Genomic DNA, 111,556 nt, shown 5'->3' on the forward strand with positions numbered 1-111,556 from the left:
GCGCGCACTGGCCACGCGCGACCTGACCGGCTCGAACGTGTGGCGGGTGATCCGGCGCGAGGTGCTGGTGGGTCTGGTCAATGGCGTGATCTTCGCGCTGGTGATGGGGCTGGTCGGGGTGATCTGGTTTGGTTCGCCGATGCTGGGCGTGGTGATCGCCATCGCCATGGTGGTGAACCTCGTGGTGGCGGGGCTGGCGGGCACGATCATTCCCATTGCGCTGGAAAAGGCGGGGGTCGACCCGGCGCTCGCCTCGGGCGCCTTTGTCACCACGGTGACCGACGTGGTGGGGTTCTTCGCCTTCCTCGGGCTGGCCGCGTGGATGCTGCTGTGAGCGGGCTCGACGAGATCAAGGCCACGGCGCGCAAGGCCGCGTTTGCCCGGCGCAAGGCGGCGCATGCGGAGGCGGGGCCGGGGACGGCGGCGCATCTGAGCGAGGTGCTGGCCGGCCATCGCGGCGTGCCGCTGGCGGGCTACATGCCGATCCGCACCGAGATCGATCCGTTGCCGGCGATGGAGGAGGCCGCGGCGCATGGGCCGGTGGGCGTGCCGGTGATCATCGGCGCGGGCCAGCCGCTGAAGTTTTCGCGCTGGAGCCCGGGCTGCGCTTTGCGCGCGGGCCCGTTCGGCGCGCAGGTGCCCGAGCACGACGATTTCTTCGAGCCCGAGATCCTGATCGTGCCGTTGGTGGCCTTCGACCGGCAGGGTGGCCGGCTGGGCTATGGCGGGGGGTTCTATGACCGCACGCTGGAACTTCTGCGCGGCAAACGGCCGACGCTGGCCATCGGTTTTGCCTATGCCGCACAGGAGGCCGAGGCGCTGCCGCTGGAAGAGACCGATCAGCCGCTCGACCTGATCGTGACCGAGCGCGAGGTGATCGAACCCGGCTAGGCGCGGGCAAAGCGCGCGCCCACCCACCCACCCCGCGCGCTGTGCCCGCGCGGCTGAACCCGGCACATCATGCTGCCGGGAGAAGTTGGGATCTGAGTATTTTCACCAAGAAAGAGCCCGTGGCTTGTCAGGACCGAAAATCGCCCCGGTAGCCCCTCAAGAGGCGGCCGGGGCGATCAGAGCGAAACGCTCTTCCTTGGGCGGTCATCGGCTCTCCAGCCTGTACCGCCCCGGAAGATTTGCGCATTATCCTTGAGGCTTAGTGAACAGGCGTTCTTTCTTGGCAAAAATACTCGATTGCGCAACCTCGCTACAGGCGCCACGATCAGGGCAGTTGCGCCGGGTTTCCGCCGTGCCGGGCCGAGGCGTTAGCCGAGGCCCCCCTGGGCGACGGCGAAGCCGGCGCAAAACCTGATGGAGGGACCTGTCCCATGTCCGAGGCTCATGATTTCGAGGCGCGCGTCGTCTGGACCGGCAACCGGGGCGAAGGCACGGCGCATTACCATGCCTATGACCGGACCTGGGAGGTGCGCAGCCCGGGTAAACCGCCGGTGCAATGCTCGAACGATCCGCGGCTGGGGGGCGACCCGGGCCTGCACAATCCCGAGGACATGCTGATTTCGGCGCTCTCGGCGTGTCACATGCTGTGGTACCTGCACCTGGCCAGCGACGCCGGGATCACGGTGCTGGCCTACGAGGATGCGCCGCTGGGCCATGGCGAGAGCGAGCCGTCGGGGGCGGGGCGCTTCGTGAAGGCGACCCTGCGCCCACGGATCACGGTGGCAGAGGGAACCGATCTGAAACGCGCGGATGCGATTCATCACGAGATCGGCAAGGTCTGTTTCATTGCGCGCTCGGTGGCCTTTCCGGTCGAGCACAAGGCGCGATACGTGATCGGCCGCGCTTAATCCGCCAGAAAGTCGAGGATCAGCGGGGTGACCAGTTCGGGTGCTTCGGCGGCCATGAGGTGACCCGCGTCGACCACTTCCACCCGTGCGTCGGGCATGTCCGAGACCCGTTCCGCCGCGCGGGCGGGATCGCCCACAAGGTTGTCACGCGTGCCGAAGACAAAGAGGGTGGGCGCGGTGATCGCCCGGCGCTGGGCGGCCGACAGGGGCAGGGGCGCGACCTTGGCCGGGTGGGTTTCGCGCATCAGCAGCGGGAACCATTCGGTATAGTCGGCCTGCAGTTTCGCATCGCCCGAGAAGGCCCAGCGGAAGGTGAAGCGCTGGACGGAGGGCAGCGGGAAGAGTTGCGCCAGCGTGATCACCGCGATGGCCGAGGTGGCGCCGGAATAGCCCATCGGGCCCAGCAGCACGAGTTTTTCCACCCGGTCGGGATGGTAGAGCGCGAAGTTCGAGGCGACGAAGCCGCCTTCGGAGGCACCGATCACGGGCGCGCGGGCGATCCCCAGCAGGTCGGCGATTTCTGCGTAGAGATCGGCCTGGTCGCGGCCGGTTTTCATCACATGGGCCGGATCGGCATAGTCGCTTTTGCCGACGTCGCCAATGAGGTCGACGGCAAAGAGCCGGTAGCGGCTGCCGAGCGCGGCGGCATTCCATTTCCAGGACCAGCTGCCGACGCCCGAGGCATGCAGGAGCAGGAGCGGCGGGGCATCCTGTGGACCCGAGGCGATGACATGGACGCGGCCATAGCGGGTGGAGAGCATGATATCGTCATAGGGCAGCGGCCAGTTCTGCATCTTGTCGTCATAGATCGCGTGGAAACGGGCGCGAATCTCGGGGCTGGCGTAAATCGGGCCGGGCGTGCCCGAGACGAAGCGCCAGGCGCCAAAGGCCAGAAGCGCGGCGATGAGCGCCAGACGGAGTTGCAGCTGGGCCCCGCCGGCGAGCCGGCCAAGAGCGCGGCCCGAGGCCGGCAGGCACAGCCACGTGAGCACGGCAAAGAGGGAAAGCCCGCCCCAGTTCCCCGTCAGCGCCGACGAGACGGCAAGCAGGGCGAAGAGCATGGCCAATAGCAGGCCGGGCAGGAGAAGCAGGGCACGCATGGCGATATCCTCGGGCCGGAATGGCGCAAGTCTAGAAAGCGGGCGGGCCTGCGCGCAAGAGGCTTGCCCTTGGGCGCGCGCGCGCCTAGGGGTTGGCGCATGAAACTGCTTTTTCTTGGTGATGTGATGGGCCGTGCCGGACGGGCGGCCATCGTGGAAAACCTGCCGCGTTTGCGGGCCGACTGGGGCCTCGATTTCGTGGTGGTCAATGGCGAGAATGCCAGCAATGGCATGGGGCTGTCGGGCGAGCACGCGAAGTTGCTTCTGGAGGCAGGTGCCGATTGCGTCACGCTGGGTGATCATGCCTTCGATCAGAAGGATATGCTGCAGTTCATCGAAAGCGAACCGCGCATCATCCGCCCAGTGAATTTCGCCAAGACCGCGCCGGGCAAGGGCGCGCGCGTGTTCGAGGCGACCCGGGGGCGCAAGGTTCTGGTGGCGCAGGTGCTGGGGCAGGTGTTCATGAAGCGCGCCTATGATGATCCGTTCGGCCAGATCGAGGCGGTGCTGAAGGCGCATCCGCTGGGTGGCGCGGTGCAGGCGGTGATCGTCGATGTGCATTGCGAGGCGACATCCGAGAAGATGGCGATGGGCCATTGGTGCGACGGCAAGGCGAGCCTGGTGGTGGGCACGCATACCCATGTGCCCACGGCCGATGCACAGATCCTGCCGCGTGGTTCGGCATACCTGAGCGATGCGGGCATGTGCGGCGATTACCTGAGCGTTATTGGTATGGAGCCCGCCGAGCCGATGCGCCGTTTCGTGACCGGCATGGCCAAGGCGCGGTTCACGCCGGCCAAGGGCGAGGCGACGCTGTCGGGCGTTTATGTCGAGACTGACGACAGGACGGGCAAGGCCGTGCGGATCGAGATGGTGCGCCAGGGCGGGCGGCTGGAAGCGGCCGGGCCTGCATGAAGGAGCGGTTGGGCCTGACCCTTCTGCTGATCGCGCTGGGCGCGGGGTGGGGGATCACGCAGCCGTTTTCCAAGATCGCCGTGAGCGAAGGATACCGCCATTTCGGGCTGATCTTCTGGCAGCTTGTCATCTCGGGTGCGATCCTGGGCGCGATCCTGGTGATCCGGCGGCGGGGGGTGCCGTTGGACCGGCGGCAGATGGGGTTTTACCTGCTGATCGCGCTGATTGGCACGATCCTGCCCAATGGCGCCAGTTATGAGGCAGCGCGGCATCTGCCGTCGGGCGTGATGTCGGTGGCGATTGCCACGGTGCCGATGTGGGCCTTTCCCATCGCGCTGATGCTGGGGCTGGACCGGTTTTCGGCGCTGAGGGTGATGGGCCTGTTCTGCGGGATCGTCGGGGTTTACCTGCTGGTGGGGCCCGATGCGGGGCTGCCCGATCCGGCGATGGCCGTCTGGGTGCCGATGGCGCTGATCGCGCCGTTTCTTTACGGGCTCGAAGGCAACCTGGTGGCGAAGATCGGCACCGGCGGCGCGGGGCCGATCCAGCTTCTTTTCGGCGCGTCGGTGGTTGGCGCGGTGATCGCGCTGCCGCTGGCGCTGCTGACGGGCACGTGGATCGATCCGCGCCCGCCCTGGGGCGCGCCGGATTACGCGCTGATGGCCAGCGCGGCGGTGCATGCGGTGGTGTATTCCAGCTATGTCTGGATGGTGCGCCGCGCGGGGCCGGTTTTTGCCGGGCAGGTGTCCTACCTTGTCACCGGGTTCGGCGTGATGTGGGCGATGCTGATCCTGGGTGAGCGGTATTCGGCGTTTTTCTGGTGGGCGTTCGCGCTGATGCTGGCGGGTTTGTTCCTGGTGCGGCCGCGCGATAACGCGACGCTTGCGGAACCGGCGATAAACCCCGAGCATGGAACGCGTGAAAGGGCGGGGTCCAAGCCATGATGCAGGTTTTCGAGATCTCCCAGGCCGGGCAGGCGGTGATCACGCTGGGCGTGGTGGTGGCGATGTTCCTGCTGTTCCTGCGCGAGGCCTATCCGACCGAGGTTGTCGCCATCGGCGGCGTGGCGTTCCTGCTGGCGCTGGGCGTGCTGCCCTATGAGGGCGCGCTGAGCGTGCTGTCGAACCCGGCCCCCTGGACCATCGCGGCGATGTTCATCGTGATGGGGGCATTGGTGCGCACCGGGGCGCTGGACGCGTTTACCGCCGTGGCCGACCGGCAGGCGCGGAGCAATCCGAAACTGGCGATTGCCCTTCTGATGGGGTTTGTCGTGCTGTCGAGCGCCATCGTGTCGAACACGCCGGTGGTGGTGGTGATGATCCCGGTCTTTGTGCAGCTGGCGCGCACCATGGGCCTGAAGGCGTCGAAACTGCTGATCCCGCTGAGCTATGCCGCCATCCTGGGCGGGACGCTGACCCTGATCGGGACCTCGACCAACCTGCTGGTCGACGGGGTGGCGCGGGCGCAGGGGCTGGCCCCCTTCACCATCTTCGAGGTGACGCCGCTGGGCGTGATCCTGGTGATCTGGGGCATGATCTATCTGCGCTTCATCGGGCCCTACCTGCTGCCGGACAGGGACAGCATGGCGATGCTGTTGTCGGATCGCAGCAAGATGAAGTTCTTTACCGAGGCCGTCATTCCGCCCGAGAGCAACCTGATCGGGCGAGAGGTGACGGGTGTGCAGCTCTTCAAGCGCGAGGGTGTGCGGCTCATTGACGTCATTCGCGGGGATGCCTCGCTCAGGCGGAACCTGAAGGGGGTGACGCTGCAGGTGGGTGACCGCGTGGTGCTGCGCACGCAGATGGCCGAGCTGCTGAGCCTGCAGCGCGACAAGAGCCTGAAGCGCGTGGACCAGGTGAGCGCGGTGGAAACCAACACGGTGGAGGTGTTGATCACGCCGGGCTGTAAGATGGTGGGGCGGTCGCTGGGCCAGCTGCGGCTGCGGCGGCGCTATGGCGTTTATCCGCTGGCGGTGCATCGCAAGAACCAGAATATCGGCCGGCAGCTGGACGACCTGGTGGTGCGGGTGGGCGATACGCTGCTTCTGGAAGGGGCGGCCGAGGATATCCAGCGACTGGCATCCGATATGGACATGGTCGATGTTTCGCACCCCTCGGCGCGGGCGTTCCGGCGCGGACATGCGCCGATTGCCATTGCTGCACTGATTGCGCTGGTGGCGCTGGCGGGGTTCGGCGTGGCGCCGATTTTCCTTTTGTCGATCCTGGCGGTGGCGATTGTGCTGCTGACGCGCTGCATCGATGCCGACGAGGCGTTTTCGTTTGTTGATGGGCGCCTGCTGGCGCTGATCTTCGCGATGCTGGCAATCGGCGTGGCGCTGGAAAGCTCGGGCGCGGTGCGCCTGATCGTCGAGGCGGTGGCGCCGTGGATGGCGCTGTTGCCGGCAGCGCTGATCGTCTGGGCGATCTACCTGTTGACCAGCGTTCTGACCGAGCTGGTGTCGAACAACGCGGTGGCGGTTGTGGTCACGCCGATCGCCATCGGGCTGGCCGAGGCGATGGGGGTGGATGCCAGGCCGCTGGTGGTGGCGGTGATGGTGGCGGCGAGCGCCAGTTTCGCGACGCCCATAGGATACCAGACCAACATGCTGGTTTACGGGCCCGGCGGCTACAGGTTCACCGATTTCATGCGCGTGGGCATCCCGCTGAACCTGTCGGTGGGGCTCTTGGCGAGCGCGGTTATTCCGCTGATCTGGCCGCTGTGACGGAGGGGTCCTCACCGGGCTCCGCACCGGGTTCCGGGCCTGGTTCGCAGGGGGCGTCGATGCCCGAAACGGTCTCCTCGTCCGGCTCATCCAGGCCAGCCTCGCCGGCGTCATCCAGGGTGTCGTCCAATGCGCGCCGCAGGCGCGCGCGCAGCGACGTGGCCGCGCCGCGCTGACCCGTCGAGGAAAGCTGCAGATCCCAGTTGATCGGGTTGAGCGCGGGGGCGGCGCCCGAGAGCCCCGGCGCGGCGATCACGCCGTCGGCTTGCATTTTCACGAAAAGTTCGCCCGCGACTGCGGGTGAAAGCCGGAAGGCCCGAGCCAGCGCGCCGGGCGTGCAGCGGCCATGCACCTTGGCATAGCGCACGGCCCAGGGGTAATGCATTGCCGCCGTGCCCGAGAGCGGCGCAGCGGCTGCGTTCACCGGCGGGATGGGAAGCGCGGGGACCGCGCCGAGCGTGGCGAGGCCGAGATTGAATTGGCGTCTGTTCATGCCCTCCAGATGGGCGCGCGGGCGGGCGATTTCACAGAGAAAAGACGCCGCGTTTTCCCCGCATCGGCTTGCATGGGCGCGCGCGCGGTGCTGTTGTGGCGCCAAAGGGAGGATGGAACATGCCGAAACTGAGATCCAGCAAGGTGACCGAGGGCAAGACCGCCGCCGCCGCGCGGTCGCTGTGGATGGCGGGTGGTGTGGCGCCCGAGCATTTTGGCAAGCCGGTGATTGCCGTGGCCAATTCGTTCACCGAATTCGTGCCGGGCCATGTGCACCTGGCCGAGGTGGGCCGGCTGGTCTGTGACGAGATCTGGAAGGCCGGTGGCATCCCGCGCGAGTTCAACACCATCGCCGTCGATGACGGGATCGCGATGGGCCATGACGGGATGCTCTATTCGCTGCCCTCGCGTGAGCTGATCGCGGACAGTATCGAATACATGTGCGAGGCACATTGCGTCGACGCGCTGATCTGTATCTCGAATTGCGACAAGATCACGCCGGGGATGCTGATGGCCGGTTTGCGGCTGAATATTCCCGTCATCTATGTCTCGGGCGGGCCGATGGAGGCGGGGCGGATGCCGGGGCAAACCGAGGTCAAGCGGCTGGACCCGATCATGGCCTATGTCGCGGCCTTCGATCCCGAGCAGGAAGGCGCCGCGCTGGCGATCGAGGAAAACGCCTGTCCGACCTGCGGGTCGTGTTCGGGGATGTTCACCGCCAACTCGATGAACTGCCTGGCCGAAGCGATCGGGCTGGCGCTGCCGGGCAATGGCTCGCTTCTGGCCACGCATGCCGACCGCAAGGCGCTGTTCCAGCGCGCGGCGCGGCGCGTGGTCGAGCTGGCGAACGCCTATTACGAGGGCGGGGACGAGAGCATTCTGCCGCGCAACATCGCCACTAAGATTGCGTTCGAGAACGCGATGAAGGTGGATATCGCCATGGGCGGTTCCACCAACACGATTCTGCACATGCTGGCGATGGCGGCCGAGGCGGGGGTGGATTTCACCATGGCCGATATCGACCGGCTGAGCCGGGAAATCCCCTATCTCTGCAAGGTCTCGCCCGCGACGTTCGATTACTACATGGAAGACGTGCATCGTGCCGGCGGGATCATGGGCGTGATGGGCGAGCTTCAGCGCGGCGGGCTGATCGACGACAGCGCGCGCACCGTGTCGGGCCAAAGCCTGGCCGGGCAGCTGGCGAAATGGGACGTGATCCAGAGCGACGATGAAGAGGTGAGCCATTTCTACCGCGCCGCCCCGGGCGGCAAGCGCACGATCCAGGCCTATGGGCAGGACATGCGCTGGCGTGAGATGGATCTCGACCGCGAAGCGGGCTGTATCCGATCGCTGGAGCACGCCTATTCGAAAGAGGGCGGACTGGCGGTGCTGCACGGGAATATCGCCGAAGATGGCTGCGTGGTGAAAACCGGCGCGGTTCCGGCGCAGATGCTGCGCTGGGAGGGCGTGGCGCGGGTGTTCGATGACCAGGAAGAGGCGCTCAATGCCATCGATGGTGGCGAGATTGCCCCGGGCACGGCGGTGGTGATCCGATACGAGGGGCCCAAGGGCGGGCCCGGCATGCAGGAGATGCTGAAACCGACGATGAGTCTGAAGGCGCAGAAGGTGGATGACACCTGCGCGCTCATTACCGACGGGCGGTTTTCGGGGGCGACGGCGGGGCTGTCGATCGGCCATGTCTCGCCCGAGGCGGCGGCGGGCGGTGCGATCGGTCTTGTACGCGATGGCGACAAGATCGCCATCGACATCCCGGGCCGCAAGATCGAGCTTTTGATCGGCGCCGGGGAAATGGACGCCCGCCGCGCCGAGATGGAGGCCCGGCCCGACGGTGAACGCTGGCGCCCGGCCGCGGCGCGGCCCCGGGTCATCAGTGCCGCGCTCCGGGTCTATGCGGCCTTTGCCGAAAGCGCCGACAAGGGCGGTTTCCGCAACGTGCCATAACGGAGGTGAGCATGAACAAGACGGCAGACGCGATCATCATCGGCACCGGCGTGATCGGCACGGCGGTGGCGTTCGAGCTGGCCAAGAAGGGCTGGAAAACCCTCTCGCTCGACCGGAATGCGCAGATCGGCCATGGGTCGACCGCGGGTAGCTGCGCGATCGTGCGGATGCATTATTCCACCTATGACGGCACCGCCTTTGCCTGGGAGGGCTATCATTACTGGCGGGACTGGGCCAACTACCTGGGCCTGCCCGCGAATGCGGAGCTGGCGCAGTTCCGGCAATGCGGCTGCCTGGTGATGAAAACGCAGGCCAACGCGTTCATGGCGAAACACCTGGAGTATTCCCGGGCGCTGGGCATCCCGGTCGAGGAATGGGACGCCGCGCAGATCAGGGACCGGCTGCCGATCTACGCGCTGGAGCGCTATGCGCCGCCGAAACGGATGGATCAGGACGGGTTCGGCGAACCGACGGGCGGCGAGATCGAGGGCGCGGTCTATTGGCCGCTGGCCGGATATGTGACCGACCCGGCGCTGTCGTCACAGAACCTGGCCGATGCGGCGCGTCAGCATGGTGCGGCGTTTCGCTTGGGCGCCGAGGTGGTGGAAATCCTGCAGGTGGATGGCAAGGTCAGGGGCGTGAAGCTGGCCGACGGTGAGGAATTGCATGCACCGGTGGTGATAAACGTGGCCGGGCCCGGATCGTCGATCATCAATGAAATGGCCGGTGTGACCCATGACATGACGATCACCACGCGCCCTCTGCGCCAGGAAGTGGTGCATGTTCCGGCGCCCAAGGGCTTTGATTTCGAGGCCCAGGGCACGATCGTCTCGGACAGCGATATCGCCTGCTATTGCCGGCCCGAACATGGCAATCACATCCTGGTGGGCAGCGAGGACCCGGAATGCGACCCGCATCTGTGGACGCAGGATGACGTACAGTTCGACCGCGACTTCACCGAGCAATGGACAACGCAGGCGATGCGCTATGCGCAGCGGGTACCGAGCCTTGGTATCCCCAGCCGGATGCGCGGGGTGGTCGAGCTTTACGATGCCTCGACCGACTGGATCCCGATCTACGACAAATCCGCGCTGGGTGGGTTCTACATGGCCTGCGGTTCGAGCGGCAACCAGTACAAGAACGCGCCCATCGCGGGCAAGATGATGGCCGCGCTGATCGACTATTGCGAGGCGGGCAACGATCACGACGCAACACCGCTTCAGTTCGACCTGCCCTATATCGGGCGGCAGATCGACGTGGGGTTCTACTCCCGCAGGCGCCAGGTCAACGAAGAGTCGAGCTTCTCGGTTCTGGGCTGAGCCTGCAGCCGCCCCCTGCAGCGCGCGCCCACCCGCCCACCCCGCGCGCTGCAGGGGGCGGGGCCCACCCGCCGACCGCATGCCGGTGGATGGGGCGCGACATGAGTATTTGTGCCAAGAAAGAACGCGCGGATATTCGACAGAATGCGCCCGCGCGTTCTTTCTTGGTGAAAATACTCAATGGCGCAACGCCGCGGGCGGCACGGCTGTTCGGAGAAGTGACCACCGCGGTGAGCCAGCCGAGGCCCCGCCCCGCCGCGACGCGTGGAACACGCGGCGCAAAACCTCGGGCAAGGCGCGATCAGTCGTTGTCGGACAATCCGGCGCCGGCGCCGAGGAGGCGTGAGGCTTCGGTGGCCGGGGCATAGGTGCGGTGGGCGTAGCGGTTGAGTCGTTCCAACGTGTCGGCAGTCACCTCGGCGCGGGTGTGCTGCGGCAAGGGGGGCGCTGGCACGGCGCCGGGCGCGATAACGATGCGCCGCGCATGGGGCATATCCAGATCGGCAGGATCGGAGCAGGTAACCTGCGCGCCGTCGAGCCCGACCATGGTGCCGTCGATGCCGACGCGCAGCGCGCGGCCCGTCTGGCGCGCGGCGGCCTGCAGGAAGGGCAGAAGCAGCAGTGGTTGGGCCACATCGGAAAGAACGGTGTCACCGGCGCCGAGACGGCCCGCCATGTCTGACAGGGCGACGCCGGCGGCCAGCGGACAGAGCGGCCCCGAAGACGACAGGAGATCGAGCGACGTGGGCGCGTTGCCCGGCGCGTCAAGCAGGTCGGCGAGCGCCGCGCAGCCCGGCAGGCCTTGGGCCGAGAGCCAGCGCACGGCTTTTCCGGCCTCTTCGGCCATGCCCCAGCTGAGCCCCGCGCCGCGGGCGGCACGTTTCGCGGTGGCTTCGACTTCGTTCAGCGACAGGTCGGTCATGTTTCGGCCTCCGGGTAGACCCAGGTGTCGGCATCGCCGGTTGCAAGCTCCTCGGGGTAGGGGGCGCCCTGGTACATGGCGATGCGCACCCAGCGGTCCGAGCGGGGATCGAAGCGGGTGGCGCCGAAGAACGCCAGCTTCGCCCGAAGCATGTCGATCGGCAGCACCTTGTCCGAGATCGTGTTGTCGTGGATTTCGGCATAGGGCGCGCGCGCGGCGATCTGGACGCGGCGCAGGGCGTGGCGGTGGCCCGTGTGGGCGAGCAGGAAGGCGGCGACGGGCTGATCTTTGGGCCTGTCCGAAAGCGCGGCATGGAGCGTGGCGACATCGCGGCCCGGGGCGAGCGGTTGTTCGTAGTCGGCAACGGGTTCCTCGAACCGTTCGCCGAGGCGTGGTTCGAGTTTTTCTTCCGAAACATACCAGGCGCGGGCCTGGGCGGCGGGATCGCTCCAGTCGATGGCCAGCGCCCAGTCGTAGTGTGTTTCGATCAGGCTGCGCACCTGTACGACGGTCATGGAGCCGTCGATGCGAAAGGCATCGGTGTTGGTGTCGGACATGCAGCTGCCCAGCCCATCGACCAGATCGGGATAGGGTTCGAGCATCAGCGAGGCGAGGCATTCCTGGCCTTCTTCCGAGAGGGCGGTTTCGGCCCAGTCGAAGAGCGCGTTCCACGGCATGGGCCCAGCGAGGCCGGTTTCCTCGAGACGGGCGGTGAGCGCGTCGAGATCGGCGTGCAGCATCTTGAGCTTTCCGATCTGGATCGGATGTTCGGAGTGCCAGCTGTCGGCCAGGGCCCGCATGCGGGCCAGAAGGCCACGGAAGGTGGCGATTTCGTCGGCGCTGGCCGAGGGGAGAGAGCGGACGCGGGCGATGGCCTCTTCGCGCGCCATGATCCAGTTGTTGAACAGCACCGGATGATTGACGATGTAGGGCGCCATGCCGAGCCCGGTGGAATTTCCGATGCCCAGGCTGCGGGCGATGGCGGGATCAAGCGTGGCTGTCTGCGCACCGCCGCGCGCCTGCGCCATATGCTGCACCAGGTCGCGGATGAAGGCGCGGGTGAGGTAGACCGAGAGCATTTCAGCCTGGAAGGGGGCCTGCATTTCGGGGCGGTCGGCGATCACCTCGCGATCCGCCGCGCCGAATTTGCCCGAGCCATAGACGGCGGTGGTGCGCATCAGGTAGCCGACACTGTCGATCATACCGGCATCGGGCTGGCGGCCGCTGGCCAGGGCATCGACCACGTGTTCCCAGAGCCGCACCGAGCGGTTGGCGCGCGAGAGCGAAAGCTCGCGTTCGGAGATGCGGCCGGCCTCCTGCACCGGCACGTTGGCGCGCAGGCGCTCGATGTCACCCGCATCGGGGATGCCATCGTAGAGCGCGAAGGTGGCATCCCAGGCATCGGCGATCACGCGGTCCGAGCGTTTCTCGGCAGGCAGGTCATGCGCGAAGGCGACGAGGGAATAGGCGTGCGACGGGCCCTGCGCGGTATAGACGGCGTGGCCGACACCGTTGCCGTCGATCTCGAATACGGAGCGGGAGAAGGTCCAGCCTTCGGCCTGCATGCGGCGGGTGAGCTGGCGCATGAACGACAGGCGGCATTGATGCAGGCTGCCGAGCCGCGAGAGGCGCATGACGGTCGTGGGATCGCGGCGGGGAACCGTTGTCTGTGGCGCGTGTTCCGGCATGGCGTTACCCTTTCGGCGTGAAGTTTTCGGCGTAGAAGCGATACCAGTTGTCGCCCATGATGCCGGCGATTTCGCCGGAGTCCATGCCGAGCGCGCGCAATCCGTTTTCGATGTTTCCGAAATCGCGGTTGTCGCGGAACCAGTCGGGCTGCGGCGGGAAGCCGGGGTTGGCCGCCGAGCCTTCGCCATAGTCGATCTGTTTCGACCAGCGGCCGACGCGCATCCATTCGACCACGCTGTCGGGCTGATCCTGGCAGAGGTCGGAGCCGATGCCGAGATGCTCGGGGCCGAATTTCGCGGCCGTGCGGGCGATCATTTCGCAGAAGCTTTCCAGCGTGCAGGCGCTCTTGTCCTTCAGGTGATGGGGGTAGAGCGAGAAGCCCAGCATGCCGCCGTTTTCGGTGACTGCGCGGATTACGTCATCACGCTTGTTGCGGAGCGCCGGCATCCATTCGTGGGGGTTGGCGTGGGTGATGGCGATGGGACGTTCGGAATGCTCGGCGGCCTCAATGGTCGAGCGGTCGCCGGAGTGGGACATGTCGACGACGAGGCCGACGCGGTTCATTTCGCGGATGACCTGTTTGCCCATGCGGGTGAGACCGGCGTCGTAATCCTCGTAACAGCCGGTCGCGAGCAGCGACTGGTTGTTATACGTCAGCTGCATGAAGCGCGCGCCCAGCGTGTGGACGATCTCGACCAGGCCGATATCGTCCTCGATCGGGCTGGGGTTCTGGAAGCCGAAGAAAATCGCGGTGCGGCCGGTTTCGCGGGCGCGATCGACATCGGAGGCGAAGTGGCCCTTCATGATGAGATCGGAGTATTGTTCGAACCAGCGGTTCCATTGCTCGAAATTGAGCACGGTTTCGCGGAAGGTTTCGTGATAGGCGATGGTGACGTGGACGGCGTCCAGCCCGCCCTCGCGCATCTGGCGGAAGATCTTTTCCGACCAGTTGGCATATTGAAGGTTGTCGATCCTCATTGCCGTTTTCATCCCTGTGGCACCCCTGCGCTGATATAGGCGGTCTTGACGGTGGTGTAGAATTCCGCGGCCGTGCGGCCCTGTTCACGCGGACCATAAGAGCTTTCGCCGCGGCCGCCAAAGGGAACGTGATAGTCGGTGCCCGCAGTGGGCAGGTTGACGGTGACGACACCGGTGCGCGCGTTGCGTCGGAAATGGGTGGCGCGGGCCAGATCACGGGTGACGATGCCCGAGGTGAGGCCGAAATCGGTGTCGTTGACGGTGGCCAGGGCCTCGTCATAGCTGGCTACCTTGATGACGGCGGTCAGCGGGGCGAACATCTCCTCGCGGTTGATGCGCATGTCATTGCGGGTGTTCAGGAAGACGCCGGGCGACATGTAGTAGCCTTCATGCTCCATGTTGAGGCGCTGGCCGCCGCAGGCGAGTTCCGCCCCTTCGGACTGGCCAAGTTCGACATAGGCGAGGTTTTCGGTGAGCTGGCTTTCGCTGACCACCGGGCCCATCTGGGTACCGTCGGAGAGCGCGTGGCCGACTTTCATGGCCCGGGCGCCGGCGACCAGTTTCTCGACGAAGGCGTCATGGATTTTTTCGTGCACGACGAGGCGCGAGGAGGCGGTGCATTTCTGGCCAGTGCCGCCGAAGGCGCCGTTCAGCGCAAGCGAGACCGCGAGGTCGAGATCGGCGTCATCCATCACCGCCAGCGCGTTTTTCGAGCCCATTTCCATCTGCAGCTTGGTGAAGTTTTGCACGGCCGAGGCGGCAATGCCGCGACCGACGGGGACCGAGCCGGTGAAGGATATGGCGTTGACCTTCGCGCTTTCGACAAGGCGCTGGCCGATGGAAGAGCCCGAGCCCATGACCAGCGAGAACAGCCCTTTGGGGATGTCCTGGCGGGCGATGATCTCGGTCAGGGCGTGGGCCGAGGCGGGGGTGAGGTTGGCGGGTTTCCACACAACTGCGTTGCCGTAGCAGAGCGCGGGCGCGATCTTCCACGACGCGGTGGCGGTGGGGAAGTTCCAGGGGCTGATGACGGCGACGACGCCCACGGGTTCGCGGCGCACGTCCACCTCGATATCCGGCCGGACGCTGTCGGCGTTTTCGCCCAGCTGGCGCAGGCATTCGGCGGCGTAGTAGGTGAAGAATTGTCCGGCGCGGAAGACCTCGCCTTTGCCTTCGGCCAGCGGCTTGCCCTCTTCGCGGCTGAGAAGCGTGCCGAGCTCCTCGGCCCGGGCCATCAGTTCGTTGCCGATGGCATTGAGGACGGCCTGTTTGCGTTCGAGCCCACAGGCAGCCCATTCGGCCTGGGCGCGGTGCGCCTGGTCGAGCGTGGCGTCGAGCTGATCGGGCGTGGCCTGGGTGAAGTGGCCGACGAGGTCGGAGAGATCGGAGGGGTTGCGGTTTTCGATTTCGGCGTCACCGGCCAGCCAGTCGCCGGCGATGAGGTTGAGCTTGGTTTCAGGCATGGAGGGATTCCTTTCCGGGTTGGCGAGAGGGTGGACCGGCGGAGTGAAGTCAGTCAAATTCAAAGAAATGAAGTTTATTTCAGGTTTTCTGAAGTCATGGCGATCAAGATCGAAATGCTGCGCGCCTTTTGCGCGGTGGCGCAGAGCGGCAACCTGGCCGAGGCGGCGGGGCGTCTGGGCCGGACGCAATCGGCCCTGTCGATGACGCTGAAACAGCTGGAAGCGCATCTGGGCCAGCGGCTGTTCATGACCGACCGGAAGAACCGGCTGACCGCGCTGGGGGCCTATGTCTATGACCTGGCGCAGGAGGAGTTGGGCCGGTTCGACGCGATGGTGGCGGCGATCGAGGCGCGCGCGCAGGCGCCGCAGGGATTGCTGCGCATCGCGGCGGTGCCATCGGTGGCGGCGCGGGCCTTTCCGGGGCTGAGCGCGGAGATCGCGGCGCGGTTCCCGGGGGTCGAGCTGGAACTGCGCGACATGGAATCCGGCGCGGTGGTAGAGGCGGTGACGCGCGGGCAGGTCGAGATCGGGATCGCGACGGCGGGCTGGCAGGTGCGCGGGGCAACGCAAGAGCCGTTGTTTGCCGATGCGTTCGGCCTGATCTGCGCGCGCGCGCATCCGCTGGCGCAACAGGCCAACGACCCGGATGTGGCGCAGGTGCTGGAGGCCGGGCTGATCTGGACCGCGCTGTGCGAGGGGATCGAGGCCGAGGGGTTCGACGGCGCGCGCGGCAAGGCGCGGCTGGTGGCGCATAACACGCTTACCCTGATGGCGATGCTGCGGGCGGGCAAACTGGTGAGCGTGCTGCCGCAGAGCGTGGCCGCGATCGACGGGCGGGAGTTGGTGTTTCGCCCGATCGCGGGGCTGGAGGCCCGCCGCATGGTGCATTTGCTGGTGCGCGACGAGGTGGGCGAGGTGGATTACGTGATGGCGGCCGCCGACGTGCTGCGCCGGCAGGCCGGGACGTTCACGAAAGCATGAGTGCACTTGCAAATTTGCTGGGCCGCCCCCCTATTAGGCCCAACGCAAGCAGGAGGGACGCAATGGACTATCGCAAGACCGACGAGGCAATTGCGCGGCTGAACCCCGAGCAATACCGGGTGACGCAGGAAAACGGCACCGAACGGCCCTACACGGGCGAATATGACAAGCATTTCGAGCCGGGCCTTTATGTCGACGTGGTCTCGGGCGAGCCGTTGTTTGCCAGCGCGATGAAATACAATTCCGGCTGCGGCTGGCCGGCCTTTGCCAAGCCTGTCGTGGCCGAGAATATCGTCGAACTGCGCGATACCACGCACGGGATGATCCGCACCGAGGTGCGCTCGAAACACGGCGATTCGCATCTGGGCCACGTGTTTCCGGATGGGCCGATGGAATTGGGCGGTTTGCGCTATTGCATCAATTCGGCCTCGTTGCGGTTCATCCCGAAGGATAGGATGGAGGCCGAGGGCTATGGCGAATATCTGGACCAGGTGGAGGGCTGAGAGATGAGCGAAGAACGTGCTGTTCTGGCAGGTGGCTGTTTCTGGGGAATGCAGGACCTTATCCGCAAGCTGCCGGGGGTAATCTCGACCCGGGTGGGCTATACCGGGGGCGATGTGCCCAATGCGACCTATCGCAACCACGGCACCCATGCCGAAGGGATCGAGGTGATTTTCGACCCTGATGTGCTGAGCTTCCGGCGGTTGCTGGAGGTCTTTTTCCAGATTCACGACCCCACGACACTGAACCGGCAGGGCAACGATATCGGGATGAGCTACCGGTCGGGCATCTATTACGTGGATGACGAGCAAAAGCGGGTGGCCGAGGACACGATCGCGGATGTGAATGCCAGCGGGCTGTGGCCCGGGCCGGTGGTGACCGAGGTGAAGCCGGTGGGCGATTTCTGGGAGGCCGAGCCCGAGCACCAGGATTACCTGGAGCGGTTCCCCAACGGCTATACCTGCCATTTCCCGCGGCCGGGCTGGGTGCTGCCCAGGCGCGACGCGGCCGAATAGGCGCGCGGCGAACAGGCCGACGGATAGGTCCGCTCTGACAGCGGTAGGGTGGCAATTTTCTCTTTCAGATCGCCGATCAGCAGGGCCTCGGCCCTGTTGAGCCGTTTTTTGGGGTTGGTCAGCAGGTAGATATCGACGGCGGGCGGATGGGTATAGGGCGGCAGGCGCCAGAGCCGGCCATCACGCACGTCACGCTCGACCACGTGGACGGGCAGGGCGCCGATGCCGAGGCCGCATTGGATCATGCGGCGGATTTCCTCGAGGTTGGAGGAGCGGCCGACGATGCGCTGATCGAGCTCGTGCTGGCGGCGCAGGAGCGCGACAGGGCGCAGGGCATCGTTGAGATCGTCGGTTTCGAACGAGACCGCGTCCTGCCCCTTGAGCGCATCGAGCCCGAGACCGCGCTGCCCGAAGAGCGGGTGCGAGGGGCCGCAGTAGAAGCCGAAAAACTCGCGGTAGAGCAGATCGTATTCGAGATCGGGGAAGCGGCGGTTGACCAGGCAGATGCCGAAGCTGGCCGTCTTGTCCTGCACGGAGGCCGCGACCCGGGCCGAAGTGCCGGAATGGATGCGATAGGTCACGCGGGGATGTTCGCGGTAGGTGCGGCCGAGGAGATCATCGAGCAGCGGCGTGACGACATGGCTGGCGAGCGCGATGGTGACATGGCCCGAGATTTCGGACTGGGCCAGCGTGGTGGCATCGCGCAGCTTGGCGATGGAGGCATAGATATCGAGGCATTCGCGGTAGAGCTCGCGCCCGGCGGCGGTGAGCTGAAAATGGCCGCGCCCACGTTCGATGAGGCGCGCGCCGACCTCTCCTTCGAGGCGTTGCAGCGCAAGGCTGATCGCCGGCTGGCCGCGCAGGAGCCGGTTGGCGGCGCGGGTGATCGAGCCTTCTTCGACGATCACCACGAAAGTGCGCAGAAGGTTCCAGTCGAGGTTCGCGACGAAACGGTCGAAGTCGACAGGTGTATTGATTTCATTAATGCCAGTCATTTCAATTATGAATTTGGCCAATTTTTCGGCCCGTGCAACCGTTTTCCGAGACAGGGACCATTCAACGGCGATTCAGCATGGCCGATACAGCCACCAAGTTCGACAAGCGTCCGGCGCTTCTGCTGACGCCGGCATTCATCGCGATCACCGCGCTGGTGGTGATCCCGATGTCGTTCATCCTGGTCTATTCGTTCTATGAAAACGTCGATCTGGCCGTGGACCGCGTGGCGTTCCAGTTCGGTAACTGGGAAGAGTTGCTGACCGATGGCTATTATCACAACGCGATCTGGAAGACGCTGAAGATTTCCTTTGTCGTCACGGTTCTGGCGGCGGTGCTGGGATACCTGCCGGCCTATTTCATCGCGATGACGAAATTCCGGCACAAGTGGTTGCTGCTGTTGTTGCTGATCCTGCCGTTCTGGGTGAGCTTCATCATCCGCACGCTGAGCTGGATTCACATCCTGGGCAACCAGGGCGCCATCAACGGGTTGCTGCAATGGCTGGGCCTGACCGATGAGCCCATTCGCATGATGTTCAACGAGTTCTCGGTGATGGTGGGCCTGATCCATGTGTTCCTGCCCTACATGATCCTGAACATCTATGTGAGCCTGGAAGGCATCGACGAGAACCTTGAGCCCGCCGCAAGGACACTGGGGGCGACGCCCTGGCAGGCCTTTAAGGAGGTGACGCTGCCCCTGTCGCTGCCGGGGCTGGCGGCGGGGAGCCTCTTGGTGTTCGTTCTGACGGGCGGCAGCTACGTGACGCCGCTGATCCTTGGCGGGCCCAGCGATTTCCTGTTCGGGAACCTGATTTACGACGCGGTGGTGACGGAACTGAACTGGCCGATGGGCGCGACGCTGTCGTTCACGCTGCTGGTTCTGCTTGGCTCGGTCGTGGTGATCTACAGCCGGTTCATGGGTTTGAACCAGTTGAGCAAGGCCTTTGGATAGGGGGAACGCATGAACGCCTGGGCCTTTATCCGGTTTTACACGATACTGGTTTATACCTTCATGTTCGCGCCCATCATCGTGGTGCTGATCCTGGCGTTCAACGCGTCGCAATTCGGGGGCTTCCCGATCGAGGGGTTCAGCCTGCGCTGGTTTGGCGAGCTGTTTCAGAACGAGGCCATCATGCGGGCGTTTCGCACCTCGTTTATCTTGGGGCTGATGACGGCGCTTGTGGCGACGACGATCGGCATCCTGGCGGCGCTGGCGCTGGTGCGCTACCAGTTTCGCGGCAAAGACTGGATCACAACCTTCCTGATTTCGCCGGTGCTGGTGCCGGAAACGGTGCTGGCGGTTGGACTGCTGATTTTCCTGCGCTGGCTGCACATGCCGCGCAGTTTTGGCTTGCTGCTGCTGGGCCATTCGATCATCGCGCTGCCCTTTGTCGTGCTGGTGGTGCAGGCGCGGCTGGTGGGGATCAGGAGGGAATACGAAGAGGCGGCCCGCAGCCTGGGGGCGAGCCCGGTGCAGACCTTTTTCGCGGTGACCTTTCCGCTGCTCATGCCGGCGATTTTCGCGGGGGCACTCTTTGCCTTCACCATCTCGTTCGACAACATCACCGCGACGATCTTCTGGCGGCCTTCGGGCATGGAGACGGTGCCGACGCAGATCTTCGGGATGCTGCGCCATTCGGTCAGCCCCGAGATCAACGCGCTGGGCTTTGTCATGATCTGTATCACCGTGGGCGTGCCCCTCCTGGCCGGGGGGCTGGCGCGCTATTTTTCACGCAAGAAAGTCTGACCCGGCCACCAACAAGGAGAGAATGATGACCAAGAAAATGGATAGCACGAAACGCTACGAGAAGCTGCGCGAGGCGGTGGGCAACGGTGACGTTGACCGCCGGACATTCTTTGGCCTTCTGGGCTCGGCCGGGATTACCGCCGGTCTTTCCGGCGGGATCATGACGGCGATGGCGAAACATGCCCGCGCCGCCGGGACCGAACTGCATTTCGAGGGCTGGGGCGGTGTCGTGTCCGAGGCGCTGCGCAAGCATGCCTTCGACCCCTACGAGGCCGCGACCGGCAACAAGGTGATCGACGCCACCTTTGGCGGCGAGAACGAGGTTCTGACCAAGGTGAAAGCCGCGGGCAGCACCGATGGCCACAACATCCTGCACAGTTCGGGGGTGAGCTGGTACAAACGCTGGACCGACAATGGCTATGGCGTGGTCCTGAACGAGGACAACATCCCCAACATGGCCAATGTCATGGAGGCGATCATCAAGCCGTTCCGGGACATCACGCCGGACGGCCTGTCGGCTGTGCCCTATGACTATGGCACCACCGGGATTGCCTATAACACCAAGTATGTCAGCGAAGAGAAGGCCAAGGAGCTGGGCGCGAACCTGCTTCTGGACAAGGAGCTGAAAGGCAAGATCGGCGGCTGGGGCGGCGACTGGGCCAACCGGGCATGGTATGGCGCGCTGCAATCGGGCCAGGACCCCAACAACATCGAGGACTGGGACGCCGTCTGGGACAAGGCGCGCGAGCATCGCGACCTGGTGCTGAAATACTGGGGCTCGGGGGCGGAGCTGATGGATCTGCTGGCCAAGGAAGAGATCTATGTCACCGAGGCCTGGTCGGGCCGGGTGGCGGCGCTGCAGGAGCAGGGGCACCCGATTGCCTATATGGATCCGCCCAACGGGCTGGCCTGGATGGAATCGATGTTCGTGCTCAAGGGTTCGCCCATGGAGGCGGCCGAGGAGTTGCTGAACTTCATGCTGGCGCCGGAAACCGCGATCGCGGTGGCGGATGGGCAGAATTACCCGAGCTCGCTCGACCCGACGAAGGTGCCGATGCCCGAGGGCGTCGAGAAGCTGCCGGCCTATGACCCGACCGGCAAGCTGGAAGGCCTCGTGTTCCGTGACCCGGTGAAATGGGTGGCGGTCGAGAAGGACCAGTCGAAAATGTGGAACCGCGTCCAGAAGGGCGGCTGATCCGCAGGGCAAGACCGGGACGGGCCGCCCAAGCGAGGGCGGCCCGGGCCCCAATGCATACTGACCTGAATGGGGATGGAACGCGATGGCGCGCGTGGAACTCAAGCAAATCACCAAGTCGTTTGGCAGCTTCAAGGCGGTGCACGAATCCGACGTGCTGTTCGAGGAGGGATCGTTCACCACGCTGCTGGGCCCGTCGGGCTGTGGCAAGACGACGATCCTGCGGATGGTCTCGGGGCTGGAAAGCCCGACGAGCGGCGACATCATGATCGGTGGCAAGCGGATCAACGATGTGCCCATCCACAAGCGCAACCTGGGCCTGGTGTTCCAGAATTACGCGCTGTTCCCGCATCGCACGATTGCCGAGAACATCGCCTTTGGCCTGAAATACCGCGGTGTGAGCAAGGCGGACGCGGCGCAGAAGGTGAAAGACGCGCTGGAGATCGTGCGCCTGCCCGGCGTCGAGGACCGCTATCCCAGCCAGCTGTCGGGCGGGCAGCAGCAGAGGATCGCCATGGCGCGCGCCATCGTGATCGAGCCGGACGTGTTGCTGCTGGACGAGCCGCTGTCGGCGCTGGATGCGAACCTGCGCGAGGACATGCGGGTGGAGCTGAAGGCGATCCAGCACCGGATCGGGGTGACGTCGATTTTCGTGACGCATGACCAATCCGAGGCGCTGGCGATGTCGGACCGGATCATCGTGATGAGCGCCGGGCGGATCGAGCAGGTGGGCGCGCCGGAAGAGGTATACAACAACCCCGCCAGCGAATTCGTGGCCAATTTCCTGGGCGCGTCGAATATCGTGGCGGTGGACGTGAAGGGGCGGGGCGCCGATGACGTGACGCTGGAGGTGCCGCATTTTGGCGCTGTCACGCTGCATGCCAACCGGGCGGTGAATCTGGGCGACGCGGCCAAGGGCAAGCTGGTGATCCGGGCGGAAAAACTGCACCTGTCGGACGGGGCCGCGCCCGAGGGGGCGGTTTCGACGAAAGGGGTCGTCGAGGCCGTTGACTATCAGGGGCAACTGGCAAGATATTTCGTGCGAATCGGGGATGTGCAATTCCAGGCGATGAACATGATCGACGGGGCGCCCTTTGCGCAGGGGGCCGAGGTGTCGGTGGTGCTGAACCCCGATGATTGCAGCGTGTTGGCGAACGAGGCGTGAATGAGCCACCTGTTTTATCAAAGCCGTCTGGCGCGGCCGGAACTGGACCGGGCCGAGGGCATCTATATGTGGGACAAGGCCGGCAAGAGGTATCTTGACGGCTCGTCCGGGGCGATGGTCAGCAATATCGGGCATTCCAACCCGGCCGTGCTGCAGGCGATGCGCGAGCAGATGGAGAAATCGACCTTCGGATACCGGCTGCATTTCCAGACCGAGGCGTCCGAGGCGCTGGCGGCGAAGACGGCCGAGCTGTCGCCGCCGGGGATGGACAAGGTGTTCTTCGTTTCGGGCGGGTCCGAGGCGGTGGAAAGCACGCTGAAGCTGGCGCGGCAATACAAGCTGGCCGTGGGTGAGCCGCAGCGGTTCAAGGTGATTTCGCGAATGCCGTCCTATCATGGCAGCACACTGGGCGCGCTGGCGGTGACGGGATATGCGCCGATGACGGCCCCCTTTGATCCGATGATGATGCGGATGCCAAAGATTCCGGCGCCGCGCGCCTATCTGGACGGGCTGGACATGCATGACCCGGCGACGGGGCTGCATTACGCCAACATGCTGGAACAGAAGATCCAGGACGAGGGGCCCGAGACGGTTCTGGCCTTTATCGTGGAACCTGTTGGCGGGGCCTCGACCGGGGCGCTGGTGCCGCCGGCGGGGTACATGCAGCGGATCCGCGAGATCTGCGATGAATACGGCGTCATGTTGATCCATGACGAGGTGATGTCGGGGGGCGGGCGCACCGGCAAGTTCTGGGGTGCCGAGCATTGGCAGACGATGCCGGACATCATTTCGATCTCGAAGGGGTTTGGCGGTGGATACGTGCCGCTGGGCGCGATGATTGCGCGGGGCGATATCGTCGAGGCGGTGCTGGATCAGGGCGGGTTCATCCACGGGCATACCTATGCCGGCAACCCGCTGGCCTGTGCCGCGGGCATCGCCGTGATCGAGGAGATCGAGCGCAATGACCTGATCGGCAACGCGGCGCGGATGGGCGATGCGCTGAAGGGCCGGCTGGAGGCGTTGATGCAGCGCTATCCCTTCGTGGGCGACGTGCGCGGCAAGGGGCTTTTACTGGCGTTTGAGCTGGTGGCGGACCGCGACAGTATGGAGCCGTTGCCCAAGGAGCTGAACGCGCATAGCCGGCTGGTGGATATCGCCTATGACAAGGGGCTTATCATCTATTCGCGGCGCACGCGCGGGGGGCTGAAGGGCGATCACTTCCTTGTCTGTCCGCCGATGATCGTGGGCGACGAGGGCATCGACGAGATTATGGAAGGGCTGACCGCGGCGCTGGACCAGTTCGCGCAGGAGGCGGGGCTGGAGACGGGGCAGTCCGCGTGAGTGGCGGCCTGACGATCCGGCCCGCGCGCGAGAGCGACGCGGGCGCGATTGCCGACATGCTGGGCAAGCTGGCCGATTACCTGGGCGACGGCGAGGCGTTTTCCACCACGCCCGAGACGGTGCGGCGGCACGGGTTCGGGGATGGTGCGGCTTTCGGCGTGCTGATCGCCGAGGCGGGCGGCGCGATGCAGGGCATGGCGCTTTATTTCCGGCATTTCTCTACGACGCGGGGGCAGGCCGGCGTGTACGTGCAGGATTTGTGGATCGAGCCGCAGGCGCGGGGCCAGAGGCTGGGCGAGGATTTGCTGCGCGCGGTGGCGCGGGTGGCCGGGGCGGGATGGGGCGCGGCCTATCTGATGCTGACTGTGCACCGGGATAATCCCGACGCGTTGCGGTTTTACGAGCGACTGGGCTTTCACGCCCATGACAACGATTTGCCGATGGTGCTGGGCGCGGGCGCGTTCCGGGCCTTGGCAGGAGCGGAGGCGGCATGAGGCTGGCGAATAAGACCTGCGCCATGGAAGAGGCGGTGGCCCATATCGGCGACGGGACCACGGTGATGTTGGGCGGGTTCGGCGTGCCGGGCACACCTTTCGCGCTGATCCACGAGGTTGTGCGGCAGGGGCCAAAGGACCTGACGATCATCAAGAACGATGCCAATGAAAAGGGCATGGGCGTCGATCACCTGCTGGCGGCGGGATTGGTGCGCAAGCTGATCGTGACGCATATCGGGCTGAATGCGCGGGCGATCGAGATGATGAATGCCGGAGAGATCGAGGTGGAGTTCTGCGCCCAGGGTATGCTGGCCGAGCGGGTGCGCGCGGGCGGTGCGGGTCTGATGGGCTTCGTCACCGATATCGGCGTGGGCACCGAACTGGCGGACGGCAAGCCGCGTATCGAGATCGACGGGCACGCGGGTGTGCTGGAAACCGCGCTGCGGGCCGATGTGGCGCTGATCCATGCGGCGCGGGCGGACACGTTCGGCAACCTGGCCTATGAAGCAACGGCGCGGAATTTCAGCCCGCTGATGGCGATGGCCGCTGACCGGGTGATTGCCGAGGCCGAGGAAATCGTGCCCCTGGGCGGGATCGCGCCGAATGCGGTGCACACGGCGGGGCCCTTCGTGGACCATGTGGTGGAACTGGGCGAGCTGAGCGGGGAGTATGGCGTTGTCAGACGCGCGTAACAGGATGGTGGCGCGCGCCGCGCGCGAGATCGAACCGGGCATGGTGGTAAACCTTGGCATCGGGTTGCCAACGAAGGTGGTGGATCACCTGGCCAGCGATTTCCCGGTCTGCCTGCATACCGAGAACGGGCTGACCGGGATCGGGCCGACCTTGCCTTATGACGAAGCCAACCGGAACCTGATCGATGCGGGCGGCGCGTATATCTCGACCGTCAAGGGCAGCGCGTTCTTTGACAGCGCGGTGAGTTTTTCGCTGGTGCGCAGCGGGCGGCTGGACCTGACGATGCTGGGCGCCTTCGAGGTGGCGCAGAATGGGGACCTGGCGAACTGGAAGATCCCGGGCAAGTTTTCACCGGGCGCGGGTGGCGGCATCGAGCTGGCGCAGAAGGCGCGGCGGGTGGTGGTGCTGACAACGCATACCGACCGGGCGGGCAATCCGAAACTGCTGGAGACATGCAGCCTGCCGCTGACCGCGCCGGGATGTGTGAACCGGATATTCACCGACATGGCGGTGGTGGATGTCGAGGCTGGGCGGTTTCACCTGCGCGAGCTTGCCGGCGGTGTGAGCCTGGAGGATGTGGTGAAGGCCACGGGGGCGGAGATGGTGATCCCCGATGGGGATTTGCCGAGGTTCTGAGGCGGCGCGATTTTTCTGCGAAAAATCGGGAGGTCAGGTGCCGGACCGGATGTCACGGGCATCGAGCACCGGTGAGGCGTCGAGCTCTTCCGCATCGAGCATCGTGGCCACGCGTTCGAGCGCGGCTACGATCATCGCCTGTTCCCAATCGTCGAGCGACTGGAACTTGCGCACATAGCGTTGTTGCAGGGCGTCCGGCGCGTCCGCGATGGTTTCGCGGCCGGTGTCGGTGATGCAGATATTGGTCTGGCGCCGGTCGGACTGGGATTTTTCGCGCGTGACCATGCCCTTGGCCACCAGTTTGTCGACGAGCGAGGTGACGGTGGCCTGCGACACGCGCATGCGCTGCGAAATCTCGGTCGCGGTCGCGCGGCCCTTTTCGGCGACGACCTGAAGCACGCGGAACTGCACGGCAGTGAGGCCGGCGGATTGGGCGAGTTCACGCCCGAAAAGCTCGGTCGCGCGCAGGATGCGGCGCAGTGCGATCAGGCTGGAATCGATACGGTCCATGCCTTTCCCCTTGCCATGGAACGGAAGAATGTTGGCAGATTGTGTCATTGGGATCAATTGCCTCGTGTAACAAAATTGCAAAGCTTAAACTAAGCAATATTTCCGTCGTTTTCAAAGGAAATGGCGGAAATATGGACAAATTGCCCCGATTTTTGCTTCGAAGGTTGAAATAATGGGCGCGGGTTGTTACTTAGCCTTTCGAAGCAAATCGGAGGCCCTTTGGCATGACACATGCATTTGAGCAGTTGAAAAAGCTTGGCAAGCTAACGTTCCGCAAACCCGAAGCGCAGGATGGCGCGGCGGTCTGGGAGTTGGTGCGCGCCTGCAAACCGCTCGATGAGAACTCGATGTATTGCAACCTGCTGCAGGCAGACCATTTTCGCGATACCTGCGTGGTGGCCGAACTGGATGGCAAGGTTGTCGGTTGGGTATCGGGCTATGTGCTGCCCTATGATGCCGAGACGTTCTTTGTCTGGCAGGTGGCCGTGTCCGAGGACGCGCGCGGCATGGGGCTGGGCACGCGGATGCTTGACCATCTGATCGCGCGCGAGGAGTGCGACAGCGTTGAACGGCTGCAGACCACGATCACCTCGGACAACGAGGCGAGCTGGGCGCTGTTCCGCAAGTTTGGCCAGGCGCATGACAGCGCGCTGGACGTGCAGGCCTACTTCACCCAGGCGCTGCATTTCCGCAACCGCCACGAAACCGAGCACATGGTGACCATCGAGTTGGCCCGCGAAGCGCTGAAGAAAGCGGCCTGAGCGCGGTTTCCGACCTCACCTACATTCATTCCAGATCACGAAGGACATCTCATGACCGAGCAGTCATCCAATATTTCTGTCTTCAAACGCCGTGAATCCGAGGCGCGGTCCTATTGCCGCGGGTTCGATACGGTTTTCACGTCCGCCACAGGGTCGGAACTGACCGACCACAAGGGCCGGACCTATATCGACTTTCTGGCCGGGTGTTCGTCGCTGAACTACGGTCACAACGATCCGGACATGAAAGAGGCCCTTGTCAGCCACATGATGGAGGACGGGCTGGCCCATGCGCTGGACATGCATACCGACGCCAAGGCCGCGTTCCTGGAGGCGTTCGAGACGAAAATCCTGAAGCCGCGTGGCATGGACCACAAGGTAATGTTCACCGGGCCCACGGGTGCCAACGCCGTGGAAGCGGCGATGAAACTGGCGCGCAAGGCGACGGGCCGGACCAATATCATCGCTTTCACCAACGGCTTTCATGGTGTCACGCTTGGCGCGCTGGCCGCGACCGGCAACGGCTATCACCGCGGTGGCGCCGGCACGACGGTGAATGGCGTGACGCGCATGCCGTATGATGGCTACATGGGCCCGGATTTCGATACGACCGAGTTTCTGGAGAAGATGCTGAAGGACCGGTCTTCGGGCATGGATGCGCCGGCGGCGATCCTGCTGGAAACGGTGCAGGGCGAGGGTGGCCTGAACGCTGCGCGCGCCGACTGGGTCAAGCGGGTGGCAGAACTGGCGAAAGAGCACGGGGCCCTGCTGATCGTCGATGACATCCAGGCCGGCTGCGGCCGGACCGGCAAGTTCTTTTCCTTCGAAGTCATGGGGATCAAGCCCGATATCGTGACCATGGCGAAATCGGTTTCGGGGTTCGGCCTGCCGATGGCGCTGGTGCTGGTGCGTCCCGAATATGACGTGTTCGGCCCGGCCGAGCATAATGGCACGTTCCGCGGCAACACTCATGCCTTTGTCACCGCCAAGGTGAGCATCGACAAGTTCTGGTCGGACGACAGTTTCGAGAAAGAGCTGAGTGCCAAGGAAATGCTGATCCACGACGCGCTGGCCGATCTGGCCGCGCTGGTACCGGGCGCGAAGATCAACGGCCGTGGCCTGATGCAGGGCGTCGATGTCGGCTCGGGCGAGCTGGCCGGTGAGATCTGTGCGCGGGCCTTCCAGAAGGGCCTGGTGATCGAGACCTCGGGCAACGAGGACCAGGTGGTGAAGATCCTGGCACCGCTGACGACGCCCGAGGCGACGCTGCGCAAGGGCCTGGACATCCTGCTGGATGCCGCGCGCGAAGTGCTGGACACCACCAAGATGGCAGCGGAGTAAGACGATGATTGTACGCGATTTCAACGAGATCACCGCGAATGACCGCGACCGCGTGGTATCGGACGCGCAGTGGACATCGGTGCGCATGCTGCTGGCCGATGACGGGATGGGGTTTTCCTTTCACATCACGTTCCTTGAGGAAGGGTCCGAGCACACGTTCGAATACAAGAACCACTTCGAGAGCGTCTATTGCATGAAGGGCAAGGGTTCGATCACCGATCTGGCCACGGGCGAGACATACGAGATCAAGCCCGGCGTGATGTATGCGCTGGACAAGCACGACCGCCACATTCTGCGCGCCGACGAAGAGCTTGTCATGGCGTGCTGCTTCAACCCGCCCGTAACGGGCAATGAAGTGCACCGTGAAGACGGTTCCTACGCGCTGGCTGACGCTTAACCCAAAGAGAGGCCCGGGGTGCCGCCCCGGGCGAGTGAGATGACATTTCCCAAGCATACCGTCGAGAAGATCGGCGGCACGTCCATGTCGCGCCTGGATGAGTTGCGCGACACATTGTTGATTGGCGACCGCAAGGGCGCCGACCTGTATCACCGGATTTTCGTGGTCTCCGCCTTTGGCGGGATCACCAACCTGTTGCTGGAGCACAAGAAATCGGGTGAGCCAGGCGTTTACGAGCTTTTTGCCGATGACGACAACGCCCACGGCTGGCACGACGCGCTGACACGCGTGGCCGAAGCGATGACAAAGGCGCATGAGCGCGTGCTGGAGCATCCCGGCGATATCGCCCAGGCGGGCGAGTTCGTGCGCGAACGGATCGAGGGGGCGCGATCATGCCTGATCGACCTGCAGCGGCTGTGTTCCTATGGCCATTTCCGCCTGTCGGACCACATGGCCGTCACGCGCGAACTGTTGTCCGGTCTGGGCGAGGCGCATTCGGCCTTTGTCACCGTGCTGTTGCTGCAGCGGGCGGGCGTGAACGGACGGTTCATCGACCTGTCGGGCTGGCGCGACGAAAGCGAGCTGAGCCTGAACGAACGGATTGGGGCCGGCTTTGCCGAGGTCGACCTGTCCAGTGAATTGCCGATCGTGACCGGATATGCCCAGTGCACGGAGGGTCTGATGCGCGAATATGACCGCGGCTATTCCGAGGTGACGTTTTCCAACATCGCGGCCTATACCGGCGCGGAAGAGGCGATCATCCACAAGGAGTTCCACCTCAGTTCGGCCGATCCGAAGCTGGTGGGCGAAGAGGCCGTGCGCAAGCTGGGCCACACCAACTATGACGTGGCCGACCAGCTGTCGAACCTGGGCATGGAGGCGATCCATCCCAACGCGGCGAAGATCCTGCGCAAGGCGGGTATCCCGCTGCGCGTGACCAACGCGTTCGATCCGCGCGATCCTGGCACGCTGATCGACGAAGACGCCGCCGAGGCGCCGGCGGTCGAGATCGTGACCGGGCTGGACGTGACCGCGCTGGAGCTGTTCGAGCAGGACATGGTGGGTGTTAAGGGGTACGACGCGAAGGTGCTGGAGCTGCTGACGCGGCACAAGGTGCGGATCGTGTCGAAGGCCACGAATGCCAACACGATCACCCACTACCTGGACGCGTCGCGCAAGGCGCTGCGCCGGGTCGAGCGGGACCTGTCGGCGCAATTTCCCAATGCCGAGGTGAAGCTGCACCGGTTGGCGCTGGTGTCGGCGATCGGGCGGAGCCTGGAAGGGCTGCACAGTGCGGAACGCGGGCTGCGCGCGTTGCGCGAGGCAGGGGTTGCGCCGAAGGCGGTGCAGCACGTGCCGGGCAGCGTGGACCTGCAGTTCCTGGTGGCGGAAGACCAGCGTGACCAGGCGATCAAGGTGCTGCACGGGGCCTTCGTCGAAGGGGCAGGGCGCGCGACCAAACTGGCGGCCTGAGGGCCGTCAGCGGGAAAGCGTTGTTTCGATAACGTCGAACAGGGTGTCGATCGCCTCCTCGCCCGTGACCACACCCGGCGAGAGACGCAGGATGGGCCCCCGGAAATCGACCGCATAGCCGTGACCCGCGAGCGTTTCGGTCAGGGCCTTGGCCTGCGCTATATCGGCAAGGCGCAACATGACCGAACCGCCACGCCGGTCCGGATCGCGCGGGGAGTTCAGGGGCAGGCCCAGGGCATCGGCACACGCGATGATCCTGCCGGTGAGTTTGCGGTTTCGTGCGGCGATGGCCGCGTGGTCCTGCGCCGCGTGCCAGCGCAGCGCGGGCAACGAGGCGATGGCGGGCATCGCGCCCGGCGTACCACCGTCGAAGCTGCGCATGTCGGGGGCGTAGGCGAAGCTGTCGAGATCCCAGGAAAACGGGTTGTCCTGTGAAAACCAGCCACGATTGTCGGGATCGAGAATTTGGGCGAGACCGGTGTCAATGTGGAGGATGCCGGCGCCCGGCGTGCCGCACATCCATTTCAGGCTGGTCGAGATCGCGAAATCGACTTTCGGGTTCTGCACGTCGAAGGGCAGAAGGCCGGCGGCCTGGGTGATGTCGACGCCGATGAGGCTGTTCATGTCGCGGCCATGGGCGACAAGGGGCGCCAGATCGACGCGTGCCGAGGCGGTGGACGTGACCCAGGTAATAAGGGCAAGGCCGACATCGCGGCCCCAGCGGGCGAGGAAATCGTCCGTTTCGACCCAGGGCTTGCCGGGGCTGAGCGGCACGGTATCGAGCGTGAAGCCTATCCGGGGCGCAAGCCCCTGCAGCAGGAAATGCAGCGAGGGGAAGCAATCAGCAGCCACGAGAACACGTTTGCCGCGCAGTTGCCCATCGGGCAGGGCGCGCATGACTTTGTGCAACCCGTCGGTGACGCTTTCACAGGTGGTGGCCGATCCTTCGGGCGCGTTGAGGATGGCGCGCCAGTGGTCGATGAAGTCCTGCCGTTTGCCGAGGACAAAGGGCCACTGCTGGTCGTCCGGCGCAGCCCAGACGCGGGCGAATTCGGCCATGGCCGCGGCGAGGTCGGCCTCTTTGCCGGGGTAGAGCCCAATGGAGTGATACAGGAAGTATCCTGCGGCGTCTGGGTTTGACCGGGACATGTGATTCCGCTCCGAGATACGGATTTGTCGCCACTCAGGGCGTTCAGCGCAAGGCGCTGCGGGCGGGGGCATGGTGGCATTGGGCCGTGCCGGCCTATGTCACGTTACGTAAATTCGGCTGTGAATTGACAGGCGGGCGCCGGGCATTGGACATTTCAGAGGCTACAAAAACACTAAGAAAAACCGAGCGAAGCTTTAATGGGAGGTATATCACCATGCGAATGACATCTTTGGCAGCGGCGCTGTGTATCGTGACGGGTCCGGTTGTGGCCCAGGAGGTCGATCTGCCGTCGCAACTGGCCTGGACGGCCTATGGCACGGGGTCGGCTGGGTACAACCAGTCGGTCGCGATCGGCGCGGCGCTGCAGGAAGCCACGGGCGTGAACCTGCGGGTTCTGCCGGGCAAGAACGATATCGCGCGCACCGAACCGCTGCGCCAGGGCAAGGTGCAGTTCTCCGCGAACGGCGTTGGCGGATCGTTCATGGCCCAGGAGGGCGTGTTCCAGTTCGGCGCCGAAAACTGGGGCCCGCAGCCAGTGCGCGTTCTGGCGGCGAACAATGGCGGCACCGTGGGTCTGGCCATGGCCGTGGCAGCCGAGGCCTGTGAAAAGGTCGGCAAGCCGAAATGCGAAGGCTTCACCTATGCCGACATGAAAGGGCTGCGGGTGAGCTGGGTGAAAGGCGCGCCGGCGCTGAACGTCAATAACGAGGCCTATCTCGCCTATGGCGGACTGACCTGGGATGACGTGGAAGTGGTCGAGTTCGGCGGGTTCGGCGACAGCTGGAAGGGCATGATCGATGGCAGTACCGATGCCGCCTTTGCCTCGACCAACTCGGGCCGGGCCTATGAGGCGGAATCGGGGCCGCGCGGCGTGTACTGGCCGCCGATCGACCCGAACAACACCGAAGCCCTGGAGCGGATGAAGGCGATTGCGCCGTTCTTCAGCCCGATGATGGCCAAGGTGGGCGCCACGATCGACGGCACCGACGGCACGCCGACGGCGGGCTATGCCTATCCGGTTCTGATGACCTATGCCGAACAGGATGCCGATCTGGCCTACAACATGACAAAGGCGATGCATGTCTTCTTTTCGTCCTACGAAGGCAAGGCGCCGGGCATCAACGGCTGGGCGCTGGACAAGCAGAATTTCCAGTGGGTGGCTCCCTATCATGAAGGCGCGATCCGCTATTACAAGGAAATCGGCAAGTGGACCGACGCCGATCAGGCCCACAACGATAACCTGATCGCCCGCCAGGCCGCGCTGATGAAAGCGTGGGAAGAGCTGAAGGCCGAGGCCCCCGACAACTGGGAAGAAGCCTGGGACGCCAAGCGCCGCGAGGCGCTGAAAGCAGGTGGTTTCGCGGTCGTCTTCTGATCGTGACGTGAACCAAGCGGGCGGGCCGCAGTGGCCCGCCCGATGCCTGAACCGCCCGGTCCGCCCGGGCCACCGGATTGCGATACCCCAATGAGTGATACCGAACGTGCCAATGACCGTGGCGGATCGGCAATCGAGGCCGAACGCGCGGCAGAGCGGCTGACCTTTACCGGCGCGGCGCGCTGGATGATCATCATCTGCACGCTGGCAGCCATCGGACTGGCGGTGAACCAGCTCTTCAACCTGCGGCTGGGGGGATATTCCTTTCTGGAAGGGATGTATCTTTACCTTCTGGCGGGGCTGTTTCTGAGCCTGACTTTCATCACCTTCCGCGCCTGGGGGCCACCATCGCCCAAGGTGCCGTGGTATGATTGGATCCTGTCCTTTGTCACGCTGGGGATCGCGGGCTATTTCACATGGACCGCTAATGAAAGCCTGGATTCGGGCTGGGAGTACGCCGCGCCGGACCAAGCGGTGTGGATGTCGATCGCGTTTTACCTGTTGATCCTTGAGGGAACGCGGCGGGCAGGGGGCATGATGCTGTTTTGTATCGTCCTGCTGTTTTCGCTTTATCCCACATTCGCCGAGCACGTGCCTGACCCGCTCAATGGATTTACCCAGCCATTCTGGGACGTGGTGCCCTATTTCATGATCTCGTCCGAGGCGTCTTTCGGCATTCCGATGCGCGCGTTCGGCAACCTGGTGATCGGCTTCATCCTGTTCGGGGCGATCCTGCAATTCACCGGGGGCGGCAAGTTCTTCAACAACCTCGCGCTGTCGCTGGTGGGCGGCTATCGCGGGGGCGCGGCGAAGGTTTCGATCTTTGCCAGCGGGTTCATGGGGTCGATGTCGGGCTCGGTCATCTCGAACGTGCTGACCACCGGGGCGGTGTCGATTCCGGCGATGAAGAAGACCGGGTTTTCATCGCGCTATGCCGCGGCGACCGAGGCCTGCGCGTCGACGGGCGGCGTGCTGATGCCGCCGATCATGGGGGCCACGGCCTTTGTCATCGCGTCATGGCTGAGCCGGCCCTATGTCGAGATCATGCTGGCCGCGGCGATCCCGTCGCTGCTCTACTTCTTTGGCCTTTTCATGCAGATCGACGCCTATTCGGCGCGGCGGGGCCTGAAAGGCATGGCGCGGGCGGACCTGCCGAAGCTGGGCCAGACGCTGCGCGAAGGGTGGCTCTATATCGCGGTTTTCGCGCTTTTGATTTTCCTGATGGTGGCGTTCCGCTGGGAGACCACGGCGCCGTTCTATGCCGTTCTGCTGCTTTTGGTGGTGAACCAGTTCAACCGCGGCGACCGGATGTCGTGGCAGGGCTTCCTGAACGTCATCGCTTCGGTCGGGCGGACGCTTTCGGAGCTGGTGGCGGTGCTGTTGGGGATCGGCATGATCGTCGGCGCGTTCCAGGCCACCGGGCTGACCGGGCCACTGGCCAACGAATTGGTGCACATGGCGGGCAGTTCGGTGCCGATGCTGCTGATCATGGGGGCGGTGACCTCGTTCATCTTCGGCATGGGGATGACCGTGACCGCCTGCTACATCTTCCTGGCGGTGGTGCTGGCGCCGGCGCTGGTACAGGCGGGGTTGAACGAGCTGGCGGTGCATCTCTTCATTCTCTACTGGGGCATGGTGAGCTTCATCACGCCGCCGGTGGCGCTGGGCGCCTTTGCCGCCGCGACGATGGCCGGGGCGAGTGCAATGCGCACCGGCTTTGAGGCGATGAAGCTGGGCGGCGTGATCTATGTCGTGCCGTTCTTCTTCGTGCTGAACCCGGCGCTGATCGGGCAGGGCAGCGCGCCCGAGGTGATCGTGGTGCTGATCTGCGCGCTGATCGGCGTGTGGTTCCTGTCGGCGGCGCTGCAGGCCTATGTCAGCTTTGTCGGGCCGCTGGGCACCGGCGCGGTGAGTTTTGCGATGCGGGTGATCCTGTTTTTCGCGGGTCTTCTGGTGGCCGCGCCGGCAGGCGGCGTTGCCGGGATGAGCCACACGGTTCTGACGCTGTCGGGTTTCGTGATCGCGGCCATCCCGCTGAGCTTTGCATGGCGCGCGGGCAAGCGCGCGGCTGTCACCGAGGGAAATGCCGCCGGGATTTGATGCGCTGGACCGGCCGCTTGCGCGGGGTCAGGGACGCTGGGCGTAGTCGGGCAGGCTGTCCAGCGCGTCCTTGAGCGCGTCGCCCCAGCTCTTGGATACGGTCTGGAAATATGGGTCGTCCTGCGTGATGCGGCCCTGCCACCCGGATTTCAGGCTGTCCGCTTCATAGAAATGAAAATCGAACGGGGCACCGACCGTCAGGTTGGCCTTGAGCGTTGAGTCGAAACTGACGAGCAGGAGTTTCATCGTTTCTTCGAAGCTCATCGCCGGGTCGTAGGCGCGCACGAGGATGGGTCTTCCATACTTGGTTTCGCCGATCTGGAAGAACGGGGTATCGGGTCCGGCCTCGATGAAATTTCCCTCGGGGTAGATGAGGAACAGGCGCGGGGGGCTACCGGCGACCTGACCGCCAAGGATCAGCGTGGCCTGGAAGGCGCTGTCGGCCTGCTGGCCGGCTTCGCGGTGCTGGCTGATCACCTCGCGCAGGGTGTCGGCCACCAGCCGCGCCGCCTGGAACATCGACGGCACACCCAGAAGCGTCGGCGTGCGGTCTTCGCGCGTCTTGGTGCGTTCTTCGAGCAGGCTGACCACGGCTTGGGTGGTGGCGAGGTTGCCCGAGGACAAAAGCGTGATCACGCGGTCGCCCGGCTCTTCCCAGATGGTCATCTTGCGAAAGGTCGAGATGTTGTCGAGCCCGGCATTGGTGCGGGTGTCGGACATGAACACCAGCCCCTGGTCGAGCATCATTCCCACGCAATAGGTCATTGCCGCCTCACTGCTGCGCCACGTCGATCTGGACCTCGAGCCGTTCGCCGGCACCGCCAATCCGGGTGCCAGATACAGGCGCGGCATCGGAATAGTCCAGCCCCGTTGCGACACGCACGTAACGGGCATCGGGGGAAATGCCGTTGGAGACGTCGAAACCGACCCAGCCGAGATCGGGGATATGGGCCTCGGCCCAGGCGTGCATGGCCTCCTGGCTGGTGCGGTCGTCGAGCATGAGATAGCCCGACACATACCGCGCCGGCAGGCCCAAGCGGCGGGCGCAGGCGAGGAAGATGTGGGTATGGTCCTGACAGACGCCCGCGCCTGCGGCGATCGCCTCTTCGGCGCTCCAATCCGGGTAGGAGGCGCCGATGGTATAGGCGACGGTGTCGCGAATGCGCGCGGACAGCCCGTGCAGGGCGTCGATGCCGTTTTCGGCATCGACGCCCTGGATCAGATCGCGGACCCCGGCGCGGGCCTCGGTTAGGGGGGTGGCCTTTTGATAGAGCCAGAGCGGCGCCGGGCCGCGGTGGCGCCCGACGATCCCGTGGGTGTCGGACAGCTCGACCTCGCCCTCGCAGATGAGTTCAAGCTCGCGGGTGGCGCTATCGAAGCTTATCAGTTCGGTCGTGTTGTGATGGTGGTCCTCGAAGGAGAGCTCCTTGCGCCCGCCCGAGATGGTGGTGTGCCAGTTCATCACGTGTTGCTGGTGCGAGTTTTTGGGGGTCTTGCGCACCTGCTGCAGGGCGAAGGTAACCGGGTCGTCGAAGTGGTACCGCGTGGTGTGATGAATTTTCAGGCGCATGTGGGATCACTCATAGAAACGGAAATCCTGTTCGATTTGAAGGGCCAGCCGGGACAGCATTTCAAGCATCTTCTGAATGTATTCGTGCAGGCCATAGTCGAAGATCGCGGCGATGTCGTGGGAGAGATAGTAGGATTCGAGCTTGTTGACCTGTGCCTGTGATGGCGTGGGTCTGGAGCCGCTGTTGTTGAGATAGCGCAGGTTGTCCTTCAGCTTACCTACGCAGAAAGCGAGGCTGCGCGGCATGCGTTTGTCGAGGATGAGGAAATGCGCGATTTCCTGGGTTCCGGCGCCGGCCCCGTATTCCATGCGGAAGCCGCCGCGCGCGGAGACCGAGCGCAGGATGCTTTCCCATTGCACGTTGTCGAGCGAAGTGCCCACCGCGCTGGCCGAGGGCAGCAGCACGTAATATTTCACGTCGAGAATGCGGGCCGTGTTGTCGGCACGTTCGAGGAAGGTGCCGATGCGGATGAAATCGTAGATCTCGTTGCGCAGCATCGTACCGTGGGTCATGCCGCGGACAAGCGCGGTGTTCTGGCGGATGGTGCGCAGCACCTCGGGGAGATCGCGTTCGGACACTTTGCGGGCCAGCGCGGTTCTGGCGTTCATGTAGGTAGCGTTGATCGCCTCCCAGACTTCGCCGGTGATCGCGGTTCGCACAAGGCGGGCGTTCTGGCGGGCGGTTTCGATGCAGGAGAGGATGGAGGACGGATTATCGCGGTTGCGCAGCAACCAGTTGATGGCGGTATCCTTGCTGAGGTCTTCGTTGGAGGCCTGAAAAGCCGAGAGCGCGCCGGCTGACTGCAGGACCGAACTCCATTCCTCGTCCGCATCGCCGAGGCGGGTGAGCGCGATGCGCTGGCCCGTTTCGATGAGCCGCGCCGTGTTCTCGGCGCGTTCGAGATAGCGCGACATCCAGAACAGGCCGTTTGCGGTTTTGCCCAGCATGCGCTCAGTCCTCCAGAACCCAGGTGTCTTTGGTGCCGCCGCCCTGGGACGAGTTGACCACAAGCGAGCCCTTTTTCAGCGCGACCCGAGTGAGGCCGCCCGGTGTGATCTTGATCTCGCCGGGGCTGACCAGGACGAAGGGGCGCAGATCGACATGCCGGGGCGTGAGCCCGGCGCGCGAGAAGATCGGCACGGTCGAGAGGCTGAGCGTGGGCTGGGCTATGTAGTTGGCCGGACGTGCCTTGAGCTTGCGCCGGAAAGCGGAAAGATCCTTCTTGGTCGCGGTGGGGCCGATCAGCATGCCGTAGCCGCCCGAGCCGTGGACTTCTTTCACGACGAGGTCTTCGAGATTGTCGAGCACGTAGGCCAGCGCCTCGGGTTCGGAGCAGCGCCACGTTTGCACGTTCTGCAGGAGCGGGCGTTCGCCGGTGTAGAATTCGACGATCTCGGGCATGTAGCTGTAGATCGCCTTGTCATCGGCGATGCCGGTGCCGGGGGCGTTGGTGATGGTGATGCCGCCGGCGCGGTAGACATCCATGATGCCCGGCACGCCAAGCGCGCTTTCGGGGTTGAAGTTGAGCGGATCGAGGAAATCATCATCGACACGGCGGTAGAGAACATCGATCGGTTTGTAGCCGCGCGTGGTGCGCATGGCGACGCGTCCGTCGACCACCCGCAGATCATGGCCTTCGACCAGTTCCACGCCCATCTGGTCGGCCAGGAAAGCGTGTTCGAAATAGGCCGAGTTGTAGATGCCCGGGGTGAGCACCGCGACGACCGGATCGCCGCTGCCGGCAGGCGGCGCGCAGGCGGCGAGCGAGCGACGCAGGTTGGCCGGGTAGGTCTCGACCGGCTGCACACGGTTCTGCGAGAACAGCTCGGGGAACATCTGCAACATGGTTTCGCGGTTCTCGAGCATGTAGCTGACGCCCGAGGGGGTGCGGGCATTGTCTTCGAGAACGTAGAAATCATTCGGGCCGGTGCGCACCAGGTCGATGCCGACGATATGGGTGTAGACGCCGCCCGGCGGCTCGACCCCGATCATGTGCGGGAGGAAGGCGTCGTTTTGGCTGATCATCTCTTCGGGGATGCGGCCGGCCTTGATGATTTCCTGCTTGTGGTAGATGTCGTGCAGGAAGGCGTTGATCGCGCGCACGCGCTGGTCGATGCCGCGTGACAGGCGGTGCCATTCCGTGCCCGATATGATGCGGGGAATGATATCGAAGGGGATCAGGCGTTCTTCGGCCTCGGCCTTGCCGTAGACGTTGAAGGTAATGCCGGTCAGGCGGAACAGTTCCTCAGCGTCGCGTTGCTTGGCGCGCAGGTGCGCCGCGGATTCATCGCGGAACCAGTCGTGGAAGCTTGCGTAGGGCTGCCGAAGGGTATCATCGCTGCCCCACATTTCGTCGAAAACAGGTGTCTGATTCATGTGTCGGCCCTTCCTGGCATTAACCAGAGCATAGACCGAACCGGGTCTGTGCTGAAATCGGCAGAAGTCTGAACCGATAATACAGCGATTTCAGCCGGCATTCGCCACTATTTTGGGCGAAGCGCCCTTTATTTGTGCGTATCCATTTTGCAGCCCAGCGGTAGCCACGCCTGACGTGGAAAGTGGACGGCGTTCCGGTCAGCGTGATCGCGCAACTCGAGACCGTGACACTTATGACAGTTTCCATTCATCCGGGACATGTGCCCGCTGCGGCCACCCCAATGCCGCCACGATCCTTCGGGACGCTGCGGTTGAGCGCGAAGGCGCGTGGCGGTCGCAGCGTGATCGACGGGTTTCGCTGTTCCGGCGCGACCAAGGTGGCATTTCCGGCAGCACGGCAGGCGCTGGAAGCGATTGTCGTGAATACCGCGGGCGGGGTAACCGGCGGCGACCAGTTTGACATCGAGGCGGCTGCGGGTCCGGGCAGCCGGATGACCCTGACGACGCAGGCTGCCGAGCGGGCCTATCGCAGCCAATCGGGGCAGGCGCGGATCGAATCGCGGCTTCGGGTGGCGGAGGGCGCGGTGCTTCATTGGCTGCCGCAGGAATTGATCCTGTTCAACGGCGCCGATGTCGCGCGGCGATTGAGCGTGTCGCTAGAGCCCGGAGGAGAGCTTCTGCTGGTGGAGCCGGTGGTTTTCGGCCGGATCGCGATGCAGGAGCGGCTGACCCGGGCACGGTTTCGCGACCGGATCGAGATCAGCCGCGAGGGAAGGCCGCTTTACTTTGATGCCGTCGATATGGACGGCGCGATTGATCGCCAGCTTGGGCAGGCCGCGGTGGCGATGGGTGCCAGGGCGATGGCCAGCGCCGTGCTGGTGTCTGCGCGCGCCGAGAGCCTGCTTCAACCGGTGCGGCGAGCCCTTCCGGGGACCGGCGGAGCGAGCCTTTTGTCAGAAGATGTGCTGGTGCTGCGCCTGCTCGCCGATGACGCGTTTTTCCTGCGCAAGGCGCTGATCCCGAGTCTTGAAATGCTGGCTGGGGCGGCGCTTCCGAAATCCTGGAGTTTGTAAATCATGCAATTGACCCCGAGGGAAAAAGACAAGCTGTTGGTGGCGATGGCCGCCGAGGTGGCGCGCAAGCGGCTGGCACGGGGCGTGAAGCTGAACCATCCCGAGGCGATCGCGCTGATCACCGACGCGGTGGTGGAAGGTGCGCGCGATGGCCGCTCGGTCGCCGACATGATGGAGGCGGGCGCGCAGGTGATCACCCGCGCGCAATGCATGGACGGCGTGCCCGAGATGATCCCCGAAGTGCAGGTCGAAGCGACCTTTCCAGACGGCACCAAGCTGGTGACCGTTCACAACCCGATCCGATGAGGTGCCCGATGATCCCCGGAGAAATTTTTCCCGCCGAGGGCGATATCACGCTGAACGCGGACCGAGAGGCGATCACGGTGATGGTGGCCAATACCGGTGACCGTCCGGTGCAGGTGGGCAGCCATTATCACTTTGCCGAAGCCAACCCGGCGCTGGAGTTCGATCGCGAGGCGGCGCGCGGCATGCGGCTGGATATCGCGGCAGGCACCGCCGTGCGGTTCGAGCCGGGTCAGCGGCGCGAGGTGCGGCTGATCCCCGTGTCGGGGGCACGGCGAATCTATGGGTTCAATCAACACGTGATGGGAGAGCTCTGATGCCGGCAACGATTTCCCGCGCTGACTATGCCGCCATGTTCGGGCCGACCACGGGGGACAGGCTGCGGCTGGCGGATACCGATCTGATCATCGAGGTCGAGCGCGACCTGACCGCCGAGTTGGCAGGTGCGGCCACGTCCGGCGGGTCGGGCGCGAATGCCGCGCTTTACGGTGAAGAGGTGAAGTTCGGCGGCGGTAAGGTGATCCGCGACGGCATGGGCCAATCGCAGGTCACCCGGGCCGAGGGCGCGGTGGACACGGTGATCACCAATGCGCTGATCGTCGATCACACCGGTATCTACAAGGCGGATGTCGGCCTGAAGGACGGGCGGATTGCGAAGATCGGCAAGGCCGGCAACCCCGACACGCAGCCCGGGGTAAACATCATCGTGGGGCCGGGGACCGAGGCAATTGCGGGCGAAGGGCGCATCCTGACCGCTGGCGGGTTCGACAGCCATATCCATTTCATCTGCCCCCAGCAGATCGAGGATGCGCTGCATTCCGGCCTGACCACTATGCTGGGCGGGGGCACGGGGCCCGCGCATGGCACGCTGGCCACGACCTGCACGCCGGGGCCCTGGCATATCGGACGGATGTTGCAGGCAGCGGATGCGTTTCCGATGAACCTGGCCTTTGCGGGCAAGGGCAATGCCTCGTTGCCCGCGGCGCTGGAAGAACAGGTCAAGGGCGGGGCCTGCGCCCTGAAGCTGCACGAGGATTGGGGTACGACCCCGGCAGCGATCGATTGCTGCCTGTCGGTGGCCGATGCCCTAGACGTGCAGGTGATGATCCACACCGATACGCTGAACGAAAGCGGGTTCGTGGAGAACACGGTGAAGGCGATGAAGGGGCGCACGATCCACGCCTTCCACACCGAAGGGGCAGGCGGCGGGCATGCCCCCGACATCATCAAGATCTGCGGTGAGGCGCATGTGCTGCCGTCTTCGACAAACCCGACCAGGCCATTTACCGTGAACACGGTGGAAGAGCATCTGGACATGCTGATGGTGTGCCACCACCTGGACAAGTCGATCCCCGAGGACGTGGCCTTTGCCGAGAGCCGGATCCGGCGCGAGACGATTGCGGCCGAGGATATCCTGCATGACATGGGGGCGTTTTCGATCATCGCCAGCGACAGCCAGGCCATGGGCCGGGTGGGCGAGGTTCTGATCCGCACCTGGCAGACGGCGGACAAGATGAAAAAGCAGCGCGGCCGTCTGCCCGAGGAGCAGGGAGACAACGACAATTTCCGAGTCCGCCGATACGTGGCCAAATACACGATCAACCCGGCGATCGCGCATGGCATCGCCCATGAGATTGGCAGCATCGAGGAAGGCAAGCGCGCCGACCTTGTGTTGTGGCATCCGGCGTTTTTCGGGGTGAAACCCGAAATGGTGATCCTGGGCGGGAGTATCGCGATGGCGCAGATGGGCGACCCCAACGCCTCGATCCCGACGCCGCAGCCCGTTTATTCGCGTCCGATGTTCGGCGCCTATGGCCGCAGCGTCGAGCATTCGGCGGTGACCTTCGTATCCGCGGCCGCGCAGGCCGAGGGCGTTGGCGACCGGCTGGGGCTGGCCAAGCAGACGGTGGCGGTGCGCAACACGCGCGGGATTGGCAAGCGCGACCTGATGCTGAACGATGCGACACCCGAGATCGAGGTCGACCCTGAAACCTATGACGTGCGCGCCGATGGCGAGCTTCTGACCTGCCAGCCGGCGGAAGAGCTTCCCATGGCGCAGCGCTATTTCCTGTTCTGAGGAGGGATGAGATGAGCGGACTTCCCGTAGCGCACGAGGTTCACCCGGCGGGCAGCTGGACACTGGCCGCCACCCGGTGCGAGATGACCTATGAGGAGCGGTTTTTCCGGCGCAAGAAACTGATCACGGTGGATGGCTGGGCCCTGGTCGCGGATTTTCCGCAGACCCGATCGCTTGAGCATGGTGATGCGCTGCAGCTGGAAGATGGGCGGCTGGTCGAGGTGGTGGCGGCCCCGGAGGCGCTGCTATGCGTCGAGGGCGCAGACCTGCCGCGGCTGGCCTGGCATATCGGCAACCGCCATACGCCCTGCCAGATTGAGGCAGGCCGGTTGCTGATCCGCGAGGACCGGGTCATTGCGCATATGCTGGAGCATCTTGGCGCGACGATCACGCCGATGAGAGCGCCCTTTACCCCCGAGGGTGGGGCCTATGGCCACGGGCGGACCCATGCGCATGAGCACGGGGCCTCGGCGCATGTCGCCTGATCATCGCTTGCTGACGCTGGCCCAATGGGCCTCGCCCGGATATCCGACAGGGGCGTTTGCCTATTCACACGGGCTTGAAGCCGCGATCAGGGCGGGGTGGGTGAAAGATGCTGGCACGCTTCGCCTCTGGCTGCGGGCGTTGCTGGCGCACGGATCGGCGCGAAGCGAGGCGGTCTGGCTGGGCTTGGGCTACCGGGCCGGGAGTGCTGCCGCCCTTGAGGAGCTGGACGCGTTGGCTGCGGCGTTCGCCGCCACGCGGGAGCGCCTTCGGGAAAGCCGCCGCCAGGGGGCGGCGTTCCGGCAGGTGACGAACGCGGTCTGGGGTTTCGATCTGCCCGAGGTCATGCTTCCGCTGGCCTTCGGACAGGCCGCGCATCGCGCGGGGATCGACCTGGCCCCGGCGGCGATCGTGTTCGTGCAGGCCTTCGTGGCCAATCTGGTCTCGGCGGCGGTGCGCCTCGTGCCGCTGGGCCAGACCGAAGGCCAGCAGGTGATCGCATCGCTGGCGGCGGCGTGCGCGGCCCTGGGAAAAGTGGCGGAAGCGGCGACGCGCGACGACATTTTCAGCAATGCCTTCCTGTCGGATATCGCGGCGATGCAACATGAAAACCTTGAGCCGAGGTTGTTCCAGACATGACACAGATGAATGGCCCGCTGCGTATTGGAATCGGTGGTCCCGTCGGGGCCGGCAAGACGACGCTGACGGCGCGGCTGGCGCAGCGGCTGAAGGATGAGTTTTCCGTCGCGGTCATCACCAATGACATCTACACGCAGGAAGATGCCGAGGCCTTGATGCGGATGCAGATTTTGCCGTCGGACCGGATCATCGGGGTGGAAACCGGCGGCTGCCCGCATACCGCCATTCGCGAGGACGCGTCGATCAACCTGGCGGCCATTGCCGAGATGACCGGGCGCCATCCCGACCTGGAGATCGTCTTCGTGGAATCGGGAGGTGACAACCTGTCGGCCACGTTCAGCCCGGAACTTGCCGACCTGACGGTTTATGTTATCGACGTGGCCGCGGGTGAAGAGATCCCGCGCAAGGGTGGACCGGCGATCACGAAATCCGATCTGCTGATTATCAACAAGGTCGATCTGGCCCCGCATGTCGGCGCGTCGCTTGATGTGATGGAGCGGGACGCGAGCCGAGTGCGTGCCGGGCGCCCGTTTGTCTTTGCCTCTCTCAAGTCCGATTCGGGGGCCGATGTCATCGCAGCGAAGATCAAGGACCTGGCGGGCCTTTGATGTCCGGCCCTGGCCGATGTGGTTCGGGTAACACTGGATTTATGGCGGAGGAGGTGGGATTCGAACCCACGGTGGGCGTGAACCCACGCCGGTTTTCAAGACCGGTGCATTCGACCACTCTGCCACTCCTCCGGTGCGCTGTGCGTAAAGGAGCGCTGACGATTCTTGAAGACCTGATCGCGTCGGCCTGGAAATGAGGTAGACGGTCATCGGTGAACAGGTGTTTCGGAAGGGAAAGTGTGCAGGTGGCTTTTTCTACCGAGATGGTAAGTGTGCGCATTATCTTGCATCGAAAAGCGTGCTGTGCATTATATAGCATAAGGACGAGTCGCACGGTGAGCCGGCGACTCGTCATGGCCGCGCTTGTGGGAGGAGACAGGCGCGGCGACACAGGGAGGAAAACAGATGTCCGAGAACCAGAACGCGGCCCTATATTTCGTGGACCGTCATCTCGCCGAAGGCCGGGCCAACAAGCCCGTGTTCCGCGAGGCGGCGGGTGAGAAGCGGCAGTTCACCTATGGTGCACTGGCCGAACAGAGTTCGCGTTTCGCCGGTGCGCTGCAACGGGCCGGCATGCGCCGTGACGAACGCGTTTTGCTGCTGATGCTGGATGTCATCGAGCTTCCGGTAGCGTTCTGGGGTGCGCTGAAGGCCGGCGTGGTGCCGATCCCGCTCAACACGCTTTTGGCGACATCGGTATATGACGAGATTTTCCATGACAGCCGTGCGTCATGCCTGGTGGTGTCGGCCGAGCTTTATGACACCGTGAAAGAGGCATTGCCGCTCAACCCGTTCATCCGCGACGTTGTCGTGGTGGGCGGTGACGCGCCCGATGGCACACGCAGCTACGCCGATTTCATGGACGGCGCCGAACCGGGCGAGGTTGCGCTGGCCTCGGAGGACGAAACGGCGTTCTGGCTCTATTCCAGCGGCTCGACCGGGCGGCCCAAGGGCGTAAAGCACGTGCATGGCGCGTTGAAGGCGACGGCGGATACCTATGGTACGCAGGTCCTGAAAATCCGCGAGGATGATACCGTTTTCTCGGCCGCGAAAATCTTCTTCGCCTATGGTCTTGGCAATGCAATGACCTTTCCAATGTCGGCGGGTGCGACGACGGTGCTCTACAACGGTCGCCCGACGCCCGACACGGTTTCAAGCATTCTGGCGCAGGAGCAGCCGACCGTGTTCTGCGGGGTGCCGACACTGTATGCGGCGCTGCTGCATTACTGGGAAACCGATGGCAAATGCCCCGACGCGCCGCTGCGCACATCTATTTCCGCTGGTGAGGCGCTGCCGGCCGAGATCGGGCGGAAATGGAAAGAGCTTTGCGGCACCGACATCATGGATGGCGTGGGGTCGACGGAGATGCTGCACATCTTCCTGTCGAACAAGCCTGGGGATATCGAATATGGCACATCGGGCACGCCGGTGCCCGGCTATGATGTGCGCCTGGTGGATGAAAGCGGCGATGAGGTCGGCCCGGGCGAAGTGGGTGAACTTCTGGTCCGTGGGGCTTCGGCGGCCGATGGATACTGGAACCAGCGAGGCAAGAGCCGTGCGACATTTGAGGGCGAATGGACGCGCACGGGTGACAAGTACGAGCGCAACGAAGCCGGGCGGTTCATCTATTGCGGGCGCACCGACGACATGTTCAAGGTGTCGGGTATCTGGGTGAGCCCCTTCGAGGTTGAGCAGGCCCTGGTATCGCATCCGAACGTTCTAGAGGCTGCGGTGGTGCCGTGGCGCGATGCCGAGGATCTTGAAAAGCCGAAAGCCTTTGTCGTGCTGAAAAGCGGGGCGGATGACGGCACGCTGGATGCGCTGAAGGAATTCGTGAAAGAGCGCATCGGCAAATGGAAATACCCCCGCTGGGTTGAGGTTGTTGAGGAACTGCCCAAGACCCCGACCGGCAAGATCCAGCGCTTCAAGCTTCGGCAGGGGGCGTGATGGCATTTGCCTGGTGCGACGGCGCAAGCGGCTTCGTCGAGGCGGGCGGCAAGCGGTTGGAATGCCGTGCGGTTGGCCCCGCGCCGCACGAGGCGCCCACGATCGTTCTGTTGCATGAAGGGCTGGGTTGTGTCGCGCTGTGGCGGGGTTTTCCCGAGGCGCTGGCGCATGCCACCGGGATGGGGGTGTTCGTCTATTCGCGTGCGGGTTATGGCCAGTCGGATGCCAACCCGCTGCCTTGGCCGCTGGACTATATGACACGAGAGGCGGTGGATGTGCTGCCCGATGTGCTGGACGCCATCGGGTTCCAACGCGGCATCCTGCTGGGGCATAGCGACGGCGCCACGATCGCCGCGATTCATGCCGGCAGTGTCGAGGATTTCCGGGTGCGGGGCCTGGTGCTGATGGCGCCGCATTTCTTCACCGAAGAGATAGGCCTGGCCGAGATCGAGAAGGCGCGCGACGCCTATGAGACAACCGATCTGCGCGAGAAAATGGCCAAGTATCACAAGGATCCGGACAACGCGTTTCGCGGCTGGAACGATAGCTGGTTGGCGCCGGGGTTCAGGACGTGGAACGTGGCGGACGTGATCGACTACCTGCGCGTTCCCGTGCTGGCGATCCAGGGCGAGGGCGATCAATACGGTACGCTGGCCCAGATCGACGAGATCGCAACGCGGGCCTATGCTCCGGTTGAAACGCTGATCCTGAGCGATTGCCGCCACTCGCCGCAATTCGACCAGCCCGAAAAGGTGTTGACCGCCATTTCGGATTTCACCACGCGGCTTGAGCGGATCGAGGCGGCGGAACCCGAGGGAATATGATGCAGCGCATGCCGGTGCATTGCCAGACCGCATTGCCGCCTTATGCCTACGTGCCAGGGCAAACGCCACGCCATCCCGAGGGCATGTTCGATGCAATTCGCGAGACCGCGCGGCCAGGCATGTCAGTGCATGAATTGTCTGCCTGCCCGGCCTGGCGGTGCGGGAAGCACTATCTTGCCAAGGGGTTTTTCTGGGAGGCGCATGAAGTTCTCGAAGCGCTCTGGATGGCCTTGCCGCATAATACGGCCGAGCGGGAACTGGTGCAGGCGATCATCCAATTGGCCAACGCAGGTTTGAAACTGCGAATGGGGCGGGAAAAGGCTGCCGCGCGACTGCTGGGAGAGGCGTCGCGCCATGCAGGGGAAGCGGACCGTAGGGGACGCGGGCAGGTGCTGGGAATCGATCCGGGCGACTTGCTCGGGGTAAGCGCGGGAATAAAAGCGGACGATTCGGAAATATGCAAAATAATGCATAAACTTTTGGATCAGAAAATCAGCGTTTTGAGGGATAGGTAATTATTTCAATGAATTAGGGTTTGCAGTATTATGCATGTGTCGGTTTACTTTGTGGGGTTTTGTAACTATGCTGCATCAAAAGGGAGGCCTCGAGAGGGGATGCGCGATGACCAAGATGATTGATTTCCAGACGGATCCTTCGAAGTACCGCCACTGGCGTGTCGAGTATGACGGGCCGATTGCCAATCTGTACATGGATGTGGATGAGAATGGCGGACTGTTCGAGGGCTACCAGCTCAAGCTCAATTCCTACGATCTCGGCGTTGATATCGAGCTGAGCGATATCGTGCAGCGGATGCGGTTCGAACATCCCGAGGTGAAAGTCGTGGTGATGCGTTCGGGCAAGGACAACGTGTTCTGCGCCGGCGCAAACATCCGCATGCTGGGCGGGGCTGAGCATGCCCACAAGGTGAATTTCTGCAAATTCACCAATGAGACGCGTAACACCTATGAGGCGGCGGAGGCCGACAGCGGCCAGAAGTACATCGCCGCGGTCAAGGGCTCGTGCGCCGGCGGCGGCTATGAGTTGGCGCTGGCCTGCAACTACATCATGCTGACCAATGACAGCTCGTCCAGCGTGGCGCTGCCCGAGGTGCCGCTTCTGGCGGTGCTGCCGGGGACAGGTGGCTTGACCCGGGTGACCGACAAGCGGCAGGTGCGCCGTGACCGGGCAGATGTTTTCTGCGCGATGGAGGAAGGCATTCGCGGTGAGCGCGCGAAGGAATGGAAGCTGGTTGACGAGGTGGTGCCGAATTCCCGGTTCGATGAAGTCGTTGCCGAACGGGCGCGCGAGTTTGCGGCGGCGTCATCGCGGCCGAACAATCTGACCGGTATCGCACTGACGCCGCTCAAGCGCGAAATCGGTACCGACTCGGTGACGTATTCGACCGTCGAGGTGGAACTGGACCGTGATGCGCGCAAGGCGACCATCACGATCAACGGTCCGCAGGATGACGCGCCGGCAGATATGGATGCGTTCACCGCGCAGGGTGCCGAGGCTTGGATGCTGCGGGCCGCGCGCGAACTGGACGATGCGATCCTGCACCTGCGACTGAACGAGATGGAGCAGGGCCTGTGGGTTATCCGCACTCAGGGCGATCCCGAAAAGGTTCTTGCGCATGAGGCATTGATGCTTGCGAACAAGGATCACTGGCTGGCCAACGAAGTGCTGCAATTGTGGAAGCGGGTGCTGAAACGGGTCGATGTGACCTCGCGTAGCCTGGTGGCGTTGGTTGAGCACGGTTCTTGCTTTGCCGGTGTTCTGGCCGAACTGCTCTTCGCGGTCGACCGGTCCTACATGATGGAAGACGAGTTCGAGGGGGATAACCGGCCGATGGCGACGGTGACCCTGGCGGAGAGCAATTTCGGGCAATACCCGATGGGCAATGACCTGACCCGGCTGCAGACCCGGTTCTGGGGCGACGAGGCCTCGGTCGAGGGTGCGAAGGGGCGCATCGGCGAAGCGCTGGAGGCCGAAGAGGCCGACGAGCTGGGCCTTGTGACCTATATCCTGGACGACATCGACTGGGAGGACGAAATCCGCATCTTCATGGAAGAACGTGCGAGCTTCAGCCCCGATGCGATGACGGGGATGGAAGCGAACCTGCGTTTTGCCGGGCCCGAGACGATGGAAACCCGCATCTTTGGCCGGCTGACCGCCTGGCAGAACTGGATTTTCAACCGCCCCAACGCGGTTGGCCCCGATGGCGCACTTCAGCGTTATGGCACCGGGGTGCGGGGCGACTATAACATGCAACGCGTATGACGACAGCAATGCCGGGCTGAAGCCCGGCCTACGGTAACCACCGGGGTACGGCGGGCTTCAGCCCGCCGGTCCGGCGACAAGGAGGAACGATATGCTTGACCTGATCAACGTGAGTTACGACACGCAGATACCCAACAACGTGGGGCTGAGCTCTGACAAGAAGGTGCTGAAGGCGCTGGAAAAATGGCATCCGGGCTATATCGACTGGTGGAACAAGCTCATTCCGCAGAATTTCCAGGAATCGCTGGTCTACCTGCGAACAGCCGTGTCCGTTGATCCGAAAGGCTGGGCCAAGTTCGACTATGTGAAGATGCCGGAATACCGCTGGGGCGTTCTGCTGGCGCCGCAGGTCGAGGACCGCCGCATCCCTTGTGGTGAGCATGCCGGCGAGCCCGCCTGGCAGGAGGTTCCGGGCGAGTATCGCAACATGCTCAAGCGCCTGATCGTGATCCAGGGCGACACCGAGCCGGCAAGCGTGGAGCAACAGCGGCTTCTGGCGCTGACCGCGCCGTCGCTTTACGACATGCGCAACCTGTTCCAGGTGAACGTGGAAGAGGGCCGCCACCTGTGGGCCATGGTTTACCTGCTGCACAAGTATTTCGGCCGCGATGGCCGCGAAGAGGCCGATGACCTGCTGCGACGCCAGTCGGGCAGCGAAGAGGCGCCGCGGATGCTGGGTGCGTTCAACGAGGAGACGCCGGATTGGCTGTCGTTCTTCATGTTCACCTATTTCACCGACCGCGACGGCAAGATGCAGCTGGAAAGCCTGGCGCAATCGGGCTTTGACCCGCTGAGCCGCACCTGTCGCTTCATGCTGACCGAGGAAGCGCACCACATGTTCGTGGGTGAAACCGGCGTGGGCCGCACCATCCAGCGCACCTGCGAGGTGATGAAGGAAAACGGCATCGAAGATCCCTATGAGATCGACCGTATCCGTGCGCTGGGCGTCATTGACCTGCCGCTGATCCAGAAGAAGCTGAACCTGCATTATACGCTCAGCCTTGATCTGTTCGGGCAGGAAGTGTCGACCAACGCGGCCAACGCGTTCAACGCGGGGATCAAGGGCCGCTACCAGGAGCATCGCCTGACTGACGATCACAAGCTGACGGGCGACACCTACAAGGTTTGGGATATCGTCGACGGCAAGATCGTCCAGCACGAGGTGCCGGCCCTGACGGCAATCAACATGCGCCTGCGCGACGACTACACCCGCGATGCCGCCGGTGGCGTTGGACGCTGGAACAAGATCATCGAGAAGTCCGGGATCGACTTCGAGCTGAAGCTGCCGCACGAGGCGTTCAACCGGAAGATTGGAGTCTTTGCCGACAAGCTGATCGATCCCGAAGGCAATTTCGTGAGCGGTGCCGAGTATGACGCGGGCGAGCCGAACTGGCTGCCCAGCCATGCCGACGGCGATTTCATCCAGTCGCTGATGAAGCCGGAATACGAGCCGGGTAAATACGCCCGCTGGATTGCGCCGCCGAAGGTGGGCATCGACAACAAGCCGGGCGACTTCGAATACGTGAAGCTTGCCATGGCGTGATCCGGTCCTTGATCTGAAGCAAGGACCCGCGCGCCCGGAGCGTGGCAGCACGTTCCGGGCGCCTTAAACAGGGAGAACCGGTATGACCGCGATGAATATCACCAGAAGCCGGGGCGAGACACGCCATTCCAAGGCGATTGCCGACCGCGTGGCGCGGTTGGGCGTGCCCTGCGTGGGCTGCACCAACTGCCGTGGCCTGTGCAAGGAATTGATCGAGGCGATGATCGTGCCGGAAGTCGTTCTGAAGAGTAAGCGTGAGACGGTATGAACAAGCCTGTCAAACAACACCTGATCGACCCGGAAATCTGCATCCGCTGCTACACCTGCGAGATGACCTGCCCGATCGAAGCGATCACCCATGATGACATGAATGTCGTGGTGGATGCCGAGAAGTGCAATTTCTGCATGGATTGCATCCCGGTGTGCCCGACCGGTTCGATCGATGAATGGCGGGTGGTGAACACGCCTTATTCGCTGGAAGAGCAGTTCGAATGGACAGAACTGCCCGAGCAGGAAGACCTGGGTCAGAGTGAGGCCGAGACAGGCCTGGAAGCGATCGACGAGGCGATGGCGGCCCTGCTGGCCGAAGCCCATGCTGGCGCGGGCGGCAAGGCCGTGGCGCCCAGATCGGCGGCCAAGCCGTCGGTCAACCTCTACACGCTGGGAAAACCCGCCGTGGCCAAGGTGCAGGGCAACTACCGGCTGACCGATGATCCCGATCACGACGTGCGCCACATCATCCTGGATCTGGGCGGGCAGCCTTTCCCGGTTTTGGAGGGGCAGAGCGTGGGGATAATCCCGCCGGGCGAGGATGAAAGCGGCAAGCCGCACCTGCCGCGTCTCTATTCGATTTCCAGCCCGCGCGATGGCGAACGTCCCAACTACAACAACATTTCCCTGACGGTGAAGCGCGAACAGGGCGGTCTCTGCTCGAACTATGTCTGCGATCTGGAAAAGGGCGACGAAGTTCAGCTGACCGGACCGTTCGGAGCGACCTTCCTGATGCCGGACGATGCGGATGCGCGGCTTCTGATGGTGTGCACGGGCACTGGAAGCGCGCCGATGCGCGCCTTCACCATGCGCCGCCAGCGTGCGGTTGGTGGCAAATCGGGTGGCATGCTGATGTTCTTCGGCGCGCGGAACCCGGAGAGCCTGCCCTATTTCGGGCCGTTGAAGAAAGTGCCCGAGGCACTGCTCAAGCAGCACCTGGTCTATTCCCGCGTGGACGGCCAACCCAAGGAATACGTGCAGGACCGGATGATGGCCGAGGAAGAAGCCGTGGCCGAAATGTTGACCGACCCCAACACGCATATCTACATCTGCGGCCTGAAAGGCATGGAGGAAGGCGTGGAACATGCGCTGACCAACATCGCCGAGAGCATCGGGCAACCCTGGGCCGCCCTGCGCGACGTGATGCGCAGCGAAGGGCGCTATCACGTGGAAACATACTGAATATGAAGACCAGATCGGGCCAGCCGCCCTTTGAACACGAAATTCGCGTTACCTGGGGCGACTGCGATCCGGCCAAGATTGCCTATACAGGGCGGATCCCGAACTGGGCGCTGGATGCGATCAATGCCTGGTGGGAGCACCATCTGGGCGGGGATGGCTGGTACCAGATGGAACTGGACCGGGGCTATGGCACGCCCTTCGTGCATATGAGCCTGGATTTCCGGCACGTGATCACCCCGCGCCACCGACTGATTTGCACGGTGGCGCCGACCCGGTTGGGCAATAGCTCGATCGCGTTCCGGGTCGAGGGATATCAGGACGGCAAGCTGTGTTTCGAAGGGCAGTTCGTGTGCGTTTTCATCGTCTCGGAAAGCTTTGCCCCGCGCGGCGCACCCGCTGAAATCCGCGAGATCGTCGAACCGCTGATCGTGGAAATGCCTGAAAAATAGTGCGTATTGCATGGCGGGTTGCGCTGGATCAATTGATTCAGATGCAAATGGGCGCTATGTTTTGTGCATTATTTTTCATGTAGGGTGCGAATGTCCGAGATCACCAATTTCCGTGGCGAGGTTGCGCGGCTGCATGATGAAGCCTCGGCTGATATCGCTGCCGAAGCATTGCTGAAACGCGTTGGCGAGCGTGTGCGCCGCGCGCGCGAGCGCAAGGGAATTCCGCGCCGGGTGCTGTCGGAAAAATCTGGCGTGTCGCCGCGCTACCTGGCACAGCTTGAAGCCGGAGCGGGCAATATTTCGATCGGGCTCCTGCAACGGGTCGCGAGCGCGCTGGATCACCGCATAGAATGGCTGGTGGGCGAGGATGACCCGTGGACGTCGGACGTGGTGAAGGTGGCGCGGCTGTTCCGGGTGGCCAATGCGAAGGTTCAGACCACGGTTCTGGAGACGCTGAACGCGATCGAGTTTCATACTGCGCGGGCACAGCGGGTCTGCCTGATCGGGTTGAGAGGTGCCGGCAAATCGACATTGGGCCGGATGGCAGGCGCGGCGTTGAATATCCCCTTCGTCGAGTTGAACCGCGATATCGAGGAACACAGCGGCATGCCCATTGACGAGGTGATGGCGCTTTACGGGCAGGACGGGTACCGCAACCTCGAGGCGCAGGCGCTGCGCCGCGTGATCGAAACGCATGATACGATGATCCTGGCTGTGGCAGGCGGGATCGTGGCAGACCCGGAAACCTTCGGCATGTTGCTGAACCATTTTCACACGATCTGGATTCGCACGTCGCCAGAAGAGCACATGACCCGTGTGCGCGAGCAGGGCGACGAGCGACCAATGGCGGGCATGCCTGAGGCGATGGACCAGCTGCGTGCGATCCTGTCGAGCCGCGAGCCGCTTTATGAAAAGGCGCTTGCGCAGGTGGATACGGCAGGGCGAACGCCGGAGGAGTCGCTGCACGATCTGCTGGACGTGATCGAGCGCCACAGGTTTCTGGCCTGATTTCGGGGCTGCATCCGGACACGGGGCCGAAATTCGCGATATGCTGGGCCGTGGGTGCGGGAAAATCCGCCGAAGTCGGTGCGCAGACTTTCCATGACGCCTTCATCACGCTAAACTGAAGTTGCTTTGACTGCGGTTGCGCGGACAGGGCATGAGGACGTGCATGGCGAAATACCGGTCTATCCGGAACAACAACAGGCCATATCGGGCAGAGGAAAACGCATGAAGTTCAAAGCGTTGAGCAAGAACGGACCGGTGCGCGCCGGACGGCTGGCCGCTTCTATCGGGGTGCTGATGGCGCTTTCGGCCTGCGAAGAGGGCGCGAATTTCAACCTGTTTCAGAAAAAACCGGCAGAAGCCGAAGATGGCGTTGCAGCAACCAGCGCAGGCGGCAAGACCGTTGAGCGCGATGTCGAGGCGCCCGAGGTGTTCCAGGTGACCGAGGCCGGTTTGTGGGACGGGCGACCATCGCTGGGGGGCGTCTGGGTGGCGCATCCGGACGTGAAAGACCCCGAACGGGTGATCATTCGCAACACGAGCAACAACAAGTTCGTCGTCGGTGCGCTGTTCCGGCGCGAGCGAGAAAACCCTGGACCGCGTCTTCAGGTGTCGTCGGATGCGGCCGAGGCCCTAGGCATGCTGGCCGGTCAACCGTCGCAACTCAACGTGACGGCACTGCGCCGCGAGGAAGTGGCCGAAGAACCACCGGTTGAAGAAACCGCAGCGCTCGATGCCCCGGACGAGGTGAAAGCCACGGCGCTTGACCCGGTGGCCGGCGCCGCGGCAGCGATCGACGCGGCCGCGGCGCAGGACACGCAAACTGCCGCTGCCGCCGCTGCTGCGCCGAAACCCGCCGCCAAGCCGAAGCCCTCAGGGCTTGCCAAGCCCTATATCCAGATCGGGATATTCAGCGTCGAGAAGAACGCCAACAACACCGCGGTCGCGATGCGGCAGGCGGGCATGGTGCCGACGGTCAAGAAGCAGAAGCTGAAGGGCAAGACCTTCTGGAGGGTTCTGGTCGGACCGGCAACTAACAGCGCGGAACGGGCGGCGCTGTTGAAAAAGATCAAGGCATCGGGCTTTACTGACGCATATTTCGTGACGAACTGAGCCTGAGTCGCCCATGCCTGGACTGATCAATCGCCTATTTCCCGGCCTTCTGGCCCTGTTGCTGTTTGCCCTGCCTGCCAATGCCTTCGAAACCAAGGCGCGCGCGGCCTTCGTGCTGGACCAGACGACCGGGACCGTTCTTTTGTCGAAAAACGCCGATCAGCCATTGCCTCCGGCTTCGATGAGCAAGCTGATGACGCTTTATGTGGCCTTCGAGGCAATCCGTGATGGCCGGCTGTCTGTTGGCGAACGGTTGCCGGTTTCCAGTCACGCGATGAGCTATGGCGGATCGACGATGTTCCTGGATACCACGGACCGGGTAAAGGTCGAAGACCTGCTGCGCGGGATTATCGTGCTGTCAGGCAATGATGCCTGCGCGGTGATCGCGGAGGCGCTGAGCCCGGACGGCACCGAGGCGGGTTTCGCGCGGTTCATGACGCAACGCGCCCAGCAGATGGGTATGACCAACTCGACCTTTGCCAATTCCAATGGTTGGCCGGCCCCGGGTCACCGGATGAGCATGCGGGACCTGGCGTTGTTGGCGAACCGGATCATCAGCGACTTCCCGGAATTCTACCCGATGTTCGCCGAGCAGGAATTCAAGTTCGACGGGCGCGCACCGCAGAATGCGCGTAATCGGAATCCTCTTCTGGGCCTAGGCATCGGGGCAGATGGCCTCAAGACGGGGCACACGAACGAGGCGGGTTATGGTCTGGTCGGATCGGCTGTCCAGGGAGACCGGCGCGTGATCTTCGTGGTTTCGGGCCTGGATACGGCGCAGGCGCGTGCTGAAGAGGCCGAGGCCATCGTTAACTGGGCCTTTCGCCAGTTTGCCCAGAAGCAGGTGATCAGGGAAGGCGAGATCCTGACCGAGGCCGAGGTGTGGATGGGTGAGACGCCGACGGTCGGATTGGCCGCGCAGGAGGATGTGAGCACGTTGGTGCCCGTGCTGGGCGCCGACAAGGTTCCGGCCGAGATTGTCTATACCGGCCCGTTCAGCGCGCCGATCCGGAAAGGCCAGGAGCTGGCCGAGTTGATCATCCGGCCCGAGGGCCTTGAGGAGACCCGCGTGAAACTGGTTGCCGATCGTGATGTGCAGAGGGGCGGGTTCATGGTGCGCATGAAGACCGTGTCGAGCATCCTGATCGACCGTCTCAACAAGGGTCCCGAGGGCGCGTTTTGAACGGTGCAGGCAGGTTTATCACCTTCGAAGGCATCGACGGGTCGGGAAAGTCAACACAGGCAAGACACCTGGACGGGCGCCTGCGCGAGGAAGGCTATGATACGCTTCTGACGCGTGAGCCCGGTGGTTCACCCGGGGCGGAGGAAATCCGCGCACTGGTCCTGGAAGGCGATCCCGACCGCTGGTCGGCGGAAACCGAGATCCTGCTTTTCACGGCGGCGCGCCGTGACCACCTGGAGCGGACCATTTGGCCGGCGCTTGAAGCGGGCAAGGTGGTGATCTGCGACCGTTTCGTCGACAGTACGCGGATGTACCAGGGGCTGAGCCGCGGAGACCTGCGCGCGCAGGTCGATGCCCTGCATGAATTGATGATCGGAACCGAGGCCGACCTGACATTGCTGTTCGACATGGATCCGGGGCTGGGCCATCAGCGCGCCAAGGCCCGCGCGACCGCCGAGGAGCGTTTCGAAGATTTCGGCGAAGGGCTGCAGGCGCAGATGCGGCAGGGTTTCCTGGCCCTGGCCGAAGAGTTTTCCGAGCGTTTTCGTGTGGTGGACGCAGGCCGCGAAATCGATGCTGTGGCCGAGGATGTGGCGCGGATCGTGCTGGAGCATCTGCGATGAGCGATGCTGCCGAGCTGCCCGAACCCGACAGAGTAGAAGGAGCCCCGCATCCGCGCGAAACATCGCGGATGTTCGGCCAGTCCGCGGCCGAGGCGGCATTCCTGGAGGCCTACAATTCCGGGCGCCTGCATCACGCCTGGCTGCTGACAGGGCCGCGCGGAGTGGGCAAAGCCACGCTGGCCTGGGCGCTCGCGCGTTTCCTTCTGGCGACGCCCGAAGCGGATGATGGCGGCCTTTTCGGCGATGCGCCGCCCACCCCCGAGAGCATCGACATCGACCCGGAACACCCCGTGGCGCGGCGTATCATGGCCGGATCCGAGCCTGGCTTGAAGCACGTGACACGCAGCCCGAACCCGAAAACCGGGCGAATGCGCGACGTTATTTCTGTCGAGGATATCCGGGCTCTTACACCGTTCCTTACCCTCTCGGCCGCGGAGGGTGGACGACGCGTGGTGATCGTCGACAGCGCCGACGAGATGAACACGCAGGCGGCCAATGCGCTGTTGAAAATGCTCGAAGAGCCACCAGCGAAGACCGTGATGTTCCTGGTGTCGCATCAGCCGTCGCGGTTGTTGCCAACGATCCGGTCGCGCTGCCGCGAACTGCGGCTGGTGCCGCTATCGGCCGAAGATATGCGCCATGCGCTGGACCAGGCCATGGAGACGCCTGTCGAGATGACCGATGCGCTGGCGGCCCTTGCGGCCGGCTCGGTGGGCGAGGCGGTGCGGCTGACCAACCTGGGCGGGCTTGAAATCTATGGTGCGCTGGTGGATCTGTTCCGCGACCTGCCCAAGCTTGACCGCAGCGCGGCCTTGTCGATGGCCGAAGCGGCGGCGGCCCGTAGCGGTGAGGCGAAACTGGATATCCTGATCGGAATGATCCAGCTGTTTTTGGCAAGGCTGGCGCGCACCGGTGCGATGGCGCAACCGCCCATACCGGAAGCAGCGCCCGGCGAAGGCGAGATGCTGATGCGCCTGGCGTCCGACGCAAGACATGCGCGCCGATGGGCGGACATGGCCGAAGAGTTGGGCGGGCGGATGCGGCATGGACGGGCCGTCAACCTTGACCCTGCGGCGCTGATCCTTGATACGATCTTCAGGATACAGCAAACCGCGAGGGGCTGACCCCGCGCCGGGACATTCAATGACCGATCTAGCACAGATTACCGACAGCCATTGCCACCTGGATTTTCCCGATTTCCAGGGGGAACTGGATGAGGTGACTGCCCGTGCCGTGCGCGCCGGGGTCACCCGGATGGTGACAATCTCCACGCGCCTGCGCAACGAACCACAGGTGCGTGCAATCGCAGAGGCACATGCGCCTGTTTTCTATGCAGCCGGCACCCACCCGATGAGCGCGGCCGAAGAACCAATGGCCACGGTGGACGAGTTGTGCGCGCTGGCGAAGCATCCGAAATTCGTTGGTATCGGTGAAACCGGGCTGGATTATCACTACACCGCCGAGAGCGCGAAGATGCAGAAGGAAAGCCTGCGCATTCATATCGCGGCTGCACGGCAGACCGGGTTGCCGCTGATCATCCACGCCCGCGCGGCGGACGAGGACATGGCCCGCATCCTGGGCGAGGAATATCGCAATGGTGCCTATTCCTGCGTGATGCATTGCTTTTCTTCGAGCGCCGAGTTGGCCCGCGCGGCTCTGGATCTGGGCTTCTATCTGTCGATGTCAGGCATTTTAGCCTTTCCCAAAAGCACCGAGCTGCGCGAGATCTTTGCGGCCGCACCGGTCGACCGCATATTGGTCGAAACCGATGCGCCCTACCTGGCCCCGCCGCCGCACCGGGGCAAACGGAACGAGCCGGCCTATACCGTGCATACCGCAAAGGTAGGCGCCGAGCTGTTCGGTATGGACTATGTCGAGTTCGCCGCGCAGACGCAGGCGAATTTCGAACGGTTGTTTTCAAAGGTCGCGCAATATGAGGCAGCGGCGTGATGGCGGAGTTGCGTTTTACCATTCTGGGTTGCGGATCATCCGGCGGTGTGCCGCGGTTGGGCGGGCACTGGGGCGAATGTGACCCGAGCAACCCCAAGAATACGCGCCGGCGCTGTTCGATGCTGGTCGAGCGCATCGACGGCAATGGTGTGACCCGCGTTCTGATCGACACCTCCCCGGACTTGCGCTCTCAGCTGCTGGATGCGGCCGTAGGAGAGCTGGATGGCGTCGTCTATACCCACAGCCATGCCGATCACGTGCATGGTTTGGATGACCTGCGGATGATCGTCTTCAACATGCGCCGAAGGCTGCCGGTCTGGGCGGATGGTGACACCCAGAACGATCTTTATTCGCGGTTCGGCTATGCTTTCGTGCAACCCGAGGACAGCCCCTATCCCCCCATTCTGGACATGCACACGATCCGTGGCGACGTGACCATCGACGGGGCGGGGGGCGCGGTGACGCTGTTGCCCTTCAAGGTCAACCACGGTTCGATAGATGCACTGGGGTTCCGGATCGGCGATCTGGCCTATCTGCCGGACGTGGCGCAGATGACCGAAGAAGCCTGGGCCGCCGTCGGTGGGCTTGAGTACTGGATCCTCGACACGTTGCGGCGTGCCCCGCATCCCACCCATTCGCACCTGGAACAGTCGCTGGACTGGATCGCGCGCGCAGCCCCGAAGCGTGCAGTGCTGACCAACATGCATATCGACCTGGATTATGCGACGGTGGACGCGGAAACGCCCGAACACATCACCCCGGCCTATGACGGGATGGTGATCACCCTGCCGGCCTGATCCATGCAGGCCCTGCTGGATGTCATCCTGCCCGTTTTCCTGGTGATCGGTTTTGGCTACGCAGCGGTCTGGCGCGGGTACCTGAGCGACGCCAATATCGACGGAATGATGAAGTTTTCGCAGGGGTTTCTTTTTCCTGCGCTTCTGTTTCAGGCGATTGCGCAACTTGATCTCGGCCACGCGTTCAACGCGCCGCTGCTGATCAGTTTCTACACAGGATCGACTGTCAGTTTCACCTTTGGCCTATTGGGTGCGCGCTTCCTGTTTCGCCGCGATTGGGAAGAAGCGGTGGCGATCGGGTTCTGCTGTCTCTTCGCTAACTCTCTGATGCTGGGCCTTCCGATCACGGAGCGGGCTTTTGGCGCGGCGGCGATGGAGCCGAACTATGCCATTGTCGCGGTGCACTCGCCCTTTTGTTATGGCCTTGGCATTACGGCGATGGAGATTGCCCGGGCGCGGGGCCAATCGCTGGCCAAGTTGCCGGCAACCGTTCTGAAGGCGATGTTTCGCAATGCGCTGGTCATCGGGATCGGGTTGGGATTTGTCGTCAACCTGATGTCCATACCGCTGCCCGAGGCCGTGCTGGACGCTGTCGAGATCGTTACCCGTGCGGCGTTGCCCGTGGCGCTTTTCGGCATGGGGGGCGTTTTGGTGCGCTACCGACCGCAGGGGGATATCAAGGTGATCGCCTATGTTTGCCTCGCGGCGCTTGCGCTGCATCCAACGGTCGTCTGGTTCATGGGCAAGGCGCTGGACATCACGCGGGGCGAGTTCCGCTCGGCTGTGTTGACCGCGGCGATGGCGCCGGGCATCAATATCTACGTGTTCGCCTCGATCTATCAGAAGGCGCAGCGGGTGGCGGCGTCGAGCGTGCTTCTGGGCACGACACTGTCGATCGTGACGGTATGGCTGTGGCTGGGTGCGCTGCCTTGATCCGTCTCAAGGACCGCTGCGAAACTGGCTGATACAGATGATCGGCAACCGGTCATGCAGACGCGGACGGGCACGATGGCGCGAAATGATGAAAAACAGATCGCCTTTTCGGTCAGGGGACTGACCAAGACCTATGGCGAAGGAGCCGCGGCGGTACACGCGCTGCGCGGCGTCGATCTGGATCTGCCGCGCGGCGAGATCGTTGTCCTGCTGGGGCCGTCGGGCAGCGGGAAATCGACCCTTCTGAACATTCTTGGCGGGCTTGACAGCGCCAGTAGTGGAACAGCCAGTTTCGAAGGCCGCGAGTTGCTGGAAATGAGCGATGCGGAACTGACGAGCTACCGGCGTGAGAATATCGGCTTCGTCTTTCAGTTCTACAACCTGATGCCCAGCCTGACGGCCTATGAGAATGTCGAACTGGTGACCGAAATCGCTGATGATCCGTTGGATCCGGGCGAGGCGCTGGAGATTGTCGGGCTGAAGGAACGCACTCATCACTTCCCGTCCGAACTGTCCGGGGGGGAACAACAGCGCGTTGCGATTGCGCGGGCGATAGCCAAGCGGCCAACCGTGCTCTTTTGCGATGAGCCGACAGGAGCGCTGGACAGCACGACGGGACGCGCGGTTCTGCACGTGCTGAAGAACGTGAACGAACAGCTGGGTACGACGGTTCTGATCGTCACCCACGCGGCCGCGACCGCACAGATGGCCGACCGGGTCATCTATTTCGCCGATGGCGCAATCCGCGAGGTCGTCGAGAACGAAACAAAGCTCGACCCGTCGGAGATCGAGTGGTGAGCCCGCTTGACCGCAAACTCCTCCGCGACCTGGCGCGGATGAAGGGGCAGGCGGCGGCCATCGCCGCGGTAATCGGGCTGGGCGTGCTGATGCAGGTGATGATGGGTGGTCTCGTCAACACGCTGGATCAGACCCGTCAGACCTACTATGACCGCTACCGGCTGGCGGATGTCTTCGCCCCGGTCACGCGGGCGCCAGACCGGATGCTGGACCGGGTTGCCCGGATCGACGGTGTTGCCGCCGCCGAGACGCGGGTCACCGGAAGTGCGCTGATCGACATCACAGACAGGGAATTGCCGATCCGGGCGCAGGCGATTTCCATCCCCGATACGGGCGGGCCGCGGCTGAATGATTTCTTCCTGGTCGAGGGGCGCGTGCCAAGCCCGGGCCACCCGAGCGAGATCATGCTTCTGGAGGGATTTGCCGATGCCCGCGCGATCATACCCGGTGAGCGGCTGACGGCCACGATGAACGGGGCAAAGCGAGAGTTCCAGGTTGTCGGCCTGGTGCAGAGCCCCGAGTTTCTCTATACGACTGCGCCGGGCGAACTGGTGCCGGATGACGCGCGATTTGCCGTGATCTGGATGCGCCGTGCCGCGTTGAGCGCGGCGTATGACATGAACGGCGCCTTCAACGAGGTACTGGTCGCGCTGAATCGCGGTGCGAATGTCGAGGTGGTGAAGGCGAAGCTGGATCTGATGTTGGACGCTTTTGGCGCGGCCGGGGCCTATGGACTCGAGCACCAGGCATCGAACCGGTTTGTCAGCGAGGAGATCCGCGGTCTGCGGATATCCGCCACGGTGGTGCCGCCCATCTTCCTCGCGGTCGCGGCGTTCCTGCTCTACATCGTGATTTCGCGGATGGTCCAATCCGAGCGTGAGGAAATCGGTCTTCTTAAGGCGTTTGGTTATACCAGCGCCGAGGTGAGCATCCACTACCTGAAATTCGTGCTGGTTATCGCCATTCTGGGGGCGATTGCGGGGGCCTTGGGCGGCATCATGGCCGGGCGGTGGATGGCGGTATTCTACCAGTATTATTTCAAATTTCCGTTCCTGGTGTTCGAGCTGGACAAAAGCAGTTTCGTCACCGGCTTCGTCGTGTCGATCCTTTCGGCATCGGTCGGTAGCCTGTTCGTTCTGCGCGGTGTGTTCAACCTGACGCCAGCGGTGGCGATGCGTCCGCCGGCGCCGACCGACTACTCGCGCGCGGCAAAGTTCTCGCAGGGGATGCGGCGCTACCTGGATCAGCCCAGCCGCATGGTGCTGCGGCGGTTGCTGCGCCATCCGGGGCGTATGGCGGGATCAGTGATCGGGATTGGCACGGGCATGGCGTTGTCGGTTGCGACGCTGACGATGATGGCGGGTTTCGAACGCGCGGTAGATCTGACCTTTTCGGTGATCGACCGCTCGGACATGGCGCTGACCTTTGTCACGCCGCTGTCGGACCGCGCGGTGATTGATCTCGCCCGCCAGCCGGGCGTCGAACATGCCGAGCCGGTGCGGGTGGTGCCCGTCATCCTGCGCAATGGCGTGCACAGCTATAACGGCGCGATCGAGGGGCGGGTGCAGCAGCCGCAGCTGAACCGGGTGATCGACAAGCGAATATTGCCCATTGAAATGCGGCGTGAAGGGGTCATCCTGGCGGAGCCGCTGGCCGATATCCTGCGCGTCGACGCGGGCGACATGCTGACCGTCGAGGTGCGCGAGGGCCGGCGCCCGGTGCTGGAAATCCCAGTGATCGGGATCGCGCAAACCATGCTGGGCGCACCCGCCTTTATGGAAATCGGGGCGCTGAACCGCGCACTGAAGGAACCCGGACGGGTTTCCGGCGCCTTTCTGAGCGTCGACAGCGCGAAGCGCGACCAGATCGTTGCCGCGATAAAGGACATGCCTGCTGTGGCTGGCGTATCGCAGAAAGAAGATGCGCGGCGTGCCCTGGTCGAGCTGATGAATACCGGGCCTGGCGCGACGCGGTACATCATGACGATCGTCGCGGCGATCATCACCTTCGGCATCGTCTACAACGCCGCGCGCATCGCCCGGGCCGAGCGCACGCGCGACCTGGCAAGCCTGCGGGTGATGGGGTTCACCCGCAACGAGACAGCCTTTGTGCTTCTGGGCGAACTGGCAATCGTCACTCTGGCGGCGCTGCCCATGGGGGTGGGGCTGGGATATTACCTGACCTATCTGATCGTCGAGGGTTTCAGCACCGATATCTACCAGATTCCGGTAGTGTTTTCGCCTTCGGCCTATGGTGCGGCGATTGTCGCCGTGGTGTTGGCGGCGCTGGTCTCGGGTTGGCTGGTGAAACGTGATATTGATCGGGCCGACCTGATTGCGGCCCTGAAAACGAGGGACTGATCCGATGGCACGTAAAAAGCATTCCCGCCCGATATTCACCGCCTTCGTTGCGGTCGTCATCATCGGGGCGCTGGCCTATGCGTTCTGGCCGCGCCCCTTGCTCGTGGATATCGGCACGGTTGCGCGTGGCCCGATGACGGTGACGATCAACGAGGAGGGGCGTACGAAGGTGCACAATGCCTACGTGGTGTCGACGCCGATTGCCGGACGCCTGCTGCGCGTTTCGGTTGAGCCTGGCGATGCTGTCGTGAAGGACGAAACCGTGGTCGCGCGCATGTTGCCGACAAGCCCTTCGGCGCTGGATGTACGTACGCGCGAACAGGCGATGGCCTCGGTCACCGCTGCCGAGGCTGCGCTGCGCGTGGCGCAGGCGGATCTGAACAAGGCGCGGGCCGACAAGGAACTGGCCGAGTCGAATGTCGAGCGCACGCGCAAGCTTTTCGAAAGCGGTATAGCGAGCCAGGCGGCACTTGAGCGCGAAGAGACGGCGGCGCGGCTTGCCCAGGCCAATCTTGATACCGCGCGCGCCGCCATCTCGATGCGGATTGCCGAACTGAAGAACGCCCAGGCACAGTTGATCAGTTTCGATGACCAGGGGTTGGCGCAGGCGCTGGCGCATCAGGTGGAAGATACTATTCCGTTGCGTGCGCCCGCCTCCGGGGTAATCCTGCAGGTCAAACAGGAGAGCGAGACGATCCTTCCAGCGGGGGCACCGATCCTGGAGATCGGAAACGTGCAGGAAGACCTGGAGATCGTGGCAGAACTTCTGAGCACCGATGCGGTTCAGGTGAGCGATGGCGCGCGGGTGATCATCGACAACTGGGGAGGGGACGCCCCCCTGTCTGGCGAGGTGGCCCGGATCGAACCCTGGGGGTTTACCAAGTATTCCGCTCTCGGGGTTGAGGAACAGCGCGTGAAGGTGACAATCCGGTTCACTGACCCACCCGAAACGCGGGCAGGTTTGGGCCATGGTTTCCGCGTTGAAGTGCGCATTGTGGTCTGGGCGGATGAGGATGCTCTGACGGTTCGTGCATCAAGCCTGTACCGTGTCGGCGAGGATTGGGCGGTTTTCGCGGTCGACGAAAACGGACGGGCACAGGAACGCATTGTCGAGGTTTTGGCCAATAATGGCGAAACCGCCGCCATTTCCGACGGTCTGGCCGAGGGAGACAGGATTATTCTGTATCCCTCGGCGGCGCTTTCGAATGGCGCGCGGGTTTCGCAGCGCCACGCCGAAGGCGGCTAGGCGGCAGACAGGCTGTCAAGCGTGGACTGGCCTGCGCGCGGATGCACGAGCGGGCCAAATTCGTCTTCGCTGCCCAGATGCGGGAACAATGACATGTACAGGGTTTTCATGTTCACGCCCATATCGCGCAGCAGCGTCGGACCCGGATGGTAGGTTTCAACTTCAAGCCCAGCAGCGCGAATGATCGCGTGATGCGGCAAGCAAAGATGGTAGAGCGTCACCGGTGCGGGGGGCGTGACTTCAATGACGTTGATGCCATCGACGAAGGCCCGTACCGGGGTCAGAAGCTGGGTTTGCATCGAAATGCCACGCAGTTCCGCAGGACAGCGGAAGAGGCGCGCGCCCGGCCCGCACACCAGATCGGGCATCGGCCTGGAAAGCCCGAAAGTATCGGCCATGATGCGGGTCAGGCGTGTCAATTCAGGGCGTTCCACCGGCGCCGACGGCACCATTGTCATCGACCCGATCCAAGTGACAGGTTTTGCTGTGCCGTCTGCACAAAGCAGGTGATCGCCCGGAACGAGGTCTTCGATTGCGCAGGGCCCGGACGACGTCTGCAGCATCGTGCCACGCGCAAAGGCGGAGAATGCGCCTTCGAAGGTCGCCGTGGCCGGGGCAATGTGCTGCGAGTATCGAACTGACCCGTCTGTCGCGAGAGAGGCGACCTCGTATTTGCGCATGAGAGAGCGGCTGCGCTGAGGCCGGTCAGAGGGACGGGTATCGCGTGCGCGTACCGAGGGAACGGGGTCGGCCGATTTGCGATCGGCCTTGAAGGGGGTCGTCATGTGCATCACCTTTTCGGGTGGTCACATCCGCGTCGGCCCCCACCGACAACGACAGAAGGACTGGTCGATTTTCGTCATGTGAAAATCGCGTGCAATGCCATGACTTGTCAAAAAACGGTCAACACAAGGCCGTGTTGGCGGATCAATTCGCGAAGAATTGACTGAATTGTTTCCCGACGGTGGGCAAGCCCGCCACATTTTGATTCGCAGGAAACGGCGGTCCGGGCCGCCAAACAGGCGACCCGGACCGGATGGTGCATGGGGTAGTTGCTGGTCTCAGGCGGTTTTGGCCTCGCGCGGCGAAGCATTGCGTTTTGTGATGAAGGCCGCGCGTCGCCCACCGCGTTGCCACGGCATTGCGGTGCTTTCCGTCTTTGCAGTCTCGATCACGGAGTTGATCCAACGCGGTTGCTTTTTCATGCCTGTTCTCCTGCCTTTGCCCTTTGGGCTATCGTCCTTTTCCTGATTATTCGCTTCTCATTCGGGCCATCATTGGACCAAGTCGGGGCTTTTGCCGAAATCCATGCAGGCGGTGCACGTAAAAGGTGGCAGACGGGCGGGACTTTAGGAAATTTTCGAAAAACTTCAGGAAACTGCGCGATCCGTGATCAATACCCGGTTTTTGTGCGGATAGTTTCCAGATCGAATTAGGCAAATCGGTGGCACAGGATGCCAAATTCTGCCGGTGTCACAGGCGAATGACCGATATCAATCGTCCATAGTCCGCCTCGCCTGCGTGCGTGGTGCGCCGGTAGCTGAAGAACCGGGCAGGATCGGAATAGGTGCAGTGGCGGGTCCATTCGGCCCGGCCAATGCCCGCGCGACGCAGGCGGAAAAGACCATAGGCAGGCAGATCGAACTGGTACTTGCCGTCGACCCCGTTGATGAAAAAACGGCTGTTTTCGGGATCGTCGTCCATGAAGTTCTCAAAGAACTCCTGGCCGACTTCATAGGCGCGCTGGCTGATCGTCGGGCCGATCGCGGCGGAGGTGGTTTCGCGTTTCGCGCCAAGGGCTTCCATCGCGTCGAGAGTCGCCTCCAACACCCCGGCAAGCGCCCCTTTCCAGCCGGCATGGGCAGCTCCAACGACACCCGAGGCGGCATCGGCGAAGAGCACCGGCTGGCAATCGGCAGTCAAGATCCCAAGGGCGAGGCCCGGTGTGGACGTCACCATCGCATCGGCGCGGGGGCGGGTTGCGGGCACAGAATCCAGTGCAACGACATCAGGAGAATGCACCTGGTGCACGGTAACAAGGTGATCGGGCGCGACGCCGATCTCCTGCGCGACGCGGCTTCGGTTCATCGTCACGGCTTCGGATTGATCCGACGAGCCCGGACCGCAGTTGAGACCTGCGAATATGCCCGAGGAACTTCCCCCTTTGCGGGTGAAGAAGCCATGCACGATCGGGCGCAGACAATCGGAGCGGATGAGTTCCAGCGTCATGGTTCCAGTCCCGGTGGGGGCGTGGCGGTGGATGGATAAAGCCCCAAAACTTTGAAGAGGGTCCCCATTTCCGCGGGATGGGTCAAGCGGCGATGCGCGGCGATATGGGCATCGAGCGCGTCGCCCGCAAGTTTGGCGGCAAGCGCCTGTGCCCGCGCGGTGATGCCGAGACGTTCGAGAAACACGCCCTGCGGGGTGAGGCGCGTGTGGGCCGAGGGGGTGGCGTTGGCCAGGACCTCGAAATCCACATGCGCCGTCAGATCGCATTCGCCCGGGTTTTCCAGGGGGTTGGCGGGTTCATGATTGCGCAGGGCCTGAAACGTGTCGCCCTGGCTGTGCCAATCACCATAGTCGATGATCAAGGCCACTCCGCCGTGCGTTTCGATCCGCGCGCCGATGATTTCGGCGATGGTCGGGGCGGCTGGGCAGATCTCGACCAGGTCGCCATCCTTCGTGTCGTCGAGCCGGTGCGCCAGCAACGGCAGGGGCTGCGGCGGGGCCAGGCCGAAGGCAAGGCCGGTGTCAGAAAGCCCGATACGGCGTTCGGCCCAGCCCGTGCCCTGGCGGACGAACTGACCGATCGGCAGGGCATCGAAAAACTCGTTGGCGATGAGGAAAAGCGGTTCTTCGGGCAGATCGTCGGTGCTGGTTTTCCAGCGGATATCATGGCCTGCGAGTGTGCGGGCCTGGACATCCTGCAAGGCCGCCGACGCTTCGACCAGGTGAAGCTGCGCGGCGTCGAGAAAGCCGGGCACGGCGCGGGTGGCACGCAGGATATCGGCCATCAGCGTGCCGCGGCCCGGGCCGAGTTCGGCCAGGGTAAACGGTGCCGGCGCGCCCTGATCCAGCCAGGATTGCGCAAGGCAAAGCCCCAGAAGTTCACCGAACATCTGGGAGATTTCGGGCGCGGTGGTGAAATCACCGGCAGCGCCCAGCGGATCGCGCGTGGCGTAGTAGCCGAATCGCGGATGAAGCAGGCATTCGGCCATGAAGTCCGACACCGGGATCGGGCCCTGCGCGGCGATAGTGTGGCGCAGAATGGTTTCCAAATCCTTCATGCCACGCGCGACCTGCGCGAGACGGCGATGAGGATGAGGCCGATCGCCAGCATCGGCAGGGACAGAAGCTGGCCCATGGTGACGCCGATGCCGCCCAGATGCAGGGCATATCCCAACGGGTTTTCGGGGGTGATGAACTGGGCGTCAGCCTGGCGGAAATACTCCACGAAAAAGCGCGCGGCGCCGTATCCGGCGAAAAACATGCCGGTGACCAGGCCCGGGCGATGGAACGCACCGCGGCGGTAGGCGAGCCACAAAAGCACGAGGCCCAGGATCAACCCTTCGAGCGCGGCCTCGTAAAGTTGAGAAGGATGGCGGGCGCAAAGCCCCGTTATTTCAGGGCAATCCTGTGCCATCTGGCCGGGAAAGGCGACGCCCCAGGGCATGGTGGTGGGCCGGCCCCAGAGCTCGGCGTTGATGAAGTTGGCGATGCGGCCGAGCATCAGGCCCCAAGGCACGCCGAGGGCGATGAGATCGGCGGCGGAGAGGCGGGGGATGCGGTGGCGGAGGGTGTAGAGGAAGGCGGCGAGAACAACGCCCAGGAAGCCGCCGTGAAACGACATGCCCCCCTGCCAAACCATCAGGATTTCGCCCGGGTTTTCAAGGAAATAGCCTGGGCGATAGAAGAATACATAGCCCAGCCGCCCGCCGAGAATCACCCCGAGGATGATCCAGGTGATCAGGTCGTCGATCTGTTCGGCCGTCAGCGGCGGCGTATTTCCGGGCCAGAGTGCGGGCCGGCGCACGGTGTGCACGGCCAGCCGCCAGGCGATCACGATCCCCAAGATGTAGGCGAGCGCATACCAGCGCAACGCAAATTCTATGCCGAAAAGCGTGAAGGAGAAGAGCTCGGGCGAGATGTTCGGGAAAGGGATCAGGGCGCTCATGGGAATGGTTTTGAGGGCTTGGCGCGGGGGAAGTCAAGGTTGCGGTTTCGCGCTGGCGCCCCCATATAGGAACGCAACGTAACGTGGGGGTTTTCCATGCAGACGCGCAACAAGTTCCTGGACGACATGAGCCAGCTGATGACCAACGCGATGGGCGTGGCGCAAGGCGCGAAGGACGAGGCCGAGACGGCGATGAAATCCTTTGTCGACAGATGGTTGGCCGATCGCGATTTCGTCACCCGCGAGGAATTCGACGCCGTCCGCGCCATGGCCCAGAAGGCCCGCGAGGAGAACGAGGCGCTGAAGGCGCGGATCGCGGCGCTGGAGGAAAAGCTGGGCAAGTAAGGCCCGGGCGTTAACGGTTTTTCATCGGCGAAAACCCGGGGGATGACATGTGTGCACCGCCCGGCTGACATCCGGCTGCCGGGTGATTTGCAGGCGTTTCCAAACAGTTAAGGTTAACGGGGCGCGCGATAGTGATGCGCCTGATCCGTGGGCGCCGCCAAGACGGGGTTGCCGCTGGATGAATGGCACGGGCTTGGCGTGCCACTTGAACGGCATGCGCAAATGGCCATGATGAACGGGTCGGCATTGCTATTTCGCCGAGCCATAGTTCGAGGAGGTCCGCCCATGTTTTCGAGATTGTCCAAACTGCTTTTGCTGTCCCTGCTGGCCGCCGCGAGCTTGTCGCAGCACCTGGCGGCGCAATCCGCCGACAAGGTGAGAACCGACGTGTTGTCGGCGCTGTCGACGCCGCTGCCGATCACCATTATCGGGCCGCTTCTGACCCGCGACGTGGTTGTGACGGAAGAGGATGGCGGATTTCGCGCCACGCTGCAGGAGACCACGCTGATGGGTCTTTTTCCGTTTGGCGAGGTGTCGTTCCGGCTGGAGCCCGCCGGGGATGACAATTACCGCATCAGCGAGCTGAGTTTTTCCACGGAACTGGATTTTCCAGGTATCGGCAGGGTGACGTTCAGCGGTATGGAACTGGATGGCACCTGGTCGGCCAGCCGGCGGTCCTATTCCGAGCTGAAATGGGTGACGAATGACCTGCGGTTCGCACCCGGGCAGGGCGACCAGGGCACGCTGTCGCTGGGCCGTCTGTCCTTCGATGTGATGAAAGAGCCCGACGAGACCGACACCGAAAGCCGCTTCGAGATTTCGGCAAGTGACGTGGCCCTGTTGGGAATGACACCCGAGAACGTGAGCCTGGGCGAAATCCGTGCGTTGCTGGCGGCGAACGGGGAGCGGCCGGTGGATCTCTACTCGGTGATCCGCGAACTGATTATGCTGAGCACGGTGCGCGATGGCGGGGCGCAGCTGAAAACGCTGGGCAGCAGCCTGTTGGGCAACAGTTACGAGACCATCGTGCTGGATGTTTCGGCCAGCGACGTGAGCGTGGTGAACCCGCGCCGCCCGGAGGAGGACTTCTTTCGCGCGGGCGTGCTGGAGGCCAAGGCGGAGCTGAGCGACGTGGCCCCGCGCGATTGGGGCGGGGCGCAGGTTTCGCTGCGGTTCGGTAACGTGGACCAGCGCGGCGCCATCCCCGAAAGTGCGGTCAAGGTCGAGAGCGCGACATTTCGGCTGAGCGGCGGGGAGCTTCCGGTGGCTGACATGGTCGCGGCGTTCATGACATTTGCCGAGCCGCCGCGCGACCGGCCGGTCGCGGTGTCGAGCCTGCTGGACGGTCTGGCGGAGTTCGGCAAGCTGGAATTCGCGAGTGAGGGCAAGGCCTTCTGGATGGAAGTGTTCGACGAGCGGATGCGCGACGGGGAACGCGAAATCACGACCGAGTTCGAGACCGGCTATGACAGCTGGACGCTGAGCCTCGCGCTGGCCGACCTGAACCGCAACGAAGGCAAGGTCACCTTCGGGACCGAATTTTTGGGCGGACGGTTCGTTCCGGGCGAGGATACGCCGGACGAGGTGAGCGGGCATATCCGGGCGTGGTTCCCGGTGGGTCTGCGGCTCACCTCGACAGTGTCGAACCTGAACGAGGCGTTCCTGAAGCAGATGTTCGCGGATGTCTACCTGCGGGATATGCGCGAGCCGGTCGAGCTGATCCTGCCAATGGTGCTTTACGGCGCGGCGACGGTTCTGCAGGTCGACGCGGGCGAGGATTTCTACCAGACCGAGCTGTTCCGGTTGTCGCAGAGCGGCAGCTACAAGGTGTATCCGACAGAGGTGTTCAGCCTGTTGCCCTATGAAGGGGAGGCCACGGTGCAGCTGAGCGGGCTGGAAGGGCTTCTGGCCTATTTCGATGCGACGATGGCCGAGTTGCGGCCGCGCTCGGACGAGGCGGCGGCGCTGTCGGCTGTGAAATCCGGGCTGATCGTGCTGCGCAACCTGGCCGAGGAGGGCGAGGCTGGCAGCTATCGCTGGCAGATCAGCCGCCCCGACGTGACACGCAGCGAGATCGTGCTGAACGGCACGACGCTGCGCTATCCCAACGTGATGGAATACCTGCCGATCCTGCCGTTGGTATTCGGCCTGGGCCGGTTCTGATCGAAAGGGCGCGCGGGCGGTGCCGCCTGCGCCCGTTCATCCCTGCAGTGACAGCACCGAGAACTCGCCCTCGGCGCGGGCCTTGATGGCGAGGGCCGCGGCGTGGCTGGCGGCCGCGGTGGTGAAATAGGGGATCTTGTCGTAAAGCGCGACCGAGCGGATTTCGCGGCTGTCGGCGACGGCGGCAGCGCCTTCGGTGGTGTTCATCACCAGCGCGATCTGGCCGTCTTTCAGCTGATCGACCACGTTGGGACGGCCTTCGTAGACCTTTTTCACCACCTCGCAGGCGATGCCGTGACCTTCGAGGAAGGCCGCCGTGCCGCCGGTGGCGACGATGGAAAAGCCCTGGCCCACCAGCGTCTGCGCCGTTTCGACCAGCATCGGCGTCTTGTCGTCATCCTTGATCGAGAAGAACACCTTGCCGTCCTTGGGCAGGTCGGTGCCCGCGCCCATCTGCGCCTTGAGGAAGGCGAGCGGGAAGGAGCGATCCCAGCCCATGACTTCGCCGGTCGAGCGCATTTCGGGGCCGAGGATGGTATCGACGCCGGGGAAGCGGGCGAAGGGCAGCACCGCCTCTTTCACCGAGAACCACGGCATGTTGGGATCGGCCAGCGTCATCGGGTCGGCATCGGGGAGCGTGCCGGGCTGCGCGTTGGCCGGGTAGGGCGCGCGCGCCGGGAAGTTCTCCATCGGCTCACCGGCCATGAGACGGGCGGCGATCGAGGCGATCGCCGAGTCGGTCGCCTTGGCAACGAAGGGCACGGTGCGCGAGGCGCGCGGGTTCACCTCGATCAGGTAGATCTCGCCATCCTTGATGGCGAACTGAACGTTCATCAGGCCGACGACGTTGAGGGCAAGCGCCAGGGCCTCGGTCTGTTGCTTGACCTCGGCGATCAGATCGTCGGAGAGCGAGTATGGCGGCAGCGAGCAGGCACTGTCGCCCGAGTGCACGCCGGCCTCTTCGATATGCTGCATGATGCCGGCGACATGGACGGTTTTGCCGTCGCAGAGCGCATCGACATCAAGCTCGACCGCGCCGGCGAGGTAGCTGTCGAGCAGCACCGGGCTGTCGCCCGAAACGACCACGGCTTCGGAGATGTAGCGTTCGAGCTGGGCCATGTCGCGGACGATTTCCATGGCGCGGCCACCCAGCACGTAAGACGGGCGGATCACCAGCGGGAAGCCGATATCTTCGGCGATGGCGAGCGCCTGCGCGTCGGTCGAGGCGATGCCGTTCTTGGGCTGCTTGAGGCCCAGCTGGTTGACCAGCGCCTGGAAGCGTTCACGATCTTCGGCCAGGTCAATCGCGTCGGGCGTGGTGCCGAGGATCGGGATGCCTTCGGCTTCGAGCGCGTTGGCGAGTTTCAGGGGCGTCTGGCCACCGAACTGGACGATGACGCCGTGCAGCGTGCCCTTTTCCTGCTCGACGCGCAGGATTTCCATCACGTGCTCGAAGGTGAGCGGCTCGAAATAGAGCCGGTCGGAGGTGTCGTAGTCGGTCGACACCGTTTCTGGGTTGCAGTTGACCATGATGGTTTCATAGCCGGCGTCGGTCAGCGCGAAACAGGCGTGGCAGCAGCAATAGTCGAACTCGATCCCCTGGCCGATGCGGTTGGGACCGCCACCGAGGATGACCACCTTCTTGCGGTCGGAGGGGCGCGCCTCGCATTCGACCTCGTCCATCGCGGGGGCTTCGTAGGTGGAATACATGTAGGGCGTCTGCGCCTCGAACTCGGCGGCGCAGGTGTCGATGCGCTTGAACACGGCGGTCACGCCCGCGGCAATGCGCGCGCGGCGCACGTCGGCCTCTTTGAAACCGGTGAGTTTGGCCAGGCGGGCATCGGTGAAGCCCATCATCTTGAGGTGGCGCAGGCCCTCGGCATCGCGCGGCAGGCCGTTTGCGCGCACGGCGTCCTCGGTCTCGACGATTTCGCGGATGCGGGCAAGGAACCACGGATCGAACATGGTGACGCCGTGAATCTCGTCGTCGCTCAGCCCGTGGCGCATGGCCTGCGCGATGGTGCGCATCCGGTCGGGCGTTTGCTGGCTGATCGCCTTGATCACGGCGGCCTTGTCGGGCGCGCCGGGAATGTTGACCTCGTCAAAGCCGGTGAGGCCGGATTCCATCGAGGCGAGCGCCTTTTGCAGCGACTCGTGAATGGTGCGGCCGATGGCCATCGCCTCGCCCACGGATTTCATCGCGGTGGTCAGGTAGGGCTCTGAACCGGGGAATTTCTCGAACGCGAATTTCGGGATCTTGGTGACGACATAGTCGATGGTCGGCTCGAAGCTTGCGGGCGTCACCTTGGTGATGTCGTTGTCGAGCTCATCCAGCGTATAGCCGATGGCCAGTTTCGCGGCGATCTTGGCGATCGGGAAGCCGGTGGCCTTGGAGGCCAGCGCCGAGGAGCGCGAGACGCGGGGGTTCATCTCGATCACGACCATGCGGCCGTTTTCGGGGTTGATGGCCCATTGCACGTTCGAGCCGCCGGTCTCGACGCCGATTTCACGCAGCACGGCGATCGAGCCGTTGCGCATGATCTGGTATTCCTTGTCCGTCAGCGTCAGCGCCGGCGCGACGGTGATCGAGTCGCCGGTATGAACGCCCATCGGATCCACGTTTTCGATGGAGCAGACGATGATGGCGTTGTCGGCCTTGTCGCGGACGACCTCCATCTCGTATTCCTTCCAGCCCAGCAGGCTTTCATCGACCAGGATCTGCCCCACGGGCGAGGCATCCATGCCCGAGCGGCAGTAATGGATATAGTCGTCGCGGTTATAGGCGACGCCGCCGCCGGTGCCGCCCAAGGTGAAGGCGGGGCGGATGATGGCGGGCAGGCCGATATCTTCGAGCGCGTCGAGCGCCTCGGCAATGCCGGCCTCGAGATCGAAATGACCCTTGTCGTCCTTCGGGGCGGTAACGATGGTGGCGCGGGGGTTCTCGATGCCGAGCCGGTCCATCGCTTCGCGGAAAAGCTTGCGGTCCTCGGCCATCTCGATGGCTTCGCGGTTGGCGCCAATGAGTTCGACCCCGTGCTTTTCCAGAACGCCCATGTCGGCCAGCGCCAGCGAGGTGTTGAGCCCGGTCTGCCCGCCCATGGTGGGGAGGAGCGCGTCAGGCTTTTCCTTTTCGATGATCTTGGCGACGACCTCGGGGGTGATCGGCTCGATATAGGTGGCGTCGGCGAGGCCCGGATCGGTCATGATCGTTGCCGGGTTCGAGTTCACGAGGATGACGCGGTAGCCTTCCTCTTTCAGGGCTTTACACGCCTGCGCGCCGGAATAGTCGAATTCGCAGGCCTGTCCGATGATGATGGGGCCGGCCCCGATGATCATGATCGACTTGATATCGGTTCTTTTCGGCATGTCGCATCCCCGGCAGCATCTGGCGCAAATTGTCGTGGGTTATAGACATCGCGGCCCCATGTGCAAGGGGGTAATCCCGCGCAGGCGCGGGGATACGGAAAGGGAGCGCCGAAACAGCGCCCCCGACCTTGGAAAGCCATACCGTGTTGCGCGTCAGCGCGCGGGCTGAAGATCGCCGAAATGCTCGAACTTGTCGAAAAGCGCGTCGTCGTCATGGGTAAGCGCGCGCTTGTTGTCGGGCTCGGACGGCGACTCGGCCATGGGAAGGACATCGTCGATGACGGTTTCCTCTTCGATCGCGTCCGGGGCGACCTCGGGTTCGGGATCCTGGACGGTGGACACGGCAGGAGCCATCTTGCGGATGTCGGTGAAGTCGTCGAACTCGGTTCCGGCCAGCTCTTGCGACACGGTGGCGCTGGCAATGTCGAAATCGACGACGAGGAAACCCGTTTCCATCGTGCCATTGCCGGTGGTGGCGTCGATCCAGTAGCCCTGACCGGTGCGGGCGAGGAACTCTTCGACCCGCGCGGTCAGTGCCGCGCGCTTGTCGAGCTCGTCGCGGTCGGCATAGTCGCCGGCGACGTCGTACACGATTTGCAGGAACTGCATTTCGTGCGAGGGGATTTCGGCAAAGCCTTTTTCCTGCAGGTCCTCGAGGTGGTCGCGGATGCGTGGCCAGTGTTCGCTGGCATAAAGGCCGGTTTCGGCGGGATGACCCATTTCTCCCACGTCGAGGCGGATGTTGCCATCTTCCTCGGAGATCCAGACATAGGCCATGCCCTTGTCATTGCGGTTGTACAGGCGCAGCGGTTCGGACAGCGGGTTTTTCCTGCCGCCGGTCAGTTTCGAAACCAGGTCCAGCACCGCGAAAAACGGCGCCATGAGCGCGATCATGAGCCCGGAGATGAGACGCATTTCTTGCTTCCTCGGGTGTTTCAACAAAAAAGGTGGGACCGTGAATACCGGAGGCAACGGGCAGAAATGTGGCCAGTGCGTGTTAATTCAGGGCCGCCCGGCCCCTTCGGCAGACCCTTGGCGCGACGCTTTGTGCGCGGCTGCCAGAGTGACCCAGAGAAGCGCCAGGGCGGTGAGGGCGGGCAGCACGGCGGTGGCCATGATCAGGTGGTTGAACACATGTGTGGCCATGAAGAGCGGAAAGCTCGTGGTGGCGATGAATGCGATACTCCACCCCCAGGCGCGGGAGGTGGGCATGATGGTGAAGAGCGCGGGCAGCAGCAAAAGGGGCAGCAGGAAGTAGTGCGCCCAGCTGAGCGGGCCGAAGAGCGCGGTGATCAGTGACAGTGCGATAAGCTGAACGGGGAGCCGCGTGGCATCGGGCATGCGCCGCGTGGTGAGCCACAGCGCGGCAAGCGCGGCGAGAAAGGCGGCGCTGATCAACAGGTTTATCCATGTCGGCGCGGTCGCGGTGAAGACCATCCCCTTGCGCCCTTCGACAACGGGATGACCGTTCAGGATTTCCGAGACCTGGTAGAGCAGCGTTTCCAGCGAGAAATTCACCCGCGTCTGCACGACCATCGCGTCGATTTGTGACAGGCGGTCAAGGAAGGTGGCGTGCAATGGCCAGCCGGCGACGAGGAGCGAGGCAAGCGCCAGCCCCCCCGACACAACCAGTGCGGCGCCCAGCGCGCGCCAGCGGCGGTTCAACACGAAGAGCAGGGCGAACAGGATCGGCGAGAGCTTGATCGCGGCGGCAAGGCCGAGCACCGCGCCGCCCGACAGGTCATGCCCGCGATGCACCAGCACAAAGGCCAGAAGCACCATGGCAAGGATGGTGATCTGCGGCTGGTTGAGCATGAAGGTGTTGAGCGCGGGTGTGCCCGCCCCGAGGATCGCCAGAAGCGCAAGCGCCCAGCCGGGGGAGAGCGGCGTGCGATGCGACAGGTGCCAGCCGAGCCAGGCGGCCAGCAAAGCGGCGGCAATGTGCCAAAGGAACACTGCATGAAAGAAGGCCATCGGATCGGTGCCATGGGTGACCGGGGCCAGAAGCGCGGCCCAGATGGGCGGGTAGACATAGGCGGTGAAGAGGAAATCGGCGGGGCCACCGGCCGCAGTCCAGGCCTGGGCCCAGAGCGCCGGTTGATCGGGGCCGAAAACGTCGGGCGGCGCGGCGAATATCGCCTGTGTCTGCCCGTCGCCCCAGAGCCATCCGGCGAGGTAAAGCGCCGTCAGGTCGAGATGCGGGCCGTTGTAGTAGAGCCGAAGAATCCAGACGGTCCAGAGACCGGCAAGCACGAGAAGAAGGACGGAACGCCGCGTATTTGTCATGATTACTGCCCGAATGGCCGGTTCTCCGGCTTTTCGGGCAGGTTAGAGCATGGGGCGCAATCCGTCCATCGTGCGGTGGCTATTCGGCGGCTTGGGCATAACCGCTGCCTTCCTCGGCCGGGTAGAGATAGTCGCGCGTCAGCGGCACCGCGGCCTGGTTCGGCGACAGCTGGAACTGGAAGACCACCTGCGCATTCAGTCGGAAGGTGAGCTCGCTGGCGATGAGATAGTAACGCCACATCCGGCAGAAGCGATCATCGTAGAGCGCCCGGGCGCTCTCGATATTGGCCATGAAACGCTCATACCAGTGCCGCAGCGTTTCGGCATAGTGCAGGCGCCAGACCTCGACATCGGTGGTGACAAGCCCGCGCGGTTCGAGCGCCGACATCACCTCGGACATGGCGGGGACGTAGCCGCCGGGGAAGATGTATTTCGTGATCCAGGGGCTGGTCGTGCCCGGCGGCGTCGACCGCCCGATAGTGTGAATGAGCGCGATGCCGTCATCGGTGAGCAGGTCATGCACCTTTTCGAAATAGGTGCCGTAATGTGGTACGCCGACATGTTCGAACATGCCGACTGAAACGATGCGGTCGAACTTGCCGGTCACGGCGCGATAATCCTTGAGCAGGAACTGCGCGCGATCGGCGAGGCCCGCTTTTTCTGCGCGTTCATTTGCCATGGCATGCTGTTCGGTCGAGAGCGTGACGCCGGTGACCTGCGCGCCGTAGTCACGCGCGAGCGTCAGCCCCATGCCGCCCCAGCCGCAGCCGATATCGAGCACCCGCATGCCCGGTTCGATCAGCAGTTTTTCGGCGATGTGGCGTTTCTTGGCCTCCTGGGCCTCGTCCAGAGACATGTCTGGCCGCGCGAAATAAGCGCAGGAATATTGCCGGTCATCGTCGAGAAAGAGATCGTAAAGCGCGCCGGAGAGATCGTAGTGATGGGCCACATTGGCCCGGGACCGCTGGGCGGGGTTGAATTGCTGAAGCCGCCGTCCGGCATGGCGCAGGGCGTCCAGCGGTTTGCGGAACCACGGCTGGCCGTGGCTTGCGATGTTGCTGATCGCCAGCGACATGAACCCGTAAAGATCGTCATCCTCGATCGTGAGCGTTCCGTCCATATAGGCCTCGCCCACCGCAAGTTCGGGGTTGAACACGATTTTGCGTGGCAGGGCCGCATCGTGCAACGTGACGGCAACGTGCGGGCCCTGACCGTTGCCATAGCGGCGCGTCGTGCCATCGGGCATGGTGAGTGAAAAATCGCCCTCGCGCATGAGATGCGCCAGAAGTCGATCCAGGGCTGTGGTCCACATTTGTCTCTCCCTGTCTGTATGCGCCTTACCCGGGCGCGGAAAAACCAGTGATCCTTGCTCTACCTGTTTGATATCCGGGCCGTGGCCCTCCTTTTCGCTCCTGCCGCGCGCCAATTTACTTCAAATCGGCCAATTCGAAAAGCTTTGCGCCCGGCGTCCCGTGGTTTGAGGCCGAGACCCTTGACTTTGCCGTTCATGCAAGGTGTATCGGCGCGACCGGATCAAACACCCCTGAAAGGGACGCATCATGCACGCCTATCGCAGCCATTCCTGCGCCGCATTGACGAAAGACAACGTCGGAGAGTCCGTCCGCCTGTCGGGCTGGGTTCACCGGGTGCGCGACCATGGCGGCGTGCTCTTCATCGACCTGCGCGACCATTACGGCGTGACCCAGGTGCTGTGCGATCCCGACAGCCCGGTTTTCGCCGAGGTGGAAAAGGTGCGCAGCGAGTGGTGCATCCGCATCGACGGCAACGTCAAGGCGCGCGACCCGGAGCTGGTGAACCCCAAGATACCCACCGGCGAGATTGAGGTGTTCATCCGCGACATGGAAGTGCTGGGCGCGGCAGACGAATTGCCGCTGATGGTGTTCGGTGACCAGGAATATCCCGAGGAAACCCGCCTGCGCTATCGTTACCTGGACCTGCGCCGCGAGAAGATGCAGAACCACATGACCCTGCGCAGCGACGTGGTGGCCAGCATCCGCCGCCGCATGTGGGATATCGGGTTCCGCGAATACCAGACGCCGATCATCACGGCATCGAGCCCCGAGGGTGCGCGTGACTTCCTGGTGCCGTCCCGCCTGCATCCCGGCAAGTTCTATGCCCTGCCGCAGGCGCCGCAGCAGTTCAAACAGCTGATCATGGTGTCGGGCTTTGACAAGTATTTCCAGATCGCGCCGTGCTTCCGCGACGAGGACCCGCGCGCCGACCGCAGCCCGACCGATTTCTACCAGCTGGACATGGAGATGAGTTTCGTCGAGCAGGAGGATATCTTTGGCACTATCCAGCCGGTGATCGAAGGCGTGTTCGAAGAGTTCGGCGGTGGCCACAAGGTGGACAAGCTGTGGCCGCGCATCAAGTTCGCGGATGCGATGAAATGGTACGGCACCGACAAGCCCGACCTGCGTAACCCGATCAAGATGCAGGACGTGAGCGAGCATTTCCGCGGCTCGGGCTTTGCGATCTTCGCCAAGCTGCTGGAGCAGGAGGGCACGGAAATCCGCGCCATTCCCGCGCCGAATGGCGGCAGCCGCAAGTTCTGTGACCGGATGAACGCCTATGCCCAGAAAGAGGGCCTGCCGGGGATGGGATACATCTTCTGGCGCGATGGCGAGAACGGCATGGAAGCCGCGGGCCCGCTGGCCAAGAATATCGGACCCGAGCGCACCGAGGCGATCCGGCTGCAGCTGGGCCTGGGCAAGGGCGATGCGGCGTTTTTCCTGGGCGGCAAGCCCGCCACGTTCGAAGCCGTCGCCGGCCGCGCGCGCAAAGTGATCGGCGAAGAGCTGGACCTGACCGAGAAGAACCGGTTTGCCTTCTGCTGGGTCGTGGATTTCCCGATGTACGAGAAAGACGACGAAAGCGGCGAGATCGATTTCAGCCACAACCCGTTCTCGATGCCGCAGGGCGGGGCCGAGGCGCTGGACGGCGATCCGCTGGAGGTGCTGGGTTACCAGTATGACCTGGCGTGCAACGGTTATGAGCTGGTGTCCGGGGCGATCCGGAACCACAAGCTGGAAATCATGTACAAGGCGTTTGCGCTGGCCGGGTATGGCAAGGACGAGGTCGAGAAACGCTTTGGCGGGATGGTCAACGCGTTCAAATACGGCGCGCCGCCGCACGGGGGCTGTGCCGCCGGGATCGACCGGATCGTGATGCTGCTGGCGGATGAACCCAATATCCGTGAGGTTATCATGTTCCCGATGAACCAGCGCGCGGAAGACCTGATGATGAACGCACCCAGCGACGCCAGCCCCGAGCAGCTGATGGAGCTGAGTCTGCGGGTGGTGGAGCAGGAGTAAAGGCGCCCATTCCGGTGTTTTGAAGCGGCGCCCACGGGCGCCGTTTTCGGTTTACCAATCGCCCAGCCGGACATGGCGCCCGACGATCAGCCGGCAGGCAAACCCGTTTTCGGGGTCGTCCTTGACCATCATCTTGCAGACCCGCATTTCGTTTTCCAGTTCGAGCGGTTCGCCCTTGCGGAACATGCGCTGGTGATAGCCGCCCTTGCCGTTGACGCCGATCACGAGCGTCACGCTGCCCGGCACGACGGCACGCAGGCTGTCGGCCTGCGCGTCTGTCAGAAACTCGCCGGGCAGCCAGGCATGCCACCAGCGCCAAGTCGCGGGGGTGATTTCCGCGTGCAGCGTGCAATCATCCGCCCTGCGGGCGCAGATGCGCAGGGCCGCGGCGCGGGCGTTTGCAAGGGAATTCACGCGCATTACCCCACCGGTCGCACCGGTGGATGGGGACACGGCGAGCGCCGCGAAATAGGGCGCGCGGGCGAATCTTTCGTCGAAAAGTTCCTGTTGCCGGGAGGTCAGCGGGGCATCGCGAAGCACGTTGAGTTTCCGGCCCGGCCCCAGATCGTAGAGCGCCATGCGCGGGTCGCGTAGAAAGAGCGCCCATGTTGCGAGGGCGAGGGCGGCGAGAACCACGAAACCGATTACCAGACGCTTGAGGGTCATGTGCCTCTCCTTGTTGGCGGCAGGATGGCCGGGCAATGGGACAGGAGCAGGGCGGCATTTGGGTTTTCCGGTGGGTCGGCGGAACGTCGCGGGGGCGTGGGGATGTGATTGCAAGACGGCTGGATTTGCCGCGGCAAGGGTCTATGTTGACGATTATCGAGGCGCCGAGAGGAGAAGCCATGGCGAGCTTTGATCCAGTTCTGGCGGAAACGCGGTTTGGCTGCGGTCTTGGGCCGGGCCTGACCCCGGCGGTTGACGCGGGCGAGATGATGAGCCGGCTGAGCGGCCCGGACGAGGCGGCGCAGCGGTTTCGGATCGAGGATTTCGGAGCCTTTGCCCCGCGCATGGCGCGAACGCACGAGCTGCGCAAGGCGCTTCGCAAGGTGCGCGGCACCGAGGGCGAGACAGCCGCGCGCAAGGCGATCAAGCTGGAGCGAGCCTCGGCCCGCAAGGCGCAGCGGGGATGGCTGTGGCACGCGATGATGCGGCGGGCGCATACGCGGGACGGGCTGCGCGAGCGGCTCGCGTTTTTCTGGTCGGATCACTTTACGGCCGTGGGCAAGGCCGGCGTGCTGCGCCGGGCCAACGCGCCCTATGTCGAGGCGGCGATCCGGCCGCATCTGACCGGCAGTTTCGCCGAAATGCTGCGTGCGGTCGCCACGCAGCCCCTGATGCTGCATTACCTGGACCAGGTTTATTCGGCCGGCCCCAACAGCATCCAGGCGGAACGCACGGCCAACAACCCGCGCAAGAAGGGGCTGAACGAGAACCTGGCGCGCGAGATTCTTGAGCTGCACACGCTGGGGGTGGACGGCCCCTATGACCAGGAGGATGTGCGCGAACTGGCCGAGCTTCTGACCGGGCTGAGCTATTCGCCGCAGGGCGGGTTCAAGTTTCGCAAGGCAATGGTGGAGCCGGGGGCCGAGACGGTTCTGGGGGTGAGCTATGGCGGGGGTAAGGCCAAGCTGGGCGATATCCTGCGGGCGCTGGACGATCTGGCCCACAGGCCCGAAACCGGGCGGCATATCGCGCGCAAGCTGGCGGTGCATTTCCTGGGCGACCGGCCGGAGGAGGACGTGGTGAGCCATGTCGCGCAGCGGTTCATCGAGACCGGGGGCAACCTGGCCGAGGTGACCGCAGCGCTTTTGGAGCATCCGGCAGCATGGGACGGTGTGCGGCCCGGCAACGTCAAGCAGCCGGTGGATTTCATCGGTTCGACGCTGCGCGCGCTGGCGGTGCCGCCCGAGGCGCTGGATGTTGCGCAGGAGCGCCGGATCAGCGCGGTGATCGAGGCGCCGATGACCTTGATGGGCCAGCGTTGGGAACGGCCGCTGGGCCCGGACGGATGGCCCGAGGACGACGATGCTTGGATCACGCCGCAGCGCATGGCAGCGCGCCTGGAATGGGCGATGACGGTGCCGGCGTTGCTGCGCCCGGACCTGCCCGACCCGCGCGATTTCGTCGAAACCGCGCTGGGCGGACGGGCGCCGGAAGAATTGATGTTTGCGGCGCGGGCGGCCGAGGACAGATCGACGGGTGTGGGGCTCATCCTGGCCTCGCCCGCGTTTCAGAGGATGTAGGGCGATGGCCGGGGAGATGAATCGCAGGAGGTTTATGACACGGGCGGTGGCGCTGGGCTGTTCTGCGGCGGCGAGCCCGCTGTTGACGCCGGTGAGCTTTGCCGCGGCACCGTGGGATAGCCGGCTGGTGGTGATCATACTGCGCGGCGGGATGGACGGGCTGGAGGTGGTTCAGCCGCGCGGCGCGGCGGAATATGCAGCGCTGCGCAAACCCGACCCGGCCCTGGGCGTGGGCGCCGAGGGCGGGCCGATCGACCTGGATGGCTATTTCGCCATGCACCCGGCGCTGGGTGCGCTGGCGCCGTTGTGGGCTGGTGGGCAGCTTGCCTTTGTGCATGCGGTTTCAACGCCTTACCGCAACAAGCGCAGCCATTTCGACGGCCAGGACATCCTGGAAGCCGGTACGCCGGGGCTGGATGGCGGCATGCGCGATGGCTGGCTGAACCGGTTGCTGCAGGCGGTGCCCGGGGTCGAGGCCGAGACGGCCTTTGCGGTGGGGCGTTCGGACATGCTGTTGATGCGTGGGGCGGCGCCGGTGGCCAATTGGTCGCCCGATGCGGGGTTGCAGATGGTCAGCCCGCAGGCGATGCGCCTGTTGCAGCGTGTGATGCACGACGATCCGCTGTTTTCCGCCGCGCTGAGCGAGGCGGTGGAGCTGTCGAGCGAGGACTTGGCCGCCGCCGCGATGGAGCAGGGTGGGATGGCCATGGGGGCCGACATGCAGGCGCAGGACGGCGAGATGTCGATGGCGCAAATGGTCAGCGAGATGCGGACACGGGCGCAATCCGGGGGGCATCGCGCGATCGCGGAATATGCCGGCCGGAAACTGCTTGGCGATACGCGGATCGCGGCGTTTTCACTCAATGGGTGGGACACGCATGCCTATCAGAGCCGCACGCTGGTGCCGCCGCTGACGCGGCTGGCCGAGATGATCGTGGCCCTGCGGGAAACGGTGGGCGCGGCGGTCTGGCAGAAAACGGTCGTGGTGACGATGACCGAGTTCGGCCGCACCGCGCGGCTCAATGGCTCGCAGGGCACTGACCATGGCACGGGTGGGGCGATGATTCTGGCGGGTGGCGCGCTGAAGGGCGGGCGCGTGGCGGGCGACTGGCCGGGCCTGGCCGAGGCCGACCTTTACCAGCGGCGCGACCTGATGCCGACGGCCGATGTGCGCGCGCATGCGGCCTGGATCATGCGCGGACTGTTCGGGCTGGAGCGCGGCGTGCTGGAGAACACGGTGTTCCCGGGGCTGGAGATGGGGCGCGGTCCGGGGCATCTGATCTAGAACGCAGCTTCGCCTATCCTGCGGACGGGATAGTGGAACATGGATTCGTAGAAATCAGGTTCGATTCGACGCTTAGAGAACGACGTGCTCGGCGGCGCGGTCCTGCGCGGCGTCGGCCAGTTCCGGGCCCGAGGTGGCGAGCGTGCCGAAGATCGCGGAAACGAGCATCACGGCCCCGGCCAGCAGAACGGTCCAGTCGGCGGCCACGTGGCCGGCATCGTCGCTGACAAAGCGGTGAAAGATTTTTTCCATCGATCATCTACCCTGGTTTCGCCCGACGGGCGGTTGGAACAGGCCGAAGATGCGCGGCAAATGTGGCGCAATTGGGCAAACCCCGCGGCATTGGTGGTATTTCTTCGCGGCGATTTGCCTTACATCGCGGCACGTTCGGCCAGCCGTTCCTGCACCAGCCCGGCAAGGCGGGCCACGTCGGTACGGGTGGGGGCGTTCTGGCGCCGGGCCTCGGCCAGCGATTGCGCGGCGCGGGCCAGTTGCGTGTCATCGGCGCTGCGCGCCACGCCACCGACGAATTGCGCCAGGTAGTCCAGCACAGGGCCATCGTGATCGTCGCCCAGCATGTCGGCAATATGGGCCATGTCATCGCGATAGGCGATCGGATCGGGGCGAATTTCATCTTCATTCAGAAGGCGCGGGCCCGAGGGCTGACGATCGGCGGGCAGATGCGCCAGGATCGCCTGCTGGAAGTCGCCAAGCCGGGTGAGCGGTTTGGGCAGGAACCCATCGGCCCCGGCGGCAAGCGCCATGGCCTCGGCGCCGTCATCGCCACTGGTGGCGAGAATGACGCCCACGCGCGGGGACATCCGGTGCATTTCATCGATCAGCTCGATGCCCGAACCATCGGGCAGGCCAAGGTCGATGATCACGACGGAAGGACGGTAGACCTGCAGGTGGCGACGTGCCGAGGCTAGGCAATCGGCCCGGCGGATGCGCGCGCCCGAGCGCAGGCAGAGAAGGCGCATCGCTTCACAGGCGAAGCGGCTATCCTCGACCACGAGGATGGTGAGCCCCAGAAGCGGCCGGGCCGCGGTGGGCGAGCGATAGGTGGGCATTGTGTCGAAATCATCCATGTCAGGCATCCTTTGGCAGCAGAGAACGACTCGAGGATTAGGCAGGCGTGGCTAACGCAAGGTTAATGGTGCGGCAAAAACGGTCCGATGGCTTGCACGCGCGGGTGCGCGCCCCCATAACCACCCCAAGACATGACGCCGGCACAGGCCGGGGAGCTGACAAGGAGAGAGCAACGCCATGATCGGACGCCTGAACCACGTAGCCATTGCCGTGCCGGACCTGGAAGCCGCCTCGGCGCAGTATCGCGATGCTCTGGGGGCCAAGGTGGGCGCCCCGCAGGATGAGCCCGACCACGGCGTAACGGTGGTGTTCATCGAGCTGCCCAACACCAAGATCGAGCTTCTCTACCCTCTGGGTGAGGATTCGCCCATCAAGGGGTTCCTGGAGAAAAACCCGGCGGGCGGTATTCACCATGTCTGCTATGAGGTCGAGGACATCATCGCGGCGCGCGATCACCTGAAGGCGCAGGGCGCGCGGGTTCTGGGCAATGGCGAGCCGAAGATCGGCGCGCATGGCAAGCCGGTGCTGTTCCTACATCCGAAGGATTTCCAGGGCACGCTGGTGGAACTGGAGCAGGTCTGATGGGGATCACCTCGGCCCTCGTGCTTTATGCGGTGCTGTGGTTCATCACCCTGCTGGTGATCATTCCGATCCGTCTGAAGACCCAGGGCGATGTGGGCGAGATCGTGCCCGGCACACAGGCGGGCGCCCCGCATGAGCACAACCTGAAGAAAAAGGCGCTGATCACCACGGTGGTGGCGGCGGTCCTGTGGGCGATCATCGCCGGGATCATCATCACCGGCACGATCACCGTGCGCGATCTGGACTGGTTCGGCCGGATGGGCCCGCCGGGCGGCGGGCTGAGCCAGTAGGGCTGCCGCCTAGCGGTCCTTCAGCCCGTGGAAGATATGGGTGAAGGTGGCCGCGCCAAGGATCGGGATGAAGAGGTTGACCAGCGGTATGCTGAGCGGCATGGCCATGAGCGTGCCGGCGGCCCAGATTGTCAGCCCGTGGCGCTTGCGCAGGTTTTTTGCGCCGGCGCGGCCGACCCGGCGCATGGCGGCGAGCTGAAAATACTCGCGCCCCAGAAGAAAGCCGTTCAGCCCCCAGAAAATGAAGAGCGCGGCCGGCGGGAAAAGCGCGTAGAGCACGAAGGCCAGAAGGTTGGCGCCGATCAGCACGCCAAGGAAGTTGAGCGTGTCGCGCAGCGCCTCGAAAAACGGGATGGGGGCGACCTGGGGCAGGGTGGGATAGTGACGGTCCTCGACCGCTTCGGCCACTTCCTCGAGAAACATGGAAGTGATCGCCGAGGCGACCGGCACCATGAGAAACACCGACAGCACCAGCATGAAGAGGAAAGACGAGACCGACAGCAGATCATTGAGCCATTCGACCCGGCCCAGAACGTCGAAATAACCGTCGGGTCCGACGGTGATTTCGATGATCCACAAGAGCCCGGCATAGGCGGCCACAAGGAGTGCGAAGGTGAGCGCGATGCCGATCCAGAGCACGCGGCGAAAGCGCCGGTCACCAATTTGTGCAATGGCCCGGAAAAAGCTGCCGAGGATCAGTCCGATATCCATGCGGTGATCCCTGCAAGGTCGGGGCGCGGGCGCTCGGGCGGGGCCGCGGTTTCCGTGGCGATGTGGATGAAGCCGGCCACGCGTTCATTGTCGGCAAGGCCGAGCCCTTCGCGGACAAAACCGCGATCATGCGATGCAAAGCCAGAGAGCCAGTTCGCGCCCCAGCCGGCGGCCAGCGCGGCATTGAGCAGCGCCAGGCAGACGGCACCGGCCGAATAGGTCTGTTCGATCGCCGGGATTTTCGGCGAGGGTTTCTGCACCTCGATCACCGCGACGGCCAGGTGCCCCTGATCGAACTGGCTGCGCGCCTTTGCTACCGAGTCCTCGTCAAGCCCTTCGGCGCGGGCGCAGGTTTCGGCCAGGGCGGCGAGGCGCGGCATGGCGCCTGTCTCGATCACGACGAAGCGCCAGGGTTCGAGCTTGCCGTGATCGGGGCTGCGGGCGGCGGCGGTGAGAAGCGGAGCGAGCTCGTCCCGGGTGGGCGCCGGGGCGCTGAGCGTTTTTGCGGGGCGCGAGCGGCGGGTGTGGAGAAATTCCAGCGCGGCGGGATTGGGTGCGGGCATGGGCGCGTGTCCTTCATCAGTCCTGTCCTATGTCTGTGCCGGCGGTGCAGCCGTCAAGGGCGGATCGGGGGCCAGCCCCCGAACCCCCGGGATATTTCAGGCAAGATGAAAGGCCGGATCAGCCGAAGAATTCGGCTTCGAAATCCGAGATCAGGTCGGAAAAGAAGGCTTGCTGGCGTTCATTGGGCTGACGCTGGGCGACGATGGGCGCCATAGGGTCGGGGGCGGTGTGGGACGAGCCCGACATTTCCTCGAGCACGCCATGGCCGCAGAAGGGCACGTAGGCCTCGGAATAGCCGCCTTCGTGGACCATCACCAGCTTGCCATCGCAGAGCCGGTTGGCCGCATCCATCACCCGCGCGGTCATGGCGCGATAGGTTTCCTGGGTGCAGAGCATGTGGGCGATGGGATCGAAGGTGGAGGCATCGAAACCGCAGGCGATGATGATGACGTCGGGCTGGTAGTCGTCGATCGCGGGCAGCACCAGGCGGTCCATCACTTCGAGATAGGTGTTGTGGCCGGCACCCGGGGGCAGCGGGATGTTCATGTTGTACCCCGCACCGGCCCCGGTGCCGCGGTCTGCGACATCGCCGGTATCGGTGGGGTAGTTGCGTTCCTCGTGCACGGAAATCGTCAGCACGTCGTCGCGATCATAGAAGATCGCCTCGGTACCGTTACCGTGGTGCACGTCCCAGTCGATCACGGCGAAGCGGCTGGCCTGGCCCGCAGCGATTGCGGCCTCGATCGCGATGGCGATGTTGTTCAGGAGGCAGAACCCGTTGGGCCAGTCGGGCAGGCAGTGATGCCCGGGCGGGCGCGAAAGCGCGTATGCATTATCGAGATCGCCGTCGAGAACCTGGCGCAGGGCCTCTTTCGCAAGGCCCGCGGAAAGCGCGGCGATCTCGAACCCGCCTTTCAGGAAGGGGGTGCGCAGGCCCAGCTCGCCGCCGCCGGCGTCGGAGGTTTCCTTGAACTTCTTCAGGAAGCTTTCGGGGTGCACGCGGGCGAGATCGCCCCAGGTGGCGGGCGGGGCCGACTGCATGGCGAGATCCTTGACGATGCCCGACACCTCCATGAGGTTCTTGAGCCGCCGCTTGGTTTCGGGGTGTTCGGGCAGGCCGCCTGCGACCAGCGGCTGCACGAAATCGCCTACGGGCAGCGTAAGCGCGTAGGCGCCGCCGCCATGCCAGAAACATTTCTCGTCCCAGAAAAAGCCGGTTGTCATTTTTTCCTCCCGAATCCGTTGCAGTGATTTGCGCTTGGGATCGGGGGAAATGCAACCGGGACGCGGCGTTGAGGCAGCGCGAAAGAGCCGCTAGAGAGGGCGCATGGCCAATCCTGACCTGTCGCATCTTGCCCGGCCCGGCGCCGAGATTGCCGTGCGCGTGACTCCGAAAGCGTCGCGCAACCGAGTCGTGGCCGAGGAGGGTGTTCTGAAGGTTTACGTGACGGTGGTGCCCGAAGCAGGCAAGGCGAACGCGGCCGTGCAGAAGCTGCTGGCCAAGGCGCTGGGTGTGCCGAAATCACGGCTGGAACTGATCCGCGGCGCGAGCGCGCGCGACAAGCTGTTTCGGATCGCCGGTTAGCCGCCGCGGGACAGGGTGTAAACGCCTTCGGGCAGATCGAGCGCGGCGGCCATGTCGCGGACCTGCGACATGGACAGGGTGATCTTCTGCACCGTGTCGGTGCGCGGGTCGTATTGCTCGACCGTGACGCATTCGGCAAAGGCGTTGACGATGACGTCCTCCTGCAGGGGGGCGTCTCCTTCGTCGACCAGTGTGACGACCGTAGAGTCGAATTCGTGTTCGATGGAAAACATGGGTTCACATTATTCCGCCGACCGCCGGGTGCAAGGCTTGAACTGAAGGAAAAAGCCGGGAATATCGCCGCGCCGATCACGTTTCGGGGTAATTTGACGCGTTCAATGCTACGTGAGGGGCTCTGGCAGGGCGTGAAAGACATGGTAGAGTGGCGCAAACCAAAAAAAGGCACGCAGATGAGAGTATTGGCCGGTTTGATGATGGCCCTGGCGCTGGCCGGATGCATGGCGCCGGCGCCATCGCAGGCGCCGCATCAGTCTGCGCCCGCCGGCGTGGGCACGAGCGTGGCTGCCAAGCTGTCGGCGCAGCGCGCCGCCAAGCAGTTCGTCGAGGTGGTCAAGACCGTCGAGCCGGTGGCCGAGCAAGAATGCCGGGCACGCACGACGGGGGCCAATTGTGATTTTCAGATCGTCGTCGATGATCGGCCCGGCCAGCCGTCGAACGCCTACCAGACGCTGGACAAGTCGGGCCGGCCGGTGATCGCGTTCACGCTGGCGCTGATCGCAGATGTGAGGAACGCGGATGAACTGGCCTTCGTCATGGGGCATGAAACGGCGCATCACATTGCGGGGCATATCGCCCGGCAGCAGGAAAATGCGGCTGCGGGAGCGGTTATTTTCGCCGGTCTCGCGGTGCTGACCGGAGCGGATGAAAGCGGTGTGCAGACCGCGCAGGAGCTGGGTGCGGCCGTAGGCGCGCGCAGCTATTCCAAGGAATACGAGCTGGAGGCGGATGCGCTGGGCACGATCATCACCCGAAAGGCGGGGTATGACCCGGTGATCGGCGCGGCGTTCTTTACCCGCATTCCCGACCCGGGCGATCGTTTCCTGGGCACGCATCCGCCCAACGCGTCACGGATCGAAACCGTGCGCAGGGTGGATGCCAGCATGTAGGCGGTTCACCCGCGCGGGCGCGCCACCCGGATCAGGATCCCGAGAGACGACATGGCGATCCAGAACATCTGGATCATCGCCGAGGCCAGGTTGAAGCTGACCGTGAGGCCCAGCAGCACCAGCCCCGCGGCGGAAAAGTTGAGCATGTAATAGACGACACTGTCACCCGACAGGCGGCGTAGGGTGAGCATCGCGTAGTTGAAGACATAGATCGTGAAGCCGATGATTCCGGCGATCTCGTAAAAAGACAGCTCGTGCGTGAACGACATGGCTGCATCCCTTGAAAATGGTACAGGTTCTCGAAATAACCGGGTCAGGCTATCACCCCGGTTGCGCGCCGTCAGGTATGGGAAACCCGACTTTGCTGATCTTGGAAAACATCGTGCAGGACCGGGGCTCGAAATACGCGGTGTCGGGGGGATCGGCCGCCAGCCGGGCCGATGTGGACGGTTTCCTGAAGACGCTGAAGAAGAACCGAAAGTTCGCGAAAGCCACGCATAACACCTGGGCGGTGATCCTGCCTGATGGCACACCGGTCAAGGGCGATGATGGCGAAAGCGGCGCGGGGATGGTGATCGTGCGGATGCTGGAACGCGCGGGATTGCGCGGGCACGTGGTGGTGGTGACGCGCTGGTACGGGGGCGTGAAGCTGGGCGGTGACCGGTTTCGCCGGGTGCAGGATTGCGTGCACGCCTACCTTGAAGCGAGGGCCGCGGGGCAGGCTTGATCCGGATCAAGGACGCGGATGGACCCGGGCCCCTATCTTGAAAAAATGTGGAATCCGGCAGGAGGCGATGCGATGAGACCCCTCGGCGATGTGCGGCGGCATTTCTGGCTGGCGCAGCGGATGGCAAAGCTGCACGAGCTGGACCTGTCGCAGGCACAGGCGCGGGGCGATATCGACCAGGAAACGTGGTCGAAGATGGTCGAGAGATGCCGTGGCTGTGCGTGGACCGAGGGGTGCGAAAGGTTTCTGCGGCGTGGTGAGGCGCTGGAGGGGCTGCCCGGAAACTGCCGAAACCGCGAGCGTTTCGCGGGCCTGCTGGTAGATCAGATCATGGGAGAAAATCTTTGAGCGACAATGTTATACACCTTGGCAGCCCGGAACTTCATTTCTGGCTGACACGATCCGTGGCGCGCGCGATGGGGGTGAACCTGAGCGAAGCGATGGCGCGGGGCGAGCTGAGCGCGGACGGCTATGCCGCGCTGGTGACGCGCTGCCGGCAATGCCCGCACGTGGCCAGTTGCGAGACGTGGCTGGCAACCGGCGCGGTGCAGCGATGCGAGGCGCTGGAAGTTTGTGCCAACCGGGAAGTTCTTGAACGGCTTCAATGACTTGCACGCTTGCGCCGGGCAATGAAACGGCGCATGCTTGGCCGCGGGAGGCCAAGCGATGATCTATTTCTTCAAACGTCTGCGTCTGCGCATCATCTGGAGCTGGGCCGGAGTGCGCGAAACCTGGAAGGGTGAGTATTCCTTCCGGTCCTGGGTCTGGGCCAACCTCGTGTCGGCCGGATTGGCGCTCTACCTGCCGATTTCCGTTGCGGAACAGGCGCTTATCATCGCCCTGGGGATCCTGGTGATGGCCTTTGAACTGGTCAACACGGCGATCGAACACACGGTCGATTACATCTCGGAAGAGCAGCACGCGCTGGCCGGCAAGGCCAAGGATGCGGGCAGCGCGGCGGTGTTCCTGTCCTCGCTTGCCGCGGGCGCGGCCTGGGCCGTGGTGCTGGCCGGGCTCATCATCTGACAAGACAGGTTAACGGCACCGAACGCTGAGAAAAACGGGGGGTGACATGCGTGCACCCCCCGGCTGACATCCGGCTGCCGTCAAATCCGGTTACAGATGCAACCGGATTCGGTTAACGGCCCGCGCGGGCGGTCTCAGAGTTTCGAGTGCGACCCGTCGCAGAGCGGCCGGTTGGCCGAGTGCTTGCAACCGCAGAAGAAGACCTTCTTGCTGGCCTCTGCGGTATATTTGACCGGGGTGAAATCCGTGCCCTTGTGGCTGCCGTCGCAGAAGGGCTGTTTCTTGGATTTGCCGCAGGCGCACCAGAAGTAGTTTTTGCCTTCCTCGACCTCGACGGCATAGGGGGAGGTCTGCGGGATTTCGGGGGTGTCGGTCATGCGTGCGTCTCCTTGGCTCACGTTACGCGGGAATGCTGGCCCGGCGCGTGGCGAAGGTCAATGCGGTGATCTGTGCGGTATTGCGGGAAAGGCTGTGCCCGACGGTGGCGCGCTAGCGCGGAAGCGGGGGCGGCGTGTCGGAGAGATCGCGCAGGTGACGGATGAGGGCGGCGCGCCGGGCCGGGGGTGTCACGCCGTGCACCTCGTCCATCTTGATGCCCGGGACGAAGGCGCGGGGATTGGCGAGATAGCTGTTGAGATCCGCGTAGGTCCAGCGCCCGCCCGCCGCGCGCATGGCATCGGAATAGTTGTACCCCGCGACGGCGCCTTTTGGTCTGCCGAGGAGGTTCCAGAGCGGCGGCCCGGCCCGGGGCCTGCCGTCGTCGGACGCTTTCAGCAGGTGACAGAAGCGGCAGGAATTCGCGGCTTCGGCCCCTTTGCCAGGATCGGCCGCGGCGATCAGCGCCGGGATCGGCGGCGCCGCGACCGGGCCGGCGCCGTAGGACTCCAGAAGCGCAACAGCGGCGTCGCGCTGATAGAGGCGTGCGTAGTGCAGCGGCGGACCGGCGCCCGGGTCGGGCAGGTTGGGGTCGATCCCGGCCTCAAGCAGCGCGCGGAGGCTGTCGAGCCGACTGAGCCTTGCCGCTGCGTGCAGGGGCGTGCCGGTGGAGCCGAAGACGCTGTGGCCGCTGACATAGGGATCGGCACCGGCCTTGAGCAGGAGGGTGACGGCCCGGGCATGGTTGGCCTTGGCCGCCTTGTGCAGGGCGGTTTCGTTTTCCCCGTCCGTCGCGTTGATATCTGCGCCCGCGTCGAGCAGGGCGGTGAGGGTTGCGAGATCGCCGTTTCGCGCCGCGCGATGCAGGTCTGTCGCCTCACCGCTTCGGGCCGGCAGGGCAAGCGTGATCGCCACGAGTGCCGGTAGCACGATCAGAGAAACCCATCCGGATAGGCCTGTTCGCATTCTCATGTGCCATGTACCGTATGCGTTGCAAGGGGCAGAGCCATACCTGCGACGCTAGCGGTCCTGCTGGACATGCGTCAATGACGGCGCGTCCTTTTGGGGGGCTAGGGCAGGTCAGGCGGTTGGATCTCCAAGCCCCTCGACGATCACGGCATGCCCGGTGGAGCAGGTGCGGCGCAGCTCTTTCAAGGGAGCGTAGGCATCGGAATTGAAGAGCGCGCGGGCACTATCCATGTCGGGGAATTCGAACAGGACCAGGCGGGTCGGTTGCCAGTCGCCCTCCAGCACCTCGTGCGCGCCGCCACGGACGAGGTATTTGCCGCCCATCTGCTCGACGATCGGTTTCACCTGTTTCATGAACTCGGCATAGGGCTCGGGATCGTGAATTTCGACGTCATAGATAAGGTAGGCGGGCATGGGCTTCTCCTGTTGCGCTTTGCAGCATAGCATGGTGCCGGGAATTTCAGGAACGGATTTCGGCAGGGAGGATTGGGGATGATTTCACGCAGGATGGCATTTGCAGTGCCGCTGGTGCTGGCCGCGCCGGTCTGGGCGCAGGACATAGCGGAGGACATTTCCGGCACTTACCGGGTGGAGGGGCGCAACCCGGACGGCTCGCGATACTCGGGCACGGTGACGGTGCAGGAGAGCAGTGACGCGGTGGCCTTTGCCTGGATCGTGGCCAACCAGAGCTATGCCGGGGTGGGCAAGCGCGTGGGCCGCGTGGTGGAAGTGGACTGGGGCGCGGCGCACCCGGTGGTTTACGTGATCATGCCGGGGGGCGTGATGTATGGCACCTGGGCAGACGGGCAGGCGATGGAGCGGCTGGAGAAGTGAGGGGATGAAAGCATATGGCCGAAAAGTATCTGGTTCGAACTGAAGCCGAGCGATTTATTCACAATGATCTGTCGAATGCGGCATACTTCCTTCATGATCTCGCAAGAGACAAAGAACGCAAGAACGAACGGGACGGAATAGGTCTGGTTACCATGGCGGGGCTTGTTTTCTCGGCGTTTTCGATTGAAGCGAAAGTGAATTTTGTTGGTTGGAAAGTCCTCAAATCCGGGTGGCCGGAACGCGCGCCGATTGCCGAGAAGATAGAGCTCTTGAACCACGTTTTAGGAGCTAGTTTGACTTGGGGAACTGAGCCACTTCAAACGATAAGACGGTTGTTCCGCTTTCGAAACATGCTGGCACACGGGAAACCTGACATAGTGAAAGGTCACGAAGAAATCGTGGAGGTTGAGCCCGAAGTCTGGGATGCCTTGAAAATGCAGTGGGAAGCAGATGTAACTACGGGTTTTCTTGCAGGATGCCAACACGCGGAGCAGGAACTATGGAGAATTCTGCTGAAAAAGGCAGAGATTGCCGCACATGAAACCCTAACCACTGGTGGACACACGCTCAGTCGTCTTTCCGAATAGCGTTTCCAGAACGCAAGCATCGACAGGGGGCTCGGCCTAGAAGCGCGCGATCAGCCCCATGGGCAGCCGTCGCCCAAGGGAGCGGCGCGTGCGTTACTGTTTGAGCGCGCCCCACAGATCATATTCCCCGGCCTCGTCCACCTCGACGGTGACGATCTCGCCGACGGATAGGCCCTCGGTGCCGTCGTCGATGAAGAGGTTGCCGTCGATCTCGGGGGCGTCGGCCTTCGTGCGGCATGTGGCGATGCCATCCTCGTCGATGTCGTCGATGATTACCTCGAGGGTCTGGCCCACCTTGGCGGCAAGTTTGGCCTCGGAAATGGCCTGCGCCTTTTCCATTAAGCGTTCCCAACGCTCCTGCTTGATCTCGTCCGGCACATGGTCGGGGAGGGCGTTCGAGGCGGCGCCTTCGACATTCTCGTACTGAAAGCAGCCGACGCGGTCGAGCTGGGCCTCGTCCAGCCAGTCGAGCAGCGTCTGGAACTCTTCCTCGGTTTCGCCGGGATAGCCGACGATGAAGGTGGAGCGCAGGGTGATGTCGGGGCAGATGCCGCGCCATTCGGCGATGCGGTCAAGCGTGCGTTCGGCCGCGGCGGGCCGCGCCATGCGTTTGAGCGTATCGGGGTGGGCGTGCTGGAACGGGATGTCGAGATAGGGCAGGATCAGCCCCTCGGCCATGAGCGGGATCAGTTCGCGCACATGGGGGTAGGGGTAGACATAGTGCAGGCGCACCCAGGCGCCCAGGCTGCCCAGGTCGCGCGCCAGCCGGGTGATGGGTTGCTCGCCAGCGGGCCGGTCGCCGCGCGGCCAGTCGATGCCATAGGCCGAGGTATCCTGGGAGATGACGAGGAGTTCCCTGACGCCGGCCTCGACCAGTTTCTCGGCCTCGCGCAGTACCGCCGCGTGGGGGCGTGATTGCAGGCGGCCGCGCATCGCCGGGATGATGCAGAACTTGCAGTGGTGGTTACAGCCCTCGGAGATCTTGAGATAGCTGTAGTGCCGCGGCGTGAGTTTCACACCCGAGGCCGGCAGCAGGTCGATGAACGGGTCGGGCGCGGGCGGCACGGCGGCATGCACGGCATCGAGCACCTGTTCATACTGGTGCGGGCCGGTGACGGCGAGGATGCGCGGGTGATGTTCGCGGATATAGTCGGGCTCGGCACCGAGGCAGCCGGTGACGATTACGCGACCGTTCTCATTGAGCGCCTCGCCGATGGCGTCGAGGCTTTCGGCCTTGGCGCTGTCGAGAAAACCGCAGGTGTTGACGATCACCGCGTCGGCGCCGGCGTAGTCGGGCGAGATGCCATAGCCCTCGGCGCGCAGGCGCGTGAGGATGCGTTCGCTGTCGACGAGCGCCTTGGGGCAGCCGAGGGACACCATGCCGATGGTCGGCTGGCCCTCGCGGCGGTCATCGGCAAGGCGCGCATGGGCGAGGTCGGGGCGGAGATCGGGCGGGTTCTGCATGGGGGGCATATAGCGACGCGGCGGGCGATGGGGAAGGGGCCTTGCCCGACGGCGGGACGGCGGCCACAGTGACCTCTGATGGAAAAGAGTGTCGTTGTTACAACCTATGCGCCGTCGATCGGCGAGGTGAAGGGCGGGGAGGACTGGTCCCCGCTGGAACAGGCACTGCTGGACGCCTGCCGAACGGGCGACGAGGTGGGGCCCGCGGGGGTGACACTCCCCGATGACCAAGACGATGCAAAGGCGATGGTGCGGCGTTGCGGCCCAAGGACACATCGGACCCGACCCGCCGGGTGCGGGCGGGGTTGATCCGTTACCTGTTGCGCGGGGGCTGCGACGGCGAGGGCGGCGCGCGGCCGCATCCCAAGGGGGTGGCGCTGTGGGGGGCCTGGATCGACGGGGCGCTGGATTTCGAAGGCTGCGAAACCTCGCTTGACCTGACGCTTGCGTATTGCCGCTTCCCGGATCAGCTGGTGTTTCAAAATGCAAGGCTGGGCGGGCTCTACCTGACCGGCAGCCGATGCGCACGGGGGTTGGAGCTGCACCGACTGGAGACCGAAACGGATGTGCATTTGCGCGATGGCTTTGCCAGTGATGGGCTGGTTGATCTAGGCGGGGCGCGGATCGGCGGGCAGCTGACTTGCCGTGGTGGGCGGTTTGACGGGGACGGAAGCCTGGCGCTCAATGGCGATGCGCTGATGGTGGAGGAAAGTCTTTACCTTAGTGACGGGTTCAATGCCAAGGGGCAGGTAAAATTGGGCGGGACAAGGATCGGAGGGCAGGTGGTTTGCAGCGGTGGACGGTTTGACGGGGGCGGAGGCCGAGCGCTGTATGGTGATTCGATGGAGGTGGGGGCGAGCCTTCTCCCGCGCGCCGGCTTCGAGGCCAATGGGGAGGTGACCCTGCGAGGGGCGAGGATCGGTGGGCAGGTGGCTTGCAGCGGTGGGCGGTTTGACGGGGGTGGAGGCCGAGCGCTGTATGGTGATTCGATGGAGGTGGGGGCGAGCCTTCTCCTGCGCGACGGGTTCGAGGCCAATGGGGAGGTGAACCTGCGAGGGGCGCGGATCGGTGGGCAGCTGTCCTGCGTCGGCGGGCGGTTTGACGGCGGCGAGGGTCGAGCGCTGACTAGTCAAGCGCTGGAGGTGGGGGCGGATGTGTTCCTGCGGCTGGCGACGGCGGAAGGCAAGGGGACGGCGCGGGCCTGTCATCTGAGCGGGCGGGTGGATTTTTCCCGGGCGCGGATTGGTGGGAACCTGCGGATCGAAGGCGCGAGGATCGAGGGGATCGTGGACCTTGAGAGTGCGCGGATCGAAGAAGGGTTCTACTGGCAGGGTGTCAAGGGGGACGTGGAGGCCCTCGACCTGACCGAGGTGAGGCTGGGGGTGCTGCGCGACGATGCGGAGAGCTGGAAGACGGTGCAGAACCTCCGGCTTGGCGGACTGCAGTTCGACAGTGTGCAGAGCCAGATGGGCATTGCCGAGCGGCTTGACTGGCTGGACCGCAAGCTGGAGTGGCCCCTGCCGGAGGAGATGAAAAAGGCGCTGGAGCATCAGCCGTGGCTCGAGGCTGCGCCCGACGGGTTCGACCCGCAGCCCTATACCCAGCTGGCCAAGGTGCTGGAGGCGCAGGGCAATCGCGGCGGGGCGGCGCGGGTTCTGGAGGTGCGCGAGCGCAAGGTGCGGGCGGCGGCGCAGCGCCGGGCGGCGGGACGGATCGACGGAAGCTGGCGCGCCGGGGTTTCCTCGCTTCCAGCGGTGGCGCAAGCGGGCTGGGATACGATGTTTCGCTGGCTGTTCGGCTATGGCCACGCACCCGCGCGGGCGCTTCTGTGGGTCGCGGGGATTTGGGTTTTCTGCTACTGGCTTTATGGCAACGCTTATGCGGCGGGGCAGATGGCGCCGGCCTCGGACGTGGTGCTGACCTCGGGTGATTGGGGGCGAGCACTGAAGGCGGGATGCACGGAAATAAAGCAGGCAGGTTGTGATATGCCGCTGCATCTTTGGGCAGGCGACGGGGCGGGGAAGAAGCCGATGCCGACCGCGCGCGATTACGAAACCTTCAGCCCGGCGCTCTATGCGCTCGACTTATTCGTGCCGCTGGATGCGCTGGGGCAGGAGAACGCCTGGGCCCCGTCGAAGGATCGCGGGTGGTGGGGCTGGTGGGGCTACTGGATGCGCTGGGCGGTGCAGGTGATGGGATGGATCATCACCGCGGTGGGCGCCGCGGTTGTCACCGGCCTGATCGGGCGCAAGGAATAGGCGAAAGCTGGCGCATCGGCGCGCGGGATGTTGCCGATGCGCCGTGCCGTGGTTAGCTGTGGGGCAAAGGCCGCGACAGGCGGCTGATCGGGCAAAGGGGGCGCAGATGCGCTGGATCTTCAGGGTGTTCGGGGCGCTGGTGGTGGCCGCGCTGCTGCTGGCCGGGGGGCTGTTGCTGCTGCCCGGAGAGAAGATCGCGCAGGTGGCGGTGGACCAGATCCGCGCGGCCACGGGCCGGCAGGTGAGTGTCGAGGGCGGGGTGGAGCTGTCCTTCTACCCGGTGCTGGGGGTACGCACCGGCAAGGTAACGATCTCGAACGCGGACTGGTCGGACGAGCCGCTGATGCTGAGCGCGCGGGGCCTGAGCATCGGGGTGGAGACCGGGGCGCTTTTCCGCGGGCAGGTGCGGGTGAAGGCGCTGGAGTTGGTCGGGCCCGAGATGCTGCTGGAGCGGAGCCGCGACGGGCGGTTCAACTGGGAGATCGAGCGCGGCACCGGCGGCGCGGGAGGGCGCGGCATGGCGTTCGCGCTGGACCGGCTGGAGGTGAGCGACGGCAGCCTGCGCTACGTGGATCATTCCGACGGCTCGCGCCAGCGCTTCGACAAGTTGGACCTGACGTTGCTGGCGCCCGACCTGGCCGGGCGGGCGCAGATCGAGCTGACCGCGCATCCGGCGGGAACGCCGGTGGCGCTCAGGGGCGCGATCGACGGGTTTCTCGGTTTTCTCGACGGGGCGCCGGTGCCGGTCGAGGCGACGCTGACGGCCGGGGGCGGCACGCTGGAATTTGCCGGTCGCGCCGGGGCGGGCGGCGATGCCGAAGGACGGCTGAGCGCCGATCTGCCGCGCACCAAGGCCTTTGCCGCGGCGCTGGGCCTCGGGGCGGTCGCGCCGCCCGAGGGGATGGGCCGCGCGATCCGCGGCGAGGGGCTGATCGTGCTGACAGATGGCAAGGCGCTGGCGCTGCGCAAGATGGCGCTGCGGCTCGATGACAACGCGATCACCGGCGATGCGGACATCACGCTGGACGGCAAGACGCAGCTGCGCGCGCGGCTGCGCGCCGGTGCACTGGATTTCGCCGGGGCGCCGGAGGCGGGCGGGGGCACGGGCGGCGGCCAGGCCGAAAGCAGCGGCTGGTCCACCGCGCCGATCGACGCCAGCGGGCTGGGCGCTTTGGATGGCCAGGTGCGGCTTACGGCCGAGAGCATCGACCTGGGCCGGGTCAAGCTGGACGCGACAGACGTCACGGTGACCATCGACCGCGCCCGCGCGGTGTTTTCGCTCAACGACGTGGCGGCCTATGGCGGCGCCTTCGGCGGCGAGTTCGTGATGAACAACCGCAGCGGCCTCTCGGTGGGTGGCAAGCTTTCGATGCGCGGGGTCGAGACGAAGGACCTGCTCTCGGACATGGCGGGCATTACCCGGCTGTCGGGCAAGGCCGACGGCAACTTGGGCTTCCTCGGCGTGGGCCAGTCTCTGAATGCGATCATGAACAGCCTCCAGGGCGATGGCCGCATCGCCATGGGCCGCGGCGTGATCGCGGGCATGGATCTCGACCGGCTGATGCGGTCGGGCGACGGCAGCGGTGGCACCACGATCTTCGACAGCCTCGGCGCCAGCTTTACCATGGCGGGCGGCAACCTTGTGAATTCCGACCTGAAACTGGCGCTGCCTGGGATCGAGGCCACCGGCACGGGCCGTATCGGTCTGGGTGCGCGCGATATCGATTACCTCTTCACCCCCGTTGCGCTCAAGGCGCGCGGCGGACGCGGCCTCGCCATACCGGTGCGCATCCGCGGGCCGTGGAGCGCGCCCCGGATCACCCCCGACATGGGCGCCGCGGTCGATCTCAACCTCGCCGAGGAGAAGAAGCAGGTCGAGGAAAAGGTCGAGCAGAAGGTCAGGGAAACGCTCAGGAAAGAGCTCGATGTCGAGGTACAGGAGGGCGAAAAGGTCGAGGATGCGCTCAAACGCAAGGCCGAGGAGGAGCTGATGCGCGGCCTGCAGAAACTGCTCGAATAGGCGGGGCGCGTCTGACAGGCTCATCGCCCTGCCGCTCTTTCTTGGCAAAAATACTCAAAACCCGGCGATGACGACGGCGCACCGTGTACAGTCAGCGCAGCCGCTACGGAAACGCCCGGGCCGAGGCGTCAGCCGAGGCCCCGTCGCGACGCGCGACGCGCGGCGCAATACCTGCCCGCGGATCAGCGCTTGCGGTCGCGGCGGCTCGACATCGGCTGGAAGGCGACGCCGACATGGGCCTCGCAATAGGGTTTGCCGGCCTGCACCGGCAGGCCACAGAACCAGAAATCCTCGGTCGCCGGGTCGCCCACGGGCCATTTGCAGGTCCGCTCGGTCAGTTCCATCAGGCTCAGCTTCTTGGCCTTCTTCTCGATCTCGCTGACCTTGGCAAGGGCCTCGGGGCTGATCTCGTTGGCCGAGGGCTGCGGCGGCAGCGGCTGGCCGGCCGGGATGATCTGCTTACGCGCCGGTGTGGGCGCGGGTTTGGCTTCGGTCTCGGCGGCCTTCGGCGCGGTCTCCTTGGCGGGCTTTGCCGCCTTGGCGCGGGTCGCGCGCGGCTTGGCCTCGGCCTTGGCGGCGGGCTTGGCCTTGGCCTCGGTCTTGGGGCTGCCCGAAGAGCGGTTCGACAGGCCCAGGCGATGCACCTTGCCGATCACCGCGTTGCGGGTGACACCGCCCAGTTCCTTGGCGATCTGGCTGGCCGACTGGCCTTCGCCCCACATCTTCTTCAGCAGCTCAACGCGTTCATCGGTCCAGGACATGCATCTTCCTCGGTATTCAAAGCGAAAAGGCGGCCATGCGTGCGGGGCCGCCTCAACATCAGGTCGGTCTCTATACTAAACACTGCAGCCCAAGTTACAAGGTGTCAGATTGGCCTGCGCAGCCCGCGATGGGCCTGTTTTTCAAACATTTTGGCCCGATATCGGCCGCGCGGCGTTTCAGCTGCGCCTCGCGCCAGGCCAGGAGGGCTGCGCCGGCCACGATCACGCCCGCGCCCGCGAGTGACACCGCGTCGGGCCAGCTGCCGAAAACCAGCGCGTCGAAGCCGGTGGCAAAGACCAGCGTGGCATAGGCAAACGGCACGACAAAGCTCGCCTCGGCGCGGGCCATGGCGTTGACATAGGACGCCTGTGCACAGGCCATGAAGATGCCCACCCCGGCCAGCGCGGCCCATTGCGCCGGGCTGGGCTGGGCCCAGACGGGCCAGACCGCGGCGCTGGCGATCAAAAGCCCAAAGCTGTTGTTGATGAACAGGATCTGTAACGTGCCCTCGCGCCCCGAGAGAAGCTTGATCACCGTGATCTCGATGCCCATCACCACCGCCGCCGCCAGCGCCAGCAGCGCCGCGGGCTGAAACGCCGCCGCGGTGGGGCGCAGGAGGATCAGCCCGCCGACAAGCGCAATCGCCGCCGCGCCCCAGCGGATCGGGCCCACCCGTTCACCCAGCAGCGGAATGGCCAGCATCATGGCAAAGACCGGGTTGAGAAAGCTGATCGCGGTGGCATCGGCCATCGGGATATAGGCCACCGCGGCAAAGAGAAGCGACACCCCGCCCCAGCCGGCCAGCGTGCGAAAGGCATGCAGCGGCAGGTTGGGCCGCTCGAGGCGCAGCCGCACCACCAGCGCGGCCGAGGCGATCAGCATCCAGGCGAAGAGAAACCGGCCATGGCTGACCTGCAGGGCATGCAGAGGATCGCCCAGCCGCGCTGTGCCGGCCAGTTTCGCCATCAGCGTCGAGGCGGCGATGAAGGCACAGGCCATCAGCATGAAGCCGATGGCGAGGCCGGGGTTCTGGGCGCGGGGCGTGAACATGGCCGTTCTCATGCGCCGGGGCGGGGTGCAAGTAAAGCGCGAAAAGCTTTGACTTGCGCGCGGTGCCGCCGTATGTCCCCGGCCATGAACATGATTGCTGCACAGATCATCCGCCGACGCCGACGCGTCTGATCCCCGGCTGAGTCCGGGCGCCCCTGCTCTGGGCGTTTTCGTGTTCCCGCCGCGATCGCGGCACCAACCCTCAAAAAACATTGACGAATGGCCCCGCAAAAGGCAAACCCGGGGCTTCTTTCTGGGAAAGGATACGACCATGATCCCGTCTGTTCTGCCGACCTATAACCGGGCCCCCCTCGAATTCGTGAAGGGCGAGGGCAGCTGGCTGGTGGAGCGTGACGGCCGACGCTTTCTCGATCTCGGCAGCGGCATCGCGGTGAACGCGCTGGGCCATGCCAACCCGGATCTCGTCGCGGCGCTGACCGAACAGGCCGGCAAGCTCTGGCATGTCTCGAACCTCTACCGCATCCCCGAGCAGCAGAAGCTGGCTGACCTGCTGGTGGAAAACACCTTTGCCGACACCGTCTTTTTCACCAATTCCGGCACCGAGAGCTGCGAATTGGCGGTGAAGATGGCGCGCAAGTACTGGTACGAGGCAGGCGATGCCGAGCGGGTCGAGATCATCACCTTCGAAGGCTCGTTCCATGGCCGGTCCTCGGCGGCGATTGCCGCGGCGGGTTCGGAAAAGATGGTCAAGGGCTTCGGCCCGGTGCTGGGCGGGTTCACCCACTTGCCCTGGGGCGACATGGCCGCGTTGAAGGCGGCCACCACCGACCGCACGGCGGCGATCCTGATCGAACCCATCCAGGGCGAGGGCGGCATCCGCCCGCTGGCCGACGAGGACCTGCGCGCGATCCGCGCGCTCTGTGACGAGACCGGCGCGCTCCTCATCCTTGACGAGGTGCAATGCGGCATGGGCCGCACCGGGCGGCTTTTTGCGCATGAATGGGCGGGCGTCACGCCGGACATCATGATGGTGGCGAAAGGTATCGGCGGGGGGTTCCCGCTGGGCGCGGTTCTGGCGACCGAGCGCGCCGCGAGCGGCATGACCGCGGGCACCCATGGCAGCACCTATGGCGGCAACCCGCTGGGCTGCGCGGTGGGCGCGAAAGTGGTCGAGATCGTCTCGGACGCGGGCTTCCTGGCCGGCGTCAACGCCCGGGCGGGCGCGCTGCGCCAGAAGCTCGAAGGCCTTGTCGCGGCGCATCCGGACGTGTTCGAAGAGGTGCGCGGCGCGGGGCTGATGCTGGGTCTTCGCTGCAAGGCACCGGCGGCGGACGTGGTCGCGGCGGGCTATGACAACCTGGTCATCACCGTACCGGCGGCCGACAACGTGATCCGCCTGCTGCCGCCGCTCAACATCACCGAGGACGAGATCGCCGAGGCGGTGACGCGCCTCGACGCGGCCGCCACGCAGATCGAATCCGCCTCTTCATCTGACTGAAAATACCTCGGGGGTCCGGGGGCAGCGCCCCCGGCCGGCCCGAGACAAGGGACAGAGACATGAACCATTTCCTGGATATCCACAAAACCGACCCGGCCGCGTTGCGGCAGATGATCGACCACGCAAGGGCGATGAAGGACGCGCGCCGGGACCGCACGCGCGGCGCCGCGGATGACGAGCAGCCGCTGGCCGGGCGCATGGTGGCGCTGATTTTCGAAAAACCGTCGACGCGGACCCGCGTCAGTTTTGACGTGGGTGTGCGCCAGATGGGCGGTGAGACCATGGTGCTGAGCGGCAATGACATGCAGCTGGGCCACGGCGAGACCATCGCCGACACCGCCCGCGTGCTGAGCCGCTATGTCGACCTGATCATGATCCGCACCTTCGATGAATCGGTGCTGCAGGAGATGGCGGAATATGCCGACGTGCCGGTGATCAACGGGCTGACCGACCGCACCCACCCCTGCCAGATCATGGCCGACGTGATGACCTTCGAAGAGCATCGCGGCCCGATCGCCGACAGGAAGGTGGTGTGGCTGGGCGACGGCAACAACGTCTGCGCGTCCTTCCTGCACGCGGCCGCGCAGTTCGGGTTCGACATGACCGTGGCGGGGCCGGTGCAACTGGAGCCCGAGCCGGAATTCGTGGGCCTGGCGCGCAAGGCCGGTCGCAAGATCGCCATCGAGCGCGACGCGAAGAAGGCGGTCGAGGGCGCGGACCTGGTGGTGACCGATACCTGGGTCAGCATGCATGACAGCCAGTCGAGCCGCGAACGCCGCCATAACATGCTGCGCCCCTATCAGGTGAACGAGGAGCTGATGAAGCACGCCAAGCCCGACGCGCTCTTCATGCATTGCCTGCCCGCGCATCGCGGCGAGGAAGCCACGAGCGAGGTGATGGACGGGCCGCATTCGGTCGTCTTCGACGAGGCGGAAAACCGGCTGCATGCGCAAAAGGCGATCATGCGCTGGTGCCTGGGCGTCTGAGCGACAGCGCAGGCGTTTTCAAATTGTGCGTTTCCGCGCGCTTTTATTCAGCTAAGGTCGGGGTGATGCCCCGGCCCTGACGCCGGCGCGGGTTTCAGCGTCGGCGTTTTGAGTATTTGGGCCAAGAAAGAGCAGCGGAGGCTTGATGGCGGAACCGAGGATCGTTGTGGCGGGCGCCGGGGCGGTGGGGTGCTTTGTCGGCGGGGTGCTGGCCGCGGCGGGGCGCGACGTGGTGCTGCTGGGCCGGGCGCGGTTGATGGAGGAGGCGCGGGCCGGTCTGTGGCTGAGCGATTTCGCCGGGTGGGAGACGCGGGCTGCGCCGGAGGTGTCGGAGGCGCCGGACGTTCTGGCCGGGGCCGATGTCGTTCTGGTCTGCGTCAAGTCGGGAGCGACCGAAGAGATGGGGCGGCTGATTGCGGAGCATGCGAAGGAGCGGGCGGTGGTGGTGAGCCTGCAGAACGGGGTGCGCAATGTCGGCCATTTGCGGCGGCTGTTGCCGGGGCGGGATGTGCGCGGCGCGATGGTGGGCTTCAACGTGGTGGCGCGGGGGCCGGGGTGGTTTCACCGTTCGACGAGTGGCGAGATCATGGTGGAGGCCGGGGCTGGCCTGGCGCAGTTGATGCGGGTGCCCGGGCTGGTGGTCGAGGAGCGTGCCGATATCGAGGCGGTGCAATGGGGCAAGCTGATCCTGAACCTGACCAATGCCGTCAATGCGCTGTCGGGGCTGAGCCTGCGCGAGATGCTGCTGGACCGTGGCTGGCGCCGGGTGATGGCGGCGCAGATGGCAGAGGCGTTGCGGGTGCTGCGGGCGGCGGGGATCGTGGCGAAAGTGCCCGCGAAGGCGCCGGGTTGGGCGATCCCGCCGATCCTGCGGATGCCGACCTGGGCATTCCGGCGGATTGCGGCGCCGATGCTGACGGTGGACCCGCGGGCGCGCACCTCGATGGTTGCGGACCTTGAGGCCGGGCGGCGCACCGAGGTGGACGAGTTCCAGGGTGAGATCGTGCGGCTGGGCGAACGGCATGGTCTGGCCACGCCGGTGACTGCGCGGGTTCTGGCAGAGGTGCAGGCCGCCGGGCGCGATGGCGTGCGGCCGCTGCGCCCGGACGATCTGTTTCAGTAAGCCTCAGGCCACGATGGCGTTGAGGATGTAGAAGATCAGCGCCGACATCAGCGCGGCGGCAGGCACGGTGATGACCCAGGCCGCGATGATGGTCATGAAATGCGACCGGCGCACGAGCTTGCGGCGGCGGCGTTCCTCGGGCGCGATGCGCAGGTCGTCGGGAATGCCGTTGGCGTTGAGCTTCATGCGCTTCGCGGTGTGCCATTCGCGGAAGAAGCCGACACCGAAGACACCGCCCACGGCGATATGGGTGGAGGAGACCGGCAGGCCCAGCCATGAGGCCACGATCACGGTGATGGCCGCCGAGAGCGCCACGCAATAGGCGCGCATCGGGTTGAGCTTGGTGATCTGGGAGCCGACCATGCGGATGAGTTTCGGCCCGAAGAGGAAGAGGCCGAAGGAGATGCCGAAGGCGCCGATCACCATGACCCAGAGCGGGATGGACACCTTGGCCGAGAAGGCGCCGAATTCAGTCGCGTGGACGATGGCGGCGAGCGGGCCCACGGCATTGGCCACGTCATTGGCGCCATGCGCAAAGCTGAGCAGGGCGGCGGAGATCACCAGCGGCAGGCCGAAGAGCACCTTGAGCGACTTGTTGCGGTTTTCCAGGCCCTTGCTTTGGCGGCGGATGAGCGGGATGGTGACGAGCCAGGAGAGGATGCCGAGCACGAGGCCGATGAGCAGCGAGGTCTGGATGTCGATCTTCATCACCCGCTTGAGCCCCTTGAGAGCAAGGTAGGCTGCGAAGGCACCGGCCATGATGCCGACGAGGATGGGTACCCATCTGCGGGCGGCGGCGATCTTGTCCTCCTGGTAGATCACGCGCGATTTGATCAGCGCGAGGAAGGCCGCGGCAATGACGCCGCCCAACACGGGCGAGATGACCCAGGAGGCGGCGATCTTGCCCATGGTGGGCCAGTTCACCGAGGCGAAGCCGGCCGCGGCGATGCCCGCGCCCATGACGCCGCCCACCACCGAGTGGGTGGTCGAGACCGGCGCACCGATCCAGGTGGCGAGGTTGACCCAGAGCGCCGCGGATATGAGCGCGGCCATCATCGCCCAGATAAAGACCTGCGCGTTCTCCATGGTCGAGGGCGCGATGATGCCCTTGGAGATGGTTGAAACCACGTCGCCCCCGGCGATGAGTGCGCCGGCGCTTTCGAAGATCGCGGCAATGGCGATGGCGCCGCCCATGGTGAGCGCATTGGCGCCCACGGCGGGCCCCATGTTGTTGGCCACGTCATTGGCGCCGATGTTGAGCGCCATGTAGGCCCCGAAGACGGCGGCGGCGACGACGACCATGTTCATCGGCATCTGGCCGAAGAAGAAGCCCGCGCCGATGCCGGCGATCACGATGAAGGCCAGCGCGATCCCGGGGGCCACCATCGGGCGTGCGACGTATTGCGTGCCGGCTTCGAGATAGGAGAACCGGTGCAGGTCGCGGTCGAGCGTTTCAAGGTGATTTGCGTCGTTGGGCGTCTCGCTCACGTCTCTCTCCCCTCATTTTCAGCATGGGGGTAGAGAAGGCGCCGGACAGGATCAACAGTTTTGTCGCAAAACTGTTACAAAACCTTCACAAATCGCGGATCAGGTCCTTCAACTCGGGTTCGCGCACCATGTTGGCGGCCTTCTCCGGGCTGACCCATTTGCGGCGGCGCTGCGAGGATTCGGGGAACTTGTCCTTGAGCTCTTCGACCTCGACCGGGAACACCAGCGTTTCGACCGGAACGGGCAGGCCCGAGTTGAGTTCCTTGTCATAGTCGTAGGTGCCGAGCGCATCACCGGTGACGCGGCCGCGTTTTACGCCGGCCTCTTCCCAGGCTTCCTGAAGCGCGGCGCCGGCGGCGTCCTTGCCATCGATCGGCCAGCCCTTGGGGATGATCCAGCGGCCGGTATCGCGCGAAGTGACCAGCAGCACCTTCTTTTCCGCGCCTTTGCGCGTGAAGCACAGCGCGCCCACCTGCAAACGTTTTGGACGCTGAAGAAGTGGCTGGACCAGTTCGGCCCAGGCTTTTTTGAAACCATCGGTCATTGTTTGTACCGCTAACCCGCCGCAAGAATTCTTTTTCTGGAATTTGATATAGGTCAAATATGAGGGAATTGCAAAGGCGCGGTCATTTCCGGGGTTTGGCGCGCAGGGTCGGGTCGGCCTTGGTGGGGTCTTCGGGCCAGGGGTGTTTGGGGTAGCGGCCGCGCATGTCCTTGCGCACGTCGGCATAGGAGCTGGCCCAGAAGCCAGGGATGTCGAGCGTGGTCTGAACCGGGCGGCCGGCGGGGCTGAGCAGGGTGACGCGCAGGGGGGTGGTGCCGACCATCGGGTGGCTGGTCTGGCCGAACATTTCCTGCAGGCGCAGCTGGATTTCCGGGGCGTCGCCGGAATAGTCGATCGGGGTTTTCCGCCCAAGGGGCGTGGTGAAATGCGCAGGCGCCAGTTGGTCGAGGCGCTGCATCTGCTCCCAGCTGAGCATGGCGCGCAGCGGGTCGAGGATATCGAAGGCTTTCCAGTCCTGCGCGGTGCGGATGCCGGCGAGATGCGGCAGGAGCCAGTCTTCGAGCGAGGCAAGGAGCGCGTCATCGGACATGTCGGGCAGGTCTTCGCCAGCGTCGCGGGCCAGCGCGACCCGGGCGCGGAAGCGCCGGACCGCGTCGGAGGGTGCAAGGCCGAGGTCGCGGACGCCCGCGCACATGGCCCGCGCGATGGCGTCGTCGGGCGCGTCCTTCCAGATGCGGTCATCGAGGATGAGCGCGCCGAAGCGTTCTTGGCGCCGGGCAATAACGCGGCGGTCCCGTTTGGACCAGTCACAGGTCTCGTGCCAGGCGATCTGGTCGGCGAAAAGGGCGCGGATTTCGCCCTGGGTGATGGCGGTGCCCATCCGGATGCGGGCCTCGCGCGGGTTGCCGTCGGTGTCGGTGACAACAAGGAAGGGCGTGGCGGCCAGCGGATCGTCCTCGGCCAGCACCGCGCCCTTGCCGCCCGACAGCACATAGCGGGGCTGATCGCCCTTGCGGCGCTGGCCGACGCGGTCGGGATAGGCCAGCGCGGCCATCTCGGCGGGGGAATACCGGGTGGAGGTGCCCGACGCTTGCCGGGCGAGGCGTTTGGCCTCGGTGCGGATGCGATCAAGCGCGGGGCGGTTGGCCTGGAAAGGGCGGGTCTGCGAGAACCGCTTGAAATCGGCGATCGCTTCGAGCCGCAGGGTGAGATCGACCGGCGCGCCGCGCGAGAGCGGATCACGTTCGGCCAGTAGGGCGGCCAGCGGCGCGGCGTCTGGGCCCGCGATGGCCAGCATATGCGCGAGCCGCGGGTGCAGGGGCAGGCTGGCCAGCGTCTTGCCATGCGCGGTGATGCGGTTTTCGGCATCAAGCGCGCCCAGCATGCGCAGGAGCGCCTGGGCTTCGGCAAAGGCGCCCGGGTTGGGCTGGGTCAGGAAGGGCAGATCGGTGGGCGCCGCGCCCCAGAGCGCAAGTTCGAGCGCGAGGCCGGAGAGATCGGCGGCCTCGATCTCGGCCGGGGGAAAGGGGGCGAGCGCGCCTTCTTCGCCCTTCGTCCAGAGGCGGTAGGCGCGGCCCGGGGCGACGCGGCCGGCACGGCCCGCGCGCTGGGTGGCCTCGGCGCGCGTGACCCGTTCGGTGACCAGCCGCGACATGCCCGAGGACGGATCGAACCGGGCGCGCCGCGCGCGGCCGGCATCGACGACCACGCGGATATCCTCGATCGTGAGCGAGGTTTCGGCGATCGAGGTGGCGAGCACGATCTTGCGGCCGTCGCGCGCGGGCGCGATGGCGGCGCGCTGATCCTTAAACGGCATGGCGCCGAAGAGCGGGCGTAGATGACAGCCGGGGGGCAGTTTCGATTTCAAGAGCGCCTCGGTGCGGCGGATTTCGCCTTCGCCGGGCAGGAAGACCAGAACGCCGCCCTCGGTTTCGGCCAGCGCGTCGAGGACCAGCGCCGCTGTGGCCTCCTCAAGCCGCGCGGTTTTCGGCAGCGGGGTATCGCGCCAGACGGTTTCGACCGGGTAGCTGCGGCCTTCGGAGGTGATGAGCGGGGCCTGCATCAGCCGGGCCAGCGGATCGGCATCAAGCGTTGCCGACATCGGCAGCAGGATCAGGTCGTCGCGCAGGGCGCCGGCAATTTCAAGGCAGAGCGCGAGACCGAGGTCGGCATTGAGGGAGCGTTCATGAAACTCGTCGAAGAGCACCGCGCCGATGTCTGACAGGCCCGGGTCGGACTGGATCATGCGGGTGAGGATGCCTTCGGTGACGACCTCGATCTTTGTGGATTTGCCCACTTTCGTTTCGCCGCGGATGCGGTAGCCCACGGTTTCGCCCGGCGCTTCGCCCAGGGTTTCGGCCATGCGTTCGGCGGCGGCACGGGCGGCCAGCCGGCGCGGTTCGAGCATGACGATCCTGCCAGACACGAGGCCCGCCTGCAGAAGGGCAAGCGGCACGACGGTGGTCTTGCCGGCCCCGGGCGGCGCCTGCAGAACGGCGCGGCCCTGCGCGCGCAGCGCGTCGATCAGCGGCGGCAGGGCCTGGGAAATGGGCAGGTTGGTATCCACGCGCCCCTTATCGCCAAGCTTGGCGCGGGGGTAAATGCCCGGATTGCTCAGGCCAGCAGCACGTCACCGGCATCGATCGCGGGCACCCAGCGAAAGGTGATCGCCATCTCGGCGTTGCCGTCGCCATCGGCGTCGATCTGCAGCGTGTCGCCGGAATAGCGCGCCTCGGCGCCGGTGCCCGAGAAGGCGGCGGTGCCGATATAGGACAGCCCGGCAAAGGCCGTCAGGTCGATCAGGTCTTCGCCGCTGTCGAAGCCTTCGACGGTGTCCTGGTCCTGCGGGGCAAGGCCGCTGTCGCCAGGGGCGAAGACGAAAATGTCCTGCGCGTCGGTGTCTTCCCAGCCATAGATCAGGTCGGCGCCGGCACCCCCGACCATGACATCTTCGCCCATGTCGCCCGAGAGCGTGTCGGCGCCGGCGTCGCCATAAAGCGTGTCATTGCCGACGGAGCCATAGAGACCGTCATCGTCATTGCCGCCGTAAAGCCGGTCATTGCCGCCATCGCCATAGAGCGTGTCGTTGCGATCATCACCCTTGAGGATGTCGTGGCCGCTGCCGCCGCCGATCGTATCCTCGCCGCCGCCACCGAAGGCGCGGTCATTATCGTCGCCGGCCCAGATTTCATCGTTGCCGCCGTCGCCGCGCAGGGTGTCGCGGCCCTGTTCACCGGTCAGCGTGTCATGGCCGCGGGCGCCGATCAGCTTGTCATCGCCGCTGCCGCCGCCCATCACGTCGTCAGAGTTGCCGCCATTCAGGGTATCGTTGCCACCCTCACCCCAGAGCGTGTCGTTGCCGCCCTTGCCGAAGATCAGGTCATGGCCCGCGCCGCCGCCCGAGACATCGTTGCCACGCCCGGCATTGACGGTATCGTCGCCATCGCCGGCCCAGATGGAATCGTCGCCACCCATGGCGAGGAACTTCTCGTTGGCCGCGGCGGCCAGGGGCGCGCTGTAGCTGCCCGAGTAAAGCTCTTCGTTGCCGCCGGCGTCGTAGACGACATTGACCCCGTTGACGAAGTAGTTGAGCCAGCCTGCGACATCGGCCACCTCTTCGTTGGCATCGCCGTCTTCGTTCAGGAACCGGCCGTTCTCGTAGGTGAAGCCGATGTGATAGATCGCGTCGGCGATGGTGTTGACAAAGTTGCGGCCCTGAAATTCCAGCGTGCCGCCATCGCCCTGCACCAGGTGAAAGCCGGTTTCGATCATGCCTTCGTCGTCGCCGTGGCCGTCGACGAAAGCGTCGTAGAGCGCGGGGTTGGCGCGGATGTAATCGCTGATCGCGCGGGCATCGTTCGCCGTGATCCGGCCATCGGCGTTCACGCCGGTGGCAGCGATCGCTTCGGCGATGACATCGTTCATCAGTTCGGCCGCCAGGGCCCCGCCCTCGATATCGGCATCGGCAATCTGCGCGCGCAGCCCGTCGTCGTTGCGGACATGGGCGGCGATACTGTTGAGCGTGTCGAGGGTGTTGGCCATCTGTGTCTCCCGGTGTGGCAAGGGTGGGGGTGATCCTGCCGCATGCCTAGCAAGTCTGCCTGTGCTTCTCATGGCCTAGGCCGGAAATTGGGCGGAAATCGGGCAACCCGCTGGCGGTGTCTTCCCGTTGGCGGATACGTGCCGACGCTGGACATCCGCCGGGATGCTGGGGCAAAAGGCGCAAGGATTTGCGGCACAAGGGAAAACGGGCGCGCAAGCCTTTTGGAGAGCACGATGACAGATACGCAAACGCTTGCCGAGCGGATCCATGCCGGGGACCGCCGGGCGCTGGCCCGGGCGATCACGCTGGTGGAGAGCGGCCGGGCCGACCACCGCGCGCAGGCGACCGAACTGCTGGAGGCGCTGAAGGGAAAG

Annotated in this window: 112 protein-coding genes and 1 tRNA gene (2 of these 113 running past the window's edge); 72 read left to right on the forward strand and 41 right to left on the reverse strand. The window is 64.5% G+C overall.

The annotated features are described in order from the left end of the window. The 3 genes from mgtE to E0501_RS11325 form a co-directional block, all read left to right on the forward strand. Positions 1–334: the final stretch of a magnesium transporter gene (gene mgtE / locus E0501_RS11315; protein ID WP_137701461.1), read on the forward strand. 1,058 nt of this gene lie to the left of the window's left edge; only the last 334 of its 1,392 coding nucleotides appear in the window; its start codon lies off the left edge, out of view; its stop codon occupies positions 332–334. Then, entirely contained in the window at positions 331–891 is a 561-nt protein-coding gene (locus tag E0501_RS11320; RefSeq protein WP_137701826.1) for a 5-formyltetrahydrofolate cyclo-ligase, read from the forward strand. Before mgtE ends, E0501_RS11320 begins: the two co-directional genes overlap by 4 nt. A 431-nt stretch (positions 892–1,322) precedes the next feature. After that, positions 1,323–1,799 (forward strand): OsmC family protein, encoded by a 477-nt coding sequence (locus E0501_RS11325; RefSeq protein WP_137701462.1) that lies wholly within the window; start codon positions 1,323–1,325, stop codon positions 1,797–1,799. On the opposite strand, the gene E0501_RS11330 is transcribed toward E0501_RS11325, so the two are convergent. Further along, positions 1,796–2,899 (reverse strand): alpha/beta fold hydrolase, encoded by a 1,104-nt coding sequence (locus E0501_RS11330; protein WP_137701463.1) that lies wholly within the window; start codon positions 2,897–2,899, stop codon positions 1,796–1,798. The genes E0501_RS11325 and E0501_RS11330 overlap by 4 nt on opposite strands. Positions 2,900–2,998: 99 nt before the next feature. Here E0501_RS11330 and E0501_RS11335 point away from each other — a divergent pair, with 99 nt between their 5' ends. The 3 genes from E0501_RS11335 to E0501_RS11345 are packed head-to-tail and all read left to right on the forward strand — an operon-like array spanning position 2,999 to position 6,536. Continuing rightward, positions 2,999–3,814: a TIGR00282 family metallophosphoesterase gene (locus E0501_RS11335; protein WP_137701464.1), complete on the forward strand. Its 816-nt coding sequence runs from the start codon at positions 2,999–3,001 to the stop codon at positions 3,812–3,814. Next, positions 3,811–4,758: a DMT family transporter gene (locus E0501_RS11340; RefSeq protein WP_137701465.1), complete on the forward strand. Its 948-nt coding sequence runs from the start codon at positions 3,811–3,813 to the stop codon at positions 4,756–4,758. Before E0501_RS11335 ends, E0501_RS11340 begins: the two co-directional genes overlap by 4 nt. Continuing rightward, positions 4,758–6,536, forward strand: coding sequence for an SLC13 family permease (locus tag E0501_RS11345; RefSeq protein ID WP_137701827.1), 1,779 nt, complete (start codon positions 4,758–4,760; stop codon positions 6,534–6,536). Before E0501_RS11340 ends, E0501_RS11345 begins: the two co-directional genes overlap by 1 nt. Here the strand turns inward: E0501_RS11345 and E0501_RS11350 are convergent. Further along, a complete protein-coding gene (locus tag E0501_RS11350) occupies positions 6,511–7,029 on the reverse strand; it encodes a hypothetical protein (protein ID WP_137701466.1) in 519 nt (172 codons plus the stop codon). The genes E0501_RS11345 and E0501_RS11350 overlap by 26 nt on opposite strands. A gap of 119 nt (positions 7,030–7,148) precedes the next feature. Here E0501_RS11350 and ilvD point away from each other — a divergent pair, with 119 nt between their 5' ends. After that, positions 7,149–8,990 carry a dihydroxy-acid dehydratase gene (gene ilvD / locus E0501_RS11355; protein ID WP_137701467.1) on the forward strand — a complete coding sequence of 614 codons (1,842 nt, stop codon included), beginning with the start codon at positions 7,149–7,151 and terminating at the stop codon, positions 8,988–8,990. 11 nt (positions 8,991–9,001) lie between these two features. Beyond that, positions 9,002–10,309 carry an NAD(P)/FAD-dependent oxidoreductase gene (locus E0501_RS11360; protein WP_137701468.1) on the forward strand — a complete coding sequence of 436 codons (1,308 nt, stop codon included), beginning with the start codon at positions 9,002–9,004 and terminating at the stop codon, positions 10,307–10,309. Positions 10,310–10,610: 301 nt separating this feature from the next. On the opposite strand, the gene E0501_RS11365 is transcribed toward E0501_RS11360, so the two are convergent. Genes E0501_RS11365 through E0501_RS11380 form a run of 4 tightly spaced genes read right to left on the reverse strand, consistent with a single transcriptional unit; the run spans position 10,611 to position 15,361 of the window. Beyond that, positions 10,611–11,231, reverse strand: a complete 621-nt coding sequence (locus E0501_RS11365; RefSeq protein WP_137701469.1) for a DUF3726 domain-containing protein — start codon at positions 11,229–11,231, stop codon at positions 10,611–10,613. Further along, the gene (locus tag E0501_RS11370; protein ID WP_137701470.1) at positions 11,228–12,919 is read right to left on the reverse strand and encodes a hypothetical protein; all 1,692 of its coding nucleotides are present in this window, start codon (positions 12,917–12,919) and stop codon (positions 11,228–11,230) included. The genes E0501_RS11365 and E0501_RS11370 overlap by 4 nt, the downstream gene beginning before the upstream one ends. Before the next feature lie 4 nt (positions 12,920–12,923). Next, positions 12,924–13,910, reverse strand: a complete 987-nt coding sequence (locus tag E0501_RS11375) for a membrane dipeptidase (RefSeq protein ID WP_235857819.1) — start codon at positions 13,908–13,910, stop codon at positions 12,924–12,926. Next, positions 13,907–15,361: an aldehyde dehydrogenase family protein gene (locus E0501_RS11380; protein ID WP_137701471.1), complete on the reverse strand. Its 1,455-nt coding sequence runs from the start codon at positions 15,359–15,361 to the stop codon at positions 13,907–13,909. The genes E0501_RS11375 and E0501_RS11380 overlap by 4 nt, the downstream gene beginning before the upstream one ends. A gap of 96 nt (positions 15,362–15,457) precedes the next feature. On the opposite strand from E0501_RS11380, the gene E0501_RS11385 reads away from it, so the two are divergent. The 3 genes from E0501_RS11385 (at position 15,458) to msrA (ending at position 17,358) form a co-directional block, all read left to right on the forward strand. Next, complete coding sequence (locus tag E0501_RS11385; RefSeq protein WP_137701472.1) at positions 15,458–16,342, forward strand: LysR family transcriptional regulator; 885 nt, start codon at positions 15,458–15,460, stop codon at positions 16,340–16,342. Between the two features lie 62 nt (positions 16,343–16,404). Then, positions 16,405–16,845: a peptide-methionine (R)-S-oxide reductase MsrB gene (msrB, locus tag E0501_RS11390; RefSeq protein WP_137701473.1), complete on the forward strand. Its 441-nt coding sequence runs from the start codon at positions 16,405–16,407 to the stop codon at positions 16,843–16,845. 3 nt (positions 16,846–16,848) lie between these two features. After that, on the forward strand, positions 16,849–17,358 hold the full coding sequence (gene msrA, locus E0501_RS11395) for a peptide-methionine (S)-S-oxide reductase MsrA (RefSeq protein WP_137701474.1): 510 nt from the start codon (positions 16,849–16,851) through the stop codon (positions 17,356–17,358). Here msrA and E0501_RS11400 read toward each other — a convergent pair. Then, positions 17,298–18,353, reverse strand: coding sequence for a LysR family transcriptional regulator (locus E0501_RS11400; protein WP_137701475.1), 1,056 nt, complete (start codon positions 18,351–18,353; stop codon positions 17,298–17,300). The two genes, msrA and E0501_RS11400, sit on opposite strands and share 61 nt — an antisense overlap. A 77-nt stretch (positions 18,354–18,430) precedes the next feature. Between E0501_RS11400 and E0501_RS11405 the strand changes: the two genes are divergently transcribed. The 8 genes from E0501_RS11405 to E0501_RS11440 all read left to right on the forward strand — a co-directional run bounded on the left by E0501_RS11405 (position 18,431) and on the right by E0501_RS11440 (position 25,622). Beyond that, on the forward strand, positions 18,431–19,303 hold the full coding sequence (locus E0501_RS11405) for an ABC transporter permease (protein ID WP_137701476.1): 873 nt from the start codon (positions 18,431–18,433) through the stop codon (positions 19,301–19,303). A gap of 9 nt (positions 19,304–19,312) precedes the next feature. Then, positions 19,313–20,098: an ABC transporter permease gene (locus E0501_RS11410; RefSeq protein ID WP_137701477.1), complete on the forward strand. Its 786-nt coding sequence runs from the start codon at positions 19,313–19,315 to the stop codon at positions 20,096–20,098. Between the two features lie 25 nt (positions 20,099–20,123). Further along, a complete protein-coding gene (locus tag E0501_RS11415) occupies positions 20,124–21,293 on the forward strand; it encodes an ABC transporter substrate-binding protein (protein WP_235857820.1) in 1,170 nt (389 codons plus the stop codon). 85 nt (positions 21,294–21,378) lie between these two features. Beyond that, positions 21,379–22,458, forward strand: coding sequence for an ABC transporter ATP-binding protein (locus E0501_RS11420; RefSeq protein WP_137701478.1), 1,080 nt, complete (start codon positions 21,379–21,381; stop codon positions 22,456–22,458). Next, the gene (locus E0501_RS11425) at positions 22,459–23,799 is read left to right on the forward strand and encodes an aminotransferase family protein (protein WP_137701479.1); all 1,341 of its coding nucleotides are present in this window, start codon (positions 22,459–22,461) and stop codon (positions 23,797–23,799) included. Further along, a complete protein-coding gene (locus E0501_RS11430) occupies positions 23,796–24,293 on the forward strand; it encodes a GNAT family N-acetyltransferase (RefSeq protein ID WP_161594605.1) in 498 nt (165 codons plus the stop codon). The genes E0501_RS11425 and E0501_RS11430 overlap by 4 nt, the downstream gene beginning before the upstream one ends. Then, the gene (locus E0501_RS11435) at positions 24,290–24,985 is read left to right on the forward strand and encodes a CoA transferase subunit A (RefSeq protein ID WP_137701481.1); all 696 of its coding nucleotides are present in this window, start codon (positions 24,290–24,292) and stop codon (positions 24,983–24,985) included. The genes E0501_RS11430 and E0501_RS11435 overlap by 4 nt, the downstream gene beginning before the upstream one ends. Beyond that, the gene (locus E0501_RS11440) at positions 24,969–25,622 is read left to right on the forward strand and encodes a 3-oxoacid CoA-transferase subunit B (protein ID WP_235857821.1); all 654 of its coding nucleotides are present in this window, start codon (positions 24,969–24,971) and stop codon (positions 25,620–25,622) included. The genes E0501_RS11435 and E0501_RS11440 overlap by 17 nt, the downstream gene beginning before the upstream one ends. Before the next feature lie 33 nt (positions 25,623–25,655). On the opposite strand, the gene E0501_RS11445 is transcribed toward E0501_RS11440, so the two are convergent. After that, a complete protein-coding gene (locus tag E0501_RS11445) occupies positions 25,656–26,132 on the reverse strand; it encodes a MarR family winged helix-turn-helix transcriptional regulator (RefSeq protein WP_137701482.1) in 477 nt (158 codons plus the stop codon). Between the two features lie 224 nt (positions 26,133–26,356). Here E0501_RS11445 and ectA point away from each other — a divergent pair, with 224 nt between their 5' ends. The 4 genes from ectA to E0501_RS11465 are packed head-to-tail and all read left to right on the forward strand — an operon-like array spanning position 26,357 to position 30,101. Continuing rightward, positions 26,357–26,893, forward strand: coding sequence for a diaminobutyrate acetyltransferase (gene ectA / locus E0501_RS11450; RefSeq protein WP_137701483.1), 537 nt, complete (start codon positions 26,357–26,359; stop codon positions 26,891–26,893). 51 nt (positions 26,894–26,944) lie between these two features. Next, a complete protein-coding gene (gene ectB, locus E0501_RS11455) occupies positions 26,945–28,231 on the forward strand; it encodes a diaminobutyrate--2-oxoglutarate transaminase (RefSeq protein WP_137701484.1) in 1,287 nt (428 codons plus the stop codon). A gap of 4 nt (positions 28,232–28,235) precedes the next feature. Continuing rightward, a complete protein-coding gene (locus E0501_RS11460) occupies positions 28,236–28,628 on the forward strand; it encodes an ectoine synthase (RefSeq protein ID WP_137701485.1) in 393 nt (130 codons plus the stop codon). A gap of 39 nt (positions 28,629–28,667) precedes the next feature. Beyond that, a complete protein-coding gene (locus E0501_RS11465; protein ID WP_137701486.1) occupies positions 28,668–30,101 on the forward strand; it encodes an aspartate kinase in 1,434 nt (477 codons plus the stop codon). Between the two features lie 6 nt (positions 30,102–30,107). Here E0501_RS11465 and E0501_RS11470 read toward each other — a convergent pair whose 3' ends face one another. After that, positions 30,108–31,250, reverse strand: coding sequence for an aminotransferase class V-fold PLP-dependent enzyme (locus tag E0501_RS11470; protein ID WP_137701487.1), 1,143 nt, complete (start codon positions 31,248–31,250; stop codon positions 30,108–30,110). Between the two features lie 221 nt (positions 31,251–31,471). On the opposite strand from E0501_RS11470, the gene E0501_RS11475 reads away from it, so the two are divergent. Next, positions 31,472–32,626 carry a TAXI family TRAP transporter solute-binding subunit gene (locus E0501_RS11475; protein ID WP_235857822.1) on the forward strand — a complete coding sequence of 385 codons (1,155 nt, stop codon included), beginning with the start codon at positions 31,472–31,474 and terminating at the stop codon, positions 32,624–32,626. Between the two features lie 90 nt (positions 32,627–32,716). Further along, on the forward strand, positions 32,717–34,726 hold the full coding sequence (locus E0501_RS11480; RefSeq protein ID WP_137701489.1) for a TRAP transporter permease: 2,010 nt from the start codon (positions 32,717–32,719) through the stop codon (positions 34,724–34,726). A 27-nt stretch (positions 34,727–34,753) separates the two neighbouring features. On the opposite strand, the gene E0501_RS11485 is transcribed toward E0501_RS11480, so the two are convergent. The 4 genes from E0501_RS11485 to E0501_RS11500 are packed head-to-tail and all read right to left on the reverse strand — an operon-like array spanning position 34,754 to position 38,673. After that, positions 34,754–35,491, reverse strand: coding sequence for a proteasome-type protease (locus E0501_RS11485; RefSeq protein WP_205123488.1), 738 nt, complete (start codon positions 35,489–35,491; stop codon positions 34,754–34,756). Between the two features lie 7 nt (positions 35,492–35,498). Continuing rightward, on the reverse strand, positions 35,499–36,296 hold the full coding sequence (locus E0501_RS11490; RefSeq protein WP_137701490.1) for a transglutaminase family protein: 798 nt from the start codon (positions 36,294–36,296) through the stop codon (positions 35,499–35,501). A gap of 6 nt (positions 36,297–36,302) precedes the next feature. Then, a complete protein-coding gene (locus E0501_RS11495) occupies positions 36,303–37,244 on the reverse strand; it encodes an alpha-E domain-containing protein (RefSeq protein WP_137701491.1) in 942 nt (313 codons plus the stop codon). A gap of 4 nt (positions 37,245–37,248) precedes the next feature. After that, on the reverse strand, positions 37,249–38,673 hold the full coding sequence (locus E0501_RS11500) for a circularly permuted type 2 ATP-grasp protein (RefSeq protein ID WP_137701492.1): 1,425 nt from the start codon (positions 38,671–38,673) through the stop codon (positions 37,249–37,251). A gap of 281 nt (positions 38,674–38,954) precedes the next feature. Here E0501_RS11500 and E0501_RS11505 point away from each other — a divergent pair, with 281 nt between their 5' ends. The 7 genes from E0501_RS11505 to ureG are packed head-to-tail and all read left to right on the forward strand — an operon-like array spanning position 38,955 to position 43,856. After that, positions 38,955–39,746, forward strand: coding sequence for an urease accessory protein UreD (locus E0501_RS11505; protein ID WP_137701493.1), 792 nt, complete (start codon positions 38,955–38,957; stop codon positions 39,744–39,746). Positions 39,747–39,749: 3 nt separating this feature from the next. Beyond that, positions 39,750–40,052, forward strand: a complete 303-nt coding sequence (locus E0501_RS11510; RefSeq protein ID WP_137701494.1) for an urease subunit gamma — start codon at positions 39,750–39,752, stop codon at positions 40,050–40,052. 8 nt (positions 40,053–40,060) lie between these two features. Further along, positions 40,061–40,366: an urease subunit beta gene (locus E0501_RS11515; protein ID WP_137701495.1), complete on the forward strand. Its 306-nt coding sequence runs from the start codon at positions 40,061–40,063 to the stop codon at positions 40,364–40,366. Further along, positions 40,366–42,126, forward strand: coding sequence for an urease subunit alpha (gene ureC, locus E0501_RS11520; RefSeq protein ID WP_137701496.1), 1,761 nt, complete (start codon positions 40,366–40,368; stop codon positions 42,124–42,126). The genes E0501_RS11515 and ureC overlap by 1 nt, the downstream gene beginning before the upstream one ends. Positions 42,127–42,137: 11 nt before the next feature. Further along, entirely contained in the window at positions 42,138–42,611 is a 474-nt protein-coding gene (locus E0501_RS11525; protein ID WP_137701497.1) for an urease accessory protein UreE, read from the forward strand. Then, a complete protein-coding gene (locus E0501_RS11530) occupies positions 42,601–43,248 on the forward strand; it encodes an urease accessory protein UreF (protein ID WP_137701498.1) in 648 nt (215 codons plus the stop codon). The genes E0501_RS11525 and E0501_RS11530 overlap by 11 nt, the downstream gene beginning before the upstream one ends. Beyond that, positions 43,245–43,856, forward strand: coding sequence for an urease accessory protein UreG (ureG, locus tag E0501_RS11535; RefSeq protein WP_137701499.1), 612 nt, complete (start codon positions 43,245–43,247; stop codon positions 43,854–43,856). The genes E0501_RS11530 and ureG overlap by 4 nt, the downstream gene beginning before the upstream one ends. 42 nt (positions 43,857–43,898) lie before the next feature. On the opposite strand, the gene E0501_RS11540 is transcribed toward ureG, so the two are convergent. Then, positions 43,899–43,988, reverse strand: a tRNA-Ser gene (locus E0501_RS11540). Between the two features lie 273 nt (positions 43,989–44,261). Between E0501_RS11540 and E0501_RS11545 the strand changes: the two genes are divergently transcribed. The 19 genes from E0501_RS11545 to E0501_RS11635 all read left to right on the forward strand — a co-directional run bounded on the left by E0501_RS11545 (position 44,262) and on the right by E0501_RS11635 (position 64,359). After that, positions 44,262–45,803: a benzoate-CoA ligase family protein gene (locus E0501_RS11545; protein ID WP_137701500.1), complete on the forward strand. Its 1,542-nt coding sequence runs from the start codon at positions 44,262–44,264 to the stop codon at positions 45,801–45,803. Further along, on the forward strand, positions 45,803–46,627 hold the full coding sequence (locus E0501_RS11550) for an alpha/beta fold hydrolase (RefSeq protein ID WP_137701501.1): 825 nt from the start codon (positions 45,803–45,805) through the stop codon (positions 46,625–46,627). Before E0501_RS11545 ends, E0501_RS11550 begins: the two co-directional genes overlap by 1 nt. After that, on the forward strand, positions 46,624–47,142 hold the full coding sequence (locus tag E0501_RS11555) for a DUF309 domain-containing protein (RefSeq protein ID WP_137701502.1): 519 nt from the start codon (positions 46,624–46,626) through the stop codon (positions 47,140–47,142). Before E0501_RS11550 ends, E0501_RS11555 begins: the two co-directional genes overlap by 4 nt. A 106-nt stretch (positions 47,143–47,248) precedes the next feature. Beyond that, the gene (boxC, locus tag E0501_RS11560; RefSeq protein WP_137701503.1) at positions 47,249–48,907 is read left to right on the forward strand and encodes a 2,3-epoxybenzoyl-CoA dihydrolase; all 1,659 of its coding nucleotides are present in this window, start codon (positions 47,249–47,251) and stop codon (positions 48,905–48,907) included. Between the two features lie 91 nt (positions 48,908–48,998). Further along, positions 48,999–50,450 (forward strand): benzoyl-CoA 2,3-epoxidase subunit BoxB, encoded by a 1,452-nt coding sequence (gene boxB / locus E0501_RS11565; RefSeq protein ID WP_137701504.1) that lies wholly within the window; start codon positions 48,999–49,001, stop codon positions 50,448–50,450. Between the two features lie 82 nt (positions 50,451–50,532). Next, positions 50,533–50,718, forward strand: coding sequence for a hypothetical protein (locus E0501_RS11570; RefSeq protein WP_137701505.1), 186 nt, complete (start codon positions 50,533–50,535; stop codon positions 50,716–50,718). After that, positions 50,715–51,902, forward strand: coding sequence for a benzoyl-CoA 2,3-epoxidase subunit BoxA (boxA, locus tag E0501_RS11575; RefSeq protein WP_137701506.1), 1,188 nt, complete (start codon positions 50,715–50,717; stop codon positions 51,900–51,902). Before E0501_RS11570 ends, boxA begins: the two co-directional genes overlap by 4 nt. Positions 51,903–51,904: 2 nt before the next feature. After that, the gene (locus E0501_RS11580) at positions 51,905–52,351 is read left to right on the forward strand and encodes an acyl-CoA thioesterase (protein ID WP_137701507.1); all 447 of its coding nucleotides are present in this window, start codon (positions 51,905–51,907) and stop codon (positions 52,349–52,351) included. A gap of 90 nt (positions 52,352–52,441) precedes the next feature. Further along, complete coding sequence (locus E0501_RS11585) at positions 52,442–53,359, forward strand: helix-turn-helix transcriptional regulator (protein WP_137701508.1); 918 nt, start codon at positions 52,442–52,444, stop codon at positions 53,357–53,359. A 222-nt stretch (positions 53,360–53,581) separates the two neighbouring features. Beyond that, a complete protein-coding gene (locus E0501_RS11590; RefSeq protein WP_137701509.1) occupies positions 53,582–54,469 on the forward strand; it encodes an SPOR domain-containing protein in 888 nt (295 codons plus the stop codon). A gap of 13 nt (positions 54,470–54,482) precedes the next feature. Further along, the gene (locus tag E0501_RS11595) at positions 54,483–55,652 is read left to right on the forward strand and encodes a D-alanyl-D-alanine carboxypeptidase family protein (protein WP_137701510.1); all 1,170 of its coding nucleotides are present in this window, start codon (positions 54,483–54,485) and stop codon (positions 55,650–55,652) included. Next, positions 55,649–56,275 (forward strand): dTMP kinase, encoded by a 627-nt coding sequence (gene tmk / locus E0501_RS11600; RefSeq protein ID WP_137701511.1) that lies wholly within the window; start codon positions 55,649–55,651, stop codon positions 56,273–56,275. Before E0501_RS11595 ends, tmk begins: the two co-directional genes overlap by 4 nt. After that, positions 56,272–57,399: a DNA polymerase III subunit delta' gene (locus tag E0501_RS11605; RefSeq protein ID WP_137701512.1), complete on the forward strand. Its 1,128-nt coding sequence runs from the start codon at positions 56,272–56,274 to the stop codon at positions 57,397–57,399. Before tmk ends, E0501_RS11605 begins: the two co-directional genes overlap by 4 nt. Before the next feature lie 19 nt (positions 57,400–57,418). Continuing rightward, positions 57,419–58,225: a TatD family hydrolase gene (locus E0501_RS11610; protein ID WP_137701513.1), complete on the forward strand. Its 807-nt coding sequence runs from the start codon at positions 57,419–57,421 to the stop codon at positions 58,223–58,225. Beyond that, the gene (locus E0501_RS11615; RefSeq protein ID WP_137701514.1) at positions 58,225–59,022 is read left to right on the forward strand and encodes an MBL fold metallo-hydrolase; all 798 of its coding nucleotides are present in this window, start codon (positions 58,225–58,227) and stop codon (positions 59,020–59,022) included. The genes E0501_RS11610 and E0501_RS11615 overlap by 1 nt, the downstream gene beginning before the upstream one ends. 3 nt (positions 59,023–59,025) lie before the next feature. Further along, a complete protein-coding gene (locus tag E0501_RS11620; protein ID WP_137701515.1) occupies positions 59,026–59,955 on the forward strand; it encodes an AEC family transporter in 930 nt (309 codons plus the stop codon). Between the two features lie 75 nt (positions 59,956–60,030). Continuing rightward, a complete protein-coding gene (locus tag E0501_RS11625) occupies positions 60,031–60,753 on the forward strand; it encodes an ABC transporter ATP-binding protein (protein ID WP_137701832.1) in 723 nt (240 codons plus the stop codon). Continuing rightward, entirely contained in the window at positions 60,750–63,113 is a 2,364-nt protein-coding gene (locus tag E0501_RS11630) for an ABC transporter permease (protein WP_235857823.1), read from the forward strand. Before E0501_RS11625 ends, E0501_RS11630 begins: the two co-directional genes overlap by 4 nt. Before the next feature lie 4 nt (positions 63,114–63,117). Beyond that, a complete protein-coding gene (locus tag E0501_RS11635) occupies positions 63,118–64,359 on the forward strand; it encodes an efflux RND transporter periplasmic adaptor subunit (protein WP_137701516.1) in 1,242 nt (413 codons plus the stop codon). Here the strand turns inward: E0501_RS11635 and E0501_RS11640 are convergent. The 5 genes from E0501_RS11640 to lgt form a co-directional block, all read right to left on the reverse strand. Continuing rightward, entirely contained in the window at positions 64,356–65,144 is a 789-nt protein-coding gene (locus E0501_RS11640) for a Hint domain-containing protein (protein ID WP_161594606.1), read from the reverse strand. The genes E0501_RS11635 and E0501_RS11640 overlap by 4 nt on opposite strands. Before the next feature lie 276 nt (positions 65,145–65,420). Then, entirely contained in the window at positions 65,421–65,564 is a 144-nt protein-coding gene (locus tag E0501_RS21270; RefSeq protein WP_170222776.1) for a hypothetical protein, read from the reverse strand. 268 nt (positions 65,565–65,832) lie between these two features. Continuing rightward, positions 65,833–66,588 (reverse strand): peptidoglycan editing factor PgeF, encoded by a 756-nt coding sequence (gene pgeF, locus E0501_RS11645; protein WP_137701518.1) that lies wholly within the window; start codon positions 66,586–66,588, stop codon positions 65,833–65,835. Further along, the gene (locus tag E0501_RS11650) at positions 66,585–67,646 is read right to left on the reverse strand and encodes a class I SAM-dependent methyltransferase (RefSeq protein ID WP_137701519.1); all 1,062 of its coding nucleotides are present in this window, start codon (positions 67,644–67,646) and stop codon (positions 66,585–66,587) included. The genes pgeF and E0501_RS11650 overlap by 4 nt, the downstream gene beginning before the upstream one ends. Next, entirely contained in the window at positions 67,643–68,533 is an 891-nt protein-coding gene (gene lgt / locus E0501_RS11655; protein ID WP_137701520.1) for a prolipoprotein diacylglyceryl transferase, read from the reverse strand. The genes E0501_RS11650 and lgt overlap by 4 nt, the downstream gene beginning before the upstream one ends. Positions 68,534–68,629: 96 nt before the next feature. On the opposite strand from lgt, the gene E0501_RS11660 reads away from it, so the two are divergent. Continuing rightward, positions 68,630–68,878, forward strand: coding sequence for an accessory factor UbiK family protein (locus E0501_RS11660; protein ID WP_137701521.1), 249 nt, complete (start codon positions 68,630–68,632; stop codon positions 68,876–68,878). Between the two features lie 285 nt (positions 68,879–69,163). Next, positions 69,164–71,041 (forward strand): hypothetical protein, encoded by a 1,878-nt coding sequence (locus E0501_RS11665; RefSeq protein WP_137701522.1) that lies wholly within the window; start codon positions 69,164–69,166, stop codon positions 71,039–71,041. A 36-nt stretch (positions 71,042–71,077) separates the two neighbouring features. On the opposite strand, the gene carB is transcribed toward E0501_RS11665, so the two are convergent. From carB to E0501_RS11685, 4 genes are all read right to left on the reverse strand, one after another. After that, the gene (gene carB / locus E0501_RS11670) at positions 71,078–74,407 is read right to left on the reverse strand and encodes a carbamoyl-phosphate synthase large subunit (protein ID WP_137701523.1); all 3,330 of its coding nucleotides are present in this window, start codon (positions 74,405–74,407) and stop codon (positions 71,078–71,080) included. A gap of 153 nt (positions 74,408–74,560) precedes the next feature. Then, on the reverse strand, positions 74,561–75,322 hold the full coding sequence (locus E0501_RS11675; protein WP_137701524.1) for a hypothetical protein: 762 nt from the start codon (positions 75,320–75,322) through the stop codon (positions 74,561–74,563). An 87-nt stretch (positions 75,323–75,409) separates the two neighbouring features. Continuing rightward, positions 75,410–76,693: a glycosyltransferase family 87 protein gene (locus tag E0501_RS11680; RefSeq protein WP_137701525.1), complete on the reverse strand. Its 1,284-nt coding sequence runs from the start codon at positions 76,691–76,693 to the stop codon at positions 75,410–75,412. 79 nt (positions 76,694–76,772) lie between these two features. Further along, on the reverse strand, positions 76,773–78,005 hold the full coding sequence (locus E0501_RS11685) for an SAM-dependent methyltransferase (protein ID WP_137701526.1): 1,233 nt from the start codon (positions 78,003–78,005) through the stop codon (positions 76,773–76,775). A 247-nt stretch (positions 78,006–78,252) separates the two neighbouring features. Between E0501_RS11685 and aspS the strand changes: the two genes are divergently transcribed. Next, a complete protein-coding gene (gene aspS / locus E0501_RS11690) occupies positions 78,253–80,028 on the forward strand; it encodes an aspartate--tRNA ligase (protein WP_137701527.1) in 1,776 nt (591 codons plus the stop codon). A gap of 51 nt (positions 80,029–80,079) precedes the next feature. Here aspS and E0501_RS11695 read toward each other — a convergent pair whose 3' ends face one another. After that, positions 80,080–80,694 (reverse strand): hypothetical protein, encoded by a 615-nt coding sequence (locus E0501_RS11695; protein ID WP_137701528.1) that lies wholly within the window; start codon positions 80,692–80,694, stop codon positions 80,080–80,082. 143 nt (positions 80,695–80,837) lie between these two features. Between E0501_RS11695 and E0501_RS11700 the strand changes: the two genes are divergently transcribed. Both E0501_RS11700 and E0501_RS11705 read left to right on the forward strand, forming a co-directional pair. Further along, positions 80,838–82,274 (forward strand): DUF1800 domain-containing protein, encoded by a 1,437-nt coding sequence (locus E0501_RS11700; RefSeq protein ID WP_235857824.1) that lies wholly within the window; start codon positions 80,838–80,840, stop codon positions 82,272–82,274. 34 nt (positions 82,275–82,308) lie between these two features. Continuing rightward, positions 82,309–83,559, forward strand: a complete 1,251-nt coding sequence (locus E0501_RS11705) for a DUF1501 domain-containing protein (RefSeq protein WP_235857825.1) — start codon at positions 82,309–82,311, stop codon at positions 83,557–83,559. A 72-nt stretch (positions 83,560–83,631) separates the two neighbouring features. Here E0501_RS11705 and E0501_RS11710 read toward each other — a convergent pair whose 3' ends face one another. Next, positions 83,632–83,811 (reverse strand): hypothetical protein, encoded by a 180-nt coding sequence (locus tag E0501_RS11710; protein WP_137701529.1) that lies wholly within the window; start codon positions 83,809–83,811, stop codon positions 83,632–83,634. A 119-nt stretch (positions 83,812–83,930) separates the two neighbouring features. After that, positions 83,931–84,647, reverse strand: a complete 717-nt coding sequence (locus E0501_RS11715; protein ID WP_137701530.1) for a response regulator — start codon at positions 84,645–84,647, stop codon at positions 83,931–83,933. A 178-nt stretch (positions 84,648–84,825) separates the two neighbouring features. Here E0501_RS11715 and mce point away from each other — a divergent pair, with 178 nt between their 5' ends. Both mce and E0501_RS11725 read left to right on the forward strand, forming a co-directional pair. Beyond that, a complete protein-coding gene (gene mce, locus E0501_RS11720; RefSeq protein ID WP_137701531.1) occupies positions 84,826–85,230 on the forward strand; it encodes a methylmalonyl-CoA epimerase in 405 nt (134 codons plus the stop codon). Next, complete coding sequence (locus E0501_RS11725; RefSeq protein WP_137701532.1) at positions 85,230–85,520, forward strand: DUF1467 family protein; 291 nt, start codon at positions 85,230–85,232, stop codon at positions 85,518–85,520. The genes mce and E0501_RS11725 overlap by 1 nt, the downstream gene beginning before the upstream one ends. 9 nt (positions 85,521–85,529) lie before the next feature. On the opposite strand, the gene E0501_RS11730 is transcribed toward E0501_RS11725, so the two are convergent. The 3 genes from E0501_RS11730 to E0501_RS11740 all read right to left on the reverse strand — a co-directional run bounded on the left by E0501_RS11730 (position 85,530) and on the right by E0501_RS11740 (position 88,019). Further along, complete coding sequence (locus E0501_RS11730) at positions 85,530–86,219, reverse strand: EI24 domain-containing protein (protein WP_137701836.1); 690 nt, start codon at positions 86,217–86,219, stop codon at positions 85,530–85,532. Then, positions 86,216–86,794, reverse strand: a complete 579-nt coding sequence (locus E0501_RS11735) for a nitroreductase family protein (RefSeq protein ID WP_137701533.1) — start codon at positions 86,792–86,794, stop codon at positions 86,216–86,218. The genes E0501_RS11730 and E0501_RS11735 overlap by 4 nt, the downstream gene beginning before the upstream one ends. Positions 86,795–86,912: 118 nt before the next feature. After that, positions 86,913–88,019, reverse strand: coding sequence for a class II histone deacetylase (locus E0501_RS11740; protein ID WP_137701534.1), 1,107 nt, complete (start codon positions 88,017–88,019; stop codon positions 86,913–86,915). 103 nt (positions 88,020–88,122) lie between these two features. Here E0501_RS11740 and E0501_RS11745 point away from each other — a divergent pair, with 103 nt between their 5' ends. Next, positions 88,123–88,380 (forward strand): DUF167 domain-containing protein, encoded by a 258-nt coding sequence (locus E0501_RS11745; RefSeq protein WP_137701535.1) that lies wholly within the window; start codon positions 88,123–88,125, stop codon positions 88,378–88,380. On the opposite strand, the gene E0501_RS11750 is transcribed toward E0501_RS11745, so the two are convergent. Further along, positions 88,377–88,613, reverse strand: a complete 237-nt coding sequence (locus E0501_RS11750) for a hypothetical protein (RefSeq protein ID WP_137701536.1) — start codon at positions 88,611–88,613, stop codon at positions 88,377–88,379. The genes E0501_RS11745 and E0501_RS11750 overlap by 4 nt on opposite strands. A gap of 177 nt (positions 88,614–88,790) precedes the next feature. Here E0501_RS11750 and E0501_RS11755 point away from each other — a divergent pair, with 177 nt between their 5' ends. Continuing rightward, positions 88,791–89,507 (forward strand): M48 family metallopeptidase, encoded by a 717-nt coding sequence (locus E0501_RS11755; protein ID WP_137701537.1) that lies wholly within the window; start codon positions 88,791–88,793, stop codon positions 89,505–89,507. Between the two features lie 5 nt (positions 89,508–89,512). On the opposite strand, the gene E0501_RS11760 is transcribed toward E0501_RS11755, so the two are convergent. Beyond that, a complete protein-coding gene (locus E0501_RS11760) occupies positions 89,513–89,776 on the reverse strand; it encodes a CBU_0592 family membrane protein (RefSeq protein ID WP_137701538.1) in 264 nt (87 codons plus the stop codon). A 92-nt stretch (positions 89,777–89,868) separates the two neighbouring features. Here E0501_RS11760 and E0501_RS11765 point away from each other — a divergent pair, with 92 nt between their 5' ends. The 4 genes from E0501_RS11765 (at position 89,869) to E0501_RS11780 (ending at position 91,260) form a co-directional block, all read left to right on the forward strand. Next, the gene (locus E0501_RS11765) at positions 89,869–90,234 is read left to right on the forward strand and encodes a YigZ family protein (RefSeq protein ID WP_193555893.1); all 366 of its coding nucleotides are present in this window, start codon (positions 89,869–89,871) and stop codon (positions 90,232–90,234) included. Between the two features lie 72 nt (positions 90,235–90,306). After that, positions 90,307–90,582, forward strand: coding sequence for a DUF6455 family protein (locus tag E0501_RS11770; protein WP_235857826.1), 276 nt, complete (start codon positions 90,307–90,309; stop codon positions 90,580–90,582). Further along, positions 90,579–90,842, forward strand: coding sequence for a DUF6455 family protein (locus E0501_RS11775; protein WP_235857827.1), 264 nt, complete (start codon positions 90,579–90,581; stop codon positions 90,840–90,842). The genes E0501_RS11770 and E0501_RS11775 overlap by 4 nt, the downstream gene beginning before the upstream one ends. Positions 90,843–90,900: 58 nt before the next feature. Then, entirely contained in the window at positions 90,901–91,260 is a 360-nt protein-coding gene (locus E0501_RS11780; protein ID WP_137701541.1) for a diacylglycerol kinase, read from the forward strand. A 134-nt stretch (positions 91,261–91,394) separates the two neighbouring features. Here the strand turns inward: E0501_RS11780 and E0501_RS11785 are convergent, their stop codons facing one another. The 3 genes from E0501_RS11785 to E0501_RS11795 all read right to left on the reverse strand — a co-directional run bounded on the left by E0501_RS11785 (position 91,395) and on the right by E0501_RS11795 (position 93,018). Next, on the reverse strand, positions 91,395–91,637 hold the full coding sequence (locus E0501_RS11785; RefSeq protein WP_137701542.1) for a CDGSH iron-sulfur domain-containing protein: 243 nt from the start codon (positions 91,635–91,637) through the stop codon (positions 91,395–91,397). Between the two features lie 112 nt (positions 91,638–91,749). Next, the gene (locus tag E0501_RS11790) at positions 91,750–92,565 is read right to left on the reverse strand and encodes an ankyrin repeat domain-containing protein (protein WP_161594607.1); all 816 of its coding nucleotides are present in this window, start codon (positions 92,563–92,565) and stop codon (positions 91,750–91,752) included. 150 nt (positions 92,566–92,715) lie between these two features. After that, positions 92,716–93,018 carry a DUF1330 domain-containing protein gene (locus E0501_RS11795; protein ID WP_137701544.1) on the reverse strand — a complete coding sequence of 101 codons (303 nt, stop codon included), beginning with the start codon at positions 93,016–93,018 and terminating at the stop codon, positions 92,716–92,718. 93 nt (positions 93,019–93,111) lie between these two features. Here E0501_RS11795 and lfb1 point away from each other — a divergent pair, with 93 nt between their 5' ends. Together lfb1 and E0501_RS11805 are read left to right on the forward strand one after the other, a co-directional pair. Then, positions 93,112–93,438: an LIC10280 family protein gene (gene lfb1 / locus E0501_RS11800; protein ID WP_235857828.1), complete on the forward strand. Its 327-nt coding sequence runs from the start codon at positions 93,112–93,114 to the stop codon at positions 93,436–93,438. Between the two features lie 14 nt (positions 93,439–93,452). Next, on the forward strand, positions 93,453–94,025 hold the full coding sequence (locus tag E0501_RS11805; RefSeq protein ID WP_137701546.1) for a hypothetical protein: 573 nt from the start codon (positions 93,453–93,455) through the stop codon (positions 94,023–94,025). Positions 94,026–94,118: 93 nt separating this feature from the next. On the opposite strand, the gene rimO is transcribed toward E0501_RS11805, so the two are convergent. Further along, positions 94,119–95,498: a 30S ribosomal protein S12 methylthiotransferase RimO gene (rimO, locus tag E0501_RS11810; protein WP_137701547.1), complete on the reverse strand. Its 1,380-nt coding sequence runs from the start codon at positions 95,496–95,498 to the stop codon at positions 94,119–94,121. Between the two features lie 248 nt (positions 95,499–95,746). Here rimO and E0501_RS11815 point away from each other — a divergent pair, with 248 nt between their 5' ends. After that, entirely contained in the window at positions 95,747–97,747 is a 2,001-nt protein-coding gene (locus E0501_RS11815) for a hypothetical protein (protein ID WP_137701548.1), read from the forward strand. A 106-nt stretch (positions 97,748–97,853) separates the two neighbouring features. Then, positions 97,854–99,767, forward strand: a complete 1,914-nt coding sequence (locus E0501_RS11820; protein WP_137701549.1) for an AsmA family protein — start codon at positions 97,854–97,856, stop codon at positions 99,765–99,767. 182 nt (positions 99,768–99,949) lie between these two features. Here E0501_RS11820 and E0501_RS11825 read toward each other — a convergent pair whose 3' ends face one another. Together E0501_RS11825 and E0501_RS11830 are read right to left on the reverse strand one after the other, a co-directional pair. After that, positions 99,950–100,528, reverse strand: coding sequence for a GcrA family cell cycle regulator (locus tag E0501_RS11825; protein WP_137701550.1), 579 nt, complete (start codon positions 100,526–100,528; stop codon positions 99,950–99,952). Positions 100,529–100,622: 94 nt separating this feature from the next. After that, complete coding sequence (locus tag E0501_RS11830; RefSeq protein WP_235857829.1) at positions 100,623–101,591, reverse strand: DMT family transporter; 969 nt, start codon at positions 101,589–101,591, stop codon at positions 100,623–100,625. Positions 101,592–101,850: 259 nt separating this feature from the next. Here E0501_RS11830 and E0501_RS11835 point away from each other — a divergent pair, with 259 nt between their 5' ends. The 3 genes from E0501_RS11835 to E0501_RS11845 all read left to right on the forward strand — a co-directional run bounded on the left by E0501_RS11835 (position 101,851) and on the right by E0501_RS11845 (position 105,147). Beyond that, a complete protein-coding gene (locus tag E0501_RS11835) occupies positions 101,851–103,038 on the forward strand; it encodes an aspartate aminotransferase family protein (protein ID WP_137701551.1) in 1,188 nt (395 codons plus the stop codon). A gap of 59 nt (positions 103,039–103,097) precedes the next feature. Continuing rightward, entirely contained in the window at positions 103,098–104,024 is a 927-nt protein-coding gene (gene argF / locus E0501_RS11840; protein ID WP_137701552.1) for an ornithine carbamoyltransferase, read from the forward strand. Between the two features lie 145 nt (positions 104,025–104,169). Beyond that, the gene (locus tag E0501_RS11845) at positions 104,170–105,147 is read left to right on the forward strand and encodes a 2-dehydropantoate 2-reductase (protein ID WP_137701553.1); all 978 of its coding nucleotides are present in this window, start codon (positions 104,170–104,172) and stop codon (positions 105,145–105,147) included. A gap of 3 nt (positions 105,148–105,150) precedes the next feature. On the opposite strand, the gene E0501_RS11850 is transcribed toward E0501_RS11845, so the two are convergent. From E0501_RS11850 to E0501_RS11865, 4 genes are all read right to left on the reverse strand, one after another. After that, positions 105,151–106,635 (reverse strand): inorganic phosphate transporter, encoded by a 1,485-nt coding sequence (locus E0501_RS11850; protein ID WP_137701554.1) that lies wholly within the window; start codon positions 106,633–106,635, stop codon positions 105,151–105,153. An 85-nt stretch (positions 106,636–106,720) separates the two neighbouring features. Beyond that, complete coding sequence (locus tag E0501_RS11855; protein WP_137701555.1) at positions 106,721–107,179, reverse strand: NUDIX hydrolase; 459 nt, start codon at positions 107,177–107,179, stop codon at positions 106,721–106,723. An 82-nt stretch (positions 107,180–107,261) separates the two neighbouring features. After that, a complete protein-coding gene (gene hrpB / locus E0501_RS11860; RefSeq protein ID WP_137701556.1) occupies positions 107,262–109,706 on the reverse strand; it encodes an ATP-dependent helicase HrpB in 2,445 nt (814 codons plus the stop codon). A gap of 47 nt (positions 109,707–109,753) precedes the next feature. Continuing rightward, positions 109,754–111,181 carry a calcium-binding protein gene (locus E0501_RS11865; RefSeq protein WP_161594608.1) on the reverse strand — a complete coding sequence of 476 codons (1,428 nt, stop codon included), beginning with the start codon at positions 111,179–111,181 and terminating at the stop codon, positions 109,754–109,756. 234 nt (positions 111,182–111,415) lie between these two features. Between E0501_RS11865 and meaB the strand changes: the two genes are divergently transcribed. Next, on the forward strand, positions 111,416–111,556 hold the 5' portion of the coding sequence (gene meaB, locus E0501_RS11870; protein ID WP_137701558.1) for a methylmalonyl Co-A mutase-associated GTPase MeaB. It continues 837 nt past the right edge of the window; the window shows 141 of its 978 coding nt (coding positions 1–141); the start codon lies at positions 111,416–111,418; its stop codon lies beyond the right edge, outside the window.

Origin of the sequence: Marimonas lutisalis, from assembly GCF_005434965.1 — a bacterium.
Lineage (GTDB): Bacteria > Pseudomonadota > Alphaproteobacteria > Rhodobacterales > Rhodobacteraceae > Marimonas_A > Marimonas_A lutisalis.

Bases quoted from the DNA above. Each gene is read 5' to 3' on its own strand.
- E0501_RS11680 (WP_137701525.1), bottom strand. From the start codon at position 76,693: ATGACAAATACGCGGCGTTCCGTCCTTCTTCTCGTGCTTGCCGGTCTC.
- E0501_RS11715 (WP_137701530.1), bottom strand. From the start codon at position 84,647: ATGGATGATTTCGACACAATGCCCACCTATCGCTCGCCCACCGCGGCC.
- E0501_RS11770 (WP_235857826.1), top strand. From the start codon at position 90,307: ATGAGACCCCTCGGCGATGTGCGGCGGCATTTCTGGCTGGCGCAGCGG.
- E0501_RS11750 (WP_137701536.1), bottom strand. From the start codon at position 88,613: ATGTTTTCCATCGAACACGAATTCGACTCTACGGTCGTCACACTGGTC.
- E0501_RS11830 (WP_235857829.1), bottom strand. From the start codon at position 101,591: ATGAGAACGGCCATGTTCACGCCCCGCGCCCAGAACCCCGGCCTCGCC.
- E0501_RS11530 (WP_137701498.1), top strand. From the start codon at position 42,601: ATGTCGCCTGATCATCGCTTGCTGACGCTGGCCCAATGGGCCTCGCCC.
- E0501_RS11365 (WP_137701469.1), bottom strand. From the start codon at position 11,231: ATGACCGACCTGTCGCTGAACGAAGTCGAAGCCACCGCGAAACGTGCC.
- E0501_RS11555 (WP_137701502.1), top strand. From the start codon at position 46,624: ATGATGCAGCGCATGCCGGTGCATTGCCAGACCGCATTGCCGCCTTAT.
- E0501_RS11615 (WP_137701514.1), top strand. From the start codon at position 58,225: ATGGCGGAGTTGCGTTTTACCATTCTGGGTTGCGGATCATCCGGCGGT.
- E0501_RS11510 (WP_137701494.1), top strand. From the start codon at position 39,750: ATGCAATTGACCCCGAGGGAAAAAGACAAGCTGTTGGTGGCGATGGCC.
- E0501_RS11385 (WP_137701472.1), top strand. From the start codon at position 15,458: ATGGCGATCAAGATCGAAATGCTGCGCGCCTTTTGCGCGGTGGCGCAG.
- E0501_RS11755 (WP_137701537.1), top strand. From the start codon at position 88,791: ATGAGAGTATTGGCCGGTTTGATGATGGCCCTGGCGCTGGCCGGATGC.
- E0501_RS11760 (WP_137701538.1), bottom strand. From the start codon at position 89,776: ATGTCGTTCACGCACGAGCTGTCTTTTTACGAGATCGCCGGAATCATC.
- E0501_RS11650 (WP_137701519.1), bottom strand. From the start codon at position 67,646: ATGAAGGATTTGGAAACCATTCTGCGCCACACTATCGCCGCGCAGGGC.
- ilvD (WP_137701467.1), top strand. From the start codon at position 7,149: ATGCCGAAACTGAGATCCAGCAAGGTGACCGAGGGCAAGACCGCCGCC.
- E0501_RS11545 (WP_137701500.1), top strand. From the start codon at position 44,262: ATGTCCGAGAACCAGAACGCGGCCCTATATTTCGTGGACCGTCATCTC.
- E0501_RS11735 (WP_137701533.1), bottom strand. From the start codon at position 86,794: ATGCCCGCACCCAATCCCGCCGCGCTGGAATTTCTCCACACCCGCCGC.
- E0501_RS11805 (WP_137701546.1), top strand. From the start codon at position 93,453: ATGGCCGAAAAGTATCTGGTTCGAACTGAAGCCGAGCGATTTATTCAC.
- E0501_RS11865 (WP_161594608.1), bottom strand. From the start codon at position 111,181: ATGGCCAACACCCTCGACACGCTCAACAGTATCGCCGCCCATGTCCGC.
- E0501_RS11490 (WP_137701490.1), bottom strand. From the start codon at position 36,296: ATGCGCCTGAAAATTCATCACACCACGCGGTACCACTTCGACGACCCG.
- E0501_RS11710 (WP_137701529.1), bottom strand. From the start codon at position 83,811: ATGGAAAAAATCTTTCACCGCTTTGTCAGCGACGATGCCGGCCACGTG.
- lfb1 (WP_235857828.1), top strand. From the start codon at position 93,112: ATGGCATTTGCAGTGCCGCTGGTGCTGGCCGCGCCGGTCTGGGCGCAG.
- E0501_RS11785 (WP_137701542.1), bottom strand. From the start codon at position 91,637: ATGACCGACACCCCCGAAATCCCGCAGACCTCCCCCTATGCCGTCGAG.
- E0501_RS11780 (WP_137701541.1), top strand. From the start codon at position 90,901: ATGATCTATTTCTTCAAACGTCTGCGTCTGCGCATCATCTGGAGCTGG.
- boxC (WP_137701503.1), top strand. From the start codon at position 47,249: ATGACCAAGATGATTGATTTCCAGACGGATCCTTCGAAGTACCGCCAC.
- E0501_RS11470 (WP_137701487.1), bottom strand. From the start codon at position 31,250: ATGTCCCGGTCAAACCCAGACGCCGCAGGATACTTCCTGTATCACTCC.
- E0501_RS11475 (WP_235857822.1), top strand. From the start codon at position 31,472: ATGACATCTTTGGCAGCGGCGCTGTGTATCGTGACGGGTCCGGTTGTG.
- E0501_RS11740 (WP_137701534.1), bottom strand. From the start codon at position 88,019: ATGACAACCGGCTTTTTCTGGGACGAGAAATGTTTCTGGCATGGCGGC.
- E0501_RS11820 (WP_137701549.1), top strand. From the start codon at position 97,854: ATGCGCTGGATCTTCAGGGTGTTCGGGGCGCTGGTGGTGGCCGCGCTG.
- E0501_RS11335 (WP_137701464.1), top strand. From the start codon at position 2,999: ATGAAACTGCTTTTTCTTGGTGATGTGATGGGCCGTGCCGGACGGGCG.
- ectA (WP_137701483.1), top strand. From the start codon at position 26,357: ATGACACATGCATTTGAGCAGTTGAAAAAGCTTGGCAAGCTAACGTTC.
- E0501_RS11590 (WP_137701509.1), top strand. From the start codon at position 53,582: ATGAAGTTCAAAGCGTTGAGCAAGAACGGACCGGTGCGCGCCGGACGG.
- E0501_RS11585 (WP_137701508.1), top strand. From the start codon at position 52,442: ATGTCCGAGATCACCAATTTCCGTGGCGAGGTTGCGCGGCTGCATGAT.
- argF (WP_137701552.1), top strand. From the start codon at position 103,098: ATGAACCATTTCCTGGATATCCACAAAACCGACCCGGCCGCGTTGCGG.
- E0501_RS11700 (WP_235857824.1), top strand. From the start codon at position 80,838: ATGTTGACGATTATCGAGGCGCCGAGAGGAGAAGCCATGGCGAGCTTT.
- E0501_RS11595 (WP_137701510.1), top strand. From the start codon at position 54,483: ATGCCTGGACTGATCAATCGCCTATTTCCCGGCCTTCTGGCCCTGTTG.
- E0501_RS11525 (WP_137701497.1), top strand. From the start codon at position 42,138: ATGAGCGGACTTCCCGTAGCGCACGAGGTTCACCCGGCGGGCAGCTGG.
- E0501_RS11550 (WP_137701501.1), top strand. From the start codon at position 45,803: ATGGCATTTGCCTGGTGCGACGGCGCAAGCGGCTTCGTCGAGGCGGGC.
- E0501_RS11685 (WP_137701526.1), bottom strand. From the start codon at position 78,005: ATGTGGACCACAGCCCTGGATCGACTTCTGGCGCATCTCATGCGCGAG.
- rimO (WP_137701547.1), bottom strand. From the start codon at position 95,498: ATGCCCCCCATGCAGAACCCGCCCGATCTCCGCCCCGACCTCGCCCAT.
- E0501_RS11480 (WP_137701489.1), top strand. From the start codon at position 32,717: ATGAGTGATACCGAACGTGCCAATGACCGTGGCGGATCGGCAATCGAG.
- E0501_RS11610 (WP_137701513.1), top strand. From the start codon at position 57,419: ATGACCGATCTAGCACAGATTACCGACAGCCATTGCCACCTGGATTTT.
- E0501_RS11435 (WP_137701481.1), top strand. From the start codon at position 24,290: ATGAGGCTGGCGAATAAGACCTGCGCCATGGAAGAGGCGGTGGCCCAT.
- E0501_RS21270 (WP_170222776.1), bottom strand. From the start codon at position 65,564: ATGAAAAAGCAACCGCGTTGGATCAACTCCGTGATCGAGACTGCAAAG.
- E0501_RS11705 (WP_235857825.1), top strand. From the start codon at position 82,309: ATGACACGGGCGGTGGCGCTGGGCTGTTCTGCGGCGGCGAGCCCGCTG.
- E0501_RS11725 (WP_137701532.1), top strand. From the start codon at position 85,230: ATGGGGATCACCTCGGCCCTCGTGCTTTATGCGGTGCTGTGGTTCATC.
- E0501_RS11360 (WP_137701468.1), top strand. From the start codon at position 9,002: ATGAACAAGACGGCAGACGCGATCATCATCGGCACCGGCGTGATCGGC.
- E0501_RS11400 (WP_137701475.1), bottom strand. From the start codon at position 18,353: ATGACTGGCATTAATGAAATCAATACACCTGTCGACTTCGACCGTTTC.
- E0501_RS11325 (WP_137701462.1), top strand. From the start codon at position 1,323: ATGTCCGAGGCTCATGATTTCGAGGCGCGCGTCGTCTGGACCGGCAAC.
- E0501_RS11825 (WP_137701550.1), bottom strand. From the start codon at position 100,528: ATGTCCTGGACCGATGAACGCGTTGAGCTGCTGAAGAAGATGTGGGGC.
- E0501_RS11375 (WP_235857819.1), bottom strand. From the start codon at position 13,910: ATGAAAACGGCAATGAGGATCGACAACCTTCAATATGCCAACTGGTCG.
- msrB (WP_137701473.1), top strand. From the start codon at position 16,405: ATGGACTATCGCAAGACCGACGAGGCAATTGCGCGGCTGAACCCCGAG.
- E0501_RS11460 (WP_137701485.1), top strand. From the start codon at position 28,236: ATGATTGTACGCGATTTCAACGAGATCACCGCGAATGACCGCGACCGC.
- E0501_RS11620 (WP_137701515.1), top strand. From the start codon at position 59,026: ATGCAGGCCCTGCTGGATGTCATCCTGCCCGTTTTCCTGGTGATCGGT.
- boxA (WP_137701506.1), top strand. From the start codon at position 50,715: ATGAACAAGCCTGTCAAACAACACCTGATCGACCCGGAAATCTGCATC.
- E0501_RS11420 (WP_137701478.1), top strand. From the start codon at position 21,379: ATGGCGCGCGTGGAACTCAAGCAAATCACCAAGTCGTTTGGCAGCTTC.
- E0501_RS11505 (WP_137701493.1), top strand. From the start codon at position 38,955: ATGCCGCCACGATCCTTCGGGACGCTGCGGTTGAGCGCGAAGGCGCGT.
- E0501_RS11350 (WP_137701466.1), bottom strand. From the start codon at position 7,029: ATGAACAGACGCCAATTCAATCTCGGCCTCGCCACGCTCGGCGCGGTC.
- E0501_RS11370 (WP_137701470.1), bottom strand. From the start codon at position 12,919: ATGCCGGAACACGCGCCACAGACAACGGTTCCCCGCCGCGATCCCACG.
- aspS (WP_137701527.1), top strand. From the start codon at position 78,253: ATGCACGCCTATCGCAGCCATTCCTGCGCCGCATTGACGAAAGACAAC.
- E0501_RS11445 (WP_137701482.1), bottom strand. From the start codon at position 26,132: ATGGACCGTATCGATTCCAGCCTGATCGCACTGCGCCGCATCCTGCGC.
- E0501_RS11500 (WP_137701492.1), bottom strand. From the start codon at position 38,673: ATGAATCAGACACCTGTTTTCGACGAAATGTGGGGCAGCGATGATACC.
- E0501_RS11515 (WP_137701495.1), top strand. From the start codon at position 40,061: ATGATCCCCGGAGAAATTTTTCCCGCCGAGGGCGATATCACGCTGAAC.
- E0501_RS11495 (WP_137701491.1), bottom strand. From the start codon at position 37,244: ATGCTGGGCAAAACCGCAAACGGCCTGTTCTGGATGTCGCGCTATCTC.
- E0501_RS11425 (WP_137701479.1), top strand. From the start codon at position 22,459: ATGAGCCACCTGTTTTATCAAAGCCGTCTGGCGCGGCCGGAACTGGAC.
- E0501_RS11605 (WP_137701512.1), top strand. From the start codon at position 56,272: ATGAGCGATGCTGCCGAGCTGCCCGAACCCGACAGAGTAGAAGGAGCC.
- E0501_RS11745 (WP_137701535.1), top strand. From the start codon at position 88,123: ATGGCCAATCCTGACCTGTCGCATCTTGCCCGGCCCGGCGCCGAGATT.
- E0501_RS11580 (WP_137701507.1), top strand. From the start codon at position 51,905: ATGAAGACCAGATCGGGCCAGCCGCCCTTTGAACACGAAATTCGCGTT.
- E0501_RS11625 (WP_137701832.1), top strand. From the start codon at position 60,031: ATGGCGCGAAATGATGAAAAACAGATCGCCTTTTCGGTCAGGGGACTG.
- E0501_RS11795 (WP_137701544.1), bottom strand. From the start codon at position 93,018: ATGCCCGCCTACCTTATCTATGACGTCGAAATTCACGATCCCGAGCCC.
- E0501_RS11570 (WP_137701505.1), top strand. From the start codon at position 50,533: ATGACCGCGATGAATATCACCAGAAGCCGGGGCGAGACACGCCATTCC.
- E0501_RS11660 (WP_137701521.1), top strand. From the start codon at position 68,630: ATGCAGACGCGCAACAAGTTCCTGGACGACATGAGCCAGCTGATGACC.
- E0501_RS11340 (WP_137701465.1), top strand. From the start codon at position 3,811: ATGAAGGAGCGGTTGGGCCTGACCCTTCTGCTGATCGCGCTGGGCGCG.
- E0501_RS11635 (WP_137701516.1), top strand. From the start codon at position 63,118: ATGGCACGTAAAAAGCATTCCCGCCCGATATTCACCGCCTTCGTTGCG.
- carB (WP_137701523.1), bottom strand. From the start codon at position 74,407: ATGCCGAAAAGAACCGATATCAAGTCGATCATGATCATCGGGGCCGGC.
- lgt (WP_137701520.1), bottom strand. From the start codon at position 68,533: ATGAGCGCCCTGATCCCTTTCCCGAACATCTCGCCCGAGCTCTTCTCC.
- E0501_RS11695 (WP_137701528.1), bottom strand. From the start codon at position 80,694: ATGACCCTCAAGCGTCTGGTAATCGGTTTCGTGGTTCTCGCCGCCCTC.
- E0501_RS11380 (WP_137701471.1), bottom strand. From the start codon at position 15,361: ATGCCTGAAACCAAGCTCAACCTCATCGCCGGCGACTGGCTGGCCGGT.
- E0501_RS11410 (WP_137701477.1), top strand. From the start codon at position 19,313: ATGAACGCCTGGGCCTTTATCCGGTTTTACACGATACTGGTTTATACC.
- E0501_RS11665 (WP_137701522.1), top strand. From the start codon at position 69,164: ATGTTTTCGAGATTGTCCAAACTGCTTTTGCTGTCCCTGCTGGCCGCC.
- E0501_RS11465 (WP_137701486.1), top strand. From the start codon at position 28,668: ATGACATTTCCCAAGCATACCGTCGAGAAGATCGGCGGCACGTCCATG.
- mce (WP_137701531.1), top strand. From the start codon at position 84,826: ATGATCGGACGCCTGAACCACGTAGCCATTGCCGTGCCGGACCTGGAA.
- E0501_RS11845 (WP_137701553.1), top strand. From the start codon at position 104,170: ATGGCGGAACCGAGGATCGTTGTGGCGGGCGCCGGGGCGGTGGGGTGC.
- E0501_RS11345 (WP_137701827.1), top strand. From the start codon at position 4,758: ATGCAGGTTTTCGAGATCTCCCAGGCCGGGCAGGCGGTGATCACGCTG.
- E0501_RS11415 (WP_235857820.1), top strand. From the start codon at position 20,124: ATGACCAAGAAAATGGATAGCACGAAACGCTACGAGAAGCTGCGCGAG.
- pgeF (WP_137701518.1), bottom strand. From the start codon at position 66,588: ATGACGCTGGAACTCATCCGCTCCGATTGTCTGCGCCCGATCGTGCAT.
- E0501_RS11855 (WP_137701555.1), bottom strand. From the start codon at position 107,179: ATGACCGATGGTTTCAAAAAAGCCTGGGCCGAACTGGTCCAGCCACTT.
- E0501_RS11330 (WP_137701463.1), bottom strand. From the start codon at position 2,899: ATGCGTGCCCTGCTTCTCCTGCCCGGCCTGCTATTGGCCATGCTCTTC.
- E0501_RS11405 (WP_137701476.1), top strand. From the start codon at position 18,431: ATGGCCGATACAGCCACCAAGTTCGACAAGCGTCCGGCGCTTCTGCTG.
- E0501_RS11835 (WP_137701551.1), top strand. From the start codon at position 101,851: ATGATCCCGTCTGTTCTGCCGACCTATAACCGGGCCCCCCTCGAATTC.
- msrA (WP_137701474.1), top strand. From the start codon at position 16,849: ATGAGCGAAGAACGTGCTGTTCTGGCAGGTGGCTGTTTCTGGGGAATG.
- E0501_RS11640 (WP_161594606.1), bottom strand. From the start codon at position 65,144: ATGACGACCCCCTTCAAGGCCGATCGCAAATCGGCCGACCCCGTTCCC.
- E0501_RS11485 (WP_205123488.1), bottom strand. From the start codon at position 35,491: ATGACCTATTGCGTGGGAATGATGCTCGACCAGGGGCTGGTGTTCATG.
- boxB (WP_137701504.1), top strand. From the start codon at position 48,999: ATGCTTGACCTGATCAACGTGAGTTACGACACGCAGATACCCAACAAC.
- E0501_RS11675 (WP_137701524.1), bottom strand. From the start codon at position 75,322: ATGCGTCTCATCTCCGGGCTCATGATCGCGCTCATGGCGCCGTTTTTC.
- ectB (WP_137701484.1), top strand. From the start codon at position 26,945: ATGACCGAGCAGTCATCCAATATTTCTGTCTTCAAACGCCGTGAATCC.
- ureC (WP_137701496.1), top strand. From the start codon at position 40,366: ATGCCGGCAACGATTTCCCGCGCTGACTATGCCGCCATGTTCGGGCCG.
- ureG (WP_137701499.1), top strand. From the start codon at position 43,245: ATGACACAGATGAATGGCCCGCTGCGTATTGGAATCGGTGGTCCCGTC.